At 53.7% G+C, this 115,343-nt stretch carries 100 protein-coding genes and 1 pseudogene; 55 read left to right on the top strand and 46 right to left on the bottom strand.

The genetic code is table 11. The features are described 5' to 3' along the window. Positions 1-11 precede the first annotated feature (11 nt). A complete protein-coding gene (locus PXG97_RS20015; protein ID WP_276499617.1) occupies positions 12-1,217 on the bottom strand; it encodes an NADH-quinone oxidoreductase subunit D in 1,206 nt (401 codons plus the stop codon). Positions 1,218-1,423: 206 nt separating this feature from the next. On the opposite strand from PXG97_RS20015, the gene PXG97_RS20010 reads away from it, so the two are divergent. Both PXG97_RS20010 and PXG97_RS20005 read left to right on the top strand, forming a co-directional pair. Continuing rightward, positions 1,424-2,749: a porin family protein gene (locus PXG97_RS20010; RefSeq protein WP_276499616.1), complete on the top strand. Its 1,326-nt coding sequence runs from the start codon at positions 1,424-1,426 to the stop codon at positions 2,747-2,749. A gap of 219 nt (positions 2,750-2,968) precedes the next feature. Then, positions 2,969-3,697, top strand: coding sequence for an FkbM family methyltransferase (locus PXG97_RS20005; protein ID WP_338088617.1), 729 nt, complete (start codon positions 2,969-2,971; stop codon positions 3,695-3,697). On the opposite strand, the pseudogene PXG97_RS20000 reads toward PXG97_RS20005, so the two are convergent. Next, positions 3,692-4,012, bottom strand: a pseudogene (locus PXG97_RS20000) (NADH-quinone oxidoreductase subunit D); the annotation flags it as partial. The gene PXG97_RS20005 and the pseudogene PXG97_RS20000 sit on opposite strands and share 6 nt — an antisense overlap. Before the next feature lie 238 nt (positions 4,013-4,250). On the opposite strand from PXG97_RS20000, the gene PXG97_RS19995 reads away from it, so the two are divergent. The 5 genes from PXG97_RS19995 to PXG97_RS19975 all read left to right on the top strand — a co-directional run bounded on the left by PXG97_RS19995 (position 4,251) and on the right by PXG97_RS19975 (position 8,043). Beyond that, positions 4,251-5,561, top strand: coding sequence for a hypothetical protein (locus PXG97_RS19995; RefSeq protein ID WP_276499615.1), 1,311 nt, complete (start codon positions 4,251-4,253; stop codon positions 5,559-5,561). A gap of 119 nt (positions 5,562-5,680) precedes the next feature. Next, a complete protein-coding gene (locus PXG97_RS19990) occupies positions 5,681-6,106 on the top strand; it encodes a GNAT family N-acetyltransferase (protein ID WP_276499614.1) in 426 nt (141 codons plus the stop codon). A 409-nt stretch (positions 6,107-6,515) separates the two neighbouring features. Next, a complete protein-coding gene (locus PXG97_RS19985; protein WP_276499613.1) occupies positions 6,516-6,803 on the top strand; it encodes a hypothetical protein in 288 nt (95 codons plus the stop codon). 247 nt (positions 6,804-7,050) lie between these two features. After that, on the top strand, positions 7,051-7,239 hold the full coding sequence (locus tag PXG97_RS19980) for a hypothetical protein (protein WP_276499612.1): 189 nt from the start codon (positions 7,051-7,053) through the stop codon (positions 7,237-7,239). A 3-nt stretch (positions 7,240-7,242) separates the two neighbouring features. Next, positions 7,243-8,043, top strand: coding sequence for an SPFH domain-containing protein (locus tag PXG97_RS19975; protein WP_276499611.1), 801 nt, complete (start codon positions 7,243-7,245; stop codon positions 8,041-8,043). A gap of 128 nt (positions 8,044-8,171) precedes the next feature. Here PXG97_RS19975 and PXG97_RS19970 read toward each other — a convergent pair whose 3' ends face one another. From PXG97_RS19970 to PXG97_RS19960, 3 genes are read right to left on the bottom strand one after another with little or no spacing between them, the layout of a single operon-like run. Further along, the gene (locus PXG97_RS19970; RefSeq protein WP_276499610.1) at positions 8,172-8,768 is read right to left on the bottom strand and encodes an NADH-quinone oxidoreductase subunit C; all 597 of its coding nucleotides are present in this window, start codon (positions 8,766-8,768) and stop codon (positions 8,172-8,174) included. A gap of 25 nt (positions 8,769-8,793) precedes the next feature. Next, positions 8,794-9,348, bottom strand: a complete 555-nt coding sequence (gene nuoB / locus PXG97_RS19965; RefSeq protein WP_276499609.1) for an NADH-quinone oxidoreductase subunit NuoB — start codon at positions 9,346-9,348, stop codon at positions 8,794-8,796. A 3-nt stretch (positions 9,349-9,351) separates the two neighbouring features. Further along, positions 9,352-9,861 (bottom strand): NADH-quinone oxidoreductase subunit A, encoded by a 510-nt coding sequence (locus tag PXG97_RS19960; protein WP_276499608.1) that lies wholly within the window; start codon positions 9,859-9,861, stop codon positions 9,352-9,354. 808 nt (positions 9,862-10,669) lie between these two features. Between PXG97_RS19960 and PXG97_RS19955 the strand changes: the two genes are divergently transcribed. Next, positions 10,670-12,106 carry a thioredoxin-like domain-containing protein gene (locus tag PXG97_RS19955; protein ID WP_276499607.1) on the top strand — a complete coding sequence of 479 codons (1,437 nt, stop codon included), beginning with the start codon at positions 10,670-10,672 and terminating at the stop codon, positions 12,104-12,106. 1 nt (position 12,107) lies between these two features. Here the strand turns inward: PXG97_RS19955 and PXG97_RS19950 are convergent, their stop codons facing one another. Next, positions 12,108-12,662 carry a DinB family protein gene (locus tag PXG97_RS19950; RefSeq protein ID WP_276499606.1) on the bottom strand — a complete coding sequence of 185 codons (555 nt, stop codon included), beginning with the start codon at positions 12,660-12,662 and terminating at the stop codon, positions 12,108-12,110. A gap of 174 nt (positions 12,663-12,836) precedes the next feature. On the opposite strand from PXG97_RS19950, the gene PXG97_RS19945 reads away from it, so the two are divergent. Further along, on the top strand, positions 12,837-13,520 hold the full coding sequence (locus PXG97_RS19945) for a hypothetical protein (protein WP_276499605.1): 684 nt from the start codon (positions 12,837-12,839) through the stop codon (positions 13,518-13,520). A gap of 149 nt (positions 13,521-13,669) precedes the next feature. Further along, positions 13,670-14,356, top strand: coding sequence for a hypothetical protein (locus tag PXG97_RS19940; RefSeq protein WP_276499604.1), 687 nt, complete (start codon positions 13,670-13,672; stop codon positions 14,354-14,356). Between the two features lie 7 nt (positions 14,357-14,363). On the opposite strand, the gene PXG97_RS19935 is transcribed toward PXG97_RS19940, so the two are convergent. The 4 genes from PXG97_RS19935 to PXG97_RS19920 all read right to left on the bottom strand — a co-directional run bounded on the left by PXG97_RS19935 (position 14,364) and on the right by PXG97_RS19920 (position 17,584). Next, positions 14,364-14,921 (bottom strand): Crp/Fnr family transcriptional regulator, encoded by a 558-nt coding sequence (locus PXG97_RS19935; RefSeq protein ID WP_276499603.1) that lies wholly within the window; start codon positions 14,919-14,921, stop codon positions 14,364-14,366. A 130-nt stretch (positions 14,922-15,051) separates the two neighbouring features. Further along, positions 15,052-16,050 carry a hypothetical protein gene (locus tag PXG97_RS19930; protein WP_276499602.1) on the bottom strand — a complete coding sequence of 333 codons (999 nt, stop codon included), beginning with the start codon at positions 16,048-16,050 and terminating at the stop codon, positions 15,052-15,054. 72 nt (positions 16,051-16,122) lie between these two features. Next, positions 16,123-16,407, bottom strand: coding sequence for an acylphosphatase (locus tag PXG97_RS19925; protein WP_276499601.1), 285 nt, complete (start codon positions 16,405-16,407; stop codon positions 16,123-16,125). A gap of 28 nt (positions 16,408-16,435) precedes the next feature. Beyond that, on the bottom strand, positions 16,436-17,584 hold the full coding sequence (locus PXG97_RS19920; RefSeq protein WP_276499600.1) for an App1 family protein: 1,149 nt from the start codon (positions 17,582-17,584) through the stop codon (positions 16,436-16,438). Between the two features lie 173 nt (positions 17,585-17,757). Here PXG97_RS19920 and sdaAA point away from each other — a divergent pair, with 173 nt between their 5' ends. From sdaAA to PXG97_RS19905, 3 genes are all read left to right on the top strand, one after another. Beyond that, the gene (sdaAA, locus tag PXG97_RS19915) at positions 17,758-18,663 is read left to right on the top strand and encodes an L-serine ammonia-lyase, iron-sulfur-dependent, subunit alpha (protein WP_276499599.1); all 906 of its coding nucleotides are present in this window, start codon (positions 17,758-17,760) and stop codon (positions 18,661-18,663) included. A gap of 255 nt (positions 18,664-18,918) precedes the next feature. Next, entirely contained in the window at positions 18,919-19,890 is a 972-nt protein-coding gene (gene hemB, locus PXG97_RS19910) for a porphobilinogen synthase (protein WP_276499598.1), read from the top strand. 635 nt (positions 19,891-20,525) lie between these two features. Further along, a complete protein-coding gene (locus tag PXG97_RS19905) occupies positions 20,526-24,299 on the top strand; it encodes a S8 family serine peptidase (protein WP_276499597.1) in 3,774 nt (1,257 codons plus the stop codon). 70 nt (positions 24,300-24,369) lie between these two features. Here the strand turns inward: PXG97_RS19905 and PXG97_RS19900 are convergent, their stop codons facing one another. Further along, complete coding sequence (locus tag PXG97_RS19900) at positions 24,370-26,877, bottom strand: DUF5916 domain-containing protein (RefSeq protein WP_276499596.1); 2,508 nt, start codon at positions 26,875-26,877, stop codon at positions 24,370-24,372. A gap of 313 nt (positions 26,878-27,190) precedes the next feature. Between PXG97_RS19900 and PXG97_RS19895 the strand changes: the two genes are divergently transcribed. Then, the gene (locus tag PXG97_RS19895; protein WP_276499595.1) at positions 27,191-27,730 is read left to right on the top strand and encodes a hypothetical protein; all 540 of its coding nucleotides are present in this window, start codon (positions 27,191-27,193) and stop codon (positions 27,728-27,730) included. A 115-nt stretch (positions 27,731-27,845) separates the two neighbouring features. On the opposite strand, the gene PXG97_RS19890 is transcribed toward PXG97_RS19895, so the two are convergent. The 4 genes from PXG97_RS19890 to PXG97_RS19875 all read right to left on the bottom strand — a co-directional run bounded on the left by PXG97_RS19890 (position 27,846) and on the right by PXG97_RS19875 (position 31,932). Continuing rightward, the gene (locus PXG97_RS19890; protein WP_276499594.1) at positions 27,846-28,223 is read right to left on the bottom strand and encodes a co-chaperone GroES; all 378 of its coding nucleotides are present in this window, start codon (positions 28,221-28,223) and stop codon (positions 27,846-27,848) included. A 16-nt stretch (positions 28,224-28,239) separates the two neighbouring features. Continuing rightward, the gene (locus PXG97_RS19885) at positions 28,240-28,767 is read right to left on the bottom strand and encodes a hypothetical protein (RefSeq protein ID WP_276499593.1); all 528 of its coding nucleotides are present in this window, start codon (positions 28,765-28,767) and stop codon (positions 28,240-28,242) included. A 96-nt stretch (positions 28,768-28,863) separates the two neighbouring features. Next, the gene (locus tag PXG97_RS19880; RefSeq protein WP_276499592.1) at positions 28,864-30,069 is read right to left on the bottom strand and encodes a homogentisate 1,2-dioxygenase; all 1,206 of its coding nucleotides are present in this window, start codon (positions 30,067-30,069) and stop codon (positions 28,864-28,866) included. Positions 30,070-30,267: 198 nt separating this feature from the next. Beyond that, positions 30,268-31,932, bottom strand: coding sequence for a S41 family peptidase (locus tag PXG97_RS19875; RefSeq protein ID WP_338088616.1), 1,665 nt, complete (start codon positions 31,930-31,932; stop codon positions 30,268-30,270). 270 nt (positions 31,933-32,202) lie between these two features. Between PXG97_RS19875 and PXG97_RS19870 the strand changes: the two genes are divergently transcribed. From PXG97_RS19870 to PXG97_RS19835, 8 genes are all read left to right on the top strand, one after another. Continuing rightward, positions 32,203-33,321: a DUF4856 domain-containing protein gene (locus PXG97_RS19870; RefSeq protein WP_276499590.1), complete on the top strand. Its 1,119-nt coding sequence runs from the start codon at positions 32,203-32,205 to the stop codon at positions 33,319-33,321. Between the two features lie 97 nt (positions 33,322-33,418). Next, entirely contained in the window at positions 33,419-34,534 is a 1,116-nt protein-coding gene (locus PXG97_RS19865) for an imelysin family protein (RefSeq protein WP_276499588.1), read from the top strand. Between the two features lie 72 nt (positions 34,535-34,606). Next, positions 34,607-35,980 carry an HTTM domain-containing protein gene (locus PXG97_RS19860; protein WP_276499587.1) on the top strand — a complete coding sequence of 458 codons (1,374 nt, stop codon included), beginning with the start codon at positions 34,607-34,609 and terminating at the stop codon, positions 35,978-35,980. A gap of 6 nt (positions 35,981-35,986) precedes the next feature. After that, positions 35,987-38,398, top strand: coding sequence for a TonB-dependent receptor (locus PXG97_RS19855; protein ID WP_276499586.1), 2,412 nt, complete (start codon positions 35,987-35,989; stop codon positions 38,396-38,398). 148 nt (positions 38,399-38,546) lie between these two features. Next, positions 38,547-38,963 carry a Holliday junction resolvase RuvX gene (gene ruvX / locus PXG97_RS19850; protein ID WP_276499585.1) on the top strand — a complete coding sequence of 139 codons (417 nt, stop codon included), beginning with the start codon at positions 38,547-38,549 and terminating at the stop codon, positions 38,961-38,963. Next, complete coding sequence (def, locus tag PXG97_RS19845) at positions 38,960-39,529, top strand: peptide deformylase (protein ID WP_276499584.1); 570 nt, start codon at positions 38,960-38,962, stop codon at positions 39,527-39,529. The genes ruvX and def overlap by 4 nt, the downstream gene beginning before the upstream one ends. Positions 39,530-39,743: 214 nt before the next feature. Then, a complete protein-coding gene (locus PXG97_RS19840) occupies positions 39,744-40,532 on the top strand; it encodes an alpha/beta fold hydrolase (protein ID WP_276499583.1) in 789 nt (262 codons plus the stop codon). 104 nt (positions 40,533-40,636) lie between these two features. After that, entirely contained in the window at positions 40,637-41,044 is a 408-nt protein-coding gene (locus PXG97_RS19835) for a hypothetical protein (protein WP_276499581.1), read from the top strand. 52 nt (positions 41,045-41,096) lie between these two features. Here PXG97_RS19835 and PXG97_RS19830 read toward each other — a convergent pair whose 3' ends face one another. Continuing rightward, positions 41,097-42,359: an APC family permease gene (locus PXG97_RS19830; protein WP_276499580.1), complete on the bottom strand. Its 1,263-nt coding sequence runs from the start codon at positions 42,357-42,359 to the stop codon at positions 41,097-41,099. A 229-nt stretch (positions 42,360-42,588) separates the two neighbouring features. On the opposite strand from PXG97_RS19830, the gene PXG97_RS19825 reads away from it, so the two are divergent. Continuing rightward, entirely contained in the window at positions 42,589-43,560 is a 972-nt protein-coding gene (locus PXG97_RS19825) for a zinc dependent phospholipase C family protein (protein WP_276499578.1), read from the top strand. Here the strand turns inward: PXG97_RS19825 and PXG97_RS19820 are convergent. Next, a complete protein-coding gene (locus PXG97_RS19820; protein ID WP_276499577.1) occupies positions 43,557-44,462 on the bottom strand; it encodes an ion channel in 906 nt (301 codons plus the stop codon). The genes PXG97_RS19825 and PXG97_RS19820 overlap by 4 nt on opposite strands. Positions 44,463-44,586: 124 nt before the next feature. On the opposite strand from PXG97_RS19820, the gene PXG97_RS19815 reads away from it, so the two are divergent. Next, positions 44,587-46,161, top strand: a complete 1,575-nt coding sequence (locus tag PXG97_RS19815) for a serine hydrolase (RefSeq protein WP_276499576.1) — start codon at positions 44,587-44,589, stop codon at positions 46,159-46,161. 339 nt (positions 46,162-46,500) lie between these two features. Here PXG97_RS19815 and PXG97_RS19810 read toward each other — a convergent pair whose 3' ends face one another. The 3 genes from PXG97_RS19810 to ettA form a co-directional block, all read right to left on the bottom strand. Then, positions 46,501-47,475, bottom strand: a complete 975-nt coding sequence (locus PXG97_RS19810) for a GNAT family N-acetyltransferase (RefSeq protein WP_276499575.1) — start codon at positions 47,473-47,475, stop codon at positions 46,501-46,503. A gap of 11 nt (positions 47,476-47,486) precedes the next feature. Beyond that, a complete protein-coding gene (locus PXG97_RS19805; RefSeq protein WP_276499574.1) occupies positions 47,487-48,479 on the bottom strand; it encodes a GNAT family N-acetyltransferase in 993 nt (330 codons plus the stop codon). A 649-nt stretch (positions 48,480-49,128) separates the two neighbouring features. Further along, positions 49,129-50,799: an energy-dependent translational throttle protein EttA gene (gene ettA / locus PXG97_RS19800; RefSeq protein ID WP_276499573.1), complete on the bottom strand. Its 1,671-nt coding sequence runs from the start codon at positions 50,797-50,799 to the stop codon at positions 49,129-49,131. Positions 50,800-51,138: 339 nt separating this feature from the next. Between ettA and PXG97_RS19795 the strand changes: the two genes are divergently transcribed. The 3 genes from PXG97_RS19795 (at position 51,139) to PXG97_RS19785 (ending at position 53,773) form a co-directional block, all read left to right on the top strand. Beyond that, a complete protein-coding gene (locus PXG97_RS19795) occupies positions 51,139-52,452 on the top strand; it encodes a DUF349 domain-containing protein (protein ID WP_276499572.1) in 1,314 nt (437 codons plus the stop codon). Positions 52,453-52,730: 278 nt separating this feature from the next. Then, positions 52,731-52,952: a DUF2795 domain-containing protein gene (locus PXG97_RS19790; protein WP_025608825.1), complete on the top strand. Its 222-nt coding sequence runs from the start codon at positions 52,731-52,733 to the stop codon at positions 52,950-52,952. A 95-nt stretch (positions 52,953-53,047) separates the two neighbouring features. Further along, positions 53,048-53,773, top strand: a complete 726-nt coding sequence (locus tag PXG97_RS19785; RefSeq protein WP_276499571.1) for an ABC transporter ATP-binding protein — start codon at positions 53,048-53,050, stop codon at positions 53,771-53,773. 529 nt (positions 53,774-54,302) lie between these two features. Here the strand turns inward: PXG97_RS19785 and PXG97_RS19780 are convergent. Continuing rightward, positions 54,303-54,980 (bottom strand): 2-C-methyl-D-erythritol 4-phosphate cytidylyltransferase, encoded by a 678-nt coding sequence (locus tag PXG97_RS19780; RefSeq protein WP_276499570.1) that lies wholly within the window; start codon positions 54,978-54,980, stop codon positions 54,303-54,305. Positions 54,981-55,135: 155 nt separating this feature from the next. Further along, positions 55,136-56,182, bottom strand: a complete 1,047-nt coding sequence (queA, locus tag PXG97_RS19775; RefSeq protein ID WP_276499569.1) for a tRNA preQ1(34) S-adenosylmethionine ribosyltransferase-isomerase QueA — start codon at positions 56,180-56,182, stop codon at positions 55,136-55,138. A gap of 201 nt (positions 56,183-56,383) precedes the next feature. Between queA and PXG97_RS19770 the strand changes: the two genes are divergently transcribed. The 5 genes from PXG97_RS19770 (at position 56,384) to uvrA (ending at position 62,614) form a co-directional block, all read left to right on the top strand. Then, positions 56,384-57,631: an ABC transporter permease gene (locus tag PXG97_RS19770; protein WP_276499568.1), complete on the top strand. Its 1,248-nt coding sequence runs from the start codon at positions 56,384-56,386 to the stop codon at positions 57,629-57,631. A gap of 144 nt (positions 57,632-57,775) precedes the next feature. Beyond that, a complete protein-coding gene (locus PXG97_RS19765) occupies positions 57,776-58,639 on the top strand; it encodes an LOG family protein (protein WP_276499567.1) in 864 nt (287 codons plus the stop codon). Positions 58,640-58,768: 129 nt separating this feature from the next. Next, positions 58,769-59,158 carry a YidH family protein gene (locus PXG97_RS19760; RefSeq protein ID WP_276499566.1) on the top strand — a complete coding sequence of 130 codons (390 nt, stop codon included), beginning with the start codon at positions 58,769-58,771 and terminating at the stop codon, positions 59,156-59,158. 54 nt (positions 59,159-59,212) lie between these two features. Beyond that, a complete protein-coding gene (locus PXG97_RS19755; protein ID WP_276499565.1) occupies positions 59,213-59,596 on the top strand; it encodes a YidH family protein in 384 nt (127 codons plus the stop codon). A 117-nt stretch (positions 59,597-59,713) separates the two neighbouring features. Continuing rightward, entirely contained in the window at positions 59,714-62,614 is a 2,901-nt protein-coding gene (gene uvrA / locus PXG97_RS19750) for an excinuclease ABC subunit UvrA (protein ID WP_276499564.1), read from the top strand. A 70-nt stretch (positions 62,615-62,684) separates the two neighbouring features. On the opposite strand, the gene PXG97_RS19745 is transcribed toward uvrA, so the two are convergent. Both PXG97_RS19745 and PXG97_RS19740 read right to left on the bottom strand, forming a co-directional pair. Then, positions 62,685-63,257 (bottom strand): DUF4142 domain-containing protein, encoded by a 573-nt coding sequence (locus PXG97_RS19745; RefSeq protein WP_276499563.1) that lies wholly within the window; start codon positions 63,255-63,257, stop codon positions 62,685-62,687. A gap of 82 nt (positions 63,258-63,339) precedes the next feature. Further along, positions 63,340-63,921 carry a DUF4142 domain-containing protein gene (locus tag PXG97_RS19740; protein WP_276499562.1) on the bottom strand — a complete coding sequence of 194 codons (582 nt, stop codon included), beginning with the start codon at positions 63,919-63,921 and terminating at the stop codon, positions 63,340-63,342. Positions 63,922-64,151: 230 nt separating this feature from the next. Between PXG97_RS19740 and PXG97_RS19735 the strand changes: the two genes are divergently transcribed. After that, a complete protein-coding gene (locus PXG97_RS19735) occupies positions 64,152-64,841 on the top strand; it encodes an ABC transporter ATP-binding protein (protein ID WP_276499561.1) in 690 nt (229 codons plus the stop codon). Between the two features lie 74 nt (positions 64,842-64,915). On the opposite strand, the gene PXG97_RS19730 is transcribed toward PXG97_RS19735, so the two are convergent. The 4 genes from PXG97_RS19730 to rpoN all read right to left on the bottom strand — a co-directional run bounded on the left by PXG97_RS19730 (position 64,916) and on the right by rpoN (position 69,729). Continuing rightward, entirely contained in the window at positions 64,916-65,632 is a 717-nt protein-coding gene (locus PXG97_RS19730) for a TapB family protein (protein ID WP_276499560.1), read from the bottom strand. Positions 65,633-65,807: 175 nt separating this feature from the next. Continuing rightward, a complete protein-coding gene (locus PXG97_RS19725) occupies positions 65,808-66,590 on the bottom strand; it encodes an enoyl-CoA hydratase-related protein (protein ID WP_276499559.1) in 783 nt (260 codons plus the stop codon). A gap of 956 nt (positions 66,591-67,546) precedes the next feature. Beyond that, on the bottom strand, positions 67,547-68,143 hold the full coding sequence (locus PXG97_RS19720) for a hypothetical protein (protein WP_276499558.1): 597 nt from the start codon (positions 68,141-68,143) through the stop codon (positions 67,547-67,549). Between the two features lie 146 nt (positions 68,144-68,289). Beyond that, positions 68,290-69,729 (bottom strand): RNA polymerase factor sigma-54, encoded by a 1,440-nt coding sequence (rpoN, locus tag PXG97_RS19715; RefSeq protein ID WP_276499557.1) that lies wholly within the window; start codon positions 69,727-69,729, stop codon positions 68,290-68,292. A gap of 338 nt (positions 69,730-70,067) precedes the next feature. Here rpoN and asnS point away from each other — a divergent pair, with 338 nt between their 5' ends. The 6 genes from asnS to PXG97_RS19685 all read left to right on the top strand — a co-directional run bounded on the left by asnS (position 70,068) and on the right by PXG97_RS19685 (position 76,266). Beyond that, complete coding sequence (gene asnS / locus PXG97_RS19710) at positions 70,068-71,507, top strand: asparagine--tRNA ligase (RefSeq protein ID WP_276499556.1); 1,440 nt, start codon at positions 70,068-70,070, stop codon at positions 71,505-71,507. A 109-nt stretch (positions 71,508-71,616) separates the two neighbouring features. After that, positions 71,617-72,198 carry an outer membrane beta-barrel protein gene (locus tag PXG97_RS19705; protein WP_276499555.1) on the top strand — a complete coding sequence of 194 codons (582 nt, stop codon included), beginning with the start codon at positions 71,617-71,619 and terminating at the stop codon, positions 72,196-72,198. Between the two features lie 111 nt (positions 72,199-72,309). Beyond that, positions 72,310-73,584: a kynureninase gene (gene kynU / locus PXG97_RS19700; RefSeq protein WP_276499554.1), complete on the top strand. Its 1,275-nt coding sequence runs from the start codon at positions 72,310-72,312 to the stop codon at positions 73,582-73,584. A 196-nt stretch (positions 73,585-73,780) separates the two neighbouring features. Continuing rightward, a complete protein-coding gene (locus PXG97_RS19695; protein ID WP_276499553.1) occupies positions 73,781-74,314 on the top strand; it encodes a hypothetical protein in 534 nt (177 codons plus the stop codon). 95 nt (positions 74,315-74,409) lie between these two features. Beyond that, a complete protein-coding gene (locus PXG97_RS19690; protein ID WP_276499552.1) occupies positions 74,410-75,414 on the top strand; it encodes an alpha/beta hydrolase family protein in 1,005 nt (334 codons plus the stop codon). A 75-nt stretch (positions 75,415-75,489) separates the two neighbouring features. Continuing rightward, a complete protein-coding gene (locus PXG97_RS19685) occupies positions 75,490-76,266 on the top strand; it encodes a Type 1 glutamine amidotransferase-like domain-containing protein (protein ID WP_276499551.1) in 777 nt (258 codons plus the stop codon). A gap of 158 nt (positions 76,267-76,424) precedes the next feature. On the opposite strand, the gene PXG97_RS19680 is transcribed toward PXG97_RS19685, so the two are convergent. Continuing rightward, positions 76,425-77,831, bottom strand: a complete 1,407-nt coding sequence (locus PXG97_RS19680; RefSeq protein ID WP_276499550.1) for an alanine/glycine:cation symporter family protein — start codon at positions 77,829-77,831, stop codon at positions 76,425-76,427. A 143-nt stretch (positions 77,832-77,974) separates the two neighbouring features. Between PXG97_RS19680 and PXG97_RS19675 the strand changes: the two genes are divergently transcribed. The 4 genes from PXG97_RS19675 to PXG97_RS19660 all read left to right on the top strand — a co-directional run bounded on the left by PXG97_RS19675 (position 77,975) and on the right by PXG97_RS19660 (position 82,102). After that, on the top strand, positions 77,975-79,246 hold the full coding sequence (locus PXG97_RS19675) for a cation:proton antiporter (protein ID WP_276499549.1): 1,272 nt from the start codon (positions 77,975-77,977) through the stop codon (positions 79,244-79,246). 37 nt (positions 79,247-79,283) lie between these two features. After that, positions 79,284-79,868, top strand: coding sequence for an alpha-ketoglutarate-dependent dioxygenase AlkB family protein (locus PXG97_RS19670; protein ID WP_276499548.1), 585 nt, complete (start codon positions 79,284-79,286; stop codon positions 79,866-79,868). Positions 79,869-79,935: 67 nt separating this feature from the next. Next, entirely contained in the window at positions 79,936-81,327 is a 1,392-nt protein-coding gene (locus PXG97_RS19665; RefSeq protein ID WP_276499547.1) for an FAD-dependent oxidoreductase, read from the top strand. 274 nt (positions 81,328-81,601) lie between these two features. Then, the gene (locus PXG97_RS19660; protein ID WP_276499546.1) at positions 81,602-82,102 is read left to right on the top strand and encodes a DUF4168 domain-containing protein; all 501 of its coding nucleotides are present in this window, start codon (positions 81,602-81,604) and stop codon (positions 82,100-82,102) included. Positions 82,103-82,178: 76 nt separating this feature from the next. Here the strand turns inward: PXG97_RS19660 and PXG97_RS19655 are convergent, their stop codons facing one another. From PXG97_RS19655 to PXG97_RS19635, 5 genes are all read right to left on the bottom strand, one after another. Then, a complete protein-coding gene (locus tag PXG97_RS19655) occupies positions 82,179-83,741 on the bottom strand; it encodes a hypothetical protein (protein WP_276499545.1) in 1,563 nt (520 codons plus the stop codon). Positions 83,742-83,928: 187 nt separating this feature from the next. After that, entirely contained in the window at positions 83,929-84,399 is a 471-nt protein-coding gene (locus PXG97_RS19650) for a hypothetical protein (protein ID WP_276499544.1), read from the bottom strand. Between the two features lie 208 nt (positions 84,400-84,607). Further along, the gene (locus PXG97_RS19645; protein ID WP_276499543.1) at positions 84,608-85,714 is read right to left on the bottom strand and encodes an amidohydrolase family protein; all 1,107 of its coding nucleotides are present in this window, start codon (positions 85,712-85,714) and stop codon (positions 84,608-84,610) included. 117 nt (positions 85,715-85,831) lie between these two features. Continuing rightward, complete coding sequence (locus tag PXG97_RS19640; RefSeq protein WP_276499542.1) at positions 85,832-86,374, bottom strand: GNAT family N-acetyltransferase; 543 nt, start codon at positions 86,372-86,374, stop codon at positions 85,832-85,834. A gap of 3 nt (positions 86,375-86,377) precedes the next feature. Further along, positions 86,378-86,917, bottom strand: a complete 540-nt coding sequence (locus tag PXG97_RS19635) for a 3-hydroxyanthranilate 3,4-dioxygenase (protein WP_276499541.1) — start codon at positions 86,915-86,917, stop codon at positions 86,378-86,380. Between the two features lie 111 nt (positions 86,918-87,028). On the opposite strand from PXG97_RS19635, the gene PXG97_RS19630 reads away from it, so the two are divergent. The 5 genes from PXG97_RS19630 to PXG97_RS19610 all read left to right on the top strand — a co-directional run bounded on the left by PXG97_RS19630 (position 87,029) and on the right by PXG97_RS19610 (position 92,582). Beyond that, positions 87,029-87,817 (top strand): SDR family oxidoreductase, encoded by a 789-nt coding sequence (locus PXG97_RS19630; protein WP_276499540.1) that lies wholly within the window; start codon positions 87,029-87,031, stop codon positions 87,815-87,817. 348 nt (positions 87,818-88,165) lie between these two features. Further along, entirely contained in the window at positions 88,166-89,611 is a 1,446-nt protein-coding gene (locus tag PXG97_RS19625; RefSeq protein WP_276499539.1) for an aldehyde dehydrogenase, read from the top strand. 281 nt (positions 89,612-89,892) lie between these two features. After that, complete coding sequence (locus tag PXG97_RS19620; RefSeq protein WP_276499538.1) at positions 89,893-90,156, top strand: YcxB family protein; 264 nt, start codon at positions 89,893-89,895, stop codon at positions 90,154-90,156. Between the two features lie 207 nt (positions 90,157-90,363). Beyond that, the gene (locus PXG97_RS19615; protein ID WP_276499537.1) at positions 90,364-91,635 is read left to right on the top strand and encodes a chloride channel protein; all 1,272 of its coding nucleotides are present in this window, start codon (positions 90,364-90,366) and stop codon (positions 91,633-91,635) included. An 80-nt stretch (positions 91,636-91,715) separates the two neighbouring features. Further along, a complete protein-coding gene (locus tag PXG97_RS19610; protein WP_276499536.1) occupies positions 91,716-92,582 on the top strand; it encodes a RelA/SpoT domain-containing protein in 867 nt (288 codons plus the stop codon). A 6-nt stretch (positions 92,583-92,588) separates the two neighbouring features. On the opposite strand, the gene PXG97_RS19605 is transcribed toward PXG97_RS19610, so the two are convergent. The 4 genes from PXG97_RS19605 to PXG97_RS19590 all read right to left on the bottom strand — a co-directional run bounded on the left by PXG97_RS19605 (position 92,589) and on the right by PXG97_RS19590 (position 99,555). Further along, positions 92,589-93,383 (bottom strand): YybH family protein, encoded by a 795-nt coding sequence (locus PXG97_RS19605; protein WP_276499535.1) that lies wholly within the window; start codon positions 93,381-93,383, stop codon positions 92,589-92,591. A gap of 175 nt (positions 93,384-93,558) precedes the next feature. Then, complete coding sequence (locus PXG97_RS19600) at positions 93,559-95,790, bottom strand: S9 family peptidase (RefSeq protein ID WP_276499534.1); 2,232 nt, start codon at positions 95,788-95,790, stop codon at positions 93,559-93,561. A 934-nt stretch (positions 95,791-96,724) separates the two neighbouring features. Continuing rightward, on the bottom strand, positions 96,725-98,287 hold the full coding sequence (locus tag PXG97_RS19595) for an OmpP1/FadL family transporter (protein ID WP_276499533.1): 1,563 nt from the start codon (positions 98,285-98,287) through the stop codon (positions 96,725-96,727). 26 nt (positions 98,288-98,313) lie between these two features. Then, on the bottom strand, positions 98,314-99,555 hold the full coding sequence (locus PXG97_RS19590; RefSeq protein WP_276499532.1) for a hypothetical protein: 1,242 nt from the start codon (positions 99,553-99,555) through the stop codon (positions 98,314-98,316). A gap of 195 nt (positions 99,556-99,750) precedes the next feature. On the opposite strand from PXG97_RS19590, the gene proS reads away from it, so the two are divergent. The 3 genes from proS to floA all read left to right on the top strand — a co-directional run bounded on the left by proS (position 99,751) and on the right by floA (position 102,906). Then, the gene (gene proS / locus PXG97_RS19585) at positions 99,751-101,229 is read left to right on the top strand and encodes a proline--tRNA ligase (RefSeq protein WP_276499531.1); all 1,479 of its coding nucleotides are present in this window, start codon (positions 99,751-99,753) and stop codon (positions 101,227-101,229) included. Positions 101,230-101,415: 186 nt separating this feature from the next. After that, on the top strand, positions 101,416-101,889 hold the full coding sequence (locus PXG97_RS19580; protein ID WP_276499530.1) for an NfeD family protein: 474 nt from the start codon (positions 101,416-101,418) through the stop codon (positions 101,887-101,889). Positions 101,890-101,901: 12 nt separating this feature from the next. Next, positions 101,902-102,906 carry a flotillin-like protein FloA gene (floA, locus tag PXG97_RS19575; protein ID WP_276499529.1) on the top strand — a complete coding sequence of 335 codons (1,005 nt, stop codon included), beginning with the start codon at positions 101,902-101,904 and terminating at the stop codon, positions 102,904-102,906. Between the two features lie 314 nt (positions 102,907-103,220). Here the strand turns inward: floA and PXG97_RS19570 are convergent, their stop codons facing one another. After that, complete coding sequence (locus tag PXG97_RS19570) at positions 103,221-103,622, bottom strand: hypothetical protein (RefSeq protein ID WP_276499528.1); 402 nt, start codon at positions 103,620-103,622, stop codon at positions 103,221-103,223. 140 nt (positions 103,623-103,762) lie between these two features. After that, on the bottom strand, positions 103,763-104,605 hold the full coding sequence (locus tag PXG97_RS19565; RefSeq protein ID WP_276499527.1) for a hypothetical protein: 843 nt from the start codon (positions 104,603-104,605) through the stop codon (positions 103,763-103,765). A 101-nt stretch (positions 104,606-104,706) separates the two neighbouring features. Here PXG97_RS19565 and PXG97_RS19560 point away from each other — a divergent pair, with 101 nt between their 5' ends. Together PXG97_RS19560 and chrA are read left to right on the top strand one after the other, a co-directional pair. Next, positions 104,707-105,693, top strand: a complete 987-nt coding sequence (locus tag PXG97_RS19560; protein ID WP_276499526.1) for an isopenicillin N synthase family dioxygenase — start codon at positions 104,707-104,709, stop codon at positions 105,691-105,693. A gap of 80 nt (positions 105,694-105,773) precedes the next feature. Beyond that, positions 105,774-106,943, top strand: a complete 1,170-nt coding sequence (gene chrA, locus PXG97_RS19555; protein ID WP_276499641.1) for a chromate efflux transporter — start codon at positions 105,774-105,776, stop codon at positions 106,941-106,943. Positions 106,944-107,000: 57 nt separating this feature from the next. Here chrA and rfbA read toward each other — a convergent pair whose 3' ends face one another. From rfbA to prmC, 6 genes are all read right to left on the bottom strand, one after another. Next, the gene (rfbA, locus tag PXG97_RS19550; protein ID WP_276499525.1) at positions 107,001-107,870 is read right to left on the bottom strand and encodes a glucose-1-phosphate thymidylyltransferase RfbA; all 870 of its coding nucleotides are present in this window, start codon (positions 107,868-107,870) and stop codon (positions 107,001-107,003) included. Positions 107,871-107,894: 24 nt separating this feature from the next. Continuing rightward, positions 107,895-108,917: an SDR family oxidoreductase gene (locus tag PXG97_RS19545; RefSeq protein WP_276499524.1), complete on the bottom strand. Its 1,023-nt coding sequence runs from the start codon at positions 108,915-108,917 to the stop codon at positions 107,895-107,897. A 19-nt stretch (positions 108,918-108,936) separates the two neighbouring features. Continuing rightward, positions 108,937-109,986 (bottom strand): dTDP-glucose 4,6-dehydratase, encoded by a 1,050-nt coding sequence (gene rfbB / locus PXG97_RS19540; protein WP_276499523.1) that lies wholly within the window; start codon positions 109,984-109,986, stop codon positions 108,937-108,939. A 2-nt stretch (positions 109,987-109,988) separates the two neighbouring features. Next, positions 109,989-111,023 carry a UDP-glucose 4-epimerase GalE gene (gene galE, locus PXG97_RS19535; RefSeq protein WP_276499522.1) on the bottom strand — a complete coding sequence of 345 codons (1,035 nt, stop codon included), beginning with the start codon at positions 111,021-111,023 and terminating at the stop codon, positions 109,989-109,991. A gap of 3 nt (positions 111,024-111,026) precedes the next feature. Further along, the gene (locus PXG97_RS19530; protein ID WP_276499521.1) at positions 111,027-112,316 is read right to left on the bottom strand and encodes a nucleotide sugar dehydrogenase; all 1,290 of its coding nucleotides are present in this window, start codon (positions 112,314-112,316) and stop codon (positions 111,027-111,029) included. Between the two features lie 199 nt (positions 112,317-112,515). Then, positions 112,516-113,370, bottom strand: a complete 855-nt coding sequence (gene prmC / locus PXG97_RS19525) for a peptide chain release factor N(5)-glutamine methyltransferase (protein ID WP_276499520.1) — start codon at positions 113,368-113,370, stop codon at positions 112,516-112,518. A 208-nt stretch (positions 113,371-113,578) separates the two neighbouring features. Between prmC and ribD the strand changes: the two genes are divergently transcribed. Next, on the top strand, positions 113,579-114,607 hold the full coding sequence (gene ribD / locus PXG97_RS19520) for a bifunctional diaminohydroxyphosphoribosylaminopyrimidine deaminase/5-amino-6-(5-phosphoribosylamino)uracil reductase RibD (protein ID WP_276499519.1): 1,029 nt from the start codon (positions 113,579-113,581) through the stop codon (positions 114,605-114,607). A 108-nt stretch (positions 114,608-114,715) separates the two neighbouring features. Further along, positions 114,716-115,198 (top strand): GAF domain-containing protein, encoded by a 483-nt coding sequence (locus PXG97_RS19515; protein WP_276499518.1) that lies wholly within the window; start codon positions 114,716-114,718, stop codon positions 115,196-115,198. Positions 115,199-115,343: the final 145 nt, after the last annotated feature.

Below are 115,343 nucleotides of genomic sequence, written 5' to 3'. Positions count from 1 at the left end.
TAACTTTATACTTACCTGTCCACTTCCCCCAACACGATATCCACAGAACCGACAATGGCAATGAGGTCGGCGACCATGCAGCCGCGGCTTATTTCGGGCAGTACCGAAAGGTTTACAAAGCTTGGCGCGCGGCCTTTGGCCCGGAACGGCACGTCGCTTTTGTCGGTGGTGCGGAAGTAGTAGCCCAACTCGCCACGTGGGGTTTCACCTCTAAAGTATAACTCCTGCGCTCCCGTCATACGCATCTTCTTGGGACAGGCCGCCTGCGGGTCAAAGTCAGGGGTGCGTTTGTGGTCGCCCGTAAGTTGGTCGAGGCACTGGCGGATGATCTTAACCGATTCGCGGCACTCCAGGGCGCGCACGTAGTTGCGGTCCCAGCAGTCGCCGGTGGTGCCGGCTAGGCCTTGCCCTATCGGTACATCAAACTCCAGCTCGGGGTAAACGCTGTAGCCGTCCACGCGGCGCAGGTCGTGCTTTAGGCCGGAGCCGCGTAGCATGGGGCCGGAGCAACCGTAGTTAATCGCCACATCCAGCGGCAGTATGCCCACGTTGGCTGTGCGGTCGATAAAGATTTTGTTGCTCAGAAGTATAGTGTCCAGCTCGTCGAGCTTGGGCTGCAGGTACTCTATAAACTCGCGGCAGCGCTCCTCAAAGCCAATCGGCAGGTCATAGTATAAACCGCCCACCCAAATGTAGTTGTAGAGCATACGCGCCCCGCATACCCACTCCAGCAAGCGCTGAATGTGTTCGCGGTCGCGCAGCAGCCACAGAAACGGGGTAAAAGCCCCGATATCGATGGCGTAGGTGCCGATGGCCACAAAGTGCGAGGCGATGCGGTTCAGCTCCGTTACCAGCACCCGGATGTACTCGACCCGCTTCGGAATTTGATCCGTAATGCCCAGCAGCTTCTCCACGCCCATGCACCACACGTGCTCCGAGTTCATGGCCGCCAGGTAGTCCATGCGGTCTACGTAGGGGATGGTCTGGTTGTAGGCCATACTCTCGGCGTGCTTCTCGAAACAGCGGTGCAGGTAGCCGATGTGCGGCACCACCTCCTGAATGATCTCCCCGTCGGTGACCACCTCCAGGCGCAGTACCCCGTGCGTGCTCGGGTGCTGCGGCCCCATGTTCACAATCATCTCACCGGCCTTCAGCGCCTCCTGGCTGAACTTGTTCGGCTCCGACTGCAGCAGGTAGTTTTTGTAGATCGTGGACACAGGTAAGTTAGAATGTTAGAATGTTAGAAGGTTGCCTCTTCCGCAAAGTTCGGAAAAAAACGGGATTTGTACAGTATACCCTATAAAGTACCTGAGTACGCAGTGCAGTAGATAACACTTGCCTACTCCTCACGAATATATACCTTTACAAAAATATCAGAATGATATTATATGCTTTAAACGTTTCCAGTTCCCCTATTTTCAAAATGAAAAAACTTATACTCCTAGTCTTTCTTTCTTGCTTTAGCCTAATTTCCTATTCACAAACTGTATTCAAGCCAGGCTATTTCATCCATAACAATGGCCACAGAGTTGACTGCCTTATCAAGAACACTGATAAGCTGACAAATCCAGAGAACTTCCAGTATAAGCTCACCGAGGACTCTGAAATAAGAACAGCTGTAGTAAATGATGTGCAAGAGGTAGAAATATTCAACAGCATTCACAAATACAGACGCTTTATAGTAGAAATAGACAAGTCCAGCAACAACACGAAGGACTTGGATTACTCTGTAGAACCTAAACTTGCGCAGGAGCAGCTCTTTTTACGGGTACTAGTAGAGGGCAAGGCATCTTTGTACGTCTACGTAGGCCGTAGAGGCTTGCAACGGTATTTTTTTACAAGAGAAAACACTACCCCAGAGCAACTTATTTATAAGAAGTACTTGATCACAGCCACTAAAGCTAGTGAAAACACTACGTACAAACAGCAACTGGTGAGCAATCTCGAGTGTCAGGCCCTCACATTCCAGCAGCTTTACAATGCTGCTTATCAGGAAAAGGACCTAATAGAGGTATTCACAGCGTACAACAAGTGTGCTGGCTCAGCTTACACAAACTACAGCGACAAAAAGCAGAGAGGTAAATTTCAGTTAACCCCTAAAGTAGGCATAAACTCAGCGTCTCTTGAAGTAGCGCAATTTGAGGTTGTACAACAAAGGATGCTCGGCCCCCTAAAGGAGAGTATTGTTAAAGAGGCTGCGACAAGGTTTGGCCCAGAACAGTCTGCAAGAGTTGGCTTTGAAATAGAGCGCGTTTTTCCATTCAACAATTACAAGTGGTCTTTATACTTGGGACCTACTTTCCAATACTTCAAAACCAAAGGTGATCTTACAGTCTACAAGAGTGTATATGTTCCAGAGACGGCAACTCACCATGCTTATGTCACTTTAAAATCCGAGGACGGTACGTTGACTGTCGACTATTCCCATATCAGTATACCCCTGGGTATAAAGCACCACTTCTTCTTAAGCCAGGAGACGAGACTCTTTCTAAGTGGTGCTGTTGTCTCAAGCATCCTTCTTAACCCCTCGAGCTCAATGAAAGCAGAGAACTTCGAAACACAGCCAAAGTTTCGTCAGACCAGCTTCAACATGAAGCCAAGCTTTTTATTCTCACTGGGATTAAAGATGAAGAATAATTTCAATCTAGAGGTCGATTATAGCGTTGGAAAAAGAATGCTGGAAACCAATACTTGGGAAACAAGCTTCAAAAGTTCGTTTTCATTGATATTAGGTTATAGACTTATTTAAAGAGTAGCCATACTTTCCTTACCGCGACGCGTGCTGTAGCTCGTACTTCTTATTCTATTATTCTAAGCAACGGCACGAGTTGCAAGCTCACACCTTCGAAAGAGTTCTGACAAATGTTATGTTGAGATTTCGGTTAATTCATGAATTATTTTTGACATAGATGCTAATCCATCTTAAATATTAGCTATTGAACATAACAGCTAAAAGCCCTCTCGATATATGATAAAAAGAAAGAACCTTCACAACTATGTCACCTTGCCTCTCTTCATCAAAATACTATCTTTTATAGTGTTAAGAAAGCTGATGAATATAAAGGTTAAGTTCATGTTCTCCCAAACTGGGGAGGATGTCATTCTATCAGCCCTTTTAACTAAGCCTTCTCATAGGCAGCTGTTTTATATTGATGTGGGATGCAATGATCCTGTCTTAGACTCAAACACCTTCCTAATCTATTTAGAAGGTGGCTCTGGAATTTGTATCGATGCAAACGACTCATTAATCCAAAAATTCAATAAAGTCAGACCAAGGGACATTGCTGTATGTAGCGCTGTTTCCGACGTTGAACAAGATGTTACTTTTTTCTTATCAAATGAAAGCCGGGTAAGCACAGTAGACAAAAACACGTTAGCCAAACACTCCAGTTTCTGGAGTTTCGATAATCAGCAGATTATGGCAGCAAAAACGTTAAATACAATTTTAAAAGAGCACTTGCCAGCAGAGCAGGAGATAGATTTACTTTCAATAGATGTAGAAGGACATGATTTTAATGTATTGAAATCCATTGACTTAAATTTATATAAGCCAAAAATAATTATTCTAGAGATGCATGGCCTTGCTTTGAATTGTGAATCACTTAAGTCGAATGCGACAGTTCAGTACCTAAAGGCCAATGGGTATACCTTAAGGTTCTACGCAAGTGTTAATGCCTATTTTCAAAGAATAAATTAGCTTCTCCACGCCCATGCACCAAACATGCTCCGAGTTCATGGCCGCCAGGTAGTCCATGCGGTCCACGTAGGGGATGGTCTGGTTGTAGGCCATACTTTCGGCGTGCTTCTCGAAACAGCGGTGCAGGTAACCAATGTGCGGCACCACCTCCTGTATGATCTCGCCGTCGGTGACCACCTCCAGGCGCAGTACGCCGTGCGTGCTCGGGTGCTGCGGCCCCATGTTCACAATCATCTCACCGGCCTTCAGCGCCTCCTGGCTGAACTTGTTCGGCTCCGACTGCAGCAGGTAGTTTTTGTAGGTGGTTGAGGCCAAGGCGTGTTAGAAATTAAAAATGTCAATTTGCTTCTTCTGCAAAGTTCGGAAAAAAGGGGGATTTGTGCAGGGGTTTGTTAGAGAAGGCAAATTAGACACTATGATTGCCTTATTGAAAGTATGCAATCTTTCACAGTATAAAAACATGCATATGCTATATTTGTAACATATGCATGTACAAACTTTATAATAGTATTCTAAACCTACTTAACATTTAACTACTTCCAACAATTTACTAATGAACAAACTTCTACTTTTAACTCTCTTTATTTTATTAAGTCTATCTGTGCATGCACAGGTGCTTTTCGAGCAGGGATACTTTGTTGATAACAACGGCCAAAGAATAGATTGCTTGATCAGGAATACCGACAAAGCTAGGAACCCAACCAGCTTTGAGTATAAGTTAACAGAGAATTCAGTACCTGAGGTTGCTACAATCGACGCCGTTAAAGAATTTGAGGTGCTAAATACACCGCATAAATACCAAAGATTTACAGTGAAAATAGACAGGTCAGGCAGCAAAGGAAATGATCTTAGTAATAACAGAGAACCTCAGTTTGAAGAAGAGCAGTTGTTCTTAAGAGCATCCTTGATCGGAGAAGCATCACTATACGCATACTATGATCGTAATGGCTTAGAGCGGTTTTTCTACAAGACAACCAGTACAGCCATGCAGCAACTTGTTTATAAGAAGTTTATGCTGAACGGGAACAAGATTGGAGTAAACAATACATATAGGCAGCAGCTTTGGACAAATCTGGAGTGTTCAGGCCTCACAGAAAAAGATTTCAGCAACATAGAGTACGACGAGAGTGACTTAGTTAAGCTGTTTAAGAAGTACAATGAGTGTATTGGCGCTAACTATATTGACAATACTGCTAAAAAAGAGAAGGGAAAAACAGCTTTTACATTGAAGGCAGGCTTAAACTCTTCTATACTACAGGTAGACCAAGTTGTTGTTTTTAGCCAAAGCTCCGGTCCTGCCACTCTAAGAAACGTAAAACACTATACCACAACCTCTAACCGGAATATTTCCCCACAGATTGGGTTGGAGGCAGAGTACGTTTTCCCGTTCAACAAAAGCAAGTGGTCTGTGTTTGCTGAACTAACTCTCCATTTTGTAAAATTTAGAACCGACCTCACAGTCTACAGTTCCAGGTCCGCCCCCTCAAATCCTGGAGGTAGCGGCGCTTATGATGGCAATACTACTGTAAACTATTCACATGTCGTATTACCTGTAGGTGTGCGGCATTATTTCTTTCTGAACGAATCTTCTAAGCTATTCATAAATGGTACTGCAGGTTTAAACTTCCTGTTAACCCCTAATAAGGCATTTGACTCAGAAGATAATAAACTTAATACTGCCTTTGATCATAAGGTATCTACTTTCCTGCCAAGCTTCACTGCAGGACTTGGCTATAAGCGCAACAACAAGTTCAGCATAGAAGCAAACTACAACTTGGGTAAAGTGATGCTTGAAAACGATCAGTGGGAAACAAAGTTAACAAAGTCTCTTTCGTTAGTGTTGGGGTACACGCTTGGCAAATAAGCTAAAGCGACTCCCTTTGGTGCTAGTTTGCAGTTCTTACCTCTGCTAATAAAAACAAAAGCAAAGCACGAACTGTAAGCTCGCGCCAGCGAAAAAAACTTCTCACCAAACTATGAACCATGCACATCAGAACACTTACCTCCGATGACGCCAAAGCCATAACCAACCTCTCCTCCCAACTCGGCTACACAGCATCAGTTGCAGAAACAAAAGTATGGCTGCAGGAAATCTTAGGCAGCAAAGACCATTGCGCTTTCGGAGCGGTGCTGAAAGATCAACTGATCGGCTGGATACACGGGTTTTATACCTTGCGGCTGGAGTCGGGCACTTTTGTGGAGATAGGCGGACTGGTGGTAGACGAAAACTACCGAAGAACAGGAGCCGGCCGAAAGCTGGTGGAGCAGGTGCGGGCGTGGGCGAGGCAAAAGGGAGTATGCAGCGTTAGGGTGCGCTGCAACACCCAAAGAACCGACACTCATACTTTTTACAAGGCCATTGGCTTTGAGGAAGTGAAAGAGCAAAAAGTTCTCAGCATGTTGTGCTGAAAGTATATTTCTTATAGCACTCCCGCTACTGCAAGCGTATAACCCATACTTTATTAAAATGGTTGAGACAGCTTACAACAAGCAAGCTGCCTATAGTATGGTGACCGAATAATTTTACCCACTGCAAGTCAAAACCTTCTGCATACGCGCTAGTATATAAAGCTTATATTTCTTTCCCCTACCCGTTGGCCTTCCAGCACCCCGGCTACACGAAGGCTTGTTCATTTCCCTGATACAAGTTGTTCCATAACTAAGCCTATTCCTTATGCAGGTAAAATTACTTTATGCAAGATGGTCGCAGATAGCAGGTTTGTTTTTGATAGGAGGCACACTAGCCTGGGCAATAAAATTAGCTGTGATTGTGTCCACAAATGGCCGGATTATAACTAGCGGAGCCGCAGCGCTTTTTATGACAATCGGTATCGTGTTGCTGCTAATCGGCTCTACAGGCATAGGGTATTACCTCAGCAGGAACCGCAACTTCCTGGTTCGGGCCGTTGCCATCATTCTTTCACCAGCTTTGGTTTTCGGCTCATTTGTTCTGATAGGCATGGTTACCAACCCCCTGCTTCAGAACAGTAGCATCTGGTACGCACAACAGGAGGCCCCAATCGGAGTGGCAGTTATCCTGTACATGGCGGTGGGGTACTTTCTTTTCAGGAGCGGCAGGCGTAGTAACAACTATGTAAAAGCATAAACCCAAGCAGCTTAAGCTCTTGGGCATAAAAATGCTTTGTGGCCTGCGACGGCAGCCACAAAGCGCCCTTGCTATTCAACGCAGTACATTACCTTACCGGCTTCTCGACTGCGCGTGCCAGTTGACAGCCTGCGTTTGCAAAGGGCTTGCCCCATAACCTGTATTCATACTTTTTACAAGGCAATCGGCTTTGAGTAAGTGAAAGAACAAAAGGTTTTTAGTATATTGTGTTAATAATATACTCCCGATGAAATTCCCCTACATTCTACTGCTCGGCCTGCTGCTCCTAGTCGACATACTTACATTCACAGAGATTGCCTCGCTGGTGCGTCAGCCTTCCGACCTGAAAGTGGCCATTGGCCTGGGTTTGCTGCTGGTGCTCGTCATCGCTAATTTCTTCGTCATCCGTCTTTCCATCAACAAACTTAAAGCTTAACCCATGAACAACGCCCGTCAGCTACTGACCTGGAGCATCAGCTTCATCCTTATACTTGTGTTCTCTATCACTGCCATGAAATCCTGCACCCGCATTGACGCGGGCCACGAAGGTATACTTGTAAAGCTCTACGGCACCGACAAAGGCGTACAGGACGTGAACCTGGTAACCGGCCGCGTGTGGTATAATCCTTTTACCGAAGAGGTTTTCCAGTTCCCGACCTTTGTGCAGACGGTGGATTACCCGGCCTTTACCGTAAATGCCAAAGACGGCTCCGTTTTCACCGTCGACCCGACCATTTCATTTAGAGTTAGCCCCGGTGAAAGCCCCAGGATCTTCAGCAAGTACCGCAAAGACATTGAGCTGATTACCAAGACCACGCTGTTTAACTATACCCGCGATGCTTTCCGCATCCAGTTCAATAAGTACAGCACCGACAGCATTATCTCCAACCGCCAGAGTTTTGAAGACAAAGTACAGATTGCGTTAGATAATGCTTTAAGGAAAGAGGGCTTTGAGCTGGAGCAAATGACCAGCGGCCTGCAGTACCCGGACGAAATTGTACGTGCCGTAAACCTGAAGAACCGCGCTGTGCAGCAGGCCCTGCAGGTGGAGAACGAGCTGAAAGTTGCCGAAGCCCAGGCCCGCAAGAAAATAGTAGAAGCCGAGGCCGAAGCACGCGCCAACGAACTCCGCCAGCGCACCCTCACACCACTGCTCATCCAGCAGCAGTTCATTGAGAAGTGGGATGGAAAAACACCGCTCTACGGTAACTCGCCCACGTTTTTCAAAAACGTGCAGTAGATATAGCGAAGTATAAAAAGAGGCCGCCGGAAGTATAACCGGCGGCTTTTTGTTTTTTGGCAGCTTGTATCCAACCACCCCTAGCCCCTCCTTGTCTAAGGAGGGGCTAGGGGTGGTTGGATACAGTACTACTCCGGCTTCTCCCGCTTATCCGAGAAAGGCGTAGGCTGCCCCACCAGCCACTGCGGCTCGCCTTTAAAACCGTTCAACTCGTTGTGCTGATCAAAAGGCACTTTAATGCCGTGGTAGTATTCCTGCAGCTTATAGTCCTTGCGGAGCGGGTGGCCCTCCCAGTCAGCGGCACAGAGGATGCGGCGCATGTCAGGATGATCTTTAAACAGGATGCCGAACATGTCGAACACCTCGCGCTCGTGCCAGTCGGCGGTGCGCCAGATGTGGGCAACAGTAGGCACCTGCGGCAGCACTTCTTCCGGTGTGTTGTTGCGAGGCACCCGCACCTTCAGCGTCAGGTGGTGGTCGTAAGGGATAGAGTACAACGTATAAATTACCTCCATCGTGCCGGCTTCGGGGCCGTTGTCCATACCTGTCAGGCAGGAGAGGAAGTCGAAGTAGGTTTGCTCGTTGTCGTGCAGTGCCAGGCAGACCGCTGGCAGGTGCTCGGTCTGCAGCACCAGGTAGGGCTGCAGCGCATCGGCCTTGGCCTCCAGTATAACCTCTGCGCCAAACGTATCAACTATAAATTGCTGTAGCTCCCCGAAGGTCATAACGCTGAATGAGTGAATAAGTGAATCAGGATAACTTATCAGCATCCGCCACAGGTTGCTGCTGCGCACGCTTCGCCATAATTTGTTGCACGGCTCTAGGCGCGCGTATGGTTTCCTGGCGGATGATCTCCTGTAGTTTCAGAAAGCCGCCGATCAGCGCCTCCGGCCTTGGCGGGCAGCCCGGCACGTACACATCCACCGGTATGATCCTGTCTACCCCCTTCACCACATGGTAGCCGTGCTCCCAGTACGGGCCGCCGCAGTTAGAGCAGCTTCCCATCGAGATCACGTAGCGTGGCTCCGGCATTTGCTCGTAAAGGCGTCGCACACGGTCGGCCATCTTAAAAGTAACCGTACCGGCCACAATCATCACATCCGACTGCCGTGGTGAGGCGCGCGGGATAATGCCGAAGCGGTCCAGGTCATAGCCCGAGGCATAAGCGCCCATCATCTCAATGGCGCAGCAGGCCAAGCCGAAGCCCATCGGGAACAGCGAGGTCAGTCGCGCCCAGTTGAGCAGGTCATCGAGCTTTGTGATCACTACGCCGCCTTCTCCCGTCTTATCCTGTGGTAAATTCATCTGTTATTCTCCCTCCTGCTGCTGTGGCTTTCTGGCATCATACTTCCGCTCGTTCACGCGCTGGTATACATCCAGGGGTATTTTGGAGCGGCTTTGCGGTAGCACCGGCTTCGGCTTTATCCAGTCGAGGTGCCCCTTTGCCCAGGCATAAGCCAGCCCCAGCACCAGCACACCTATAAAGATAAACATCTCTATCAGCGAAAACCATCCCCACACGCCGTCTGTCGCCTCTATCAGATCCTTGCGGCCAAACACTGTAGCCCATGGGAACAGGAATGCCAGCTCCACATCAAAGATGATGAAGATGAGCGCCACCACGTAAAACCGCGGGTTAAACTGTACCCAAGCGTTGCCAATCGGCTCCTCACCGGATTCGTAGGTTGCCAGCTTCTCCGGGTTCGGGTTTTTGGGGCGCAGCAAACTGCTAGTGAGCAGGCCGATCACCACAAAAATAGCCCCACCTACTAAAAAGAGTAGGATGGTCCCGAAGTCTGAGATATAGTTTTCTGCCATTGTGTTGCAGCTGTTTAGGCAAAATTACGATAAAATTGTGGGATTACCCCATTAACCTCCTGACGCAAGCGTCCGCTTGTGCCTCTCTTAGCCCGCTGCTTTCCGCAACTTGAACCAAGCTATTTCTAGTTAGCCACTGTTCATCTTCCGCTAGCGCGAGCTTGTAGCTCGTGCTTTCCCTGTTGCTACCGCTTCCTTCAACTTGACATAAGCTATCCTTTCTAGCTATTGCTGATCCTACAGTCTTACATACCTACGGTTGCATTTAATACTTTCTGCTCTCAAGCCCGAGAGGGCTCGTCCTCGGGCATCGCGCTGTGTTCCCTCCTTGCCTCGCTTCGCTCGGTATGCCCTTGGCGGGCACCGGATCTCACAAGGCGCTTAACCCAAGGACTGGGTTCTGGTTCGATAGCCTCGGCTTTCCATATAGTCCCCCATTGAAGGGGGGAGGGCGATGGCAATCGCATGCAGGAGATTCCCCTCCTCGGAGGAGCTAGGGGTGGGTTAGTGCTTCTGCTGACGCTATACCAGCAACTATGAAATAAATACTTGAGCAATGGCAGTTACAGAACTCCCCGCCTTAGACAAGGAGGGGCAGGGGTGGTAGGACCCGGTACTGCCGAAACGCGGACAAGGATGTCCGCAGCAGAGAAAGTTCCGGACTAGGAACTCCGGAACAGCAAGAGTTAAGGGTGGGTTTATACCTGCAGCACTCTTTCCTGTTTTTAGGAGAGGGGGAGGTAAACAAATCACCTCCCAAACCTGTAACACCTATAGCACGCTATCAAACTCGAAAACAGACTTTACTATGCTTACCGGACGCGTAAACGCACCAGAAATAAACACCGAACACGGCTGGCTCAACACCTACAGGAACTGGTCCATCAAAGATTTTGCAGGCAAGATCGTACTGCTCGACTTCTGGACCTTTGGCTGCATCAACTGCCAGCATATTGTGCCAGACCTACAGCGGCTGGAGGAGGAGTACGCCGATGTGTTGGTGGTAGTGGGGATACACTCTGCCAAGTTCGATGCTGAGAAGCAGAACGGGACCATCCTGCAGGCCATCCGCAAGTTTGGCATAGAGCACCCGGTGGTAAACGATGCGGATTACAAGATCTGGAACCAGTACGGCATACGTGCCTGGCCTACCACCGTACTCATAGATCCGAACGGCAAGGTAATTGGCCAGCATGCCGGAGAGAATGTGTATAATACGGTGCGGCCCTACATTGAGCGGCTGCTGGCGGAGCATCAAAGCCAGCTGAACCGCGAGTCCATTCGTTTCCACGTGGAGCATGCACCAATACAGGAGGATGCTTTATACTTTCCGTCCAAGCTGATTAGCGACTCGGAAGGCAACATCTACCTCTCCGACAGCGGCCACAACCGCATCCTGAAGCTTAGCCAGCAGGGACAGGTGCTGGAGACAATTGGCAGCGGGGAACAGGGCTTTAAGAATGGCAGCTACGAAGAGGCAACCTTTTATGAGCCGCACGGCCTGGCGCTGCACGAAAGTATACTTTACGTGGCTGACGCCAAGAACAACGCCATCCGCAAGGTAGACCTGGAGGCCCGGCAAGTATACACGGCAGCGGGCACCGGGGAGTTGGGCTATTACTTCCTGGATGATAAGCTGAACGAGCCGGTAAACCCTAACAGCCCCTGGGACCTCTACATCTATGGTAACAGCATGTTTGTCGCCAACGCCGGCAACCACCAGCTCCTGCGCATGGATCTAGTTACCGAAAAAGTATACCGCTTTGCCGGCAGTGGCCGCGAGGCCCTCACCGACGGGCCGCTGCACGAAGCTGCCTTCAACCAACCCAGCGGACTAGCCATAAAAGGCCCGGTACTGTACGTAGCTGACGCCGAAGCCAGCGCCATTCGTACCGTGAACACAGAAACAGGCATGGTGCTTACCCCGCTTGGCAGAGGCCTCTTCGACTTTGGCGATGTGGACGGCGACACGGACGATGCACTGCTGCAGCACTGCGTAGGCCTGGAGGTGATCGACAGCAACGTATACATTGCCGACACTTACAACGGCAAGATAAAGGTGCTGGATATGCAGCGCCGGCGCATACGCACCCTTACCGACGGCCTACATGAGCCCAACGATATTATTTTTCTGAACGGGCAGCTATGGGTAACAAGTACCAACAGCCACCAATTGTTTACGGTGGACATTCATTCTGGCAAGAAGCAGGAAGTGCAGGTGAGCTTCGCGCCTGCCAAAGTATAAACTAGGCAGCTGCCTGCTGCGCCAGCTGCTGCTTTACCCGCAGCGCCTGCAATACATGCCGCTCCTGGTGCGCCACCACAAACTCCAGCGCCTCGCCGATCCGCAGTTTCAACAGCTTAAAAAACTCCACTGGCACAGCTCTTTTGCCAATATCGGCCTTTTTGGCGTCATCCAGCAGGTGGAGCAACTCCTGTTGGTGCTGCAGAAACTCCTGCATCGTGGCACGCGTCAGTTGGCTGTTGTTGGGGTTCATGTGCTTCACGGTCTTGTGCTTCTTCAGGTTCTGCGGCCGCACCATCTCCAGCGATTTTCGGCCCAGCCAGCTGTAGGTTATACTTGGCATATTATTCCCGACAGCGTTCTGGGCAATGGCTTTGGCCAGAGCTGGGTTATAATAGCGGCTGTAGCGATTCAGGTGCTCCAGGCACTCCAGCATGCTCCAGCTGTCGGAGGCGGGCTTGTAGTTCAGGTCTACCAGGCTCAGCGAGTCGAAACCCTGCGCTACAGTTTGGGAAAGGCTTCTGGTGGTTTGGGATAGTTGCTCTAGTGTGGTCATGGCTTCATGGTTTTATCTTGTACAGCACAAAGATACAGCAGGTTATACGCGCCAATCCTTGACACGAATCAAGATTTATGCTTCCAGGAGGCGCACATCAAATAATTATACAAACTTTTTGCCCCTATGATCAAATATCATATATTTAATTAAAACTTAAAATCTGATAAGTTTATGAAGATTCCTCTGCTTCGCCTCATCTTAGCCTTAGTTATAGTTTGTGCATGCTTCAGCAGTGCTATAGCTCAAGTTGTTATAGCAGACGCTATGGGCAGGCCTTTACAAACTAAACAGTATCTAGATGTGCAAGGCTCTCAGTATTTGTTCAGCGACTGGAGGAAGGGAGACGTTACGCTTGCCGACGGAATCATATTTGAGGGATTAGACCTGATGTATGACCTGATGAATGATGAGGTAATTTTTAAAGGTGATGATGAGCAGGCACAGACATTCCTCAAGCCTGTGGTAAAGTTCTCTCTTTACCAGAACGATGGAGGTATAAAAAAGAAGAAAAACTTTAGAAAAGGATACACTCCTGTTGACGCCGCAAGTCCAGGTGCTTTTTATGAGGTGCTTACTGATGGAGAGAATGTACAGCTGCTAAAAAGGTACTACAAGAACGTCTTTGAGGAAATGCCTTACGGCTCTGCTACCAAGGTTAAGAAGTTCCAGGATAATGCCTCCTACTACATTGCCAAGGTTGATAAGCTTGAGAAAATAAAACTAGATAAGAAGTCTGTGCTTGGTGCGCTCCCGGGCAAGGTTTCCGAGCTGGAAAAATACATCAAAGCTCACCGCCTAAACCTGCGCAACGACAGCGATATAGCTCAACTGGTTAATTACTATAATAGTTTGTGAATATATAACCGCGAATATTCCTGGCAGGATCTGAAGCCATTAATATAGAGCTAGACTTTATTTACTTCGACGAAATATGATACTCATTAAATAAGCTTTGCATTTTAACTGTATATAACTAATTTTATATAAAGCAAAACAAACTACGTATGGTCAAACTACTATTCAAAATTACAGTTGTAGTTCTTATAACTGTATTTTCCGGAACAGAGGTGCTAGCCCAGTACATACAGGTGCCTAAAGATATTCAAGGCAGACGACTGAGAGTTAAAGACCACTCCGCCCTTAAGGGTTCACCTTACTTGTATGATGCCTGGAGCAATGGGTTAGTTAAATTGATGAACGGACTTGAGTTTGAGGGGCAGATCATGTATGACCAGCTTGAAGACCAAGTGGTTTTTAATGGTGGAGACGGTGAGCCGCAGGAATTTGTAGACCCTGTATACGAGTTTACAATTCGGGAAAAAGGGGACGATAAGGCTAACGGCGGTAAGAAGTTCAGAAAGGGCTATCCTGTTGTGGATGGCGGGGACAAATCAACGTTTTACGAGATATTGGCAGAAGGCAACGTTACACTATTAAAGAGAACAAAGAAAACAATTGTAGAGCAGGTGCCATATGGCTCTTCTGTTAAAGAGCAGCATGTAAAATCAGTTGAGACCTATTTTATTGCGACTCCTACTGAAATAACTAAAATCAAGAATTCTAAGAAAGGATTTCTAGAAGCATTTGGCAGTCAGAGTTCAGAGCTTGAGGCTTACGCTAAGAAGAATAGGATTGACTTCAAAACCGATTTAGACCTGGCTAAGCTAGTAACTTATTACAATAGCCTGTAAACCATACTTACACCTTTAATCGGCTCAGCGTTTCCGGGGACATGCGCAGGTAGGAGGCAATATACTTTTTGGGGATGTGCTGGAACAGGTGCGGGCTGCGCTGCAGTACGCGCTGCAGGCGTTGCTCCGGCTCGGGCAGCAGCAGGTCTACCTCGCGCTCTATCTTTCCCACCAGCGCCTTCTCCAGCTGCTCGTACCAGAAATGTTTAATGTTAGGCCGCTCCTCTACCAGCTGCATAAAATCTGTTTTGCTGATGCCGCGCAGTTCGCTCTTGCGCAGGGCCTGGATGTAGTAATCGGAAGGTTTGCCGGCCACGAAGGAGGGGAAGGAAACGAGCAGTGTGTTCGGATAGCCAAAACCCACGCAGATGTCCTCGTCGGGGAGTGGGTAGTAAATGCGCAGCGCGCCGCTCTCCACAAAGTATAAGCCCTGCTCCACCTGCCCCTGCCGGATCAGGAAATCATACCTGTTTAGCTGCACCCGCTTCTGCCACCGCGCCTCCAGGGCGGCTACGTCTTCCGGGGCGAGGTATGGGATTTGCTGGAGGAGGGTGAGGAGGGGCATGTAGCAAGTATAACATTGAAGCGAGGAACATGATTAAACCGCCGCCCTTGCTGCGTGTTTTCACCAGCAAGCAGTTTGGCTGCAGAAGTATAGATTGTTGGTGATAACACCAACAATGGCGAAGGAGGAGTTAGACTGCTATATAGTCTTTCGCCAACTCCGAATATACATTTAATACAGCGTCCGACATAAACTCAAGTCTCTTCTCACTTGCCAATTCCTCTATAGAAGTGTAGGATATAAAAGTACATGTGTTAGCTAGTACATGCCTAAAAACAGGTCTGGAAAGTTCCTGCATCACTTTCGCTTTTCTTTCTGAGGGAGCAACAATGTGAGCTTTAATGTTGAGGTTAGGCTGGAGAGCCATTAAATCGGCCATCCTAAGTATGCCTGAGTAAATTGATGTTGTGTGCTCTATCTCAAAGGCACGAACGATAGTTCGGCCTTTAATCCAAAGCACATCAATGTTCTCGATAGTTTTTATGGTGTCAAGATCATAGTTAAGTGGCAGGTCGTTCAGCACAGAACTTTTCTGAGACTGCCATACTTCCAAAACCCTGCTTCTGTCGTTCCTGGGAAGCCATATGCTATACCCCATGCGGTCTCCAATCTCAGCAAGTTTAGCCTGAATTCTTATGGAGTCTCGGGTAAGTGGTGCTTCATCCGATGTTTTATCAGGGGAGGCTGGCGTTGGCTCTACAACATCAACAGGCACAGGTGGTGCAACTTCAAAAGGAATAAATTGATCAACTTTGTTCGTCCTGAATTTGTGGTCTAACAGTTCACATGCTGTTTTATCATGGATAGGCTTTGATGCCTGCACATACATGATGCTCCAGTGTTTCCCTCCTGCTTCTGACAACAGAGCCATATCAAAGGGCTGGCAAAATTCAACATCTTTTACAGTTAAGGCGTGTACGTATCTCTCCCCATCAGGCCAAGGCCTATAATTGGTTGTTTCATTGAGTATAAAGCGTGCGCCGCAAAGCGTTTTCTTCCCGACCTTTACTGCCAAATAAACTAAATCACCCTGTTGAGGAGCCCGATTTGAAAAGCCTGCTACGCTGTGCTCAATGCACATATTATAATTTTCAACAGAGGTCGAGCAATGGAGGATTCTGGTATTCATAGGTCTTGGATAGGGAACAATTGTATAGGATGAAGTTAATACTTACTTGTGCATATTCCAACACATTTCCCCCTACCGCCGCTGCTCAAAATCTTCAAACCCTTGCAGTTCCTGCTTCTCCTCCACCTCTACTTTTGCCACCTCGGCGCGGCGGGGGCCATCATGTGCCCACTGCTCCAATTGCTTCAGGGCTCCGGCGTCTCCCTCGGCTTCCAGGTATACCGTGCCGTCGGGCTCGTTCTGCACAAAGCCCGTTAGGCCAAGCTCCTGCGCCTTCTCCTGTGTGCTGGCCCTGAAGAACACCCCCTGTACCTTGCCATGCACGCGCATGGCCACGCGCTTTTTCTCTTTCTCCATAGTATAAAGTATAATTTTTGCGGTTACATCAGCTCTCTTTCTTTTGATCCGCCTCACATGCCTGCCTTACGTCCTCCAGCTGCTCCTCGTTTATCCAACCCATTTTCACGGCATGTTTGGCTGCAGTGAGTGTCTCCTCCACCAGCTCCATTTCCACGCCCTGCGCCTTTACCTGTTCGGCTATACTTCGCACCTCCTTATCGCGCCCGTCCGGCGTCACATCCCGGATGTAGATGCCCAGAATACGCCCTGGATACTCCTGCACCACCTGCTGGTATATCTCCGGGTCGTGCTCCCCGCTATCACCAAGACAAATGAACCTCAGGTGCGGAAAAGTGTCGAGGATGTGGCGTATTTTCTCGAGCTTATACTCTTCTTCGCTGGTCTCAAAGTCGCCTCTGTCCAGGCGGGTGCCTTTGTCGCGCAGCAGCAGGGGGCCTTCGGGGATGTCGTGCGAGCGGAAGAAGCTGATCAGCAGGTCGTACAGGTTCCACTCGCTGCCCGACACGTAAAAGAGCGGGTTCCGCCCCTTGCCGTCGCTGCCCTTGCACAAGGCCCGGAAGAAACCGGCCACTCCCGGAAACGGGCTGCGCTCGGTGGCGTTCTTCATCAGCATCAGCCGGAGCCGCCCCAAAAAATCCTTGATGTTGGATACCAGCACCGTGTCGTCTATATCAGAGATGATGCCGTACTCCACCTCGGTGCCTGGCGCAAACACATAGGCCTCTGCCTCCAGCCGGTCCTTGCCGGTCTTCTGGTCCAGCAGCTGCAGCTTCACCTTGTTATCGGTGGTACTGTAGCCGATGGCAGTATCGGGCCTGAACTCCACGTCAAAATACCCTTCCTCATCCGTCTCTACCTCCACCTCCTGCCCCGCAAAGCTGGCCTTTACCCGCACCCCGGGTATCTCATCCGACTCATAACGCTTGTAAGTGTCCTTCAGGTGCGTCAGCACGCCGTCGCCTGCTTTGGGCTGATGTACTTTCTCGTCTTCCAGCACGCGCCCCTTTACGTACACGTAGTGCGCATTGCCAAAGCCGTAGTAGGGCATTATGTTGATGGGCTCCAGCAGGCTCAGGGAGTCTTTTACCTTAAACTTGGCCTTGGAGAGGCTGTGCTCCATCTGCTCCAGGGCGGTCAACAGCTTATCTTTTATATCAGGGGTTAGTGCAGCCATAAAGTAGGTTTTCTTCTTTTGAACGAGCCACACCTACCGGAGTTTGGCATCAGAATACAAGTATGCAAAAGAACGATTCCTGCAACCGGTTTTGTTATCTTTGAAACACGTATACTTGTATGATTGGCAAGCCAACTGGCCTGCCACCACACAACCAGAAGGAGTTAAGAACAATGTCATTACTATTCACTGATTTTAAGAGCTGGCAGAAGCACTGCGCTGAAACCAGCGAACCGCTATACCAGCCCGTGCTGGAGTACGAAATAGACCAAAAGGGCCGCACCGAGGAGTTTATCTGGGAGAATATCGCCAAAGCCTATGAGGTGATGAAGGACGCCGTGCAGACTGGCCTTACCGAGGACATGAAGTCACGCTCGGGCATGGTGAACAACGGCGCCAAAAAAGTAGCCAAATCGCCGGTTACGGTGCTGTCGCCGGAGTTTCAGCTGCTGGTATCGCGGGCGCTGGGCGCCAAGGAGGTAAACTCCTGCATGGGTCGTGTGGTGGCCGCGCCTACGGCCGGTGCCTCGGGTATACTTCCGGGTACGCTGACCACCCTGCAGGAGCTGCATGGCCTGGAGGACAGAAAGATTCATGAGGGACTGCTGATTGCCGCCGGCATCGCCCTGATCATTGAGCAGAACGCTTCGCTGGCCGGTGCCGTGGGAGGTTGCCAGGCCGAAACAGGCAGTGCCGCCGCCATGGCAGCCGGTGCCATCGTATACTGCCTGGGCGGTGATGTGCCGCAGGTGTTTAATGCCGTGGCTATTACCATCCAATGTATGCTGGGCCTGGTGTGCGACCCGGTGGCGGGCCTGGTGGAGGTGCCCTGCATTGTGCGTAACGCCAGTGCCGCTGCCATTGCCTTCTCCTCCGCACAGCTCGCCATTGCCGGCGTAGACCCGGTGATACCGGTAGACCAGTGCGTGGCGGCCCTGGGCGAGGTAGGCGAAAGCATGGAGCGCAAGTATAAAGAGACGGCCGAAGGTGGATTGGCCAACACGCCGCGAGCCCGCGAGATCGAGAACTTCGTGCTGGTGCAGGACGTGGAGATCCTGCCGGATGAGGACGACCAGTAATGGAAAGAATTTAGCTGTTTTTGAATCTGTAGAGGCGCAAAGTATTGCGTCTCTTTCTTTTGCCCGCAGGCTTGGCGCTGCCACACGTCTCTCTGCTGGGGCAAGTTGCCTGCACATGCAGGCAATCCGTTATACTTCTCTTTTCCTCCCGACAGACACCTGCCCTATTGCCATAAACACTCAGCTTTTCTGCCTATTAAGCCGTACCTTTGCAGAGACGTAAGACAGAATGCTTTTCTGTAAAAATTTATAGTTATGATTAGAAGACCAAGACGCAACCGCCAAACGGAGGCCATACGCAACCTGGTGCAGGAAACCACACTGGGGGTAAACGATTTCATATACCCGCTCTTCGTAATTGAGGGGCAGAACCAGCGCGTGGAGGTAGACTCGATGCCGGGCATCAACCGCTTTTCCATTGATACGCTGCAGGAGGAGGTCGCCTCGTGTGTAGAGCTGGGCGTTAAAGCCTTTGCCCCCTTCCCGAGTATACCGGAGCAGCTGAAAGACAAGTATGCCACCGAGAGCCATAACCCGGACGGCCTCTACGCCAGAGCCATCCGCGAGATTAAGCGGAACTTTCCGGAGGTGGTGATTTTCTCAGACATTGCCATGGACCCTTACAGCTCCGATGGGCACGACGGCATTGTGGAGAACGACGAGATCCTGAACGACGAGACGCTGGAGGTGCTGGGCAAAATGGCCCTGGCGCAGGCGCAGGCCGGTGCCGATGTGGTGGCCCCTTCGGATATGATGGACGGACGTGTAGCCCACCTTCGCCACGTGCTGGACGAGCATGGTTTCCAGAAAGTAGGCATCATGAGCTATACCGCCAAGTATGCCAGCGCTTTCTACGGTCCGTTCCGCGACGCCCTGAGCTCTGCCCCTAAGAAAGGCGACAAGAAAACATACCAGATGAACCCCGCCAACAGCCGCGAAGCTCTGCTGGAGGCCGAACTGGATGTTGCCGAGGGCGCGGATTACCTGATGGTAAAGCCGGCACTGGCCTACCTTGACATTATTAAGTCGCTACGCGAGAACTCGCACCTGCCCATTGCCGCCTATAACGTAAGCGGTGAGTATGCCATGGTGAAAGCCGCCGCCCAAAAAGGCTGGCTGGACGGCGAGAAAGCCATGCTGGAAAGTCTGCTAAGCATTAAACGCGCCGGCGCCGACATCATCCTGTCCTACTTCGCCAAGGAGTTCGCGCAGTATCAGAAGCGCTAGAAACGTTTAAAATTCATACTTTGAGAAGCGCTTCGGCTCATGCCGGGGCGCTTCTCTTTTTTATGCCCGCTGTAGTTTCGCTATCCCTGCCATTCCGGGCATTCGTACCCGAATCCGCATCTTCGCAGCACCGTGCCCAACTACCCCTGCCCCTTCTTGTCAAAGGAGCGGAGCTCTGTTCAAGCTCTGTCTGCGGTGGCTATTGGAATGATACCCAGTCCTTGGGTTGAGCGCCTTCTAGATTTCCGGTGCCGCCGTGGCGGCATTGCGACGTCAGGAGCAAAGGAAATGTAGACAGCGCGACGCCCTTATCGAGGGCCCCTACCCCCAGGACGAGCCCTCTCGGGCTGGAGAGCACCTAAGCCAGAGGTGGAACGAGCTGGTTGTAAAGCCGTGGATCAGCAGTGGCTAACCAGAATAGCTTAGTTCAAGTTGCGGAAAGCAGCGGCTAAGACACAAGGCACAAGCGGACGCTTGCGCCAGCTAAGGGAGCCGGCGGAGCTCCCCCTGCAACACCTTACAAAACCAAGATCGAACAAGCCTTCACATAACACATCATCTACAGGAACCACTTTGGCATTAAAATGATTTTATAGTATCTTTAGTATGGAACATACTTACCCTGCTATATCTTTATGAGAAGACTGAGCCTTTGGCTTGTGGCACTAGGCCTGATGACAGGCACGAATGCGCTCGCTCAGCGTGGCCTTACCCCCGACCGCGCCAACACGCAGGCGCTGCAGCGCATTGCCGCTACCGCCGATAAAGAGTACCAGGCCAACCGGGCAAAGGCCTTGGCGCTGGCGGAAAGGTATGGCTGGGTAGTAGAAAAACAGTATAAGGACGGTACCGTTATCTCGTTGCAGGGGCTGGATAACACAGGAATGCCTGTTTACTACATCACCTACAACAACTCCAGCGCCGCTGCCACCACCCGCACCGACCAACTCTGGACTGGCGGCTCTCTGGGCCTGAACCTAAGCGGCAGCAGTGGCAGCCTGGCAAACAAACTCGCTATCTGGGACGGCGGCCGGGTGCGCGCCTCCCACCAGGAGCTGACAGGCCGTATAACTCAGAAAGACAACCCCTCCAAAGAAAGCGAGCACGCTACACACGTAGCCGGCACCATGGTGGCCAGTGGCATCAACCCCTTGGCAAAAGGTATGGCCTTTGGCTATAAGTCGTTGCTGGCTTATGACTTTAACAGCGATAACGCCGAGATGGCTGAGGCTGCCAAAGACCTGCTCCTCTCCAACCACTCCTACGGCAGCCTGGCGGGCTGGCGCTATAACTCTGATCGCAAAGGCACGGACGACGACCCATATTGGGAGTGGTGGGGCAACCCGAATGTAAGCAAGAAGGAAGACCTATCCTTTGGGTACTACAACAGCGAGGCTGCTACCTGGGATGAGATTGCTTTTAACGCACCATATTACCTGATCGTCAAATCAGCCGGCAACAACCACGGCGAAACAGGCCCTGAGGTGGGCAAGCCATACTTCCAGCGTAATAGCAACGGCACTTTTGAGCTGGTGAAATCCCGCCCGGACGACATCAGCAGCAACGATGCCTACGATGTGATCTCCACCTCTGGCACGGCCAAAAACATACTGACCGTAGGGGCTGTGGGCGCCATAACAGACGGCTATAACCAACCACAGGACGTTAAGATGTCTTCTTTCAGCTCCTGGGGCCCCACCGACGACGGCCGTATAAAGCCCGACATTGTGGGCAACGGGGTAAGGGTGCTCTCCACCTACTCCACCAACGACAGAAGCTATCAGGTGCAGAGCGGTACTTCCATGGCTGCGCCTAACGTGTCTGGCACGCTGCTGCTGCTACAGGAATATTACGCCACCCTGAACAACGGCAAGTTTATGCGAGCCGCCACCTTGAAAGGCCTCGCCATACATACCGCCGACGAGGCCGGCGAAGCAGTTGGCCCCGATTACCGCTATGGCTGGGGACTGCTGAACGCGGAACAGGCCGCCATCGTGGTACGCAACGCCAACAATACACACCTGCTGGAGGAGCGTGCGCTGAAGCAGGGCGAAACACAGACACTGGAGGTAACTGCCTCTGGCAAGGGACCGCTCCGGATCACGATCTCCTGGACTGACCCGAAGGGCACGGTAGCAGCGGTTGGCGCCAAAGCGCTGAATGACCGTACGCCGAAGCTGGTAAACGACCTCGATATACGGGTATCTGGCAACGGCAAAGACTACCTCCCTTGGACACTGAACCCAGCCGCTCCTGAGACCGCTGCCATGCCGGGCGACAATGTGGTGGACAACGTAGAGCAGATCCTCATAGCCGACGCTGTCCCGGGTAAGAAGTATACCATCACCATCAAACACAAAGGAACCTTAAAAGAGGGCCCCCAGGCCTACGCCTTATTAGTGAGCGGCATGGGCGGCACCGCAGTCTGCGCCAGCACCCCCGCCTCTAACCAGGGCGCCCGCATCAGCAGGCTGGTGTTTGGGACACAAAGCGTGAACCAGAAGGACGACTGCACGACCTACCGCGACCTGACCTCCACAGTATTTACCCTGGAGCCAAGCCAGGCAAAGCAGCTCTTGCTGGAGCTGGGTAGCTGTGGCACGGCAGCCGCCAGGGTAGCCAAAGTATACATCGACTGGAACGGCAACGGCAGCTTTGCGGATGCCGGCGAGGTAGCCGCCACCTCCGGCGTTATCAGCGGCAACGGCACGTTTGCAGCCGACATCAAAGCCCCGGGCACACTCATAGCAGGCGATAAGGTACGCATGCGCGTGGTGGTGCAGGAGACAACGGATGCCGCCGCTGTAAACGCCTGCAACAACTACAGCCGCGGCGAAACGCAGGACTACCTCATCCAGTTTGTAAAGCCGCAGCGCGATATTGGCATAGCCGCCGTGCAGCCAGTAGGGGCCGGCTCGCTGTGTGCCTCGCCGGCGCAGGGCGCGATGATAACCCTACGCAACAACGGCACTGCAGCGCAGCAAAACATCCCAGTAAGTATAAAAGTGCTGAAGAACGGGCAGGAACTCACCACCCTGTCAGCCACATTCGATAAAAAACTAGCCCCTTTTGCGCAGGCGGAGCTGCTGCTGAACGGCTCCTTTGCCACGGAGGCTGGCGCTACCTATGAGCTGGTGGCACAGTCGGAGCTGGCCTCCGATGCCGTGGAGAGCAACAACCAGCGCGGCTATACTTTTACGGTGGCCGGTGAGGCGGCCGCCCCTGTAGGCGCCTCGGCTTTCCAATGCGGCACCAGCCCCGTTTATACGTTGTCGGCGGAAGGTGATGGTGCCCCTTACTGGTACGCCTCGGCTACCAGCACCACCCCGATAGCCGCAGGCAACCAGGCACGGGTGCAGACTGGTGCGATAGGCAGCACGCTTTACGCGGCCTTCAATGAGTTCTCGGCGACAGTTGGCCCTAAAGATAAAAGCAAGTTCTCTGGGGGCGGCTATAACCAGTTTAGTCCGGATGTGCAGGTAAAAACGGAGGCCCCGGTGGTGCTGGAGCAGGCAAGGCTCTACATAGGCCATAGCGGCAAGATTACGTTTACCGTGTACGATGCCAACGGCGCCCCGGTATCGGCACGTGAACTACGGGTTACCGCCACCCGCAGCACACCAGCCACAAAAGACCTGGTACAGCCTGACGACCCGAACGACCAAGGGCAATTGTACTACCTGGGGCTGGAGCTACCGCGCGCCGGCATGTATAACATCGCCATTTCGTATGAGGATAGCGCCACCATTTACCGCAACAACAAGGGAGTGGCAGTTTATCCGTTTGGCATAGAAAATGTGTTTACCATCAGTGGCAACACCGCTACAGCTGACTGGGAGAGTTACTATTACTACTTCTACGACCTGAAGGTGCGGGCCCTTGGCTGCCAGAGCCCACGTGTGGCCGTAGCCCTGAAAGAAGGCACGCCGCTGGACCAGCCCAAGGTTACGCGCGAAGGCAAAGACCTCATCTCGAGCCAGCCGGAGGGTAACCAGTGGTACCTGGATGGGCAGCCACTAGAGGGTGCCACCGGACAGCGTATCACGCCAACCCTGAACGGACAGTACAGTGTGATTGCCTTCAAAAATGGCTGCGTATCGGAGATGTCTTTGGCTTACAGGTATGAGGTGGAGACTGCGGAGCGCAACGTGGGGCCGGAGCTGATGGTGTTCCCGAACCCAAGCGCCGACGGCAAGTTCAGTTATACCGTAGAAACCGCCGCCCCCGAAAACCTGACACTGACGGTGGTGGACCTACTGGGCAAGCAACTGTACGCTGCCACCGTAAAACAGATAAACGGCCAGTACAAGGGCATGTTTGACCTGAGCAAGCATGCCAACGGCCTCTACATCGTGCGCCTGCAGCACGGCGATCAGGTGTATACCCGTAAGATCATGATCCGGAAGTAGCCTGAATCAACTTAAAACGAAAGAGCCGGTCCTGATTAGGGCCGGCTCTTTTCATATAAACTATACGCAGCTATGATTTTGCAAGCTTCCGCTTCAACGTCAGGTAATCTAGGTAATAGAGCACTTTAACTGAAAAAGTGCTGCTCTGCGGGGAGCGGATGGTGTGGGAGAAGTTGTTGAAGTAGTACGGCTCTACCAGGTTCACCTGCTCCTCAAAGGCGTTTTTCCAGACAATGCTTATCTCGCTGCCCGGGGCAAACCACCACGAGTACACCATGTCTAGGTTAAAGGAGTTATAGTTCACATCCGGCGACTTTTCCGGTGCATACTCATACGCCTCCAGCGCTCCGTTGTGGAGCAACTTAAAGTACCGGTCGTGGTTTACCTTGCTCCAGTTGTGCCACACCCGCAGGCCCAAGGACATCCGGTTGTTAAAGATGTAGCTACCCGACAGGCTGTTGTAGACCGAATGCACCTCGCGCAGGCCGAACACCACATCAGGGTCTTTTACTTCGCTGCCCTTGTCGTCTTTGTAGCGGATAATGTTCACAAAGCCCATGTCATCATACCTGTTGCCTGACTCAAAGCTATAGGTAAAGCTAAGCTGATTGCTTACTCTAAAACGCGGCGAGATGCCATAACTGAAGTTACGGCGCTGGTGCTCGTCAAACGTGCGGTAGGTCATTTCGAGGTCCAGGGCAAAACGCTTGCGGTAATCTGTAGACACCCAGCCGCCAACGGTATAGTTTACCGGAAAAGCGTACACCCTGCCGTTCAGGCGAGGCTCGAAGAAGTCGTAAGTCACGATAGGCTCCAGGTTGATTTGCAGCCCCGCGCTCGTGAAATCCTTGAAGGTGCCGTTCACGTTGCTGTAGATGACGAAGTTTTGAAACTTATTGGGCTGAAAGCGCCGCTCGTATACTGCCCCTACGGTAGAATACAGGTTCAGCAGCTTCCAGAAAGGATCGTAGAAGTTGTAGGAGAAGCTTAGCTCCTGCGCCGATGAGTTGTTCGTAAACAGGATGCCCAGGTCATTGGGATTATACTTATCCGAGTACAGCACATGCGATGCGTTGAACTGAAAATTGCCGCTCACTTTGCCCGCCCCCACCCGGTACATGTAGCCCCGTTCCGTGTCGTCCGGGTGAAACTGCTGGCTCAGGGCGCCCTTGCCGTCAATGGCGTACTTGTTTCCTTTGTTGGCTATCCTGAAGAGTAGGCCCGTCAGGTTGGCATCGTAGGTGGAGCCTTGGCGCATCACGTTGGTGTTCACCAGCGTAACATAGGAGTTGTTTTTAAGCGACTGGTCGAAAACAGCGATGTTATAGTTGGTGAGCGGCTGCGTCTTCAGCTTAATTCGGTTTCCTTCTTTGTCTTCTAACTCGGCGTACTGCTCGCCTACCACCGCATTAAAAATGCCTATGCCCAGGCCGGACTGTGTGCGGCCCGAAATTTTGGTGCCATTGATCATCTTGGTTTCGCTGGGGCTCTCCACTACCTCATACTCGCTGTAGGCATCGTCGTAAATAATTCCGGAGTTAACCGGCCTGCCCCCGATACGGCGGGAATAGAAAAAATCGCCTTTGTTGAACAGCTCCGTCCCTTCCAGAAAAAACGGCCTGTTCTCGCTGAACTGCTGCTCAAACGGCGAGAGGTTCAGCACGCGGTTATCAGACTGCACCTGGCTGAAATCCGGCACCAGCGTCATGTCCAGCGTAAAGGCGTCGCTTATGCCGTACTTCACATCCATGCCGCCACCAAAGTTAAAGTTATGCGCGTGCGAAGCCTTTCCGGACTCTTCCTGCGCCACAGGGTAGCGCTCCATGTAAGCCGAAATATACGGTGTGAACGACAGGCGCAGCGGTGCCTCGATGTTGCGCAGCCCCTCCAGGCGGCCCCACTGGTTGGCAAAGCCGTCTTTGGCCGGGTCTACGTAGTTCCAGAAGTACCCCTCGCGGGTGGATTGCCGGTTGCGCATAAAGTTCAGCCCCCACACCTGCACCGGCTTGCTGCTAAACCGGATGGCGGAGTATGGAATTTTCATCTCGGCCACCCAGCTCGTTTCGTTCAGTTGGGTGCTGCTTTCCCACACCGCGTTCCAGCTCCAGTCTTCGCCGTTAGACGAGTAACGGGCATCGAGCTGCACCCCGGCCGGCGTAATCAGAAAGCCAAAACCGTTTATCTCATCCAGGTAAGGGTCCAAGAAGATGCCGAAAAAGTCTGTGTTGCCCAGATCGTCGCGGCGCCCCAGTTCCCGGAAAATGGAGTCCTGCGACACGTCATGCATCACGGCTCCCACATAAATGGCGGCATCATCGTAGAGGATGCGCACCTCGGTCGGGTGTTTCTCCAGGGGCCCTGGGTTTGGTCTGTTCTTGATGAACTGCGTGGCGATATCTGCCTGCTGCCACACTGGCTCGTCCAGCACACCGTCTATTTTCAGGTCTTGATCGATGCGAAGCGCCTGCAGGGTTTTCTGGGGGTAGTTATACTTCTTTTGCTCCTGCTTCTGCTCCTGGGCGCTGCAGGTTAAGTAAAGTATGATCGACGCAAGAGACAGCAGTAACTTTAGCTTCATAGTTTGGTGATGTAGAACAGGCTTGGTTTAGCTAAGCGATCTTTCTTAAAAGATGGTGAAGCAGCAGCAGAAGTTGCTTTTAGGTAAACTTATATTTTAGCAACGTTTAATTCTAACTGCAGATCTTACTCAGGCTGCTCTTCCATAGCCTGCCTTTGTTCCGGCACCAAAGGTCAAAGCTTCCAGACCTTGGCCTTATCACCCTGCTTGTACTTGTTAAGAAACAGCAAATTTAACTATCTATAGTATATATTAAAGTATAAGTATAGCCATACTTAAATTTATTATCTATTTTGCCCTCATGAAGCGACTGATGATATGGATGTGTCTGCTCTGGATGGTGGCCTGTGCTCAGCCGCGCTACCAGGCAAGCGAGCCGCAGCAATCGTTCTACAAAAGTATGAGCGGCCTTTGCGGAAAGTCTTTTAGCGGAACAGTGATTTACCCAGCCGATGGCCAGGATCCATTTGCCGGTGCTCCCCTGGTGATGTATGTTCAAGCCTGTTCCGACTCCACCCTTCGCGTTCCGTTTACAGTAGGCGAGGATAAGTCCAGGACCTGGGTGATCAGCAAAACGGCGGAGGGGCTGCAACTGAAGCACGACCACCGCCACGAAGACGGCACCCCGGATGAAATTACCCTCTATGGCGGCACGGCTTCTACCGCCCCCACAGCGTTGGAACAGCGCTTTCCGGCGGACACCTATACGGCTGAGCTACTTCCCGCCGCCGCTACCAACGAGTGGACACTGGTTTTCAGCCCCGATGGGCGCACCTTCAGCTACATCCTGAAACGCGACAACCAGCTCCGTTTTCAGGCAGATTTTGACCTCACTAGGCCGCTGGAGAAGTAGCGCGTATGTATAAAAAGGAGAAGCCCAGGCTGTTACAGCCTGGGCTTCTCCTTGTAAGTATAAATCCGGCGGCAAGTATACTGTGCAAAGTATAAACTCACCAATTAGAAAGCTGCTATAGGTCCTCCTCGCGCACCAGCATCAGCACGGCTGACTGAGGCACGATAAAATACTTCTCACCGAGGTAGTTGATCTCAATGGCGTCGCGCTGCAGGTAAATGGCCAGGTCGCCCTCTTTGGCCTGAAGCGGGATGTAGCGCACCTCTTCCTCCTCCTGCCCCCAGGTCTCCTCATCGTAACCAAAGTCGGCGGGGATCGGGTAGCCCGGGCCTACCTTCATGATATAGCCCTCCTGCACCTTCTCCTTCTCCTGTACCCCAGGCGGCAGGTATAAACCGCTCTTGGTTTGGTCGCGGGTGCTCTTTGGCTTTATCAGCACGCGGTCACCCACGATGATGATCTTCTCTAACTTATTATCCTCTGAAACTCTCATCTGTAATGTATGCATCTTATAAAGGATCTGCGGTTACTTTAAATCGCATATCGGCTCTAATGGTGATATCTTCTGTCACTGGCTTCGAGATCTCGGCCTGTGTCCGGATAGTATAACTGTTGCCTTTGATATACTCGTCCAGCTTGGCATTGGTCGATTTTAACTTAAGCACATTGCTTCCTGCGGGCACCTCGTCCAGGTACGCAATCTTTACCTCCGGTTGCTTCTCAGCGGAGATGTAAAGCTCTATGCGCTTCAGGAAGTCAAAGTTCTGCGTTTTAGGCTCCGTTATCGTCAGCTCCATCCTGTTCAGGCTCACATTCTTTACCAGCTCGGCGCGGGTTTTATTGTTCTTGAACGTCTCCTCTGAGTTTGTGGTGATGGTAAAGGGCGTGGCCGGGACAAGGGCACCTAAGGGAAAACCTGACTCAATGGTAAAAGTTTCCTCCTCCTCAATGTAAAACGTAAGCAGGTCATCGATCTTCTCGCAGGCAGTGGCTATTACGGCAAACAGCAGCACAGCCATCAGCATCATTCGTTTCATCAATGGCACGTGTAAAGGGTAAAAAAACAATTGCGGCGGGAGAAGCCAGCTACCAAGGCCGCCTTTCCCGCCGCAAGTTACAAAACTAGAAGCAGTTTAGTCAAACATATCGCCTTTCCGCACTTTGTCATCGCCGTCTTCGTTCCAGCTCATCGGGTATTTCTCATCCAGGTAAGGCAGGGCATCCACCGTCAGGTGCAGCGGTTTAAAGGTGTCGATCATCACGGCATACTCCTCTGTTTCCTTCTTGCCTATACTTGCCTCTACGGTGCCTGGGTGCGGCCCATGCGGTATACCGCCCGGGTGTATGGTAAAGGAGCCACGGTCCACGCCCTTGCGGCTCATAAAGTTGCCCTCCACATAGTATAGCACCTCGTCGGAGTCCACGTTCGAGTGGTTGTAGGGCGCCGGAATGGACAGCGGGTGGTAGTCGAACAGGCGCGGCACAAACGAGCAGATCACGAAGTTGTGCGCCTCAAAGGTCTGGTGCACCGGCGGCGGCTGATGGATGCGGCCGGTTATCGGCTCAAAGTCCTTGATGTTGAAGGCGTAGGGGTAGAAATAGCCGTCCCAGCCTACGGCATCAAACGGGCTAGACCTGTAATAGAACTGATGCAGCTCCCCCTCCTTCTTCACCTGCACCAGGTAATCGCCTTTCTCGGTTTCGGTGATCAGCTCCACCGGCGGGCGCATGTCGCGCTCGCAGAACGGTGCATGCTCCAGCAGCTGGCCGAAGTGGTTGCGGTAGCGGCGCGGCGTCTCAATCGGGCTAAACGACTCGATTACCAGCAACCTTACCTGCCGCTCGCTCTCATCAAACCGGAACTTGTGGATGACCGTGCGCGGGATCACCAGGTAATCGCCGGGGCCAAACGGGATGCGGCCCATTTGGGTGAGCAGATCGCCGGTGCCGTCGTGCACAAACACCACCTCGTCGGCCTGGCCATTCTTATAGTAGTAGTCCATCTCGTGCTCCGATGGGTTGCAGAGGCTAATGGCTACATCGTTGTTGAACAGCATGGTTTTGCGGGCGCTGAGGTAGTCGGGGCCGGTGGCTTTAACTTCTACCGTTTTTAGGTGCTGCGGCGCCAGCTTTACCCCCTCGGCCCTTTTCGGCGCAAACGGCCTTGGCTCCCCGATGCGGCTGATCTGGGTAGGCGGGTTAATGTGGTAGAGCAACGACGAAACACCGCTAAAGCCCAGCGTGCCCACCAGCTGCTCTGCATAGAGGCTGCCGTCGGGCTGGCGGAACTGCGTGTGCCGTTTGTGCGGGATCTCTCCTAGTCTATAATAAAAGGCCATGTATGATTAGTTTTAAGGTGTCGTTAGGTGTTTGGCTATTTGACAAAAGACGAATGATTTACCGGATAATATCCCCTTACAAGGGGACCATCCTGCACGAGTGTTCTCTGCTGCTTTTAGGAAGAGCTGGTGAGGTAATCATTTCAGGAGAATCTTTTGTCCTTTGTCACAGAATCCTTTGTCGAGCTTTGCTCATACTTACATGCTTCCTGCCGCCAGGCTTTGGGCCCGGCTAAAGTGCCTCAGCCCCTGCTGAAACTCCTCATCTGACTGGTGCAGCACCGGAAAGAAGCCATCGTTGCCATACACGCTGCGGGCGATAAAGGCCTTCAGATGGTTGCGCAGCAGGTTCTTGGAGCGTTTAAACTGGGCATCGTTATACTCCACGCCGGAGGCCTTAGCCGTCTGCACCACCTCCTGCAGCATCTTATCCGTTACCTCAAAGCCCTTGCTAAATTTCTCAAACGGCATTTTCTCCAGCTCTTTCTTGTGCTTCTGGTAATAGCTCAGGCTATACTCCCGGATCACGTTCTTGTTGTAGAGCTGGCTCAGGTACTCCGACAGCTCGGTGGTGTCGCGGGGCACGAACACATCGGGCATAATGCCGCCACCGCCATACACGGCGCGTCCGCCCAGGGTTTTATACTTCAGCGAGTCCACGAACAGGCTGCTGTCCGGGTGGAAGTACTCTCCGTTCTCGAAGCGGTTCAGGATGTCCATCTCATACTCCTCGGCATTCTCCTTGTAAGGCTTCTGGATGGAGCGCCCGCTTGGCGTGTAGTAGCGCGAGATGGTCAGGCGCAGCTCGGAGCCGTCGTTCAGCGGGATCGGCATCTGCACCAGGCCCTTGCCAAACGAGCGGCGGCCCACGATCAGGGCGCGGTCGTTGTCCTGCAGGGCGCCGGCCACGATCTCGGAGGCAGAGGCGCTGCCCTCATCCAGCAACACCACCAGCGGTCCCTCCTCAAACACGCCCTTTCGCTGGGCAAATGTCTTGGAGTCGTAGCGGGTGCCCTTGCCGTCGGTATACACAATCATTTTCTCATTGCCGATAAACTCGTCGGCCATCCGGATGGCGTGGTCCATGTAGCCGCCCGGGTTGCCGCGCAAATCGAGCAGCAGCTGCTCCATGCCCTGCCCCTGCAGCCTGGTAAGGGCTTCCATAAACTCCTCATAGGTATTGGCTGAGAAACGGCTCACTTTGATATAGCCTGTCCTGTCATCCACCATATAGCTCACGTCCACTGAGTGGGTGGGAATCTTGCTGCGCTCTATGGTGAAGTTAAGCAGCTTTTTGGTGGAGTTCCGTTGGATAGTAAGGTTTACTTTGGTGCCTTTAGGGCCACGCAGGCGCTTAAACACGCCCTCGTTGTTGATGCCGATGCCAGCCACACTCTCGCCGTCCACTTTCAGGATCTTGTCGCCGGCCTGTATGCCTGCCGCCTCAGACGGCCCGCCGCTCAGCGGGGTGATGACGTAAATTGTATCCTTAAAGATGTTAAACTCCACCCCGATGCCCTCAAAGTCGCCCTCCAGGTAAGAGCGCGCCATGGCCAGTTCCTCGGCCGGGATGTAGGCCGTGTGCGGGTCCAGCTTCTCCAGCATCTTCGTAATCGCGTAATCCGTCAGCTCCTCCACGTCCACGGTGTCAACATAGTCGCGGTCTATATAGCTCAGCACATCGCGGAACTTAAGGTAACTCCTGGCGGTGCCTTGGGGGTTCGTGGTGGATGGCGAGAACATGGTAGCCCCCAACAGCAGGCCCACCACCAGCGCCAGGCTGATAAACAGCGGAAGTTTTATCTGGAACGGCGTGTTCCGGACTTTTCTGTCTTTTTCCTCACCATGCTCCATCTCGTCCATGTGATTAAAGTATAAATTCAGTGAAATGCCACAGCATCGGCACGGCAAAGCAGTACAAAAATTTACCTTAAATATACTGAAGCCCTCTATATCTATACAAGTACAAATTTGTTAAAGTTGCTTTACCCTACAGCCGTATGAGCTGTACTCTTCACCGTACCCAGCTATTTTATTTAAAATATGTCTAAACAACGTTTGTCTCTGACACAGCTGCTGCTTAGCTTTGCAGAGTTATTTTTAATCAGTCTAAATAAATTTAACCTAAACACAATGCTTCATTCTATCAAAAGGCACACAGCGCTGGCCCTTGTTGGTTTAGCCGCCTGCGTAACTTTTACCTCCTGCTCAGACGACGACGAAGACGCACCGTCTTATAATGTTCCGTCCACTTACAACTTTGAGAACGTGAATTACGCTGGCCAGACCACCAGACTGGACATGCTGACCGAGCTAAGCGACTATATCAAGACCGGCAATGAAGGCGCTCAGCTGGACGCGCAGAAGATGAAGGCCATGTATGCGAACGCTAACAGCCCGTTTTCTGATGCCAGCCTGAACGAAGCCAACACCAAGCAACTCAAAAACAAGACCATTCTTACTGCCCAGGAAGAGTTTGAGGGTTATTTTGATGCCGTGGCTGCAGCCAGCAAGGCTCCTACCCATTTGTTAGGATTGCCAGCCAGCAACGGGCAAGCAGGCTTGCTGACCTCTGCGGATGGAAAAAAGAGCTACTTGGTGGATGAGAATGGCATTGAGTACGCGCAGGTGATCCAGAAGGGCCTCATGGGTGCCGTGTTCTACTACCAGGCGGTGGATGGCTACCTGACCGAGGAGAAGATCGGCGCTGCCGTGGATAACATGAAGGTGACCGAAGGCGAAGGCACTGCGATGGAACACCACTGGGACGAGGCATTCGGCTACTTCGGCGCGCCAAAGAATTTCCCTGCCACCACCGATGGCGCAAGATTCTGGGCTAACTACAGCAACCAGGTTGATGCCGCCCTGGGTAGCAACAAAGCCATCATGGACGCCTTCCTGAAAGGCCGCGCCGCCATCTCTGCCAAAGACATGAAAGCCAAAGAAGAAGCCGCCGCCACTGTACGTACCGAGTGGGAGCGCCTGGTAGCCGCTGCAGCCATACATGAGCTGAACGAAGCGGAGGAGAATGTGGCAGACCAGGCGAAAAAGAGCCACTACCTGTCCGAGGCAATCGGTTTTGTGATGGGCCTGCAGTACAAGTCTGACCGCAAACTGACTGACGCCAAGTACCAGGAAGTGATGGCAGCCATCGGCACCAACCTGTACGAGACGACAGCCGAGGATATCAACAAGGCTATCAACATCCTGAGCTCTGCTTATGGCATGGACAGCATCAAAGGCCAGCTGTAGTAGCGCCTTCTACAATAGTTAGTGTTTTAGATAAGTGCAGCAGTTGCGGAGAGGCCATTTCCACAGCTGCTGCCTTTCGCGCTTTAAAAGTATAAGTATGAAAGACTTGAAAAAATACCAGGTCATGGCGTTGGCTTGCCTGGCCCTGCTCAGCAGCTGTGGCTCCGACAGCGAGGACAGCAGCCCCGACAATGATTATGACCGCCAGACCATGGTGGCCAACTATGCCGACAACCTGATCGTGCCCGCTTATGGCAACTTCAACAGCAAAGCAAAGGCAATGGCCACTGCCATCGATGCGTTTGTGGCTTCGCCAATGGCGGAAAACCTGGCCGCCGCCCGCACGGCTTACCAGCAGGCTTACACGGCATGGCAAAACGTGAGCGTGTATGAGTTTGGCCCGGCAGACGAGCAGATGCTGCGCAGCAACCTGAACACCTTCCCTACCAGTACCAGCCAGATCGAGAGCAACATCTCCTCCGGCACCTATAACCTGCAGCTCACCGCCAACTACGCGGCCAAGGGCTTCCCGGCCCTGGACTACCTGCTGTATGGCGCCGGCACAGAGGCTGCCGTGCTGGAGCAGTATACTTCCGGCACCAACGCGGCCAACCGCAAAAAGTACCTGCAGGACGTTGCCCACCTGGTTCAACAGCGCGTGGAGACCGTTTACAACGGCTGGACCAGCGGCGACTATGCCACTACCTTCAAGAACGCGCAAGGCACAGCCGTGGGCAGTGCTGTGGGCAACCTGGTAAATGGCCTTAACGCCGATATCGATGTGACTAAAAGGTATAAAGTGGGATTACCGGCAGGGAAATCCACCTCAGGCACCGCCTTGCCAGAAAAAGTGGAGGCCTATTACAGCCAGCTATCGCTGGAGCTGCTGAAGCAGAACATACAGGCCGAGAAAGCCACCTTCATGGGCATGACGCCGGGTGGCACCAACGGCCCGGGCCTGGATGACTACCTGGACCATGTGAACGCACAGTACAATGGCACCCTTCTTTCTGATGCCATAGAGGCGCAGTTTAATGCCGTGCTGGCTGCCGCCAATGCCGTGCAGGGTCCGCTTTCTGAGGCTGTAACGACGCAGCAGCCCGCCGTGCTCAAAGTGTACGACGAGCTGCAGAAGCTCATCGTACTGACCAAGACCGACATGCCTTCCAAGCTGGGCGTTACCATCTCTTACACCGACAACGACGGCGATTAATCCTACCTCTTCCTGCGGCTGTGCCTGCTCCGGCAAGTATGGCCGCAGGAAGTATAAACTGTAAGTATAACCATGCTCCAGAAGCTGAAGCCATACCTTACCGCCCCTGTTTCCGCAGCCCCGCTGGCGGCCTTCCGCATTATTTTTGGCGGCATGATGCTGGCCAGTATCATCCGGTTTATGGCCAAGGGTTGGGTAACGGAGCTGTACGTGCAGCCTAAAGTATACTTCCCCTACTATGGCTTTGAATGGGTGCGGCCGCTGGGCGAGGCGGGCATGTACGCGCTGTTTATACTGATGGCCGTAGCGGCGCTGGGTATGTTGCTGGGGCTGTTCTATCGCCTGTCGGCGCTGCTGTTCTTTCTCAGCTTTACCTACGTCGAGCTGATTGACAAGACGAATTACCTCAACCACTACTACTTTGTGAGCATTGTGGCATTGCTGCTGGTGCTGGTGCCAGCCAACCGGCACTTTGCGCTGGATGTGCTGCGCAAGCCGCATACCTGGGTAAGCCATGTGCCGCGCTGGGCGGTGCTGATTTTCCAGGTGCAGCTAGGGCTGGTGTACTTCTATGCCGGCGTGGCCAAGCTCAACCCCGATTGGCTGCTGGAGGCCATGCCCCTGCGCTACTGGCTGCCGGCCCACACGCACCTGCCGCTCATCGGCCCGTGGCTCGACAAAGTGTGGGTGGCCTACCTGTTCAGCTGGTTCGGCGCTTTTTACGACCTGACGGTTCCGTTTTTCCTGAGCTGGCGCACGAGCCGGCCTTTGGCCTACCTTACGGTGGTCGTGTTCCACGTGCTCACGGCGGTGCTGTTCCAGATCGGTATGTTTCCTTACATCATGATAGTGAGTACGCTGATCTTCTTTTCCGAGGGCTTCCATGAGCGGGTGCTGAACGGGCTTAGAAGTATAGCCAAGGTCCGTAAGCCTGCCTTTCCGAAGTTTGCTGAGGTATCGGCGCAGCCGTTGCTGCTGCGTTTGCTGGCTGTATACTTTGTGCTGCAGGTGCTGGTGCCGTGGCGGTTTATACTTTACCCCGGCCCACTTTTCTGGACCGAGCAAGGCTACCGCTTCTCCTGGCGCGTGATGCTGATGGAGAAGACCGGCACCGCCTTCTTCTATGTGCGCGACCCGGAGACCGGACACGAAATAGAGATCAACAACCGCGACTACCTCACCATCACCCAGGAAAAGCAAGTAGCCACCCAACCCGATATGCTCCTGCAGTTCGCCCATATGCTGCAGCAGGACTTTGCTTCCCGTGGCATACCCGGTGCGCAGGTGCGTGCTGAAGTATATGTCGCGATGAATGACCGCAGCAGCAGGCTCCTGATCGACCCAACCGTTAACTTGGCGGCCGAGAAAGACAGCTTCCTGCCCAAGCCTTGGATATTACCTTTAGAACAAGACGCTCCGCCGCAAGAGGCCCTGGGGCAGAAATAAAAGACAATGCGCGTAACGCTCACTATCGCTCTGGTGCTCTGCAGCTCGCTGGCTGCCCTGGCCCAAACTTTCTCCATCTCTGGTAAAATTACCAGTACCGCCACACAGCAGCCGGTGCCGCAGGCCGAGGTGCTGCTGACCAACACTGGCTCCCTTTTTAAGGCCGATGCCAAAGGAAACTATACCATAGCCGATCTGGCTCCCGGTGTATATACCTTAACCGCCTACAGCGTGGGCTGGGGCTCGGCTACGCAGCAGGTGACCATCAGCAACAGTAATGTTATACTTGATTTCTCGCTGAAGCAGTTGGAGGGACAACTGCGCGAGGTGAACGTGAAGGGCGAGCGCGAAAAGACCTTCGGCATCACCCGCCTGAACTCAGTGGAGGGTGCCGCTATTTACGAGGGCAAGAAGAGCGAGGTGGTGGTACTCAGCGACATCACGGCCAACAAAGCCACCAACAACAGCCGCCAGGTGTTTGCCAAGGTGGCCGGCCTCAACATCTGGGAGAGCGACGGTGCCGGCCTGCAGCTGGGCATCGGGGGCCGTGGCCTCAGCCCGAACCGTACCTCCAACTTCAACACCCGCCAGAACGGCTACGATATCTCGGCTGATGCCCTGGGCTACCCGGAGAGCTACTACACCCCTCCTACCGAAGCGCTGGACCGCATTGAGGTGGTGCGCGGCGCAGCCTCTTTGCAGTATGGCACGCAGTTCGGCGGCATGATCAACTTCGTGATGAAGGAAGGGCCCGAGGACAAATCGTTTGAGCTAACTACCCGCCAGACAGCCGGATCATGGGGCTTGTTTAACTCCTTCAACAGCATCGGCGGCAGCAAAGGCAAGTTCCACTACTACGGCTTTTACCAGTACAAGCGCGGCGACGGCTGGCGCGACAACTCCGGCTTTGATGCCCACACCGCCTTTGGCTCCGTGCACTACAAGCCCACCGAGAAACTGGAGATCGGCTTTGACTATACTTACATGGATTACCTGGCACAGCAACCTGGTGGCTTAAACGATGTTGAGTTTGAGCGGGACGCCCGGCAATCTGTCCGCGACCGCAACTGGTTTAAAGTGAACTGGAACCTGATGGCCCTGACGCTGGACTACCGCCTGAGCGAGCGCACCAAGCTCAACATCCGAAACTTCGGCCTGCTGGCGCAGCGCGACGCGCTGGGCTTTATGGGCAAGATCAACCGCCCGGACGACCTGTCGCAGCCGCGCGCACTGCTGCAGGACCAGTTCCGCAACTTCGGCAACGAAACGCGCCTGATCCACCGCTACGACCTGGGCAGCTCCTTCTCCACGCTGTTGGTGGGTGCCCGCTACTACCGTGGCTTTACCGATCAAAAACAGGGCGACGGCTCCCTGGCCGCTGACGCGGATTTCAGGTTCTACTCCGAAACAGGCGCTCCCAACGAGTCCAGCTACGATTACCTGAGCCGCAACGTAGCCCTGTTTGCCGAAAACATCTTCAACATCACGCCAAAGCTAAGTATAACCCCGGGTGTGCGCTACGAGTGGATCAACACGAACGCCGACGGCAGCTACCGGGATGTGGTACCTGACCAGGCAGGGAATGTGGTACGCGACGAAGTGGTGCCGGAGGAGCGGGAAAACTCCCGTAACGTGCTGTTGCTGGGCGTGGGCCTGAGCTATAAGCCGAGCGAGCAGATGGAAGTATATGGCAACTTCTCGCAAAACTACCGCGCCATCAACTTCAACGACATGCGTGTGATCAACCCAAACCAGTTCGTGGACCAGAACCTGAAGGATGAGAGTGGCTATAGCACAGACCTTGGCATCCGGGGCAACATCAGCGGTGTGCTGAACTATGACGCCAGCGTGTTTTACCTGGCTTACCAGGACCGCATCAACTTCCAGAACATAGAGGGCACCACCAACCGCATCCGCACCAACGTAGGCGACTCGCGCAACCTTGGCCTGGAGACCTTTGTGGAGGCCGACCTGCTGAAGCTATACTATGGCGCAGACCACCCGACCAGCCTCTCGGCGTTCTCTAACATAACGCTGGTGAACACGAAGTATAGCAGCCCATTATCCGATATCGACGGCAACGAGGTGGAGCTGGCACCGGCGGTGATTGCCAAGGCCGGTCTTTCGTTTAAGCGCAACAACTTTAAGCTGGCCTACCAGTACAGCTACACCGCCGAGCAGTACACCGATGCGCCCAACTCCATACAAGAGCCGACCGCCGTGGTGGGCGTGATACCGGCTTACTGGGTGATGGACCTCTCGGGCAGCTATACGTACAAGCGCTTCACGCTGGAGTCCGGCATCAACAACCTGACCGATAACCGCTACTTCACGCGCCGCGCCACCGGCTACCCGGGGCCAGGCATTATCCCTTCGGATGCCCGCAACTACTATGTTACGCTGGAGTTTAAGCTGTAAGGTTTCCTAAGAACGGCGGCATCCTTTGCTTGCCAGCCCGATTTCAGGGCTTGCACCTGGGTTAAACTAGCCCCCATTTTACGCCCGGAGCTGTTCGTTATCAATCGAAAATTAAAATCCTTACCTTTGCAGAACAAGTAACAGCATTATGGGTAGGATCTTAGGAATTGACTACGGCACAAAGCGGGTGGGGCTGGCCGCTACGGACACGCTCCAAATCATTGCGAGCCCCTTAGAAACCGTTCATGCCCAGGATGTGTTGTCTTACCTGAAGGCCTATGTGCAGCGCGAGCCGGTGGAGGCCTTTGTGCTGGGGATGCCCAAGCGCCTTTCGGGCGAGGCCACCGATAACACGCAGCACGTGGTGGGTTTCCAGCGCAAGCTGCAGAAGGAGTTCCCGGGCATACCGGTGCACCTGGTGGACGAGCGCTTCACCTCCAAGATCGCGCAGCAGACGATGCTGGCCGGTGGGCTGAAGAAGAAGGCCCGCCAGGACAAGGCCACCGTGGACCGCATCAGCGCCGTTATTATTTTACAGTCGTATTTAGAAAGCAGAAACATATGATTTACCCAATTACCGCCTACGGAGACCCGGTTCTGAAGGAGCCGGCGCAGGACATCCCGAAGGACTTTCCGGAACTGAAAGAGCTCGTTGAGGATATGTACGCCACCATGTATCACGCCCACGGCGTAGGTCTGGCCGCCCCGCAGATCAGCAAGGGCATCCGCCTGTTTGTGATCGACTCGGAGCCCATGATGGACGACGAGGACAAGGGCAAAGGCGTGAAAAAGGCCTTTATCAACCCGGAGATTGTGGAGGAAGACGGGGAAGAGTGGGGCTTTGAGGAAGGCTGCCTGAGCATACCTGGTGTACGCGAGGTAGTGTACCGCCCCGAGCGCATCGTGATCCGCTACTTTGATGAGGAGTGGAACGAGCACGAGGACACGTACGATGGCATGACCGCCCGCGTGATCCAGCACGAGTATGACCACATCGAGGGTGTCCTGTTCACTGACCACCTTTCCGGCCTGAAGAAGCGCCTGATCAAGAACAAGCTCACCAAAATCTCGAAAGGTGAAGTAGACGCGGATTATAAGATGCGCTTCCCGGAGATGTCTAGGAAACGCTAAGCCTATACTTTAGAGCTCATACCTGCCCGGCCTGCTACAGTGGATGTGGCAGGCCGGTTTTTGCTTTTAAACTACGGCAGGTTGCGCACCTAAAACATTTTCCCCAGGCAAATAAGACCCGCGATACTATGATTCCCACTTTTCATGGTTACCTTAGCACGGAAGGAGTTATTTGACAGCCATTTGATTTAGTTTAACCTTAACCCTAAACGATATGAATGCCATCCAACGGAATAATGTAACGGTTACTGGAAAAGGTGAGAAACCCATGCTGTTTGCCCACGGCTACGGTTGCGATCAGAACATGTGGCGCCACATAGCGCCTGCCTTTCAAGACGACTACAAAATAATACTTTTTGACATGATCGGCTTTGGCAACTCTGATGCGACGACCTACACCAAAGAGAAATACGACTCTTTAAAGGCCTACGCCATGGATGTGCTGGAAATCTGTGAGGAACTGGAACTGCAGGATGTCATTTATGTAGGGCACTCCGTAAGCGCCATGATCGGGGTGCTGGCTGCCAACATAAAGCCAGGTCAGTTCTCAAAGCTGGTCCTGGTTAGCCCCTCCCCAAGCTTTATCAACGACGGCGACTATGTAGGCGGCTTTAACAGGGAAGAAATCATGGGCTTGCTCAATTCTCTGGATAGCGACTACCTGGGGTGGTCTAACACCATTGCTCCCGTTATCATGGGCAATGCGGACAGGCCAGCGCTAGGCCAGGAGCTGGCCCAAAGCTTCTGCAAAAGCAACCACGAGGTTGCCCGAGACTTTGCCCACCTCACCTTCCTCTCCGATTGCCGCCAGGACTTGCCCCACGTAAAAGTGGATACGCTCATTTTGCAGTGCTCGGAGGATGCCATTGCGCCTTTGTCAGTAGGCGAGTTTACGCACAGGCACATAGCCGGCAGCCAGCTGGTAGTATTGGAGGCAACCGGCCACTGCCCAAACCTGAGCGCACCGGAAGAAACAATCGCAGCAATAAAGAGCTTTTTATAAGGTACTCCGTACATGCTTGAATAGGGCATGTAAAAAGAGCAGGCTTTGAGCATGTGGAGTCAAAACAGCAGACTAAAGTGGACGGATTACAGTTAGTGGAGCATATGAAGTTGAAGAAGGGGAATGGTGATGTCTTCTTTGAAGCCAGCAGGTCTCCGGGTAACGTCTATATTTTCGTAAACTGGATAGGCATACAATCGCTGGAAACAGTGATGATGGGCAACAACCAAATCCTTGCGATGCTGCGCGAGAAGCCTTGCAAAGGGTTACTGAATAGCAACCGCGAGTTAATTGGCCCCTGGGATGTAGCCGTAAACTGGCTGGCTTACAGGTGGGCGCCGCAGGCCAAGGCTTTGGGCCTGCAGCACTTGGCGCACGTGCTCTCCCCTGGCATTTATGGGCAGCGGTCCTTCAAGGCGTTGTATCCCAACATCAAAGAACAGCTTGATGTAAAATCCTTTGAGGACGAGAAAGCCGCTGAGGCGTGGCTTCAGTTGGTGGCACCACAGTAGCCCCGCTTTCCTCCAGTAGCCCTACTCCTGCCGCTCTCACAAAGCAAGCGCATCACTGCTTCATCCGCTTTAAGACATAAGGCCTGCCTAGCAGGGCCAGTAAAATGAGGGACACGATCACGAGCAAGGGCACAGGCTTAGTTTGTATCTGTTCGTACGCCGAAACCAGGATGGCCACCAGGCAACCCGCAGCCCCGGCAAGGCACAGCAGCCTATACTTTACCTTCTGCTGAAAAGCGATAAAATTCACCGTGCCAAAGGTGATCAGGAAGATCAGGCTGGCAGCATCCACCAGTGCCCCTAACGACCCCACAGCCGCCAATGCAGCCGATAGCCCCGCAATAATCAGGATAGCGTAGAACGGAATCTGTGCGCTGTTTTCTATGGCAAAAGCCTGCGGCAGCCCTTTTTTCCGGGCAACCGTCTCCATTAACCTGCCTGTGGAGAAAAGGGTGGCGTTGATAGCTGAGCTTGTGGAGAAAGCCGCCGCAACGGTAACCAACACCAGGCCCGTGGTGCCTAGCGCCTGCTTGCCAGCAACAGCCAAAGCGACCTCCTTCTGCTGGACCACCGTCTGCGCCCCGACCAGCATGGTAGCCCCTAACGCCACCAGCACGTAAATTACGATAACGGACAGAACAGCTGCTATTGTGGCCCTTGGCAATGTTTTTTGGGGATTATTGATGTCGTCGTAGTCATACGACAGGAGCTGAAACCCCTCGTAGGCCATAAAAATGGTGGCGGCCCCAACGATGGCGGCATGCCAGGGCTTTGCGTCCATGCCTGCCGTTAGCTGCCCCGGGCGCCACTGCACCAGGCCAAACAAGGCCAGGCCCAGCAATACGAACAGCTTGCCCCAAACCGTAATAATCTCCAGTTTGGACGAATCGCTGACCCCTCTTAGGTTCACCAGGGCCAGTATGGCAATAATCATGAAGGCCAACACCCGCGGAAGCCAGTCTCCCCAGTTGAACACATGCGCCACATAATGGCCAAAGGTAAAGGCGTAAACAGAAACGGTTAGGATATAGCCCAGTATCAGCACCCAGGACAAGCTACCTGCCAAGCCCCTGTGGTTGATGTCGCTGAGAAAGGTAAAGGCGCCGCCGCTTTGCTCATACTTCAGCGACAGCTGGCTATAGCTGTGGGCCGAAATCAGTGCGATCGCCCCGGCGATGACAAAGCTTAGCCAGGCCCACTGCCCTGCAGTGCTTATCACTACTCCCAGCACAGAGAAGATGCCGCCTCCCACCATGCCGCCCACCGCCATAGACCAGGTGGCGTTAAAACGCATCTCGCCGTTCTTTTTGCTCATGTACCCTCCTTTCAGTATCGTTCCTTCCTGCCCCCCACGGCCTTCCTCTACTATAGAAGCAACGCCTGTTGCCGCAAAACGGTTTAGGAAACGGGGCGCTAACAAGGGGCTGTGTCACTGCTCCTCCCTTTAGAGGATGCTTCCCCTAACCTAAGGAGGACCGCGGCCTAAGGAGCCGGATCGCCTCCTCCCCATACACCTTCGCCCCAATCTACCGTACACCGCAAGTATGGCTACCAAGTATAAAGGTATACTTCTGGCAATCACCCTACTGCTGCCGCTCAACGGCTACACCTGGGGCTTCTTCGCGCACCAGCGCATCAACCGGCTGGCCGTATTCGCGCTGCCGCCCGAGATGGTTCGGTTCTACAAAAAGCACATCCGCTACATCACCGAAAACGCCGTGAACCCCGACAAGCGCCGCTATGCTGTGGAGGGCGAGGCACCGCGCCACTACATCGACCTGGACGTGTACGGCGACAGCGCCCTGTACAAAATGCCGCGCTTCTGGCAGGAGGCCGTGGAACAGTATACCGAGGACACGCTCCTGGCCTATGGCATTGTGCCCTGGCACATCAACCGGATGAAGTACCAGCTCACCCAGGCCTTCAAAGAGCGCAACGTAGACCGCATCCTGCGCCTGAGCACCGAAATGGGCCACTACATAGCCGACGCCTGCGTGCCGCTGCACACCACCCAAAACTACAACGGCCAGCTAACAGGGCAGCGCGGCATCCACGGCTTTTGGGAATCGCGCCTGCCCGAGCTCTTCTCCGGCCACTACGACTTCTTTGTGGGCCAGGCCATGTACATTGAGCAGCCGCAGCTCAGGGCTTGGGATTTGGTGGCCTCCGCCCACACCGCCCTAGACTCTGTTTTATACTTTGAGCGCGAGCTGACGCAGGAGTTTGACGAGGAGAAGAAGTATAGCTTCGAGGTGCGCAACAACCTGACCACCCGCGTGTACTCCCGCGCCTTTTCCGAGGCTTACAGCAAGCGCCTGAACGGGCAGGTAGAACGGCAGATGCGGCTGGCTGTACGCACCATCGCCAGCTACTGGTACACGGCTTGGGTAGACGCCGGCCAGCCCGACCTGCGCCGCCTTGCCGACCTCTCTGCCGGGGAGCTACAGCAACTGGAGCTGGAGAAAAAGGAGTACGAGCGGGGAACACATGCTCCGCGCGAGGAGGAAGGCACTTAAAGAACGGGTTCTGTTTCGTGCAGCCTGTGCAGGTTCAGGATGATCTGCCCTTCGGCGTCGGTGTCGTAGGCTTTCTTGAAACGGGCATTCCAGAGAATCTCGTCCGGCGTATAGGAAAAGCGGGAATGTATGTTCTGCCCGAACGCCTCGTCATAGCCTTTGATGGAAATGAGCACTTCGGCCTGCTGCTCCCTCATCTGCTCCGGTGTGGTGTTTAGCAACGGGCTCTCCTCGTCGATGTGGTGCACTATCGTCCATTCCAGCGGGAAGAAGTGCAGCGTAGACTGCTCCAGCTTCAGGTTGTAATAGCTGCGGCTGAACTGGGCATCCTGCACCACCAGCAGCACCCTGGCCTCCATCTCCAACAGCACATTGCTGCGCTTGTTGGCCAACCGGAACTGCAGCTTTTGCCCACCCACGCCGGGCGTGATAACGGCGTTGTTGCTGTACAGGATACGCACGTTGGGCTTGGAGAAGCGGCCAAACACTACGCCGGTAATGATGGCAAAGCCCACCCAGCCCAGCAGCGACTCGATGGTGACCACCATGTTTACCGCCACCCCGTGCGGTGACAGCACCCCATACCCTACTGTGGTAAAGGTCTGCACACTAAAGAAGAACGCGTTCAGGAAGGGCGGCAGGTTGGGGTCTATGCCTTGCAGGTTCTCGACGCCACACCACAGGTACAGCAGCGCAAACACGATGTTGATCAGGAAGTATACCCCGAGGATCATGCCTGAGAGGCGCTCTATGGAAACGCGGCTCAGGTACTGGTAAGTATCGTAGAGGCGCAACTGGCCGCCCCGCTTCACGATATTAAACGAGCCGTCTTTGTTTATCAGCCGCTTTGTTCTGCCGGTATACTTTTTTCCTAAGCCAAGGTCTATGGTGCGCCCAAACATAGCAGGAGGGTTTACTTACAGAAACATACGCATACACAGCAACTTAGTGTATGCCTTCGCCTGCGCTTCGCTATCCAACCAAATATAAGTATATTGCTGCGTTACAACATACACAAACATCCGGATGATACACCAACATACCCCTAAGCGGTTCCGCCTGCTGCTGCTGTTACTACTGGTCCTGCTGCCGCTGCCGCAGGCATGGGCACAGCAAAACACAGCCGCCACTCTTCAAAAGCTGGATGCCTATTACCAAAAGGCATTAAAAGACTGGGACGTGCCCGGCATGGCCATTGCCATCGTCAAAAACGACTCTGTGATCTTTGCCAAGGGTTACGGTGTGCTCGACAATAAGAAGGGAGGCCAGGTAGACGCCAACACGCTGTTCGGTATTGCCTCCAATTCCAAAGCCTACACTGCCGCCGCCCTCGCCACCCTGGTAGACGCAGGCAAGCTGCAGTGGACGGACAAGGTAAAGAAATACGTGCCTTACCTGCAGCTCTATGATCCTTTCGTGACTGAGAACCTCACCATTGAAGACCTGCTGTGCCACCGCGTGGGCTTTGAGACCTTTAGCGGCGACTTGCTCTGGTACAACACCACCTACAGCCGCCCCGAGATCGTGGAGCGCATGCGCTACCTGGAGCCAGTGTACGGCTTCCGCAACGGCTACGGTTACTCTAACCTGATGTTCATCACAGCCGGGGAGGTGATTGAGAAAGTGAGCGGCAAGACCTGGGAGAACTACATCAAAGAGACATTCTTCCAGCCGCTGGGCATGAGCCGCTCCTATACTTCGGTGAACGAGCTGAAGGGCGTGCAGAACGTCGCCTCGCCGCATGGGAATGATGAAAACCAAAAGCCCGTGGCCACCACCCTCACCGCCTGGGACAACTGGAACCCGGCGGCCGGCATTTTTACCAGCGTAAACCAACAGGCCCAGTGGATGCGCCTGCAGCTGAACCGTGGCCAGTATAAAGGCAAGGAGATCTTCAGCGAGGAGTCCAGCCGCAACATGTGGACCATGCACAACCCCTTCCCGGTAAGCAAACAATCCGAGGAAATAACCCCCTCCACGCACTTTGTGGGTGCCGGGCTAGGCTGGTTCGTGGGCGACTACGAGGGGCGCAAGCAAGTATACCATGGCGGCGGCCACGAGGGCATGAACAGCCGCACGGTGCTGGTGCCGGAGGAGAACCTGGGCGTGGTGATCCTGACTAATAGCATGAGCAGCATCATGGCACCACTCGGCAACTACACCCTGGACCAGTTCTTGAATGTAGCGAATGGCCGCGACTGGAGCCAGTTCTACCTGAACAGAGCCGCCGAGGCCCGCAAGGCAGCGGCAACCGCTGCCGCCAAAGCCCCTAAAGAGAAGAAAGCCAAAAAGAGCAAGCCCACCCGCGACCTCAAAGAGTACACCGGCACCTATCACAGCAAGCTTTACGGCAATGCCACCGTTAGCCTCAAAGACGGCAAACTGCACCTGCAGCTGGAGCCGGCGCCGGCCCTCAGCGGCACGCTCGATTTCTGGCAGCACGATATTTTTAACTTGGACTGGAAAACCGATTTTGCCCTGCTCACGCCAACCAACGTGCGCTTCATCACCGGTGAGGACGGAAGCATCAGCCAGATGCGCCTGGACGCAGACAACCCCGACTTCCACTTCAGCGAGCTGGATTTTGAGAAAGTGAAGTAGCAGGAACAGCTATAAAGTATAAGAGGCCATACTTGCGTATGGCCTCTTTCTTTTTACGAAGTGCTGTTTAGTAGCTCACCAGCACGGCAATAGTGCCAGCCACCGCGAAATAGGCGGCGATGATCAGGTAAGCCAGAGATTCCTGGTTTTTGTAAGCGTCTTTCATGGCAATAGGAGTAAAATTTTCACATATAAAGCTCTGTTATGATTTTGTCTTTATTATGTATACGCCCCTCTGCTTGCAAATGTTAGGAGGTAAACTATTGATATTCTAAGGGTTAACCCTTATATCCGGGTACTTTTCAAGGATAATTCCTGCGGCAGAAGTTGTGGCTCTTTTTAGACTGCCTTTAGCCGCAACAGCACCTGTTGCCGCGCCTTCTTCAGCAGCCGGAGCGGCAGCGGCAGCCGGTTGTACTTCCATTCATAAAACGGCACGGGCTCCGGCCCGAAGCTCTGGTAAAAACCGGCGATACTCGGTATCATTGGGCTCTCGAAATCTAGTATTTGCGGTGTGCTGGCATTGCGCCGGATGATATCATCGAGGATAAGGGTGCGGCCGTTGCGTTTGCGCCCACTGGCATCGGCAGCGTTAAAGATGTAGATGATGTAACCGCCGTAGTAGAGGAACAGCCCGCCCGCCGTGATGCTTCCGTCCGCATCCAACGTATAAACCAACTCGGTTATCCCCTTTTCCACACAGGCTGTGTATAACCGGCGCAGCATCTCGTAGGCCGACTCATCCACCCCACCGTACACTTTGTGCTCAATGTTTTGCCGGAACAGTTGAATGATCGGCTCGATATCCTGGCTATGCACCAGGCGCAGGTCCTCGCGGCGGGCTTTGTTCAGGTTATACTTGCGGTCGCGGGTGTAGCCTTTCCAGAGCTGCTCGTAGGGCCGGTTCAGGTCCAGGTATAGGGTATACAGCGGCTGCAGCTCCGGTTGCTCTATACGTTGCAGGGAGGCATAGTTGCCGGTGCAGAAAGCGTAGCCCGAGGTATACCTGAAGTGCTGCCGCACCACGGCCAGCAATTTCTTCGCCTGCTCCGGCCGCAGCTCCTGCCGTGCGTAAATACCTAGCTGCTGGCAAAAGAGCGGCTGTTGCAAGTATAAAATGCCATACTTGCGGCGTACAGGCAGCGGCATTACACAGGTATAAATCCCGTGCTCCTGCTCCACCACCGCCTGCCACCCCGGCGTCACCACATCCAGGTACCACGACAGGGCATATACCTGCCGCTGCCCGGATGCCTCCACACAGGCATCCCAGGCGGCTTTGTCTATCTCGTTATGCTGGAGTAGCTGCGCCACGCGTGCCGGGTTTATACTTCCTCGGCCACACCCGAGGCAAAGAACGTGCGGTATACTTTCATCCGGATGTTGCGGATAATCTTGACGTAGAAGGGCAGCGCGTTGTGGCGCAGGGCAAAATACTTTACCCGGTGCGCCCCGAAACTGGCGTAGAAATGCTCTATCTGCTCGATCATCGGGCTCTCGAAATCCAGCGTATAGTCCGTACCTGCGTGCTGCCGGATGATCTCGTCGAGCACCAGCGTGCGGCCGTTAGCCACGCGTCCCTCACTGTCGGCGGAGTTGAAGGCATAGCTGATGACGTTGTTGTACTTAAAGAACAGGCAGCCGGCGTTCACCTCGCCGCCTGCGGTGGTGTAGATTAGTTGCGCCACGCCCCGCTCTTTCATCACCCGGTATAAATCGCGCAGCATCTGGTAGGTGTACTCCGACACGCCCCCCACCACCTTGTGCTCAATGTGCTTTTTAAAATGCTGGATCAATGGCTCGATGTCGTCGCTCTCGAACATGCTTAGGTTAGCCCGCTGCGCCCGCTTCAGGTTCATCTTACGGTCGCGGGTGTAGCCTTGGTAGAGCTCCGGGTACGGCTTGTCCAGCTTCAGGTAACGCGTGTAGCGGCCCACCAACTCATACTTGTCCTGCAGCTTCTCCAGGCTGGCCGTGTCGCTCATATTAAAGCGGTAGCTGTGGATGAACTTGTAGCGCTTCACGGTCAGCTCCAGCATTCGCTCCCGCACCCCCGCGCTGCTGCGGGCAGTGGTAAAAACGCCGAGCTGGTGCGTGTGGTACGGTTGGCTCAGGTACGGGAAGCCCATCTTCAGGATCCCTGGCAGCGGCATCACCGTAACGTATGCCCCCTCCTGCTCCTCCACAAAAGCCTGCCACCCCGGCGCCACCACATCCAGAAACCATGACAGGGCATACACCATGTTATCAGCAGAGGCCGTAACGCAGGCGTCCCACTGGGTCTTGTCTATCTGCTCGTGGCGGAGGTACTGTATCATGCTTTATAAGACTAATGGCGCCTGCCGCAGCTTACCGGCAGGGCTTTGGCAAACTTAATCATTTTTAGGGTGATCGTCGTTCTTCCGTGTGCGGATAAAAAGAGCAGGGGCTGCACCCGGTTTGAGTGCAGCCCCTGCTTATGTAGTACTGTTGGTAAACCTAGGCCATAACCAGCATGTGGCTAATAACACCGCCCACAATAAAGTAAGTGGCTATGATAACGTTTACCAGAGAATCATTCAGTACAGACTTTTTCATGATGTTAGAATAGTTTTGAGGTTTAGTTTATATAGTGAGATGTAAATACTTTATTCAAATTATCAACCAAATACTTCTATTTTCTTTAGCAGACGATGCAAATAAAAATAGATTAAATATAATATACAAATTATTGAATGTTATTTCTTTTGCTTTACACTTTACCTGCATGGCGGCAGCTACAAATATTACAACTCGCTAAGTAGCAACAGTATACATAGCATACTTTTGTCAGGCAGAGAGTGCAATAATATTTTTCTGAAAAAAAAATTACAACCACTCAACAAGCAGCAGCCTATCAGCTGATTACACGCATAACATCAGATAAAAAAAGCCCCCGCTGCTGTGAGGCAACGGGGGCTTTGTGGTAAGGCTGTTTATACTTGCTGGCTACACCAGCTTCTTATAGCGGATGCGCTTCGGCTCCACATCGCCCATGCGCTTCTTCTTGTTCTCCTCGTACTCGGTGTAGTTGCCCTCAAACCAGTACACCTGCGACTCCCCTTCGAAAGCCAGGATATGGGTACAAATACGGTCCAGGAACCAGCGGTCGTGGGAGATGATTACGGCGCAACCGGCAAAGTTTTCCAGTGCGTCCTCCAGCGCCCGGATCGCGTTCACGTCCAGGTCGTTGGTCGGCTCATCGAGCAGCAGCAGGTTGCCGCCCTCTTTCAGCGTCATGGCCAGGTGCACGCGGTTACGCTCCCCACCCGACAGCTTCTCCACCTTCTTCTCCTGGTCGCCGCCCGAGAAGTTGAACTTGCTCACATACGCACGCGACACCACCTGGCGGCCCGCCATGATCATGTGCTCCGTGCCGCCGGAGATCACCTCAAACACCGATTTGTTCGGGTCCAGGTTGGCATGCTCCTGGTCTACATAAGAGATTTGCACGGTAGAGCCGACCGTAAAGTCGCCGGCATCCGGCTTCTCCTGGCCAGTGATCAGCTTGAAGAGCGTGGTTTTACCAGCGCCGTTCGGTCCGATAACCCCCACAATGCCACCCTGCGGCAGCGCGAAGCTTAAGTTCTCGAACAGCAGCTTATCGCCGTAGGCCTTGCTGATGTTGTGCGCCTCAATTACCTGGGCACCCAAGCGCGGACCGTCCGGGATGAACAGCTCCAGCTTCTCTTCTTTCTGCTTCACATCCTCGTCGGCCAGTTTATCATACTGGCTGATACGGGCCTTGGATTTAGCATGGCGTGCCTTCGGGGCCATCTTCACCCACTCCAGCTCGCGCTGCAGGGTCTTCTGGCGCTTACTCTCGGTTTTTTCCTCTGCCGCCAGCCTAGTAGACTTCTGCTCCAGCCAGCTGCTGTAGTTGCCTTTCCACGGAATGCCCTCGCCGCGGTCCAACTCCAGGATCCAGCCAGCCACGTTGTCGAGGAAGTAGCGGTCGTGGGTCACGGCGATCACGGTGCCTTTGTAGTGCTGCAGGTGCTGCTCCAACCAGTCCACCGACTCGGCGTCGAGGTGGTTGGTCGGCTCGTCCAGCAGCAGCACGTCCGGCTCCTGCAGCAGCAGGCGGCACAGGGCCACGCGGCGCTTCTCGCCACCCGACAGGTTGCCGATGATGGCATCCTCCGGCGGTGTGCGCAAGGCATCCATGGCGCGCTCCAGGCGGTTATCCAGTTCCCAGGCGTTGAGCTGGTCCAGGCGCTCCTGCACCTCACCCTGCCGCTCGATGAGCTTGTTCATCTCATCGTCCGTCATCTCCTCGCCGAACTTCATGTTGATCTCGTCGAACTCCTTCAGCAGCCCAACTACCTCAGCCACGCCTTCTTCCACCACCTCGCGCACGGTTTTGGTCGGGTCCAGCTGCGGCTCCTGCTCCAGGTAACCCACGGTATAGCCCGGAGACCACACCACCTCGCCCTGAAACTCCTTGTCCACGCCGGCAATGATCTTCAGCAAGCTAGACTTGCCCGAGCCGTTGAGGCCCAGCACGCCAATTTTGGCGCCGTAGAAGAAAGAGAGGTAAATATTCTTAAGTACTTGTTTCTTTGGGGGGTAAACCTTGCTTACCCCGGCCATTGAAAAAATAATGGTTTCGTTGCTCATGCTCTATCTGATCGTGTTTTCCTACTATATCTACAGGCAAAGGTACGGACTTTTGCGTGCCGATGCAGGTTTGCCCCTTACCTAGGCTATCCGCCTGATTCTTATTAACGTAAAGAATGACAAATATCGCAAAAATTCATGTCTTTGCACTTCACAAAAGTGCTTTGAAATCCTTAAACTTGTAAAAACTGTATGGGTAAGGTGTGCGCCTACTGATCCTGCACCGGGTTATCGCCAGCCGCGGCAAACGCTAAAGGCAGGCCTGCGTATGCAAAGGTTAGTTTATTCCTGTTGCCTTACCCGGTAATTACTATACGACCCATAACCTAATCCAGTAAAATGGAACACAACAACCTATTGGAAGAAGCCAAGAAGTTTGGTTTTACCCAGGACCAGCAAGTGTGGCTAAAGCCCTTTATGACCTACCCTGCCCGCCAGGTAGGCGAAGTGAAAGAGTCTGAGGATGATTCGCTGGTGTATTTCGCCAAGCGCTTTGAGATGTTTAGCGAGAAGGTGAACAACCTGCTGCAGCGCATCGAAACCTCCGAGAACAAAGGCTCTTTCCTGATGAAAGTACTGCACATGAAGGAACAGGTGGGCAGCTACGATGCCCTTGGCGACTTTGAGCAGATTTACCACACCTTGAGCAAGGCTGAAGAGGAAATAAACGAAACGATCCGCCAGAACCGCGAGAAGAACCTCAGCATTAAGGTTGGGCTGATACAGGAGGCCGAGGCCCTGCAAGACAGCATCGACTGGAAAGAGACAGGCGAGAAGCTGAAGGAGCTGCGTACGGCCTGGATCAAGACCGGCCCGGTGGAGAAAGAGCTCACAGACGAGATTGAGGAACGATTCAGAGTGGCTGTAGAGACTTTCTTCGAGCGTAAGAAGAACTTCTTTGAAGATAAAAAGCGCATGCAGAACCGCGCCTACGAGCGCTACAGAGACCTGATCAACCAGTCTTATCACCTGGCCAACTCGGAGGAGTGGGAGGAAACGACCGCCAAGCTGAAGCAGCTGCAGAACGAGTGGAAGGAAGTGGGCGGTAACCTGCCGCGCAAGACCATGACGAACCTCTGGAACAACTTCCGCAAGGCGCACAACCACTTCTTTGAGCGCCTGAAGCGCAAGATTCAGAAAGAGAAGAACGCCTCCAGGGAGCAGTTTTACGAGCAGAACTACGAGCGTAAGCAGCAGTTGGCCACAGAGGCCGAGCAGCTATTGCAGGAGATGAACCTGAACGACGCTGTGAAGCGCGCCAAGGAGCTGCAGGCCGAGTGGAAAAAGGTCGGCCCTGTGCGCCCGGAGGTGTCGGATGCTGTGTGGGAGCGCTTTATCAAAGCCTGCGACCGCGTGTTTGAGATGAGTAGCCTGGAGCACTACATCCGTAAACGCCAGCAGGCCAGCGAGGAGACTTTCTCCGAAACAGACGGGCTGCAGGCACGCATCAATGCCCTGAGAGACTTCATCAAATCAGACCGCAGCGAGCTGGAGGTGCTGGAGACAAACCTGGGCAAGCTGAACGACTCGCCGAGCAACGATGCCTTCCGGAATATGCTGAAGGGCAAGATCCGTAACTTCAACCGCAAGATAGGCACCAAGACCGCCCTCATCGAGATGTTTCAGAGCCAGCTGAGCGCCATTTCGCGCTAAGGCTTATACTTTCACAAAAAGTGCCTGCTGCCACTGCAGCAGGCACTTTTTGCTTTTACGGCTGTTACTCCCGCAGGTGCTTTACAGCCTATGTTATTGAGCTTCAGCAGCAGCCTAAATTTATTTCTCACTTTTTGAACATTTGTGTTTTATTTGCGTTGTGTTGGTAAAAACAAACAAAAAAGCAATAATTTTTTAGCGGAAATTTTTGTTCTTGTTTTTATTTATACTTTTGCGAACTATTTTACACAAGCCAATAAGTTAAAGGAGAAAATACTATGTACTGGACACTTGAATTAGCTTCATACCTGGAGGACGCACCCTGGCCAGCCACGAAAGATGAGCTGATCGACTTTTCAATCCGCTCTGGTGCTCCAATGGAGGTTGTAGAGAACCTGCAAGCCCTGGAGGATGACGGACAGCCTTACGAGAACATCGAGGAGATTTGGCCAGACTATCCTACCAAGGAGGACTTCATGTTTAACGAAGACGAGTACTAAGGCTAATTAGAAATTATGAATTAGAAATTAGAAATTGCTCCAGGAGAGCCCACCCATTTCTAATTTTGAATTTCTAATTTTTAATTAATTTGACTTTGATCGTCGAAGCAAAAAACTTGGTTGCGGGTTATGGCCACCGTGTGCTGATCCGCAACCTTTCTTTTTCTATTCCTTCTCCTGCCTTTGTCGCTATCATCGGCCACAATGGCGCCGGCAAAACCACGCTTTTCCGCGCCTTCCAGGGCAAATTGGCATACGAGGGGCAGTTGCTGGTGCAAAACCACGACCTGCGCCGCCTTTCCAACCCTTCGGGCAAGGGCCTGGTAGCCTACCTTCCCCAGAAAGCTGTTGTCAGCTTCCCCATTAAGGTGCACGACCTGACAGTTATGGGCCTGTTCCGCAAAAAGCGCTTTTTCGAGAACTATACTTCGGAGGATTATGCTTTAGCCGCCCAGGTTCTGGAGCAGCTGCAGCTCTCGTACCTCATCGACCATGATTTTACCACCCTCTCCGGCGGGGAGCAGCAACTGGTGTGGCTGGCACAGCTGATGCTGCAGGATGCAAGTATAAACCTGCTGGATGAGCCCACGCAGCAGCTGGATGTGTACTACAAGAACAAGGTGTTCGGGCTGTTACAGGACTGGGTAAACGAACAGGGCAAAACCGTTCTCTGTATTACCCACGACTTGCAGAACCTGGCGCACATGCAGGGCTACCTCCTCAACCTCTCAAAACCCACCCCTCTTTTAGAGCCGCTGTCGCCGGAAACAGTGCAGCAGAACCAGGCGTTTCTGGAGGCGGGCCGGCAACCGGTAGTATAAAGGGGTGTTGTGCTGTAGCGAGGCGTTGTAATTCATAGCTCCTGCTGGCGTGCGCCTGGTAGCGCTTTCTATAGCCCCTGCTTCCTGCAACTGGAAGCAAGCTATCCTCTCTAGCTCCTGTTCATCCTCAGTCTTACAAGTCTACAGTTTCATTTCTGGCTTTGGCTCCCTCAAGGCCGGGAGGCCTCGACTTCGGGCATCGCGCTATGTTCCCTTCCTTTGCTACCCTTCGGTCGCAATGCCCTTATAGGGCACCGGAATCTCACAAGGCACTCAACCCAAAGGCTGGGAACATGTTCGATAGCTACAGCTGACGGAGCTTCAGCCAAAGTCCTCCTTCGAGGGGGGCAGGGGGACGACGATCGCCTGTTGACTCCCCTCCTTGGACAAGGAGGGGCAGGGGTGGTTGGACCCGGTGCAACAGAATTCCCCTACTTAGCTAAGTTCTGGACCCCGGGCTTGCTTTGGGGCAGGGGCTAGATATAGCGAGCCCCGACGTTACAAGCGATTCTATTGAAACCCCAGGTGCCTATGCTTCCTTTGCAAAGGCCTCGGCAAGCAGGAGATCCTCAGGCGTGGTGATTTTGATGTTTCGGTAGCTGCCTTCCACCAGCTCAATTCTCTCGCCTATACTTTCCACCACAGAGGCATCGTCGGTAAAGTGCTCCTGCTCTGGCTGCTCATAGGCCTTACGCAGTATCCCAGCCTCAAACACCTGCGGCGTTTGCACCAGCTTATACTTCGTGCGTGGCACAGCGCGGCTTCCCGTCCCTGTCAGCTCCCGGATAGAGTCTTTCGGCGAAACGGCAACCACGGCGCTGCCATACCTGGCTGCAGTCTCGTAAGCGGCGCGGATCGTGCCTATCTCCACAAAAGGGCGCACCCCATCGTGCACCGCTACCAGGCCCTCCCCCATCACGGCGCCCAAGCCGTTCTTCACCGAGCCAAAGCGGGTGGCCCCGCCCGGCACCGTCATGTGGAACAGTTTAAATGTGTGCTTCCGGCACAGCTCGCGCCATGTGCTCAATTGCTCCTGGGGCAACACCACGATCAGTCTAACAGCAGGGCTATACCGGTAAAACTGCTCTATGGTGTGCATCAGGATCGGCTTGCCTGCCACTTCCAAGAACTGCTTCGGGGTGTCGTGCTGCATGCGGCTGCCGCTGCCACCGGCTACGATGATCGCGTATTCAGGAGTCTGTGCCATGTAGCAAAGTTAGAAAGTTAGAGAATTAGAAAGTCAAAAAGTTGGGGAGTTGCGGGGCACCGGCTATAGCGACGCAACAACTCATACTTGAAAGGGCCTCAATAAAAAAGCCCCGGCTTGTGGGCCAGGGCTTTACTTTAAAAAGCAGTTTATACTTACAGGATCAGCATCACGTCGCCGTAGCTGAAGAAGCGGTACTTTTCTTTCACGGCTTCTTCGTAGGCTTTCATCACGAGCTCATAGCCCCCGAACGCAGCGGCCATCATCAGCAGCGTGCTCTCCGGCATGTGGAAGTTCGTTACCAACGCGTTTGCGATCTTAAAATCGTATGGAGGGAAGATGAAACGGTCTGTCCAGCCCTCGTTCGCCTTGAGGCGGCTGTTGGCAGATACCGACGACTCCAGGGCACGCATGGTAGTGGTGCCAATGGCGCACACGCGCTTCTTGCCGTCCAGCGCCTTGTTTACGCGCTCAGCCGTAGTGCCCGGCACCATAAAGTTCTCAGAGTCCATCTTGTGCTTGGTCAGGTCTTCCACATCCACCGGGCGGAAAGTACCTAAGCCTACGTGCAGCGTGATTGGCTCCACATCCACGCCCTTGATCTCCAGGCGCTTCAGCACCTCTTTTGTAAAGTGCAGGCCAGCGGTTGGGGCGGCCACGGCACCTACGTTCTTGGCGTACACGGTTTGGTAGCGCTCCCGGTCTTCCGGCTCCGCCTCACGCTTGATATACCTTGGCAACGGGGTCTCGCCCAGGTCGTTGATGGTCTTGTAGAACTCCTCGTCCGGGCCGTCGAACAGAAACTTGATGGTACGGCCGCGGGAAGTGGTGTTGTCGATCACCTCGGCTACCAGGTCGCTGTCGCCAAAGTAAAGCTTATTGCCTACGCGGATCTTACGGGCCGGGTCAACCAGCACATCCCACAGGTGGATGTCCTTGTTGAGCTCACGCAGCAGGAACACCTCAATCTTAGCCCCTGTTTTCTCTTTGTTGCCATACAGGCGCGCCGGAAACACTTTGGTGTCGTTTACCACCATCACGTCGCCTTCGTCAAAGTACTCCAGGATGTCCTTGAAAACACGGTGCTCGATCTTGCCTGTGTCGCGGTGCACCACCATCATGCGCGACTCATCGCGGTTTTCAGTCGGGTGGGTGGCTAAAAGCCCTTCAGGTAGGTCGAATTTAAATTCTGATAATTTCATATAGCAAATATTACGGTATTTGAGTCCTGTACTTGTAGGGAATCTCTGATTGAAGAACAGCCGAACCTCCTGCAGGGGTTCATAAGCAACCCTATACTAAAAAACAAAAAATCGAGCCGCGAATTTACGCAGTTTGCCCGAAATATTCTTACTTTTAAGAAAATTACTTGCCACTGTTCTACCTGATATAAGAAGAAGCCCATGATTTATCTCCGCCTGATAGCAGAAAGCTTTCGGTTTGCCTGGCAGGCCCTGCGCGCCAACCTCCTGCGTACGATCCTGTCGTTGCTTGGGGTAACGATCGGTATCTTCGCCATCATCTCTGTGTTTACGCTGGTGGACTCGCTGGAGCGGAACGTGCGCGACAGCATGAGCTTTATCGGCGAAAAGGTGATTTATGTGCAGAAGTGGCCCTGGTCCTTTGGGGGAAGCTACCCCTGGTGGAAGTATTTCCAACGGCCGGAGCCTACAGAGCGGGAGTTCAGACAGCTGGAGCGCCGCATCACCAACAGCAATGGGGTGGCCATTTTCTCCAGCAAAGGAGGCAATACCTTTAAACAGGGCAATAACAGTTACTCTAACGGAGAGCTTATGGGCGTTTCTTACGATTACCCAAGGGTAAGCGAGGTGCCGATCGTGGACGGGCGCTACTTTACCCCGCAGGAGGCAGACGCGGCCCGCAACGTGATGGTGGTAGGCGATGAGATAGCCACGACGCTTTTCCCCTTCGGCAGCCCGATCGGCCAAACGCTGAAAGTGGCGGGGCAGAAATTTACCGTGGTTGGGATAATCGAAAAGCAGGGCGAGAACATCTTCGGGATGCCGAACATGGATCAGATGGGCATTATCCCGTACAGCACCTTCTCCAAGATGTATGATGTCGGCCCTGATGGGCTGGGCTCCACGATTGCCCTGAAAGGCCGCGAGGATGACCCGGGCCTGTTGGAGTTGGAGTACGAAACACGGGGCCTGATGCGCAACATACGCGGCCTGCGCCCCCGCGACGAGGACAGCTTTGCCATGAACCGGCCTGAGATGGCCACCGAGGCGATTGGCAGCTTTTTCAGCGTGGTAGGCCTGGCCGGATGGGTGATTGGAGGCTTTGCCATACTGGTGGGCGGCTTCGGCATTGCCAACATCATGTTCGTGTCGGTTAAGGAGCGAACCAACATTATCGGCATACAAAAATCGCTGGGTGCCAAGAATTACTTTATACTTTTCCAGTTCCTGTTCGAGTCGGTGTTCCTGAGCCTGTTAGGCGGCGGCATTGGTATCTTGCTGGTGTTCCTGCTCACGCTCATCCCGCAGGAGATGATGAAGGTCACGCTCTCGGTGGGCAACATTATTCTTGGGCTCGGCGTATCGGCCGTTATCGGTATGCTGTCGGGCATCATTCCGGCGGTGCTGGCCTCTAACTTAGACCCCGTTATTGCAATCCGATCGAAATAGCGCTACATTTACCTGTTTGGCCTCCGGGTTTTCGCCCTCACAAAAACCGCCGGCCATACATATTTTTAATTTGTGATGATGCGTGCCTTCCACAGAAAGGGCACAGGAGGCAGACGCCTCCGCAGAAGATGACGAGAAAGAATTATGACAAAGCTTAGAAAGACAAGCAAGACCAAGCTGAACGACGAGTCGCTGCACACGGGCAGCGGCCAAACCATTCTGAAACCGGATGTAAACGATAACAAAGCCAGGTCGGTAACCGACCTGCGCGAAAGCGGCCAATCTACGGCAGCGCCAGCCTCTGATGAGGACAGAAGAATACGCCAGGCCTTTGTGGACAAAGACTGGAACGAGATCAAGATCGCCGACTCCTGGCAAATCTTCAAGGTGATGGCGGAGTTTGTGGATGGCTTCGAAAAGCTCGGCAAGATCGGCCCATGCGTGTCTATTTTCGGCTCGGCCCGCACCAAGTCCGACAACAAGTACTACATTATGGCCGAGGAGATTGCCGCCAAGTTGGTGCGCCACGGTTACGGCGTGATCACGGGCGGCGGCCCGGGCATCATGGAGGCAGGCAACAAGGGCGCCCACTCTGAAGGCGGCAAGTCGGTAGGCCTGAACATCCAGCTGCCGTTCGAGCAGTTCAACAACATTTACATCGACTCCGACAAGCTCATCAACTTCGACTACTTCTTTGTGCGCAAAGTGATGTTTGTGAAGTATGCGCAGGGCTTTGTGGTGCTGCCGGGCGGCTTCGGCACACTGGACGAGATGTTCGAGGCGATCACGCTGATCCAAACGAAGAAGATCGGTGCTTTCCCGATTGTGTTGGTTGGCCGAGAGTACTGGAGCGGTTTGATGCAGTGGGTAGAAGATGTAATGCTGAAGATGGAAAGCAACATCAGCCCGGAGGACCTGGACCTGGTGCACATCGTGGACGACCCCTCAGAGGCCGTGAAGATCATCGACGACTTCTACAGCAAGTACCTGCTGTCTCCGAACTTTTAACGGGGCGGTTTATACTTTATACTTCGGAGCAGGCCTTGGTAACAGGGCCTGCTTTTTTATACTTCATCCTTTCCTCAATTTATTAACCGCCACCCCCACACCCCTTCAGCGCCCCTCGTATACATAAGTATGCTGAGCCCTGAGAAAGAGAAGATAAAGAAGCTGAAGAAAAAGCTCAAGGTGCAGGAGAAGAAGAACGCTGAGATACGCGACCACATGGCAACGCAGCGCACCATCTTCGCCAACGAGCGCACCCTAATGGCTTACCTGCGCACCGCCATGACGGTGTCTGTCGGGGGCTTTGCGGCGGTAAAATTCTCCAATGACCTGTACCTGGAAATTATCGGCATTGTGCTCATCCCCATCGGCATCATTCTGGCACTCTATAGTTTTGTGCGGTACAGGCAAAAGCAGAAGCTTATAGAAGACCATCACCAAAGCTACAGCCCCACCAGCCACGAACACGAGCGGGCCCACAACAGCAAGTACAAAGAAGACGGGGCAGACTGCTTGCCGTAGCCGCCGCTTATACCCTCCGCCGCGTTCTCCGTATGTACTCCAAAAAACCTGAATATGCCCACCTCGGAACGGGAGGAGATAAAGAAGCTGAAGAAAAAGCTAAAGCACCAGGAGAAGAAGAACGCTGAGATACGCGACCAGATGGCCATGCAGCGGACGATCTTCGCCAACGAGCGCACCCTGATGGCTTACCTGCGCACGGCTATTGCCATTATCGGCGGCGGCTTTGCAGCCATCAAGCTCTCCCATCATGTATACATGGAGGCCATCGGACTTATCATGATGCCTACGGGGGTGGCGCTGACCATCTACAGCTTCTACAGGTACCTGCAAAAGCAAAAGCTCATCAACCGCCAGCGCGAGGGCTATACCCACACCAGCCAGGCCCATGCCGAGCTGCAGGAGAAGGAAGCTTCCGGCTACGGCAACATCGACTAAAGTACAGTTAACCTCTAAACCTATTCCTGCTTATTTCTGTTAAGATAGGTTAGCGTGCTGCAACAGCAAAGCGCTGAGAATTTTGTACCTTTGCTATTTAAAATCAAGCATTCCTGAATGGCTTTTAACCAAGCGCAAGAAACCACTACCGGCACCACTGCTGCCTTCTCCGAAAATGGCGAAACGCAGCAAATAGAAGTATACGGTGCCCGTGAGCATAACCTAAAGAACATTTCCATAAAGCTGCCGCGCTACAAGCTGGTGGTGTTTACCGGCATCAGTGGCTCGGGCAAGTCGTCGCTGGCCTTCGATACCATTTACGCCGAAGGACAGCGCCGCTACATGGAGACTTTCTCGGCCTACGCCCGCTCGTTTATGGGTGGCCTCGAAAGGCCGGACGTGGACAAGATCGAGGGCTTGTCGCCGGTGATCTCTATTGAGCAAAAGACCACCAGCCGCAACCCACGCTCCACCGTGGGCACCATCACCGAGATCTACGATTTCATGCGCCTACTGTGGGCGCGTACCGCCGAGGCTTACAGTTATGTGACCGGCGAGAAAATGGTGCGCCAGAGCGATGATCAGATCGTGAGCCACATCCTGGAGAATTTCAACGGCAAGCGCCTTGTGGTACTGGCGCCGGTGGTAAAGGGCCGCAAGGGCCATTACCGCGAGCTGTTCCAGCAGATCCGCAAGATGGGCTTTATCCGCGCCCGCGTAGATGGGGAGCTGGTAGAAATAGAGCCGAAGATGCAGGTGGACAGGTATAAAATCCACGACATCGAGATCGTGATCGACAAGATCGTGGTGAAGGAGGAAGACCGCTTCCGTTTGTCCAGCTCTATCCAGAATGCGCTGACGCATGGCAAAGGCACCGCCCTTATACTGGATGTGGATGCCGATAAGACGCACTTCTTCTCGCGCCACCTCATGGACCCGGCCACCGGCATCGCCTACGACGACCCGGCCCCAAACTCCTTCTCGTTTAACTCGCCTTATGGTGCCTGCCCGGTATGTAACGGCCTGGGAGAGATACAGGAGATCACGGAAGAATCGGTTATACCTGACAGAGACCTGAGCATTCGCCGTGGTGGCATTGCCCCGCTGGGCGAGTACCGCGACATCTGGATCTTTAAGCAGATCGAGGCGCTGTTCAAGCACTTTAAAGCATCAGTAGCCACACCGATAAAAGACCTTCCGGAGGAGGTAGTGAAGGTGCTGCTGTATGGCCTGGAGGAAGACCTGGAGGTAAAGACCAAAAAGGGCAATTACATTGTGGAGTTTGAGGGAATCCTGAACTTCCTCAAGAGCCAGATGGAGTCCGACTCGGACAATATCCGCTCCTGGGTAGAGGATTTTGCCCAAACCACCACCTGCCCTGAGTGTAACGGTTACCGACTTAAAAAGGAGTCGCTGCACTTTAAGATCGACAACAAGAACATTGGGGAGCTATCGGTACTGGATATAACCAAACTGGCTGCCTGGTTTGAGGGGCTGGAGGAGCGCCTGAGCGAGCGGCAGAACGTCATCGCCCGGGAGCTGCTGAAGGAGATCCGCAAGCGCATTGGCTTTTTGCTGGACGTGGGCCTGGATTACCTGAGCCTGCACCGCCCGGTGAAAACGCTTTCGGGCGGCGAGAGCCAGCGTATCCGCCTAGCTACGCAGATCGGCACGCAGTTGGTGGGCGTGCTCTACATCATGGACGAGCCAAGCATCGGCCTGCACCAGCGCGACAACGAGCGCCTGATCAAGGCCCTGCAGGACCTCCGCGACCTGGGTAACTCCATTATTGTGGTGGAGCACGACAAGGACATGATCCTGCAGTCGGATTACGTGGTGGACATTGGGCCCGGCGCCGGTATACACGGCGGCCAGGTGGTAACAGCCGGAACGCCGGAAGAGATGATGCAGGCCGGAACCACCACCGCGAACTTCCTGAGCAACCGCCGTGGCATAGAGGTGCCGCGCGAAAAACGCCCGGGCAACGGGAAAGAGCTTGTACTTCGTGGCGCCACTGGCCATAACCTGAAAAACGTGACGCTGGAGCTGCCGCTGGGTAAGATGATCTGCGTGACGGGTGTATCGGGCAGCGGTAAGTCATCGCTGATCCACGACACGCTGTACCCGATCCTGAACACGCACTTCTTCCGGGCGAAGCGCGAGCCACTGACTTACAAAAGCATAGAGGGCCTGGAGCACCTGGACAAGGTAATCGAGGTAGACCAGTCGCCGATTGGCCGGACACCGCGCTCTAACCCTGCTACCTATACAGGCGTGTTTACCGACATCCGCACCCTGTTTGCGCAGCTGCCGGAGGCCAAGATCAGGGGCTATACCCCGGGCCGCTTCTCGTTTAACGTGAAGGGCGGCCGCTGCGAGGCTTGTGAAGGCGCGGGTATGCGCACGATTGAGATGAACTTTTTGCCGGACGTGTACGTGCCCTGCGAGGTCTGCAAGGGCAAGCGCTACAACCGCGAAACGCTGGAGGTGCGCTTTAAAGGCAAGAGCATCACTGATGTGCTGGACATGACTGTGGAGCAGGCCGTGGAGTTTTTCGAGAGCCAGCCGCGCATCCTGCGTAAGATCCAGACGCTGAATGAGGTGGGTTTAGGCTACATCACCCTGGGCCAGCAGGCTACCACCTTATCCGGTGGCGAGGCACAACGCGTGAAACTGGCGACAGAGCTATCGAAGAAAGATACCGGTCAAACGCTTTACATCCTGGACGAGCCTACCACTGGCCTGCACTTCCAGGACATCGAGCACCTGACGGAGGTACTGCACAAATTGGCCAACAAGGGCAATACAGTGCTCATTATCGAGCACAACCTGGACCTGATAAAGGTAGCCGACTGGATCATCGACATTGGGCCGGAAGGCGGCGAAGGCGGCGGCACGATAGTGGCAGCCGGCACGCCTGAGGAAGTGGCCATCGTGGAGAAAGGCTATACCTCGCGCTTCCTGAGGGAAGAGCTGAAAACCAGCCACTACCGCGACAGCGAAGAAGTTAAGAGCTGATGTACATATTTTTGCACTGGTGCGAAAGCAAAACCCCGCTGCCAACCTGTGGCAGCGGGGTTTTATACTTTTACAGGTCTTCCAACGACTCCTCCAGCCTTTCCAGTATTTGCTGATGCTGCCTTAGCAGAGGCACCTGCTTGCTGGCATACTGCTTCAGCTCCATGGCCTTCCCGTTCTTGGCCATGTCTTCGTACCGCTTCACCAGCATTTCGTTCTGGTCTACGATGCGGCGCAGGTAAGTCAGGTCAAAAGAGATGCCGGACTTGTCCGTCACCTCCTGGTATACTTCGTGGTGCGCCTCCCCCAGCGTGGATGGCAACACAAAATTGCTCTGGCCGGCCAAATCGCGGAGGTCGTTCAGGATGCTTTGGTGGGCCGTAACCATTTCCTCTGCCAGCCCCTTCACCTCGGGGCTAACGGCTTTGCCTGCGGCAGCCTCCCCTAGCTGCACCTGCAACATGCTGGCACTGGCCGCCTCGGCAACAAACAGGGCATCGTTTTCCATATCCTCCTGCACGCCGGCTGCTTTAAACTGCTGCACACTCTCCTCCGCCGCCTGCCTAATGCTGTCGTCGGAGCCACAGGCAGTGGCGAAAACTAGGGCCAGCAGTGCCAGCGCACTCTGTATACTTTTCCTCATAGTCAATTTCCGTTTAATGTATAAAGCATCTGCAAGATAAGACTTACAGATGCTTTACAAAACTAGTTATATCAAGTCAGGTTTATTGCCTCTGCTGCAGCGTGCTATCTATTTGTTGTGCCCGCTGCAGGTGCTGGCGCAGCGTAGGAACTGTTTTGCTGGCAAATGCTTTCACGTCCGGGTCTTGCAGGTTCTTGGCTGCATCCTCAAACATGTTCACGTCTTCTTCATGGTCTTCCACCATCAGGTCCATGTAAGCTCTGTCAAACTCAGCACCGGTTTTATCCCGCAGCTCCTGTACATGGTCCATGTGCTTTTCGCCCATGCTGTCTGGTAACACGATATTCTTTTTCTGTGCCAGCGATTTAAGCTCCTCATTTGCTTTGGAGTGGTCGGTTACCATCATCTGCCCAAAGCTTTTCACATCCGCATGCTGGCCCTTCTCCTGCGCCATTTTACCCAGTTCTACCTCCATCATACCGCCACTGGCCGCTTTTGTCATGAAGTCAGACATATCGGTCATTTGGTCCTCCATCTGCGTGTCCTCGGCTACTTGCTCGTTCACCTCCTGGGCTTCCTCCACGGCCCCACCCTCTTGGTTGCAGGAGGCCATGGCAAACATGAAAGCGCCGGCTATCAATCCTGTCGAAAAAATCTTTTTCATAGTTCTGTATGTTAAGTTTAGTATAGGTTTTTTACCAGAAATTGTATACGCCGCGAAAGCTATGGAGTTATCGGAAGCGGCATCTATATCATCTTCAAGGCCCATTTTGATAAATTTCCTAACGGGACCCACCTAGATTTTATCAAGATGAAACATTACTATGCAAAGTAGTGTAAGCACTGATGACACACCGCTTACACACCCTTAAGCTTACTAAAACCAAGTATGACATGAGAAACAGCAAGTATGTTTTCGGAGCCACCTGGTTGGTGCTGCTCCTGATGCTGCCACTGCGCCACACCCTTGCCCAGCGTGCAGACGCGGAGGCTCTGCCGGACACAGCCTACAGCCGGATCCTAAAGATCCACCCTTTACAGATCGGGGAAGTATACTTTTCTTACGAGAAAATGCGCACTGACCGCATCTCAAATGAGTTTGGCCTAAGCTATGTGTACCGGGGCTACCTAAAGAGTGATGATTTCCTGCCGGACGATGTGAAGGTGAGCGGTATGCATATCCGCATGAGCCAGCGCTACTATACTTCCAAGAAGCACGATGGCGTGCCGTTTGGCTTCTTCCATGGACCTATGTTTGGCTACCGCTTCATGGCCTTCGAAGAAGGCGTGTTCGACAGCCCTTTCGAAGAGCCCGGCAATACATTTGGCCGCCAGGTGGGGCGTCTCTACCAGAACTCCCTGGAACTCAACTACCAGCTAGGCGGCCAGTTTTTACTAGGCAAGCACTTTACTATGGAAGTGTCTGCGGCGCTGGGGGCACGCCTGAAGTATGCGCTGGCTAAAGGCGCAGACGAGCTGCTGCCAGAGAACATCATCGGGCATGCGCTGGTGGCTGAGCAGAATTCGGCTATCTTCATAGTGCCCTCGCCGCAGCTGAACATCTCAGCAGGCTATACTTTCTGACCAGCTTAGAAACAAGAGCGCCGGCTCCGTAACAGGGGCCGGCGCTAAGCTATGAACAGACGGACTAGGCGAGGTTATTCTACTTTGCTGAGCACGGTGTAAGACAGCAGTTTGCCGTTGCGGTAGGTCTCAGTGCGCACCGTGCCAATCTCCGGCACGTAGTACTCTACTGTCTCCATGCGCATGCCGGGCATCTTCATCTCCATGGCGCGGTTTTCCATATCGGTGTTATACCTGATCTTATAGCTATCATAGGTACCAGCGGGCACCGTGACACTTTCTTTCCCTTCCACGGTGCGGTTAGTCACTTTCATGACCATAGTCATCGCTTTCTGGCCACTTTCTTTGTCTTTCATTTCCATGGTCATGGTGCCGTCCTCCAATTTCTGCCCTGCCTGCAGGTTGCTGGGGTACAGCAGTTTATTTCCTTCTACAGCCATTTCCATTTCCTTGTAGGTGCCCATCATGTTAGGCCCCATCAGAGAGTTCAGATCCATGGAGATACTGCCGTTCTCACAGCCAATCTTAAAGTCGTTTTCAGTAGCAAGCTTTCCTTCTTCATCATACACCTGGCTATGGATCGTGGCCTCCACCTTATCGCCAGAATTCTCTACGTTGGTCACATTGTAAACAATCCGCCCGGTTTGCCGGTCCTTCCGGTCATAGTTTAGCAGCTCATACTTTGTATTTTCGCGCAGCAACTGATAATCAGCACAATCTGTTTGTGCCTGAGAAGGCACTGCCGCTGCCAATTGGCAGCACAGTAGCAGGAGGAGCACCTTGCGCAGCATAACAACAAAGATTAAATTACACAATAAAAAGAAATAATTATACCTGTTGTATACGTGTCGGGCACTGATAGGTCTACACAAAGAGAGACAAAGTATACTGCGGCAGCAGAAACAACAAGAGCCAGACAGTACTGCCCGGCTCTTGTTGAACATAAAAAAGTGTATCCCGCTATAGCTAAGCGCCCTTAAACTGCGGTTTCCGCTTCTCATTAAAGGCCGTTACGCCTTCTTTGTAGTCTTCGGAGTTGCCGGCGATCTTCTGGCAGTGTGCCTCGTAGTCCAGCATCTCATCTAAGGTAGCGCTAAAGGACTTGTTTAGCATTTTTTTCATCAGGCCGATGGCTTTGGTCGGGCCGGCGGCATAGCGGGCGGCCAGCTCGGCCACGGCGGCATCCAGCTCCTCTGGTGCCACCACCTTATTTACCATACCCAGTTGCAGCGCCTCCTCTGCCGATACCTTTGAGCCTAGCGTACTCAGCTCAAAAGCCTTCAGGGAACCCACTACGCGCGGCAGGAAGAACGATGAGCCGGAGTCCAGCACCAAACCCACGTTCACGAACACCTCGATCATACTTGCGGCCGTGCTTGCTATCACCATGTCGCAGGCAAGGGCCAGGGAGCAACCAGCACCGGCTGCAACGCCGTTTAGCTTGCAGATGATGGGCTTGGGCAGGTTGCGCATGGCGCGGATGATCGGGTTGTAGCGCTTCTCCAGCGACTCCGACAGGTCGCGCTTGCTGGCGCTGGCAATGGCCTTCAGGTCCTGGCCAGAGCAGAAGGCTTTACCAGCTCCCGTTAGCACCACCACACGCACAGTGTTGTCGCGGCTCACCTGCTTCAGGGCATCCTGCAGGTCATAGCTCTGCTGGTCGTTAAAGGCATTGAAAACATCGGGGCGGTTCAGCGTAATGGTAGCCACCCCATCCTGCACTTCATATAAGAGACACTCGTAGTTCATGTGTATTAAGGTTAGTTTTGATCAGTATAAAGTTAAGAAATCCCGCCCGTCCTGCAAGCAGCCAGATCTGCATGGGTTTGATTCTGTACTTGGCTCCGCTGTGTTTCAATGCCCTTCTGGCGCAAGGCCTCGTTTGTGCCTTTGCTGCTGCTGGTATTCGCAACTTGTCCTTTTAAAGTATGAACCCACCCCTGCCCCTCCGAGCTACGCTCGCTACCTTCGAACCCGCGTTCTCGATAGTCCAAGGAGGGGAACTATCCTTGTTCCACAGCAAAGGCAGTGGCTATCGAAGTGTTTCCCAGTCTTTGGGTTGAGCGCCTATGTGAGTTTTTCCGGAGGCGAGGCATTGCGACGCAGGAGCAAAGGAAAAGCTCCCAGCGCGATGCCCTTATCGAGGGCCCCTACCCCCAGGACGAGGCCTCCCGGCCTGGAGGGCGCCAAAGCCAGAAATGAAACGAGTCGCTTGTGGGACTAGAGGGTCAGCAGTGGCTAGAAAGGACAGCTAGTGCCCAGTTGCAGAAGCAGTGGCAATAGAGAAAGCACGAGAGTTAAAGCTAGAAGTAAAAGTGAAGCGAGCTGGTTGTGAGGCTGTGGATGAGCTGTAGCTAGAAAGGATAACTTAGCTTAGTTTAAGTTGTAGAAAGCAGCGGCTAAGTAAGGCACAAGCGGACGCTTGCGCCAGGGAAAGCTTAAAAGTATGGCAAACGCAAGCATGGCTCTTCAAGCCACTCGGATTATAAATCCGAGCGTATAGGAAGGCACGGGTTGCAAACCCGCGCCAGCAAAAATCAGAGCAGAGGCAAGTATGAAGTATGGTTTATGTGGATCAGGAAATCCGCAGCAGAAAGAGATTACAGGCCCACGCCAGCGAGGTAATTAAGTTGCAAACCCGCACCAGCAACAGCAGAAAGCTATTCCTAAAGTATAAAAGGCACAAGCGGACGAAACGGCCCTACTTAATACAGCGCCACCGAGGCTCCCAGCGCCAGCAGCAGGCCACTCCCGAAGCCGGCATATACTTCGGCCGGGGTATGGGCGTGCAGCGCCAGCCTTGCCGACATCACTACTCCTGCCACAAAAACAGCCACGATAACCGGGTAAATTAGCATAGCCTCGGGGGCCAGCTTGTGCAACACCAGCAACAACCCCAAGCCTCCGCCCAACCCTATGCTGTGCGCGCTAATCTTCCAGAACTGCGAAATGGCAAAAGCCAGGAATACTGCCGCCGCGATGATACCCATCACGAAGTAAAAAATGGCGTCGTAGGTGGGTTCGCTGTAGAAAAGATAGGAGGTGGCAGCATAGCAAATGGCCGTGAACAGCAGCGGGAAACCGCGTTCCTCCCGCCTGTCCATCTCCAAGGAGCTGAGGTAACCGAGGCGCATCATGGCAAAGGCCGCCGCAGCCGGGACAATAAAGGTGGTAAAAAAAATCATGGCCAGCACGATCCAGCGCACGCGCATGGGCAGCGTTAGCGTAGACGATGGCATGTAGTAAAGTATGATGGCGAAAAGATAGGTGGGCAGCAGCAGCGGGTGAAAAACTACCGACAAGGCTTTCGCGAGCGAACGATTCACGGAGAAGTTAGAGGTTAGAAAGTTAAAAAGATAGAAGGTTAGAGAGTTGAAAAGTGATACGCTGCAAGAATCTTGCGGCCAAAAACCAGCAATTCAACCATCCAACAATTTAGCAATTAAAGCTACAGCTCCTTACGTAAACGGGCTACCGGTATGTTCAGCTGCTCCCTATACTTGGCCACGGTACGGCGGGCAATGTTATAGCCTTTCTCGTTCAGGAGCTTCTCTATCTTTTCGTCGGAAAGCGGCTTGCGCTTATTCTCACCCTCAATAATCTCCTTAAGGATATGCTTCACCTCGCGGCTGCTGGCGTCCTCGCCGGAGTCGGTGGCAATGCCCTCCGAGAAAAAGTACTTGAGCGGGTAAATGCCAAACTCCGTCTGCACGGCTTTGCTATTGGCCACGCGGCTCACGGTACTGATGTCCATGCCGATCTCCTCGGCAATGTCCTTCAGGATCATCGGGCGCAGTTCACTTTCATCCCCTTCTAAAAAGAAGTCGTGCTGGTATTTGATGATGGCCTCCATGGTGCGCAGCAGCGTGTTCTGGCGCTGGCGGATGGCATCGATAAACCACTTGGCCGCGTCCAGCTTCTGCTTCACAAAGGCCACCGTCTCCTTCAGTTTCTTGTCCTTCTTGTCCGACTTGTCATAGGCATCGAACATATCGGCATAGGAGCGGCTGATGCGCAGGTCTGGGGCGTTGCGGGAGTTAAGCGAGAGCTCCAGCTGCCCGTTGTTGTTGGTCAATATAAAATCCGGGATGATGTACTGCACCCGGGCAAGGCCGGCACCGGCGCCACCCGGCTTCGGGTTGAGGCGGGTTATGGCATCAATAGCCTTCTTCAGCTCCTCCTCCGACACATTGAACTTGCTCTGTATCTTCTGGTAGTGCTTTTTGGTGAACTCGTCGAAAGCCTGGCGGATGATGCGCTCGGCCAGCACGGTGGTGGCATCCTGCTCGCGGCGCTCCAGCTGCAGCAAAAGGCACTCGGGCAGGTCGCGGGCGGCAATACCGGCCGGGTCGAAGGTCTGGATCAGGTGCAGCACCTGCTCTATCTCCTCCTCTGTGGTCTCGATGTTTTGCGAAAAAGCCAGGTCGTTGGCGATGGAGCCCAGGTCGCGGCGGATGTAGCCGTCGCTGTCGATGCTGCCGATGAGCTGCATACCGATGGAGTACTGCTTGTCGTCCAGGCTTAGGAAGCCCAGCTGGTCCAGCAGCGAGTCGGTGAGCGTGGTAGCCATAGCAATCGGCATCTCCTTGTCTTCCTCGTCGCCGCCACGGTCGCCCTGCATTTTGTAGCCGCTTATCTCATCGTCGTTCAGGTAGTCGTTCAGGTCTATGTCATCGTCCTTGCCATAGTCCTCCTCGTACTCGTCCGATGAATCGCTGTATTCTTCGGCAGGCTCCTCACGGCCTTCTTCCAGGGCGGGATTTATCTCCAGCTCTTCTTTTATGCGCATCTCCAACTCAGCAGTAGGTATCTGCAGCAGCTTGATAAATTGTATCTGCTGCGGCGATAGCTTCTGGGATAAAAGTTGTCTTAAATCGAGTCGCTGCATAGTTTTTAGAGAAAAATCCGCGCCCTTCTGCGCACTTTCAAATTTAGGTTAATTTTACTCGCATTTACAAAAAAGGTTAAAATATCGTTACTTTGGGGGATTTTAGGGAAAACGCAAGTAACAGGGCCTAAGTGTAATGCTTCACGCGCATCGCCGTGCCGCCTATCTGGCGCAAAGTTTGTGGCCGTGGCGGCCACTCCCGGATAACGCCGGTGCCCAGCGTAAAAGTATAGGCGCTCCTCCGGAGGCGGTAGAATCCGAAAAGGCGGAAGCCGTATCATTTTAAGTTTACATTGTAAAGCATTAACTGTACCTTCAGGGTATTAACAACCATACACATGCAACGCACAAAAGTTAAAGATCTGCTAAAGGGTGCCGAGGTAGGCAAAGAGGTATTGCTGAAAGGCTGGGTGCGCACGAAGCGCGGAAACAAGTATGTGAGCTTTATCGCCGTGAACGACGGCTCCACGATAAATAATTTACAGGTAGTAGCCGATGCTGAGAAATTTAGCGAAGAAGCGCTGAAGGACGTGACCACAGGCGCTGCTATTTCTGTGGTGGGCGAACTGGTGGCCTCACAAGGCAAAGGCCAGGCCTTTGAGGTACAGGCTACCAACATAGAGGTGCTGGGCAAAGCTGACCCGGAAACTTACCCGCTGCAGAAGAAGGCGCACTCGCTGGAGTTTTTGCGGGAGATCGCCCACCTACGCTTCCGCACCAACACGTTCGGCGCTGTGTTCCGCGTGCGCAACTCCCTGGCTTTTGCCGTGCACAGGTTCTTTAACGAGAAGGGCTTCGTGTACATGCACACGCCGATCATCACAGCATCAGACGCAGAGGGCGCCGGCGAGATGTTCCGCGTGACCACGCTGGACCCGACCAACCCGCCGCTTACCGAAAACGGACAGGTAAACTACGAGGAAGATTTCTTCGGAAAGGCTACGAACCTGACAGTATCCGGGCAGCTGGAAGGCGAGCTGGCGGCCATGGCTTTCAGCGATATTTATACCTTCGGGCCAACTTTCCGTGCCGAGAACTCCAACACCACGCGCCACCTGGCCGAGTTCTGGATGATTGAGCCGGAAATGGCTTTCTACGACCTGAAAATGAACGCCGACCTGGCTGAGGAGTTTATCAAGTACATCATCCGCTACGCGCTGGAAAACAACCGCGAGGACATCGAGTTCCTGGGCCAGCGCCTGGCAGAGGAAGACAAGGCCAAGCCGCAGAACGAGCGCCAGGAAATGAGCCTGCTCGAGAAACTGGAGTTTGTGGTGAACAACGACTTTGAGCGCGTAACCTATACCGAGGCCATCGACATCCTGGTGAACTCGAACCACTATAAGAAGAAAAAATTCCAGTACGACGTGGCTTGGGGCGTGGACCTGCAGAGCGAGCACGAGCGCTACCTGGTGGAGAAACACTTCAAAAAGCCGGTGATCGTGACGGATTACCCGAAAGATATCAAGGCCTTCTACATGCGCCTCAACGACGACGGCAAGACCGTGGCGGCCATGGACATTTTGGCTCCGGGTATTGGCGAGATCGTGGGTGGTTCGCAGCGTGAGGAGCGCATCGACATCCTGGTGGAGCGCATGAAAGGCGTGGGCATACACGAAGAAGACCTGTGGTGGTACCTGGATACCCGCCGCTTCGGGGGCTGTCCGCACGCCGGCTTTGGTCTGGGCTTTGAGCGCATGGTACAGTTCGTCACCGGCATGGGCAACATCCGCGATGTGATCCCCTTCCCGCGCACGCCGCAGAACGCAGAGTTTTAAGCGAATTTATACTTTACAAAAAAGCCCGGCCATTCGTTGGCCGGGCTTTTTTGTAAAGTATAAATTCGTTGCGGTTACGTACCTACCCTTTTCAGCTAAAACAAAGTCTATGAACAAATTCTACACGTTTCTTCTCTCCTTTCTGCTCCTGGCAGGCAGTGGCTTTGCTCAAAGTGCAGGCGGCGAAGCACCAAAAAATAAATACTACGGCGTGAAAGCAGGCGCCAACTTTAGCAACTTCACAGGCGACACAGAGGGCCTTTCTATGCAAACGGGTTTCCATGCCGGGCTTTATGCCTTGTACATGGAATCGCAGCATGTTGGCATTCAGCCGGAGATACAGTACTCAGCTCAAGGCGCAGCTTTCAGGAATGGGCACCTGCGCATGCACTATGCCGTCGTAACGGTCATGCTGAAAGTCTTTCCTGTACCAACGTTCAGCCTTCACGTAGGCCCTTATGCGGCTTTTCTCCTTTCGGACAAAGTGGAAACAGACAGCTACCCGGCCCAGTACAAAGGCAACGGACAGGATTTCGGGTTTGCCTATGGCCTGTCCTTCGGTAAAGAAGGCAAACTCACTGTCAGTGCACGTCACCAGGTGGGGCTATTTAACCTCAGTGAGGAAGGAGGAAAAATTAAGAACCAGGTGTTCCAGGTTTCGCTGGGCATTTGCATGAGTAAAAGGAATTAATACCCGTATCATTCCACTCCCCCGAGCCGCAAATTATTCTCCCAAATGCGTAACTTACGCTGAAAACAAAGTATAAATCAGGCCGCTTAGCCTTAAGTATAAACGCACACCATGACCTATCAAAACACGCTTGCCTTTGCGCAGGAACAAGACCGCCAAGACCCACTATACCACTTCCGGGACCGCTTTTATTTCCCGCAGGTAAACAAGCAGGACGCCATCTACTTTTGTGGCAACTCGCTGGGGCTGCAACCAAAATCGGCGCAGATGTATATCGACAATGAGATGTATAAATGGGCCAATCTGGCCGTGGAAGGGCATTTTAAAGGCGAAGAACCCTGGTTTAACTACCACGAGCTCCTGGCGCCAGGAACAGCCCGTGTGGTGGGGGCCAAAGAAAGCGAGGTGGTGGTGATGAACCAACTCACCGTGAACCTGCACCTGATGCTGGTGTCTTTTTACCGCCCGGAAGGCAAGCGCTTTAAAATTATCACCGAGGCAGGCGCTTTCCCCTCAGACCAGTATGCGCTGGAGACACAGGTGAAATTTCATGGCTATAACCCGGATGAGGCTATTGTGGAGCTTTCGCCAAGAGAAGGCGAGCACACGCTGCGCACCGAAGACATCCTGGCAAGTATAAAACAGCACGGCGAGGAACTGGCCCTGGTGATGATGGGCGGCATTAACTACTACACCGGGCAGGTGTTCGACATGGCGGCCATTACCCAGGCCGGCCATGAGGCGGGCGCCTTGGTAGGCTTCGACCTGGCGCATGCTGCCGGCAACGTGCCGCTGCACCTGCACGACTGGAACGTGGACTTCGCTGTATGGTGTACTTACAAGTACCTGAATTCGGGCCCGGGCGGCACTTCGGGTGTGTTTGTGCACGAGCGCCATGCCCACGACCCAAGTATACCGCGCTTTGCCGGCTGGTGGGGACATGACGCCGATGTTCGTTTCCAGATGAAGAAAGGCTTTATACCGATGCAAGGTGCCGCGGGCTGGCAACTGAGCAACGCCCAGATACTGCCGATGGCGGTGCACCGGGCCGCACTGGCGCTCGTTGACGAGGCAGGGGGCATGGAAGCCCTCCGCGCCAAGAGTGAAAAGCTGACCGGCTACCTGGAGTACCTCATCAACGATGTGCACGTGGGTAAGGACGTGCTGGAGATGATCACCCCGGCAGATCCGCAAGCCCGTGGCTGCCAGATTTCGCTCCTGGTAAAGAAAGACTCACGCCTGCTGTTTAACAAACTGATGGAAGCCGGCATCATAGTGGATTACCGCGAGCCGAACGTCATCCGCGTGGCCCCTACCCCGCTCTACAACAGCTTTGAGGAAGTATACCGCTTCTCCGAGATCCTGCACGAGTGCCTGGAGCGGTAGAGGAGTTGGAGAGTTAGAGAGTTGTAAAGTATAAGCGGATGGTATTGAAAGAAATACCAGCCGCTTTTCTTTGCCTCAATTTATTTATACTTTGCTATATAGTTTATTTGCTAATCCAGTTTCATATAGCCGCCGGGTTTGAGTGTCTACAAGGAGTAGCATTGTGTTTATACTCAAGTTAGCAGTAGGTGTAATTATGAATTTGGAAGATTTATCAAATACAGAATTTGCTCTTCTTGAACAGGTACGTCAAGTGCACGCCTTAATGGGAGACAAACCAAAAATGGTTGACGCTATTGGTGTGTTTGATAAGTATATAAACATCCATAAAAGGTATGCAGAATTAGCTAATGATGATAATGAAGCACTAAAAAGGGCATTGTTTCTACAATGGTACGCAGTATCAGAACCTTCTGGACTTACAGGTATACCTGGCGGACAAGGACCATTTGACGGGGAGAAAGAACTTGATAAAGAAGCTGAAGAAAGAGTCCTTCAACTTATAAACCAGAAAATAGAAGAGCATCAATTGGACGAAGAGCTGAAATGGATGTTGAGTTACTATGGTTACTGGGACTATTACTTTGAGCAATTCAATAATATCGACTACATAATCAAATACATAAAAACACAGGAATATCATGCTCCTGAAAATGTTGACCTAAAGAAGTTTGAGAATCGGGGGCAGTTGGGAGTGTATTGGAAAAGTATACTTGATAACAAGTTGTAAAAAACACCAGCTGCTAGCCCTGCACTGGCTCCATACTCGGCTACGCCTCGTTCACAGCCTTTCCTAACCCGTTGGGCAAAAGATCAACAAGATCAATGAAACAAACATTACTGTTCTTTTTCCTTCCATTACTGATTTGCTTTCATGTCGCAGCCCAAGCTAAGAAACCGGAAGACTTCGGCTTCAGACACCTGCAAACTCTTTACAAGCAGGATACGGTGGAAATTCTGGTGCTGTCGAAAAAGGGTGAAGAAGCGATGGAGAAGCCGCTGTTCCTCTTCATCCAAGGGTCGCTCCCAAAGCCGCTCATCAAGCTTCAGGAGAATGGAAAACCATACATGGTGTTCCCTTTTGAAGCGGGAATTCTACTAAATGATTACCACCTTGCCATCATCAGCAAACCATACGTGCCGCTTATCCGTGAGGCGAGCGGGTTGCGGAGAGACATGGCTTACGTGGACCCTAAAACTAACAGCTTCCCTGAGAAATACATCAAGCGGGATAATTTGGACTACTACGCCAATAGAAATAAGGAAGTGATAAAGTTCTTACAGAAGCAAAGGTGGATTAGCGAAGAGGGAGTAGTTGTTGCGGGTCACTCAGAGGGTGCTGCCGTAGCGGCTAGGCTAGCGGAGCTGTCAAAGGACGTTACCCGCCTCATTTTCGCAAGCACCAACCCTTTCGGGAGAATGATGACCATCATTTCGCAGGTGAGGCAACAGGATGACTCATTAGGAACGGCAACAGAGAAGCAGTTTGAATTGTGGCAAGAACTGATCAACGACCCAGAGAATAATCAGGTTCAGGGAGAGACTACCTTCAAATCCATTTACAGCTTTTCCAAGCCACCTATTCATTCATTGCGCAAGCTGAAAATTCCTGTACTGATAGCTTATGGCACAGAAGACATCGCTGCGCCTTTTTTTGATTACATGCGCCTAGAGGCTATTCGTAATAAAAAGAAGAACTTTACTTTTATGTCTTATATAGGCAGGGAGCATAACTTCTTTGGCTCTGATGAAAGTGGAAAGGTAAACTATGACGACTTCGGTTGGGATGAGGTGGCACAGGACTGGAAGGAATGGCTTGAAAAGAAATAATCCATTGCCCTACAAGATGTAGCAGTAAGCCTGGCTGACGCTACACGAACACGTTTCCCTAAAGTTAAACTATTTATGAGAAGAAGGGTCTTTATAAAAAATACAGCTATTGCTACCGTTGGTGTTTCCCTCGCCGGAAATGTAGCGTCATTTGCAAATAACCAGATAACAAGAAAGATATTTTTGACTGGAGGGGGATATGACCTGAAAACCATCAGCTATCTCATTTCACTTACAGGAAAAGAAAACCCTAAAATATGTTTCCTGCCTACCCCTGTGGGAGACAGTGAAGCTTACATCGAGAAATGGTTTGCGATAGCAAAAGAACTGCCGATACAACCCTTTGTGCAAAAGGTGTTTATTTCCAGTTACGAACAGAAACGGCCGTTTGAAGAAACATTATTGCAAATGGATGCCATTCTGGTTACAGGCGGCAATACACTGAACGCGATAAGTTTATGGAAGTCGCACGGCATTGACACCATACTTAGGAAAGCCTGGGAGAAAGGAATCGTTTTATCAGGCCCAAGCGCAGGAGCGATTTGCTGGTTTGAGGAAGGACTCTCTGACTCCCGGCCGGAGCAACTTACTGTCGTGAAAGGGTTAGGATTCCTAAAAGGAAGCAACTGCCCTCATTACCATACGGAAGCAGAAAGGCGCCCTCTCTACTTAAAAATGATTGAAGAAGGGAAGCTGCTCCCCGGCTATGCCTGTGATGAGACAGCCGGTCTTTACTTCGAAGGCACCCAATTAAGAAAAGCGATCACGCAAGATAAAGCAGACAAAGCCTATAAGGTATCTGTTAAAAAAGGGAAAGCAGTGGAGACTGCCTTAGAATGTGAACTCATTTAGGCATTAACTGCCGCCTAACAGCTGCTAATTGCAATGGCTTCAACTTATAATTTCCTATTGATCGGGACCTCTCGCCCATCAACAGGAAACCAGTCATTGCAATTAGCCAACATGTATATTCATTCCTCTTTTTCATTAACCAGGCATAAGGCAACTCTCTACCGCTCCACCTCTTTTACTTCGCGCAGGCGCATCTCCTCCTTAAATTCCTTCATCCTCCTGAAATAGTCCCGGGCAGCGGACATCACCTTAGGCGAAAGTATAAGCGCCGAGACCATCGTTGGAATTGCCATCATGGCATACATGCCGTCTATCAGCGCGATAACGGCCGTAATAGTGGCCGTAGCCCCGAAGATGATGGTGGCCACATAGAAGTAATTATACAGGTGCTTATACTTGGCCCCAAACAGGAAACTGAAGCACTTGGTGCCGTAGTAGGAGTAGGAGAACAATGACGTAAAAGCAAAGATCAACACACACATGACCAGCACATAGCTGCCAAAACCAGGCATGGCATTGTTAAAGGCGGTGGCCGTCATGGTTACGCCGTTGGCATCGGAGGTATGCCAGGTTCCGGTGACAATGATGGCCAGACCAGTAAGCGTGCAGACCACGATGGTATCGATGAAGGGACCCAACATGGCTACCAGGCCCTCGCGAACAGGCTCGTCGGTTTTGGCGGCACCATGCATCATAGAGGCTGTGCCGATGCCCGCTTCGTTGGAGAAGGCGGCCCTACGCGCACCTGCGATAATAATCGCCCCAACAGCTCCCCCCATTACCGATTCTGCCGTAAAGGCATCGGTAAAGATAAGCGCGAAGGCATCAGGTATGGCGGTATAGTTAACGATCATGATGTAGAACACGGCCAGCATGTAAAGCACCACCATGCCCGGCACCATTTTGCCTGCCACATGGCCGATGCGTTTGATACCACCGAATATCACCATGGAGGTGATTAGCACCAACGTCAGGCCTATAATCAGGTTGGTGTAGAACAGGTCTTCTGTCGTGAAGCCGCTTGGCTCCAGCACCACCTCCCGTACCACCTGCGTCAGCTGGTTGGCCTGGAAGATCGGCAGCGTGCCGAACAAGCCCGCTATGGCAAAGAAGGCAGCCAGGGGCTTCCATTTCTTCCCGAGGCCTTCCGTGATCACGTACATGGGCCCGCCCTCCAGATGGCCTTTGCTGTCGTAGCCGCGGTACATCACAGACAGGGTACAGGTAAAGAACTTCGTGGCCATCCCCACAAAGGCACTCACCCACATCCAGAACAGCACCCCAGGCCCGCCAATGGCGATGGCCACGGCCACGCCGCTGATGTTACCCATGCCTACCGTGGCCGCCAGGGCCGCGGAGAGGGCCTCAAAGTGGTTTATGTCGCCTGGGTCATCCGGGTCGTCGTACCTGCCGCGCAACACGTTAATGGCATGGCGCAGGAAGCGGAACGGCAGAAAGCCGGAGTAAAACATAAAATAAAAACCGCCCCCCATCAGCAGTATCAGCAGGGGCATGCCCCAGGCTGCATCGCTAAATGCAACCAGAAATTCCTCTAGTGCTTCCAAATTCTACAAATTATGTCTTAAGAACTATAAATATAGGCACAAATGCCGAAATACCGTATGTATGCTACAAGCTTATGGCTGCAGCAAGTACAACCTGTGTTGTATACAGCATTCGCACCTACCGCTCTCTAAACACAAAATACATGTCTAATTATATACTTGCCATTACCATTGTGGGCCTGGCGGCTCTCTCTATGGCTTGGGTACCATCGCTGCTCAAGCAAACCACCTTTTCTTACCCTATCCTGTTCCTGCTGCTGGGCGTCCTTATTTACCTGCTGCCAGCAGAGCTTCCCATACCCGACCCGCTGTGGAAGGAGGACTACGTGGTGCACCTGACGGAGCTAAGCGTGATCATCTCGCTGATGAGCACCGGGCTAAAGCTCCGGCGCAAGGTCAGCTGGCGCAATTGGCAGGTGCCCCTTCGGTTAATAAGCATAACCATGTTGCTGTGCATTGGCAGCCTGGCCGTGCTGGGCGCTACGGTGCTGGGCATGTCGGTGGCAGCGGCCATACTGCTTGGGGCCGTACTGGCTCCTACAGATCCTGTGTTGGCCGAGCAGGTGCAGGTGGGCCCTCCCAACGACAAGGAGGAGGATGACGTGCGTTTCTCCCTTACCGCAGAGGCTGGACTGAATGATGGCATGGCCTTCCCTTTTACCTGGCTGGCGGTGGTGATCGCCATTGCCGCCCAGGCAACCGACGGCGAGTGGCTAACAACCTGGCTGCTGCGCGACCTGCTGTACCGCATAGTGGCCGGTGTAGCGATCGGCTACCTGATAGGCCGCGGCCTGGCCTTCCTGATCTTTAGACTGCCACAGATCAGTAAATTCCCCAGGGCTCAGGAGGGTTTCCTGGCCCTGTCAGCCACCTTGGTTATTTACGGCGTCACTGAGATGGCGCATGGCTATGGTTTCATTGCGGTGTTTGTAGGCGCGATAACCATGAGCAGCTGCGAGCCCGAGCACGACTACCATACCGAAATGCACGACTTCGTGAACCAGGTGGAGCACATCCTGATGGTTATCCTGCTGCTGCTGTTCGGCGGCAGCCTGGTGTTTGGCCTGCTCGATAACCTTACCTGGCAGGGGGCAGCGGTGGGGCTGGTGTTCTTATTCGTCATCCGCCCGCTGTCGGGGTTGCTGGGCATGTGGGGCGTAGAGATGCCGCTGCGCGAGAAACTGGCTATCAGCTTCTTCGGCATCCGGGGCATCGGCTCTTTTTTTTACCTGTCGTTCGCCCTGGATAAGGTAGCCTTTGTGAATGCGGAGCAACTATGGAGCGTGGTGGGTTTTATCGTGCTGGTGTCTATCGTGCTGCACGGCATCACCGCCACTAAATCCATGAGCTACCTGGACTACCTGCGTGCCCGCAGCGGCAAGAGGCGGATGCCGGGCGTTACAAAGAAAGCATAGGCAGAATTTACACGTTACAGTTCATATCCGAGATCATATGCCATTACAGCCCCTCCCCCTCCCCGATGCCGAAGTATACTTTGCCCCGGCTTTTATCCCTGCCCCGCAAAGCGAGCTATACTTTGAGCAGCTGCTGGAGGAGGTAAGCTGGCAGCAGGAAAGCATCAGGATGTTCGGGCGCCAGCTGCCCATGCCCCGCCTTACGGCCTGGTGTGGCGACAAAGGCTATACTTACTCGGGCCTGCACAACAAGCCGCAGCCGTGGCTGCCCGTACTCCTGGAGCTAAAGCACAAAGTGGAGCAGGCCAGCGGCCGGCAGTATAACAGTGTGCTCTTAAACCTCTACCGCAGCGGCCAGGACAGCATGGGCTGGCATGCGGACAACGAGCCGGAGCTGGGGCAGCAGCCAAGCATTGCCAGCCTGAGCTTCGGGGGTGAACGCCGTTTTGCTTTCAAGCACCGCACCCGCCAGGACCTGAAGCCCGTGCCGCTTGTACTTACCGCTGGCAGCCTGCTGCTCATGCAGGGGCCTACGCAGCACCACTGGCTCCACCATGTGCCTAAAACCACCAAAGCCGTGCAGCCGCGTATTAACCTTACGTTCCGGTGTGTAGTTGCCTGATCAACTTGCGCAAGCGGACCAGAAATCTTTACTTTACACCATACTTGAGGCTCTGCCCGGATAAACTATGACCGAGAGAAAGAACATCGCCATTATGGGAGCAGGTTTGGTCGGCTCGCTGCTGTCGTTATACCTGGCTAAGCGCGGCCATAAAGTAGATCTGTACGAGCGCCGGCCCGACCTGCGCAAGAGCACCCTGGATGGCGGCCGTTCGATAAACCTGGCCCTGAGCGACCGCGGCTGGCGAGCACTGCGTGGCATTGGCATAGAGGAGGCGGTGCGCAAAGTGGCGATACCGATGCATGGCCGCATGATGCATGACGAACAAGGCAGCCTTACTTTCCAGCCCTATGGCAAGGAGGGGCAGTCTATTTACTCGGTATCCCGGAGCGGGCTGAACGTGGCCCTGATGGACGTTTCGGAACCCAACCCTGACATCACTTATCACTTTAGCCGCCAGGCCACCGAGGTAGACCTGCGCACTAACCAGGTGCAACTGCGCAACCTGGAGACAGCTCAGGCAGAAATTATACAGCCCGACCTGCTTTTCGGGGCAGATGGCGCGTTCTCGGTGGTGCGGGGGGCCATGCAGAAAACCGAGCGCTTTAACTACGAGCAGAGCTACCTGGAGTATGGCTACAAAGAACTCACCATACCTGCCACTGCCGATGGGGGCTGGGCTATTGAGAAGAACGCCCTGCACATCTGGCCGCGCGGCAACTACATGATGATCGCCCTGCCCAACATAGACGGCAGCTTTACCTGCACCTTGTTCTTCCCCTATGAAGGGGAGCGCTCTTTTGCCGCTATCAGCAACGAGGATGACCTGACCGCTTTCTTCAGGGAGGTATTCCCGGATGCGGTGCCGCTGATGCCAACCTTAGCGCAGGATTACTTTTCCAACCCGGTTGGCTCACTGGTGACGGTTAAGTGCTTTCCGTGGAGTTACGAAGGCAAATCGCTGCTGATCGGGGATGCCTGCCATGCGGTGGTGCCGTTCTACGGGCAAGGCATGAACGCTGGCTTTGAAGACATTACCGTGCTGGACCAGATGCTGGATAGCTTTGAGGGCGATGACTGGGAGGCGCTGTTCAAGGCCTTCGAGCGCCGCCGCAAGCCCAACGCCGATGCCATTGCCGACCTGGCCGTGCTGAACTTTATTGAGATGCGCGATAAAGTTGCGGACCCACGCTTTTTGCTGCGCAAGAAGATCGAGGGCAAGATATCACAGCAGTACCCGGACAAGTGGATTCCGCTTTACTCCATGGTTACCTTCACCGACCTCCCCTACTCCTACGCCCTTGAAACCGGGCAGCAGCAGGACAAGATCATGAAAAAGGTAATGAAGCACATCCGATCAGCAGAGGATTACGACAAGCCCGAGGTGCAGAAGCTGCTGGAGAAGCAACTCATCCACAAAGAGAAGCTGAAGAAGTATAGAGCCGAGGAGGAAGTGTAGCCAGAGCCCTTGTTTATAGAATACCTTGCAGAAGAGACGCAACACCTGCGTCTCTTTTGCATGAATGCAGAAGCGGGCTTCGCACATAGGGCTGCAGCCCTACACCTTCCAAAGTGCCTCACTAGCTCAGAAAGATGCTTCGTAGGCCCTACCAAGACACAGTCAGGGCTACGGCCGTAAAACAAAATCTGCTTTCTGCTGGTATAAAACAGAAAACTAACCTTGGGTTGGTGCAAAATCATTTATCTACACCTAAAAACAAATCCCTGACTTTATGAATTTTATCCAAACCTTGAAAGGCGCAGCCCTGGCTGCGCTTATACTTAGTGCTACCCTGGCAGCCCCTGCCGCCATGGCACAGCAACCAACCCCTCCAACACAGCAGGCTAAGCCACAGAACTTCTCTGATGCGGACCTGCAGCAGTTTGCCGACGCCAGCACCCGCTTGATGGTGGTGCAGCAGGAGGGCGAAAAAGCCATGATGGGCATTTTAGAAGAGGAGAAGCTGAGCGTAGAGAAGTTTAACCAAATGGCGCAGGCGCACCAGCAGCAGAAACTAGCGGAGGTAGAGGCTACCCCAGAGGAGATGGCCGCTTTTAACAAGGCAGCGCAACGCATGATGGAGATGCAGCCTACTCTGCAGAAGGACCTGGAGGACGCCATACAGAAGGATGGCATGACGCTGGAGAAGTTCGAGCAGATTATGATGGCTTACCGCCAGGACCAGGCGGTGCAACAGCGCATAGACCAACTGATGCAGGAAAAGCAGAATTAGAGTTACTCCTCACACACATAAAAATGGCCGCCAGCAAACACTGGCGGCCATTTCTGTATACAAAACTATGGATTGATTATTCCTGCTCCGGCTCTGCGGGCTGCTGGCCGTGCGCAAACTCCACAATGCGGAACGTGCGCGCCTTGCGGTCGTAGTAGCCGTAGTGTAGCTTGTTGCCGTAGCGGTATACGGTTTGGAACTCCGGTTCCGGCTTCAGGCTGCGCTCATACTCCTCCACGCGCTCCTGTAATACCTCTACCTCGCCCTCCTGCTCTACTTTAGCCAGGCTGTTGGCATCAAGCACCGTGTGGAAATAGGTGCTGATACCAGGGCCTGTTGGCATGCTGCCTCCCTGCCCGAACGGATCGTAGAAGTAGCGGCTATAGTATGGCGAGTTCAAGTAATAGCTCGGGATGTTGTAGGCTGGCGTCCAGCGGCCCGGTATCAGCATGAGCCCGCGCGACGTGCGCACATAACGGTCTGGCGTGCGCACCATGCGGCTGCGGTCGTTACGATTGTCACGCTCTGTTGGGGCCTTGTAAGAGCCAATGGTCAGCTGCAGCGTGCTATCGCTGTATGTATCCACCGTAACGGCAGGTATACCGCTCGCCAGGTTCTTCATGGCCTTATCCTCTTTCTCAATCACCTCATACCCAGACGAGAACAGGCCGCTTGCCCCACGCTGGTAAACAGGCGTGGAAGCCAGCGCCAGTTTCTCTTTGTCGGTAAAGGCATATTCTTTGATTGGCTGCAACGTGTTAAAATCGTAGGCCGTCAGCTTCAGCTTGTCCTTCTCCAGGTTCAGCCGGAAAAGCTTGTCCTGGTGCAGGAAAGAGTTGAAGCTCGGGGTGTTGCGCTGCTCGACAACAGGCAGGGTGCGGTATTCCGCCTTTCCGGTGTTCCAATCTAAGGTCAGGATTTCGGTGGTGGCTTCCTTAGCAGACTTCCCGCGCAGCTGGTAACCGTCAAAGATCATGTGCAGCTTATCGCCGCGTGAGTATATCTTACTGCGGTGATGGCCCGTGAACACATTACGCTCCAGGTCCGGGTGCACATAAATCATCCCCGACTCACGGGCATAGCGGTCGCGGGTACGGGGCATCTGTTCTGTTGAGAAAAACTTGTAATCCATGGTAGCCACGCTATACTCAGAGTCGCGGTACAGGTGCAGGTTGCTGTCTTTGTCAGTGTAAAGCATATAGAAATGCTCCTCGTCGCCAAAGCCACCTACAAAGGTCACGTTGCGGGGTAGCTTCAGCTGCACATCCTGCAGGCTACGGAAGGCGCCGGTGTGGCGGTTAATGGCAAAGGGGCGCACATACTCACGGCGGCCATTGGTATAGCGGCTGTAGAAGATAAACTCGTCGTCGGTTACCCGGGTACCCATGATCTGGGGGTCTTTGGAGCTCCGGTACGGGATCTCGTGCTGCGCCAGCTTCTCTCCTGATGGGGAGATCATGGCGAAGTTCAGATTTCCGCTTTGGTAGAAATATACTACCACGTTGCCCTCATCGTCTGCCACAGACACAAGGTCTTCCGCACGGTTCATGGGTAGTTCTATATGGGCAAACTCTTTCTGGGCATGTGCCGCCGTGGCAAAGGCTCCCATCAAGAGCAGGCTGAAAAGTAATTTACGCATAGTAAAAGGTTGAATAAGATACAATTATAACGAGCAAATATTTGGCCAAAGTATAAAATTATGCAGCCAAAACAATAGATTTTAGTGTTTCTTCTGATGGGCTGGATCAGGAATAGGTGTGGTTTAGCTGTTCATGGAGGTATATGCCGTTTGCTGTTTCGGCCAGCTTTATCTGGAACCTTTGCTGCTATAAGCTGCCTGATCCGTAGAAGTCGTAATTTGGCCGTACTTCATACTTCGCTGGCGCAAGCGTCCGCTTGTGCCTGTGCTTAGCCGCTGTTTCCTGTAACTTGAACCAAGCTATACTTACTAGCTGCCGTTCATCCTCCAGCCCCACAAGCCTATCGTTGCATTTCTGGCTTTGGTGCTCTCTAGCCCGAGAGGGCTCGTCTTGGGGGTAGGGGCCCTCGATAAGGGCATCGCGCTGGGAGCTTTTCCTGCCCTCGTGCCTCGGGCTGCCTCGCTCACGCTCGTCACCAGAAAAACTCGCATAGGCGCTCAACCCAAAGACTGGGAACTGGTTCGATAGCCACAGCTGACGGAGCTTCAACCAAGCTCCCTCTCCTGTTTTTAGGAGAGGGCTGGGGAGAGGTGTATTCCCCTCCTCGGAGGGGTTAGGGGTGAGTTTATACTTCTGCTCATCTACCCCAGCAGCCACAAAACTAATGCTTCAGCCAAAGCAGCTACTGAGCTCCCCTCCTGGGGGTAGGGGCCCTCGAAAAAGCCAAGGAGGGGCAGGGGTGGTTGGACCCGGTGCAGCAGCCAGACGCGCGTAGGAACTCCGGACACCGCGAGGGCTTTTAGTGAATAGGCCGCTGATGGAAGTAACGTAAACCGGGTATTGCCAAGTTATTCAGCCTTTCCAATCATCCTGTAAATCCTGATTCTGACAGCTTATCCTTCGGCATGCGTACAGCTGCATTATGCTTCACAAACTGCTTGCGCTCCAGGTTCAGCCACTCCAGTGCAGTGCCGCTGAGCATGCGCTCTTTGGTTGCCAGATCATAGGGCATGGACTCGATGAGCTTGCCGGGCTCCAGTTCGCCGAGCGGGAACGGGTAATCGGTACCTAAGGCAATCTTATCGGCTCCCACCAAATTTACCAGGTACTCCAGGGCCAGCGGGTCGTGCACCAGCGAGTCGAAGTAGAATTTACCCAGGTATTCGCGTGGGTTTACGGGGTTATCAATGGCGCACAGGTCGGGGCGCACCTCAAAGCCATGGGCAATACGGCCGATGGTCGCCGGAAAAGAACCGCCGCCATGGGCAAAGGCCACACGAAGCTTTGGCAGGCGCTCAAACACGCCCCCAAAGATCATGGAGCAGATTGCCACCGTTGTTTCGGCAGGCATGCCCACCAACCAGGGCATCCAGTATTTGCCGGTGCGGTCCTTGCCCAGCATGTCCCAGGGATGCACAAAAATAGCGGCACCCAATTCCTCCGCCGCCTCAAAAACAGGGAACAGTTCCGGGGCATCCAGGTTCTGCCCGTTTATGTTCGTGCCGATCTGTATACCTGCCATGCCCAGTTCCTTCACGCAGCGCTCCAGCTCTTTTATCGCCAGTTTGGTGTCCTGCATGGGAACAGTACCCAGCCCCACGAAACGGTCGGGGTAATCGGCCACGATGCCGGCGATGTGGTCGTTCAGGATCTGCGAGAGGTCATACGTATGCTCTGGCTTGGCCCAGTAGCTGAACATGACCGGCACCGTGCTCAGTACCTGCACCCCTACTTTGTGCTGGCTGCACTCGTGCATGCGCACCTTCGGGTCCCAGCAGTTATCCTGTATCTCCCGGAAGAACTTGCCGTCCATCATCATGCGGGCGCAGCAGGGCTTGTGGTGCTCCAGCCGGATAAAGCCGCCATAGCCATAACGCTCGCGCAGGTTTGGCCAGGTGGCGGGCAAAATATGCGTGTGGATGTCGATCTTCAGCAGGTTATCAGCAGTAAGTATGGGCGTCTTGTCTTGCATGGCTATAAACAGTCAGAAATGCAGCTATACAGTGTACGGCTCAAGAGGGCAATCCAACAAGATAAGCATTTTATACTTGTGTTGCACAGGCTTGGGGCAGGTACCCATACTTCTATTTTACCGTAGATGTTCCCTCCGCAGCAGACTAAAGTATAGCAGGTCGATGAAGCGGCCGCTCTTGATCTCGCGCTCGCGCAGCCTGCCCTCATAGGAAAAGCCAAGCTTTTGCAACACTCTCCCTGACTGCTCATTGCCGCCTTCCACGATGGCTTCGATGCGGTTCAGGCTGAGCAGCTCAAAGCCATACCTTACCACAGCCGCAGCGGCCTCGGGTATGTAGCCCTTGCCCCAATGCTCTGGCAGCAGCCAAAAGCCGACTTCGGCCTTTTGGTGCTCCTTTTCCAGGTTATTCAGGCCACAGGCCCCTAGCAGCGTATCATCCTCCTTTAACGAGAAGGCCCACCAGGCGCCTGTGTCGCTCTCCAGCAGGCTCTGGTAAAACGGCATTTGCTCCTGCTCTACCTCCTCCAGCGTATCATAGTGCACCGCGTAGTACTGCGTCACCCGCCTGTCCGACAGCCCCTGAAGTATAAATTCTGCGTCAGCAGGCTGTATGAGGCGAAGCCGGAGGCGGTTGGTGGACAGGTCAGGATGGATCATACTTTACTTAGCGGCCTCGGCTGGCTTGGCAGGCGGCTCCATGACGGTGCCGCAGTTGTTGCAGGTGCGGTGCTCCATGCTGTCCCAGAAGCGGCTCATGATAACCGGCAGCTGCCCCACGATGTCGGTAACGTCGGCATACTCCTCGTATAGTTTGTTGCCGCAGTTCTCGCAGAACCACAGGAAGCCGTCTTTCTCGCCAGGCTTACGGTAACGCTCCATCACCAGGCCCACCGTGTTGGCCGGGCGCTGCGGCGAGTGCGGCACGCGCGGCGGCAACAGGAAAATCTCCCCTTCCTTTATAGGTATATCAACCGGCTTGCCATCCTCGATGATCTTCAGCACGATGTCGCCCTCCAGTTGGTAGAAAAATTCCTCGCCTTCATCATAGTGGTAATCTTTACGGGCGTTTGGCCCGCCTACCACCATTACAATGAAGTCGTCGTTATCTTTAAACACCTGCTGGTTGCCTACCGGCGGCTTCAGCAGGTGGCGGTGCTCCTCGATCCACTTTTTAAAGTTGAAAGGTCTCGTTATGGCCATAGTTTTGATATTGTGGTTTCTTGTTTGAAAGTACGCAATTTACGGCAAACATGGTAGCAACGGCATAAGTATAGCTATGCCACTTCGTATAGATTTACGTACATTTATCCTATGAATCTAAACCTGAAGAACAAACGCGCCCTGGTGTGTGGCAGCACGCAGGGCATTGGCAAAGCTATAGCCGTAGAACTGGCACAACTGGGGGCTAGCGTAACGCTCATAGCCCGTAACGAGGAGAAGCTGCAGCAGGTGGCCCAGGAGCTGGACACGCAGCAGGAGCAGCAGCACGACTACATCACCGCCGACTTCTCCGACCCTTATGACCTGAACATACGCGTGCAGGCCTACCTCAACGACCAGCCCGAAGTGCACATCCTGGTAAACAACACCGGCGGGCCGGCGGGCGGGCCGATTACCGAGGCCATCACCGACGAGTTTACCGCTGCCTTTAACCAGCACCTGATCGCAAACCACCTGCTGGCCAAAGCCGTGATTCCGCATATGAAGGAGGCAAAGTATGGCCGCATCATCAACGTGATCAGTACCTCGGTGAAGCAGCCGCTGCAGGGCCTGGGGGTCTCGAACACTATACGTGGCGCGGTGGCTAGTTGGGCTAAAACCATGGCCAACGAGCTGGGCCCATTCGGCATCACGGTAAACAACGTGCTGCCCGGCGCCACCCGCACCGGCCGCCTCGAGTCCATTATCGAAAATAAGGCAAAGAAAACCGATGCGGCTGTGGATGCTGTGGAGGAAGAGATGATGCAGGAAATACCTGCCCGCCGTTTTGCTGAGCCTGAGGAGGTAGCCGCTGCCGCTGCGTTTCTGGCTACGCCGGCTGCTGCCTACATCAATGGCATTAACGTGCCGGTGGATGGGGGCAGAACGGGGTGTTTGTAAGTAGCGCGCAATGGGCGTACTTCTGATTATCCTGCTCTTAAACCTTGGTTTTGCTGCGGCTATATCTCGCTTGACAAACTGGTACAGGCTTAAGGCTGAGGACTACCTGTTTCACATGCTGTGCCTGAACCTTGTGGTAGCACTGCTGTATGTGAGCAAGTATGCTGGGATAGCGGCCGAATACCCAACACCCGTTAAGTTCTTTGTCGCGCTTATACTTGTGCATATGCTCGTGGAACCTTTCAGAAAAAGGTTGTTAAAGCGATTCACTCTGATCTTAAACAGGTTCAGAAGCAAAAACTCTTAACCTATATGCACTTTAGTTTCTAATTTATACTTACCGTAAACGTGAAGCAGCTCCAGAACTACATAAACGGCCAGCTTATAGCACCTGTGGCAGGTCAGTACATCGACAACTACAACCCGGCAACCGGCCAGGTATATTCGCTTATACCAGACTCTGATGAGCGGGATGTGGAGCAGGCGGTGCAGGCGGCACTGGCGGCTTTTCCGGCATGGGCTAACACGCCGGCCGAAAAACGTGGCCGTTTGCTGATGAAGATCGCTGACCTGATAGACCAAAACCTGGAGCAGCTGGCCGAGGCAGAATCTGTGGACAACGGCAAACCTTTGAAGCTGGCAAAGACAGTAGACATTCCGCGGGCCAGCAGCAACATGCGGTTTTACGGCACGGCCATTCAGCACTTTGCCACAGAGGCGCACTACATGGAAGGCACTGAGGCCATTAACTATACCGTGCGCCACCCGCATGGCGTGGCCGGCTGCATCTCGCCCTGGAACCTGCCTTTATACTTATTTACCTGGAAAATAGCCCCTGCCCTGGCCGCCGGTAATTGTGTGGTAGCCAAACCCTCCGAAGTAACACCTATGACAGCGTACCTGCTCTCGGAGATTTGCATAGAGGCGGGCTTGCCGGCCGGTGTGCTCAACATTGTGCATGGCTATGGACAGAAGGTGGGCGCTGCCATCACGGCACATCCTAAAGTTCCGGTAATATCCTTTACTGGCGGCACTGCCACCGGCCGAACCATCGCAGCCACAGCGGCGCCGATGTTCAAGAAGCTGTCGCTGGAGCTGGGCGGCAAGAACCCGAACATCATCTTCGCCGACTGCGACTTTAACAAAGCGCTCCATACTTCCATCCACTCCTCCTTTGCCAACCAGGGGCAGATCTGCCTCTGCGGTTCCCGCATTTTTATCGAGCGCCCGCTATACGAGCAGTTCCGGGATGCCTTTGTAGAGAAAGTAAAGGCCATGACTGTGGGCGACCCCATGGAAGAAGGTACCAAACTGGGTGCGGTGGTATCGGAGCAGCACATGCAAAAAGTACTCTCTTACATTGAGCTGGCCCAGCAGGAAGGCGGTACCATCCTAACCGGGGAGCACCAGGTACAGGTAGCAGGGCGCTGCGAAAATGGTTGGTTTATCGCCCCTACGGTTATTGAAGGCCTGCCTTACAACTGCCGCACCAACACCGAGGAGATCTTTGGGCCCGTGGTGACGCTCATGCCTTTTGATACCGAGGAAGAGGTGATCCAATACGCCAATTGCACCGACTACGGCCTCTCCGCCACCATCTGGACCAGCAATTTACAAAGGGCACACCGTGTGGCGCACCAGGTGCACTCCGGCATTATCTGGATCAACACCTGGCTCCTGCGCGACCTGCGCACCCCCTTCGGCGGCATGAAGAACTCCGGCGTGGGCCGCGAGGGCGGTTTTGAGGCGCTGCGCTTCTTTACCGAGCCGCAGAATGTTTGTGTGAAGCTGTAGGCATGGAGTCTGTGCCTATACATACTACTTTTGAAGAGACCTACAGGCAGCTTCTTTTTATCGACAGTGTCGTTGTTTCGGCTAGAAGAAAGAGAAATATAAAAAGAGCTGCTTTTTTCCTGGCCCTTACCCTACTCTCGCTCCTGCTCTTCTTTTTTTCAGAAAGCGACTTTGGTGCAGTAGGAGTTTTTGCGCTCCCGTTTTGGTGGGCCGGTTTCGGGCTTTACCTGCTTTACTTAAAATGGAAAACTTATAAAAGGCGAACGGGCGCCTTAAAGCAGTTGGCAAAAAACAGCTTGCCGGAAAATCCTTCGGAGATGCTCCTCAGCTTCTCAACCGAAAGTATAAGCGTAACCCGCGAACAGAAAACCACTACCGTTAAGTGGAGCGATTTCAGGGCTTGTTTAGAAGAAGCGCATACGATTTACCTGCTCCAGGAGCACCCGTACTTGGCCTGGTCGTTTTCGGCGGAGGAAATAGGCGCACCGGCTCTTGCGGAGTTGAAGGAGATCGCTAAACTGAAGTTGCCTGCTTTCAAGATGTAGCAACCAACGTCATTTTATGTCGTCCTGTACAGGCCCCTGGTTTTAAGTATAACGCCTCCACCAAGCTTCTTTTAGTATGGCAAAAGTATAAATACCTCTCCATAGCCGCGCGTCAACTGCTAACTGCCGCGCCGCCAGCAGAGGCTAGTCGTCCACTTCTACCCCACCTCCTTTACCTGCTCCTGCATTTATGCGTACCTTTGCGGGATGGACTTTAAGAGACGACGACTGGCCGTTACGCTTCGGAACCAGCTAAACTACCCTTTGCAGTTCAACCCGTTTGTATTCAGCAAGATTTTTTTGCTGTGGGTGGCTATTGGCATCGTAGGCGGCGTAATTGCCGGCCTGTACTGGACCGTGCTGGAAGGTTTGCTTCATTTCCTGGCCCCAATCCAGGGGCTGTGGGTGATACCTTTGATGGCTGCGGCCGGCTTGCTGGCAGGAATCATCATCCATAAGTTGGGAGACCCTGGCGAGATGGACCTCATCGTAAATAACATCCGCTTCAAAGGCGGGCATCTGGAGCCGAAGAATAACCCGTCCATGATCCTGTCGTCGTGGCTGTGCATTGCCAGCGGCGGGAGTGCCGGGCCAGAGGCGCCGCTGGTGCAGGTGGTAGGCTCCACGGGCACCTGGATCGCCAAAAAACTGAAGATCCGCGGCGAGGACCTGCGCTCCTTAACCATTGCCGGCATGGCCGCTGCCTTCACGGCCCTGTTCGGCGCACCCTTGGGCGGCACCTTGTTTGCCCTCGAGATCCTGCACCACAAGCACGTGGTAGAGTATTACCAGGCGCTTATCCCAGCCTTTGTGGCCAGCTGCTCCAGCTACGTCATTTTTATCCTGATCACGCACATTGGCATTGGCCCCACCTGGAATTTCCCGGTGTATGCCACGCCCGAGCTCTCCGACTTTTTCTATGCCATGCTCTATGCGCTGGCAGGCACGGCGGCGGGTTGGCTCTTTATTTTCGTCGTGCGCCAATGCCGGGGTATGTTCAAGAAGTTTGGTGTGCCTATCTACCTAAAAATGGCAGTGGGCGGTTTGCTGATTGGTACCATTGCCTACTTCGTGCCCCTCTCCCGCTACTTCAGCCACGATGAGCTGAACATCCTTTTAGAGGAGCAGGCCACGCTGGAGTTCCTGCTGCTACTTCTGGTGGCCAAGATTTTCGCGATTGCCTTTACCGTTACCTCTGGCTGGCGCGGTGGCTTTATTATCCCGCTCTTTTTTGTGGGCGCGACTGTTGGCCTGATCGTCAACAGCCTTTTTCCGGGTCAGAACCTGCCGCTTATACTTGTCAGCTGCATGGCTGCTATAAACGCCTGCGTTACGCGCACGCCTATCAGCACCATTGTGCTCTTGGCCACGCTTACGGGCTTTCACCACTTTATACCTATTATGTTCGCCAGCCTCACAGGCTTTTTCCTGGCACCCAAAACGCCGCTGATAAACGCACAGCTGGGGCTGAAGGAGTAAGTATACTTTGGCCTTACCGCAACATTTCGCAGAAAACGGGCTATACTTTGTGTGGGGGAGAGTGTTAATGCCCTCATGTTATGCACCCAGCTAACTACACACAGAAAGCCACTGTGCCTTTTATACTTGCCTCGCTTAAGGTGAGTGAGGGGGAGCTGCGTGCGCAGGGGCTGGAGGCGCAGGAGCTGACCGATATCTACAACGACTATACGTTGCGGCTAAGCGAGCTGGAGGACATCGGACTGTTTGTTTCGAGGACCCTAAAGCAGTTAAAAAGCGCACATGCGGTGTGCTACCGGGTAAAAGAGCCGTTGCACCTGCTCAAAAAGATCATCCGGAAGAAGCAGGAGTATCCGGGCCGCCACTTAACCACCCAAAATTACCTCTCGTTTATAAACGACCTGGTAGGCGTGCGTCTCCTGCACCTGAACAAGAAAGACTGCCACGCCATAGGCTACCACATACAACAGCACTGGGAACTGAAGCGGGAACCTTATGCCTATGTAAGCAGCAGCCACGCCATAGATGCCAGGCAGTTTGCCGCCGATAACTACAAGGTGCTGGTAAGAGACAAAGGCTACAGGGCGCAGCATTACATTCTCAAGATCAAGCCCAGCCGGCAACTGTACCTGGTGGAGGTGCAGGTAAAAACCTTGTTTGAGGAAGGCTGGAGCGAGATAGACCACTACATCCGCTACCCTGACCATGAGCCGAACGAGCTGCTGAACAGGCTGCTCGCTATCCTGAACCAGCTTACAGCCGACGCCGATGCGGTGGCTACCCGGATACAAGCACTTGCCGAGGAGCTGCAAACGTATAAACAGAGCCCTTCTGCTGCAGCCAAGGTGTCTGCCTCCCGGTTGCGCGGCCACATCGAGGCGCTGCCTGTGGAGGAGCAGGAAAAGCAGTACCTCTACGCCTGCCTGGCCAGACTGACCGACAGCTGAGGCTCTTTACCTCCGGTCCGGAACCAGGTTATGGGCCACCAGCTTCCACTCTCCACCCATCATTTTCCATACTTTTAGGTAGTGGCCGCTTTCCCCGGCCTGGCTGTAGCTGCCGTAGGTGTAGGCCATGTCCGCCGCCGGCGACAGCTCGTGCCCCAGGTTAGTGTACACCACATTGGCAGCCGGCTCAATGGCGGCCTCTTTATACTTGTAAGGATATTGCCCGTGGCGGTAGATCAGCGTTTCGGCAATGTATGGCTGCACGTTCTGCACATCCCTGCTTAGTAGCCCCTCTGCAGTGCCTTTGGCTTTCTTGCCCTTGGCAGTGGCTTTTGCCGGCCGGTATACCTCGTCTTTCAGCAGCTCTGCCGGAAAAGAGTTGCCCATGTCCACGGTCACTTTCCATTGCCCGTCCGGCTGCCTGCGCCACACCGACAGGTAAAAACCCGCTCCCGCTATTTCCTCAGCTTCGGGATTAGCTTTGAGCTGATAAGGCCCTGTGGTATAGCCCCAGTCCAGGGAGCTTGAAATGTCAGCGTAGGCAGGATACCAGGTAAGCAAAGCCTTAGAGGCAGGGGCCGCCGCATGGAGTTTCCTGCCATTGGTCGGTTTGGGGGCAAACACAATTCCATCTTCGGCCATGTTCTCCACAAAAGCCTGGTGCAGCCCCTTGGCCTCGGACGTTGCCGAGAAATTCCGTTCCGCGTTAGCCAGGCTTTCCAGCGCCCGGGTATGCGTGGTGTCAGCAAACTGAAAGGCGCACAGCAACAGTGCCGGCAGAAAGAATACAGTGATCTTCATAGTTATATGTAGTGGTATAGTGGTACAAACAGAGCGAAATATAAGCGATTTCCGCCTTCACAACACCACCAATCCCTTAGTTTTAAAGCACTTATACTTGCAATGCTCAGCAAATGCCTCAAAACAAAAAGGCCCGCCGTTTCCGGCAGGCCTTTATACTGGGTTTTATACTTGCTTACTGGTTTACCTCTGTCGGGTTGATCAGCTTGCGCTCCAGGAAGTTGGTCATCATCTTAAAGCGGTGAATGGATGTAACGCCACCGCCCACGCCGTGGTTGCGGTTCGGGTAGTAGAAGCTCTCGAACTGCTTGTTGGCGCTGATCAGGGCATCCTGCATGGCCACCGCGTTCTGGAAGTGCACGTTGTCGTCGCCGGTGCCGTGAATCAGCAGCAGGTCGCCCTGCAGCTGGTCGGCAAAGTTCAGCGGTGAGTTATCATCGTAGCCGGCGGCGTTCTCCTGCGGTGTTTTCAGGAAGCGCTCGGTGTAGATGCTGTCATAGTATCTCCAGTTTGTTACCGGGGCAACAGAGATACCGGCACGGAATACGCCTTCGCCTTTCGTCAGGCCCAACAGCGTCATGTAGCCGCCAAAGCTGTGGCCCCAGATGCCAATGCGATTCTTGTCTACATAAGACTGCTTGCCCAGCCACTTGGCTGCCTCCACCTGGTCCTCTATCTCATACTTGCCCAGGTTGGCGTAGGTCACTTTCTTAAACTCCGCGCCACGGGCACCGGTGCCGCGGTTGTCCACGCTCACGATGATCATGCCTTTGTCGGCCAGCACCTGGTACCACAGGTAGTTGGTGCCGCCCCAGCTGTTGGTCACCGTCTGCGAGCCTGGGCCGCCGTACACGAACATCAGCACCGGGTACTTCTTGTTCGGGTCAAAATCCGTTGGCTTGATCATCCAGCCGTTGAGCTTGGTGCCGTCTGCCGTGTTCATGGTGAAGAACTCCTGCTTGGCGATGTCGTACTGCGCCAGGGTATTCTTCAGCTGCGCGTTATCCTCCAGCACCTTAATCAGTTTGCCGTCTTTGGCCGTGTGTAGGCTTACGGTTGGCACCTGGTTGGCGGCGGAGAAGTAGTCCAGATAATACTTAAAGTCGTTGCTCATGTTCACGCGGTGCGTACCGGCTTTGTCAGTCAGGCGCTTTTTGCTTTTGCCTTTGCTGCTGATGCTGTACAGGTGGCGCTCCAGCGGCGACACCTCCGTAGACATGTAGTACAGGCGGTCGTTTTTCTCATCGTAGCCCACAAACTGGCTTACCTCCCAGTTGCCGTTCGTTATCTGGCGCACCAGCTTGCCCTTCATGTTGTACAGGTACAGGTGGTTAAAGCCCTCTACTTCTGAGCTATGGATAAAGTGCTTGCCGTCCTTCAGGTAGGTTAGGTCGTCGGTTACATCAATGTAGGCCTTGTCGGTTTCTTTCAGCACCACGTCAGCCTTACCAGTGGTAGCATTGGCATGCAGGATCTCCAGCGTGTTCTGCAGGCGGTTCATTTTCTGGATAGACAGCAGGTTAGCGTCGTTTGTCCATTTGATGCGCGGGATGTAGATGTCATCCTCTTTGCCGGTGTCCATTTTCACGGTTTTGCCGTTGTTCACATCGTACACCGATACGGTTACCTTTGAGTTGGCCTCACCGGCTTTCGGATACTTGAACTTGTAGTCCTGCGGGTAGAGCTCGCCCCACATCTGCATGTTAAACTCCGGCACGTTTGTCTCGTCAAACGTGTAGAAGGCGATCTTCTTGCCGTCCGGCGACCAGTGGAAGCCTTGCGCGAAAGAGAATTCCTCCTCGTATACCCAATCTGCATAGCCATGGATAATAGAGTTGAACTTGCCGTCTGTGGTGATCTGCGTCTCCTGCATGTTGCTCAGGTCCGTCACGAACATGTTGTTCTCGCGGGCGAAGGCCACGCGCTTGGCGTCCGGCGAGAAGGTGGCATATAGTTGCTTGCCGCCGTCACTCAGCTTGGTCAGTTTCTTGGAGGCGATGTCATAGATATAAAAATCGGCCTTGGAAGAGCGGCGGTAGATCTGCTCGGTATCGGTAGAGAACAGTACCTTCTGCTCATCAGAGGAAAAGGTATAGCCGTCGTACTGTATCGGCTGGTTGCTGCCCGCTGGCACCAGGTTCTCGCCTTCGATGATGGTGCTCACTGGCTGGCCGGTGGTCACGTCATACTTTACGATGTCGTATACTTTGTTTTTCTCGTCGGCCACCTGCGAGCTGTAGTAGCGCCCGTCGTTCATCCAGTTTACCCCATACACCGATTTGGCGCGGAAGGTCCCTTTCTGGTAGATATCCTCCAGGGTGATGTCTTTTTTCTGCTGCGCCTGCGCCACAAAGGCAAAGCACAGAAGCACGGCAGCCAAAAGGTTTGTTTTTAGTCTGATATGCATGTTTAAGGTTTAGTTATAGTTTAGCTCCTCTAAGTTAGGAGAATAATGTGGTTTAGCCATAGGTTAGCAGCCAAAACCGTACCTGTTGCTGGTTTGGAAGGGATTTATACTTATGGTTTACACTTGCCAGCTGCTTTCCGTGCGCCAGCGCCTGCTGGGGCCTTTGTCTTTTTCCTGGCGTAAGCACTTTGCTGGCGCGGGTTTGCAACCCGTGCCTTGCTATGCTCTCGGATCTGCAATCCAGCTTTGAAAAGCCATACTTCATACTTTGGCTATACTTCATACTTCTCTGGCGCAAGCGTCCGCTTGTGCCTTTGCTGCTGCTTTCTGCCACTGGATACAAGCTATCCTTCCTAGCTTCTGTTCATCCCCGGCTTTATAACCTGTATTGTTTCACCTCTGGCTTTGATGCTCTCTAGCCCGAGGGGGCTCGTCTTGGGGGTAGGGGCCCTCGATAAGGGCATCGCGCTGTGTTCCCTCCTTGCCTCGTTCTCGCTCGGCATGCCCTTAACGGGCACCGGATCTCACAAGGCGCTCAACCCAAAGGCTGGAATCAGATTCGATAGCTTCTTGCGATGCAATGTGAACCGAAGTCCCCCTTGAAGGGGTAGAGGGATGTAATCGGCTGCTGAAATTCCCCTCTCGGGAGGGGCTAGGGGTGGGTTTATACTTGTGCTGATACTACCCCAGCAGCCATGAAACTTACACATCAGGCAGGGCAGTTACAGACTCCCCTCCTTAGCTAAGGAGAGGTAGGAGTGGCTGGGCCAGGTACTGCAGAACTCCTCCCTTGTTCTTTAGGGGAGGGGCTTATACTTCAACTAAAGCAGCTAGTCCTGGTACTGCAAATCGTTAGTTCCTATTTGATGGCAACTGAAAACAAAAACGGCAGCCCCTTCTGGAGCCGCCGCGTTTGCTGTGCTTGTCTTTATACTTAGAAATTCACGCCTAAGGTCAGCGCAACAGTATTCTGCTTTCTGTCGATGTCAACCAAAGGCTCTCCCCCGCCTGAGCTAAACGTATATGGGGAATACCTCTCTTGTGCCTCACTGTTCACATAGGCTAAGTCCAGGTAAAAGTTCTTGAGCCTGATGCCCGCTCCCAAAGTATAGGCCTTGATGGCGCCGTCAAGTTCCGAGCTCTTATATGGGTCTCCGGAATGAGCATAGCCTGCTCTAAACCTAAAGATCTCATACCTGCCCTCTGCTCCGATTTTATAGTTCACAGCAGACTGAAATGTATTGGATATCCGGTTGTTCAGGTTAGTGAAGTAATCGCTGGATGAGCTGAAATCATCGTCTTCAGAAAAGCTCATGTTATCGTACCCCACGTATTCAACTTCTGCTGTCAGAAAGCCATACTTGCTGATAAAGTACGCCACACCTCCCGAGGCCCTGAACGGAGTAGTTAGGCGGTAGTTGAACTCCCCTGGAACAGTTGCCTCATTTAATGTTTCCGACCTCGATGTGGTCAGGTTCAATGTTGTCGCAGAAATAGAGCTTTGGTACTCATCATTAAACGTATACGCTGTAGGAGTTTGAATGCTTAGCCCTAGTCGTAAGGCATCTATGGGCCTGGCGATGATCCCCACTTTCAGGTTCACTCCTGCCCCACGAGTCGTGAACTCATCCCGCAGCGCCAGGTTGTAATCACTCTCTATATCTTCATCAGCAGTTTCACCAAAGGAGGCGATATACCTGCCCGACTCCCGGAAGTAGCTTTCCTGCCTGAAGTCAGTGGTCATGATCCCCAAAGAGGCTCCTAAGTATATCCTGTCTTTGTAGCTAGTACCAACACCAATATCAATCTGGCTTTGAGAGCCGCTACGCTTCACCTCCTCTTGTTGGTTACTGCTGCCGATTGTATACAGCGGCTCCGCATACTGCCCATTATCATCCTCAAACACATCTATCAGATAAGTGCCGTAGGCCAGCCCCTCTAAAGTCTGTATTCCTCCGGAATACTCCGCGTCTAAACTCCCCAGAAGCGTCTCGTTTGCGCTCAGGGCCCGGTTGTTAGCCCGGTCCGCGAAGTAATCGACAATAGTGTTTGGAGGGCTGGCGACATTGGTGTAGTTAAACTCACTGTTGAAGTTGTTGAGCCTGGTAAACCCAATGCCGAAGGTTGTGCCGCGCCAGTCGCTGTCGTCGCTGTCTCCTCTCCTGTTCGAGACAACCACCCCCATCTGCGGAAGCACGAAGTTGCTGTTGCTGCCCGTATTCCGCTCGCTGGAAATAGAGGAGCGATTCTCTACGGACTGCACACCTGGGGTGATCGTGAACTCAGAACGGCGGAACATGCCCAAACCGGCCGGGTTACCCGAAAGGCTGGAGATATCGGCACCCAACGCAGTCTGTGCACCGCCCATGCCCTGTATACGCGCAGTACCGAAAACGCCCAACTGGGAGTAGCGCAGCGCGTCTGTCTCCGTCTGGGCAAAGGCAGTACCACCCCAGCCCAGCAATAACGCCAGGCTGGCCAATAGTGTCTTCTTCATGTTAAAGAGGTTTTATACTATGCGTCTTAATTATTTCCTCGTGAAGGACGGCCGCCACCCGAAGAAGAACTGCTATTGCTGCTTCTGTTTATACTTGGGCTCGGGCTTGGGGAGCTACTCGGGCGGCTCTCATACGTACGGCTAGGTCTGCTCTCTTCCGTGCGGCTTGGCTGGCTACGCTCGATACGTGCCGGCTGGCTGCGCTGCTCATACGTACGGCTAGGCTGACGCTCTATCGTACGCGTGCGCACCTCACGGCGCTGCTGCGGCTGCTCCTGGGTTTGGCTCGGCACATACTGGCGGGTACTGCGTGTGCTACGGCTTGGCGCAGGCTGTGCATTCTGCTGCTGCTGCTGCTGCTGTGGTCGCACTGTAGTGCTGCGGCTGCTGCGGCTTGGCCTTGCCGGCAATTCCTGCCTTCCTCCGGTAGCTGGTGCCACGGTGCTGCGGCTGCTGCGCGACTGTCGGCCTACGCTTTGCTGCTGCCCGGTGCTCTCGCTTCGGATAGTGCCGTCCCTGGACGGTCTGCCTGCTGCCGTGTTGCCCACCACCTGTGTGTTGCGGCTGTCGCGCGGGCCATACTGCACTCGGCTGGCTTTGCCGATCACCACCGGCCTGTCGTTATACCAGCCGTACGGGTTATGGGCATAGTAGCCGTTGTTGTAGCCTCTGTAGTAACCGTTATAGTAGCCATGGCCATAGCTGTGCGGCCACCAGTTGCTGTAGCCATAGTATGGGTGCCTGTAAAAGCCACCGCCCCAGCCATAGTTAAAGCTGATGCTCACACCGGTTCGGAAACGGGCATTGCTCCAGAAGGGGTCGTAGTAAAACGGATCGTAGTAGAAGGGATCGTAGAAGGGATCATAGAACGCGTAGCTCGCGCGGCGCGGCACATAGGCCGATCCCCAGTAAGGGTCCACGAATGAGTAGTCGGGGCGGTACCAGTTGTCGCGCGCATCGTAGGCGCGTCCGTCGTAGTACTCGTCGCCGGCGTAGTTCTGCGTAATGTTGCTTTCAGAGTACTCCGGATTCAGCACCTCCCCCTCAGCGAGGGCCGGCTCTGCCTGCTGGTGGCTGTTCTCATACTGCTGATAAGCCTGCGCCGGTTGCTGCGGTTGCGCCGCTGCCGGCTCCACATATACGGTCTGGTCTGAAGAACTGTAGTACATGTCGTCGTATTCCGACGACTGCATCGCAACAGGGCTGCTACAGCCTACAGCCAGCAGGGCTAATGCCGGGGCTACGGTAAGTAAAATATATTTTTTCATGGCCTTCTGCTGATGTTCTGTGGGTAACAACTTCTTCTATATCAAAGATAAGCACAATTGGGGCAAAACCTTATCTATAGTTTATAATATTAACGTAATTTTGAGTCGGAACGATGTCCGGCTGCGGTATATATGCAGTAACAAATTTTGTTCCAGAGTTAATATAAATAAGACTATTAAGATAATTTAATTAAAATGAGCAAAGGGTTACCTAAAAGAAGCGAAGATTACTCGCTGTGGTATAACGAGCTGGTGAAGAAGGCGGGCCTGGCGGAGAACTCGGCCGTGCGGGGATGTATGGTGATCAAGCCATACGGTTACGCCATTTGGGAGAAGATGCAGCGTGTGCTGGACGATATGTTTAAGGCCACGGGCCATGAGAACGCTTACTTCCCGCTGTTTGTACCCAAGAGCTTGTTTGAGGCGGAGGAGCAGAACGCGGAGGGCTTCGCCAAAGAGTGCGCCGTGGTAACCCACTACCGCCTGCAGAACGACCCTGACAAAGCCGGCAAGCTGCGCGTGGACCCGAATGCCCGGCTGGAGGAAGAGCTGATCGTACGCCCTACCTCAGAGGCTGTGATCTGGAACACCTACAAAAACTGGATACAGAGCTACCGCGACCTGCCTTTGCTGATAAACCAGTGGGCCAACGTGGTGCGCTGGGAGATGCGCACGCGCCTGTTCCTGCGCACGGCGGAGTTCCTGTGGCAGGAAGGCCACACCGCGCACGCCACCGCTGAGGAGGCTGTTGCCGAAACAGAGCAGATGCTGGAGGTATACGCCACCTTTGCGGAGCAGTACCTGGCCCTGCCGGTAATCCGTGGCCTCAAAACGCCAAGCGAGCGCTTCGCCGGCGCCCTGGAAACCTACTGCATCGAAGGTTTGATGCAGGACGGCAAGGCCCTGCAGGCGGGTACCTCACACTTCCTGGGCCAGAACTTTGCCAAGGCTTTTGATGTGAAGTATGCAACCAAAGACGGCGGGCTAGAGCACGTTTGGGGCACCTCCTGGGGCGTGAGCACGCGCCTGATGGGTGCGCTGGTAATGGCCCACTCCGATGACGAAGGCCTGGTGCTGCCTCCAAAGCTGGCTCCGATCCAGGTGGTGATCGTGCCGATCTACAAAGGCGAAGAGCAGCTGGCGCAGATCACCGAGAAGGTGAACCAGCTGAAGCGCGAGCTGCTGGCCAAAGGCATCAGCGTGAAGTATGACGACCGCGACACCGAGCGGCCTGGCTTCAAGTTTGCCGAGTGGGAGCTGAAGGGGGTGCCGGTGCGCATCGCCATCGGTGCCCGCGACCTGGAGAACGGCACCGCCGAGGTGGCCCGCCGCGACACCAAGGAGAAAAGCTCGCAGCAGTTCAGCACACTGGCCGACTACATTCCGGCCCTGCTGAACGAGATACAGGAGAACATTTACAACAAGGCCCTGACCTTCCGCGAGGAGAACACCACCAAGGTAGACTCTTACGAGGAGTTTAAGCAGGTACTGGAGACCAAAGGCGGTTTTGTGCTGGCCCACTGGGACGGTACGCCGGAAACGGAGGAGCGCATCAAGGAGGAGACAAAGGCTACTATCCGCTGCATTGCGCTGAACACCCCTGAGGAGGACGGCGTGGACATGCTGACCGGACAGCCAAGCAAGCGCCGCGTGTACTTTGCCAAAGCATACTAGCATTTCGTTGTTCGTTGCTCGTTATTAGTTGTTCGTAACCTGCGGCAACGGCTATACTTTCTGGAGCGCCACTTCCATAGCGGGAGGTGGCGCTTTTGCTTTCTGGCTGGTTTATACTTTGTTCCGGCAAGTATTCTTACTTATCATGAAGAAATTGCTATATTGTACACTATAACGCCCTGCCCTATGCTATTGGATTGGATAACAGTTATTTCGCTGATAGGCATTGGTCTTCTCCTGATCATAGTGGAGCTGATCTTTGTGCCGGGCACCACCATTGTGGGCATCCTGGGCTTTGTTCTGACCGCTATCGGTATCTGGATAGGTTATGCGGCCCTGGGCACTGAAACCGGCCACATCATACTTGGCGCCACCGTCCTCATCAGCGGCATTGCCTTTCTCTACAGCTTCCGTTCCGACAGCTGGACCCGTTTTGCCCTGCGGGAGCAGAACCGGGGGCATGTGAACGAGGAGTACCAGCATACCCTGCAGGTAGGGGAAGAAGGCACAACGGTATCGGCGTTGCGGCCACAGGGTACAGCCCTTTTTGCAGAAAGGCACCATGAGGTACAGACACGCGGCGAGTTTGTGGCGCCCAACACCCCCATACGCATTATAAGATTGGACCAGAATAAGATTATCGTAGAAGCAATCTCCTAACCTTAAACACAGATGGAAAACTTAACCCCTATATTCCTGATAGCAGGCGGTATTATCCTGCTCATCATCTTTTTATACTTTGTGCCAATCAGCCTTTGGATCACGGCCCTGTTCTCCGGCGTACGGGTAGGCCTGCTGGAGCTGGTGTTCATGCGCATCCGTAAGGTGCCGCCAAGTCTCATCGTTAACTCCATGATCAACGCGACCAAGGCCGGCATAGACGTCACCACCACCGAGCTGGAAACCCACTACCTGGCTGGCGGGAACGTGCCCAACGTAATCAAGGCGCTTATCTCTGCCGACAAGGCCAACATCCCACTGTCCTTCAAGCAAGCCACCGCCATCGACCTGGCCGGCCGTAACGTGTTTGAGGCCGTGACCACCTCGGTTAACCCAAAAGTGATCAACACCCCGAACGTGGCCGCCGTGGCACAGGATGGTATCCAGCTGATTGCCAAGGCACGGGTAACGGTGCGCGCCAACATCATGCAGCTGGTGGGCGGCGCCGGCGAGGAAACCATACTTGCCCGCGTGGGCGAGGGTATCGTAACCTCTATCGGCTCCTCCGGCTCGCACAAGGTGGTGCTCGAGAACCCGGACATCATCTCCAAGCTGGTATTGCAGAAAGGCCTGGACGCCGGCACGGCTTATGAAATTCTCTCTATTGACATTGCCGACGTGGACGTGGGCGAGAACATCGGTGCCAAGCTGCAGATAGACCAGGCTAACGCTGACCTGAAGGTAGCCGAGGCCAAGGCCGAGGAGCGCCGCGCCATGGCCGTGGCCGTGGAGCAGGAGATGAAGGCCAAGGCGCAGGAGGCACGCGCCAACGTGATTCAGGCGGAAGTGGAGGTGCCACAGGCCATCGCAGCGGCCTTCCGCAGCGGCAACCTCGGCATCATGGATTATTATCGCATGCAGAACATCCAGTCCGACACCGACATGCGCAACAACATCGCCAACCCCGGCCAGGGTGGTGGAGGTGGCGGCAGTACGCCGAACCGCGCTAAGGAATAAACACTGTTTATGCTTTACAAAAAGGCCTCTCCATACTTGGAGAGGCCTTTTTATATTCCTGAGATCAGAGTTTTATCCAGCAGAAGAGACTCACGTCTTTTTAGACTGCTTCGTTACAACTGTTCTGCTTCCCGAGTGAGAGGGGGCACCGTTGTTGTACTCCAACACGATCACCAGCTTGGTTTCTGAGATAGCGGCAATCTGGCTTTGGCCTGTCTCCGATTCAGAGAAAGAGATATAAAACTGCTTCCCGCTTTCCTTAGATAACCTGTAAACACCTGTCTCCTCATGCTGGGTAGTGGTGCGGCAATATTTTACTCTTCCCCCTGCAGCTTCCTTATTTGTCTGGCTAGCCTATCGCGCCGCGCCGAGACAAAAGTATAGCCCGAGCCATCTTGGGTAATTACCTCAAGTTTAAAAGGAAACACCAGCAGCCATTTTTTATCCTCCAAGCGTGCCACCTTGCTTAAAGGTATAAAGGTGCTATCCCGCCCGTGGAGGTACAGCAAGCCGAAGTGAGGCGTAGGGATGAACACCAGATCATCCGCTATGGCAACTAAGCGGCCTTTAGCCGGCCATACAGGTGGCTTTTTGCGGTACAACTCCACCTGCTTTTGCACCACCAGCACCTCTTTCCCCGAGGAAGTATAGGCCGGTTGCTTGGTGGCACACCCTACCATCCCCACTACCAACATGGTCAGCTTTCCTGCTCTCATAACACCACATCTAGAATACTCCCGTTATTAATACTCTCACTGGCAATTAACAGCCCAGCTCTTCATAGAAATCTTGCAAACAAAACGGCCCGCCTCTGCAAGTGAGAAACGGGCCGTTGTACACGTTATACTTTCGGTGTTTATTCTGCCTTCAGCGTAATTGTTCTCTCCACAGAGTTGAAAGGGCCCGGAAGCACGTTGCCGTTGTTGTCAACCAACTCCAGTTTTATCGTGTTCTCGCCCATCGGCAGGCCTTCTATGATGTATGGCATCCAGCGGTCGAGCATAAACTCGGTCCCGTTGATAGTAGCACGCACTTTGTTGCCAGTGGTAGAGAGGTCGGTGTTCACCAGGTAGAAGTCCAGCATTACCTTCTCGGTCTCCTTCGGGCCAACATACTCGCCTTTCGGGCGGCTATAGAACATGTGCGGCGCACTTTCATCAAACTCCAGCGTCTGGGTTGGACGGCCTACGGTAATCTTGCGCAGGTCGTATGCCCCCTTGTGCTTCAGGCTCTCGTGGTAGGAGCGGGAGATAAACGACAGGATCACGTGCTCCCCTTCAGGGATGTCTTTTGTAAACTCTGTCTCATAGTGAGCGGTGTATGGCTCATTATCCACAATGTTATGGATGTGCTGCCCCTGCATGGAGTTTGCCATGTGCTCGGCATTGGAGTGCGGCGTCATGCGGGTTAGCTCAAAGTTGGAGAGCGAGTACACAAACTGAACCGGGCCCGGCTCCACCACCCCTCCGGCAGGGGGCGTGTTCAGGCGCAGCTGCGACTCTGGGTACTTCTGCGAGTTGTCAAAGGCGTAAACGCGCAGCCCGCCTTTACTCATAACAGCGCCTGAAGGTGTTGGCCCTCCGGTTACGCTTGATGCTTCGGGTGTCTGGTTTTCGGTCTCCTGCGTCTGGCGTGCGGTATCACAGGCCGAGAAACAGAGCATCAGGGCCGAAGCCAGCAGTAGGTACGTTTTTTTCATGTAACAATCGTTAGGTTAGCAATGTAGCTAATTTAGCAATTTTTCTTCGTATATTGCGAACTACGTGAACAACACGTAAAAGTATACGCTAAAGATTATATATGAGCGAGATTTTGTTTGACGAGATTCCTTCTCTCGACCTGGCTGACTTTACTTCTGGAGACGCTGAGAGAAAGGCTCAATTTGTTAAGCAGCTGGGCGAAGCCTATCAAAACATCGGCTTCATTGCCCTGCGTAACCACGGCCTCAGCGACGAGCTAACCCAAAAGCTCTACGCGGCCACCAAAGAATTCTTCGCCCTGCCAGATGAGGTGAAGCAAAAGTATGAGCACCCGGAACTTGCCAGCCAGCGCGGCTATGTGGGCAAGGGCAAAGAAAAAGCAAAAGGATTCAACACAGGCGACCTAAAGGAATTCTACCACGTTGGGCAAGAACTGAGTGATATTCCGGACAGTGACCCGATCAAAGCAGAGTACCCGGAGAACATTTTCCCTGCGGAGGTGCCTGCCTTCAAAGAAACCACCCTGGAGGCTTACCGCAAACTGGAAGCCGCCGGCAAGCAGGTGCTGCGCGCCATTGCCGTTCACTTGGGTTTAGAGGAGGATTACTTCGATGCGAAGGTAACGTACGGCAACAGCATCCTGCGCCCTATCCACTACTTCCCTATCGAAAACCCGGACAGCGTACCGGCCGATGCGGTACGTGCTGCCGAGCACGGCGACATCAACCTGATCACGCTGCTCATGGGCGCCAGCGCCGACGGCCTGCAGGTACTGCGCCGCGACGGCCAGTGGATTCCGATCACGGCCCTGCCAGAGCAGGTGGTGGTAAACGTGGGCGACATGCTGGCGCGTTTAACCAATAACAAACTGAAGTCTACGATCCACCGGGTGGTTAACCCGCCGCGCGAGCTGATGCACACCTCACGCTACTCTATTCCGTTCTTCATGCACCCGCGCTCCGAAATGGACCTGACTTGCCTGGAGAGCTGCATTGACGAGCAGAACCCAAAGGCTTACCCAGATGCCACCGCAGGCGAATACCTGAACGAGCGCCTGGTGGAGCTTGGCCTGCTGAAAAAAGCTTAGTCCAGAGGCGTATGCCCCTGCAAACATAAAAAAGGGAGATGGCTATAAAGCTGTCTCTCTTTTTTTATTTTTATGCCGCCATGAGCCTGCGCTACTACATCTTCTTGAAAGACGTCCTACTTTTGGCCCTCACAGCGTTTGGGGGGCCACAGGCGCATATTGCCATGATGTTTAAGCTGCTGGTAGAGAAGCGCCGTTATCTGACGGAACAGGAACTGATAGAGCTGAACGCCCTTTGCTCCATACTGCCAGGCCCCACCTCCACCCAGACGCTGACGGCAATCGGCTTTAAGATTGGCGGGCCCAACCTGGCCTACCTTACGCTGCTCGTCTGGATACTGCCTGCCGCCACTATCATGGGAGTTGCCGCAGTTGTCATCTCTTATTTGCAGGGACAGGGCATCTCACTTAAGTTTCTGCGGATCATACAGCCGATGGCAGTAGGATTTGTGGCCTATGCAGCCTACATGATCAGCTCCAAAGTAGTGCACACCAAGACAGCGGTTACGCTGATGGTGATCTCGGCCATACTTGCCTACTTTTTCCATTCGCCGTGGGTATTCCCGGTGCTGCTGTTGGCGGGCGGGGCGGTTACGGCATTGCGCTTCAGGCAGCATCCGCAGGAGCAGAACAAGCGCCTGCACATAGAATGGGCCAATTTTATACTTTATGTGGCTGTACTGGTGGTGGCAGCCTTGCTGGGTGCCTATACGTCATCGCTGCCGGTGCGCTTGTTCGAGAACTTTTACCGTAACGGCAGCCTTGTCTTCGGCGGCGGGCAGGTGCTCATCCCGCTGCTCTACACCGAGTTTGTCGATTTCAAGGGATATCTCACTGGGGAGGAGTTCCTGTCCGGCTACGCGATTGCGCAGGCCTTGCCGGGGCCAACCTTTTCGTTTACTTCTTTTGTAGGAAACCTGGCCATGCGCGAGTATGGCATTGGCGGGCAGTTTTTGGGCTCCTTTGTGGCTACGGTGGGCATTTTCCTGCCAGGCACTTTCCTTATCTTCTTTGTCATCCGCTTTTGGGACGAGCTGAAAAAGTACCGCGTCGTGCGCGCCTCGCTGGAAGGAATAAGCGCCGTCAGCTCCGGTATGGTGGTGGCCGCCGCCATTTTGCTCTACCACCCCATTGAGAACACTCTCCTGAACTTTGGGATTGTGGCTGCCACTTTCTGCCTGCTCATGTTTACCAAGATACCCGCCCCGGTGCTTATCCTTACTGGATTGTTGCTGGGGTTTGTGTTGTAGAAGGAGGTCGATCTTAGCACATAAAAAAAGGCCGCCACCCGGCAGCCTTTCTGTACTTTATCTTTTCTCCTTGAGCATGCGGAGCAGGTACTCCCCGTAGCCGCTCTTTCTGAGCGGCTCCGCCACTTCTTTGAGCTGCTCGTCTGAGATGAAGCCCATGCGCCAGGCCACTTCTTCTATACAGCCGATCTTCAGCCCCTGCCGCTCCTCGATCACCTCCACGAAGGTGGCCGCCTGCATCAGCGAGGAGATCGTGCCCGTGTCGAGCCAGGCCGTGCCCCGGTTGAGAATGCCCACCTTCAGCTTGCCCCTCCTGAGGTACTCCTTGTTGACATCGGTGATCTCGTACTCGCCCCTGGGGCTAGGCGCCAGGTTCTTGGCTATCTCGACCACGTCATTGTCATAGAAGTAGAGCCCCGGCACGGCATAGCTGCTCTTAGGCTCCCTGGGCTTCTCCTCAATCGAGACGGCCCGCATGTCACGGTCGAACTCGACCACCCCGTAGCGCTCCGGGTCGTGCACGTGGTAGGCGTAGATCACCCCTCCATCCGGGTCTGCGTTGGCCTGTAGAAGCCTGCTCATCCCGGAGCCGTAGAAGATGTTGTCGCCCAGCACGAGCGCCACCTTGTCCTCTCCGATGAACTCCTCCCCGATCACAAAGGCCTGCGCCAGCCCGTTCGGTGTCTCCTGCACCTTGTAGCTGAACCGGCAGCCGATCCTAGAGCCGTCGCCCAAGAGGCGCTCGAACATCGGCAGGTCGTGCGGCGTGGAGATGATCAAAATCTCCCGGATGCCCGCCAGCATCAAGGTGGAGAGCGGGTAGTAGATCATGGGCTTGTCGTAGACGGGCATGAGCTGCTTGCTCACCGCCAGCGTCAGCGGGTGCAGCCGGGTGCCCGAGCCCCCGGCCAAGATGATTCCTTTCATGCGTGTTTGTTTTCGGCTCTACTTTTATACTGTCTCAGCCTTGGTGTCTCTGTAAATAAACTCCTGGTTGTTCTTGAACCACTCAAAGGTGCGCTGCAAACCTTCCTGGATGCGCACCTGCGGGTCATACTTCAGCAGGCGCTGCGCCTTGGAGATGTCGGCCAGGCTGTCGCGGATGTCGCCGGCGCGGTTAAGGCCGTGCACCGGCTCCACCTCAGCGCCGGCCGTTTCCCTCAGGATGTGGAACATCTGCAGCAATGAGGTTCTGTCGCCCACGGCAATGTTGTACACTTGGTTCACCGCCTCCGGGTTCTCCACCAGCGCCGCTTTGATGTTGGCCTGCACACAGTTTTCTACAAAGGTGAAGTCACGCGTCTGGCCTCCGTCTCCGTTTATCTTCGGCGCACGGTTGTGGATCAGCGCATCTATGAACAAAGGAATCACGGCCGCGTAGGCACCGTTCGGGTCCTGCTTGGGTCCGAAGATGTTGAAGTAGCGCAGCCCGATGATCTCCATGCCGTAGGTCTTGCCGAACACATCAGCATACAACTCGTTGGCGTACTTGGTCACAGCGTAGGGCGAGAGCGGCTTGCCGATGCGGTCCTCCACCTTCGGCAGTTCCTTGCTGTCGCCGTAGGTGGACGAGGAGGCCGCGTACACAAAGCGCTTCACCTGCTGCTCCTTGGCCGCGGTGAGCATGTTCACAAAACCGCCCACGTTCACGTCGTTGCTCGTGATCGGGTCGTTGATGCTTCGGGGCACCGAGCCCAGCGCCGCCTGGTGCAGCACCACGTCCATGCCCTGGCAGGCGCCGAGGCAGGTCTGCACGTCGCGGATGTCGCCCTCCACCAGCTCGAAGGCCGGGTTGCCGAGGAACTGCTCGATGTTCTTGCGGTAGCCGTTGGAGAAATTGTCCAGCACGCGCACCTTGCCCGCCTTATACTTTAAAAGGTACTCCACCAGGTTGGAGCCGATAAAGCCGGCACCGCCTGTTACTAAAAACGACAGCCCATCGAGGGACTGGTCGTGGAATGGGGAATCGTACATATCGTTTCTAAAATCTATATTACCTATGGGTGTACTGCTGCTCATAGTAGCTCTGGTAGTTGCCCGAGGTCACGTTCTCGAGCCACTCCGGGTTCTCCAGGTACCAGTCCACCGTCTTGCTCAGCCCCTGCTCAAAAGTCACCGACGGCTTCCAGCCCAGCTCGTCCATCAGCTTAGAGGAGTCGATGGCGTAGCGCAAGTCGTGGCCGGCGCGGTCCTTCACGAACGTGATCAGCTTTCTGGAGTGCCCCTTCTCGCGGCCCAGCTTCTCGTCCATCTGGTCGCAGAGCAGCTCGATCAGGTCCAGGTTCTTCCACTCGTTCACCCCGCCGATGTTGTAGGTGTCCCCGACCTTGCCCTCATGGAAGATCACGTCGATGGCGCGGGCGTGGTCCAGCACGTAGAGCCAGTCGCGCACGTTCTCGCCCTTGCCGTACACCGGCACCGGCTTCTCGTTTTTGATGTTGTGGATGGCGAGCGGGATAAGCTTCTCGGGGAAGTGGTTCGGGCCGTAGTTGTTCGAGCAGTTGGAGATCTTCACCGGCAGGCCATAAGTGTGGTACCAGGCACGCACAAAGTGATCGGAACTGGCCTTAGAAGCAGAGTACGGGGAGCGCGGATCGTAGGCCGTCTCCTCCGTGAAGAGCCCATCCTCGCCCAGCGAGCCGTACACCTCGTCGGTGGAGATGTGGTAGAACAGGTGCTTGCTCAGGTCATGCGCCCAATGCTTACGGGCCGCGTTGAGCAGGTTTACCGTGCCGATCACGTTCGTCTGCACGAAAGCCAGCGGGTCGGAGATGGAGCGGTCCACGTGCGACTCAGCCGCCAGGTGAATCACGGCGTCGAACTTATAGGCAGAGAAGATCTCCTCCAGGTAATCCGCGTCCACAATGTCGCCCTTCAGGAAGGTGTAATTCTCACGCTCCTCGATGTCTGAGAGGTTCTGCAGGTTACCAGCATAGGTCAGCTTGTCGAGGTTGTAGACCTGGTACTCCGGGTACTTGGTGACGAACAGGCGCACCACATGCGAGCCGATAAAGCCGGCCCCGCCCGTGATCAATATTTTCATGCTTATACTTTTGTCTTCTGAAGTGATACTTGCCAGTCCCAGGCGCTTTTCATGGCTTCTTCCAGGGTGCTGGTGGTTCTAAACCCAAGCTCTTGGCTTGACTTTGTTACATCGGCGTAGATCTTAGGCACATCACCGGCGCGGCGCGGACCAACCTTGTAGTTCAGCTCCTGGCCGGATGCTTTCTCAAAAGCTTTGATGGCTTCCAATACGGTATTCCCTGTACCCGTGCCTACATTGAAGAATTCTATACTTTGCGCCTTGCCTTGCAGCAGGCGCTCCACCGCTACCACGTGCGCCTTGGCCAGGTCTACCACATGGATATAATCGCGGATGCAGGTGCCGTCCGGCGTATCGTAATCATCCCCAAAGACTGTAAGCTCCTTTCTGATTCCGGCGGCAGTCTGCGTAATGAACGGCACAAGGTTATTGGGCACGCCCAATGGCAACTCGCCAATTTTTGCAGATGCATGCGCCCCGATGGGGTTGAAGTAGCGCAGCGCTGTGGCTTTGATGCTGCTGCTGCCGCTGTTGGCCAGGTCCGTCAGGATCTCCTCGCATACTTTCTTGGTGTTGCCGTACGGAGAGTTCGCCTTCTGCACCGGCGTCTGCTCGGTTACGGGCAGCTGCTCCGGAATGCCATACACCGTACACGACGAGGAGAACACCAGGTTCTGTACGTTAAACTCTCCCATTACCTGCAGCAGCGCCACCAGCGAGCCCACGTTGTTGTGGTAGTACTTCAGCGGCTCTGCCACCGACTCGCCCACTGCCTTGTAGGCTGCGAAATGAATCACACCCTGGATGTTCTGCTCCTGCTCAAACACCTGGCGCAGCGCCTCCGTGTCCGTACAGTCGATGCGGTGGCAAGGGATGTCGCGGCCGAGTATGGCGGCAATGCCTTCCAAAGCGCTCTCCTCCGAGTTGGAGAAGTTATCGATGATCACCGGCTCGTAGCCAGCCTCCACCAGCTCCACCACGGTGTGGGAGCCGATATAACCGGCGCCTCCTGTTACCAGTATCTTTGCGTTTGCCAAAACTTATAAGCTTGTATATTCGATGTCCTTGATTCTGTTGCGGAAGATGCCTTTCAGATCCACCAGGATCGGGCTACTGTTCATGATCGACTTGAAGTAGCTCTCGTCCAGCTCCATGTACGCATTGTGCGGCACGGCTACCACCACGGCATCGTAATCTTTGCCAGCCTCTTCTACCAGGCCGAAACCATACTCGTGCTGCAGCTCCTCCGAGTTGGCATACGGGTCCACTACCTCCACGTTCACGTTGAAGCTCTGCAGCTCCCGGATCACGTCCACTACCTTCGAGTTACGGATATCCTCCACGTTCTCCTTGAACGTAGCGCCCATTACTAGCACCTTCGTCTGCGAGATATTCTTGCCCCGCATGATCATCATCTTCACCAGTTTGTTGGCGATGTGCGCGCCCATGGTGTCGTTGGTGGTACGGCCACTCAGGATAACCTTGGCATCGTAGCCCAGCGCTTTCGCCTTGTAGGTCAGGTAGTATGGGTCCACGCCGATGCAGTGGCCTCCTACCAGGCCCGGAGAGAAGCGCAGGAAGTTCCATTTGGTACCGGCGGCCTCCAGCACCTCATAGGTATTGATGTTCATCTTGTCAAAGATGATGGACAGCTCGTTCATCAGGGCGATGTTGAGGTCGCGCTGCGTGTTTTCGATTACCTTGGCCGCCTCAGCTACTTTGATAGAAGAAGCGCGGTGCACACCGGCATCGATCACCAGCTCGTATACCTGAGCGATCTCCTCTGCTGCCTCCGGGTCACTGCCGGAAACAACCTTCACGATCTTGGCCAACGTATGCTCCTTGTCGCCCGGGTTGATCCGCTCCGGTGAGTAACCTACCTTAAAATCTTCCCCAAACTTCAGGCCCGACTCGCGCTCCAGCACCGGCACACAATCCTCCTCCGTGCAGCCAGGGTATACGGTAGACTCAAACACCACGTAGTCGCCTTTTTTCAGCACCTTGCCGACTGTGGTAGAGGCCGAAAGCAATGGCTTCAGGTCCGGCTGGGCATGCTGATCGATTGGTGTTGGCACAGCTACAATAAAGAAACGGGCCTCGCGCAGCACGTCCAGGCTGTCGGTAAACGCAATGTCAGCGCCTTCAAACTCACTGCTCTCCAGTTCCCCGCTCGGGTCAATGCTGTTGCGCATCATCTCCACGCGCTTCGAATTGATATCGAACCCAATCACTTTTACCTTCTTAGCGAAGGCCAAGGCAATCGGTAACCCTACATAGCCTAAGCCGATCACGGCAAGTTTGGCTTCTTTGTTGAGTATTTCCTGGTACACGTTATTATAGTTTAAATCTGTTACAGTTTTTACAAGTATAGCTAAACCAGCTACTTTTTGAAGAAAACGGCTTGTTTGTGCTTTCCATTGCACTTCATCCGTATTTCAGAGAGCAGCGGAGTTGCATTTCCCAAATTTATCACAAAAGTACAATTTTAACATTAACTTCGGATAATTTAGGCTTATTTTAACGTCTACCCTACTTCTTGCCCCATACGATGCGGTCCTTTCCGAAGAGATCCTGCACGACTTGCGCCTCTGCAAAACTGGCCTCCAGCAGCAGTTCCTTTACCTCCTGCCCGTAGCGTTCGTTTATCTCGAAGTATAGCCTGCCGCCTTTTTTCAGCAGCTGTTGCGCCACCTCGGTTATCCTTCTGTAGTATTTCAACGGATCTTGATCCGGCACGAACAGGGCCAGGTGCGGCTCAAACTCCAGCACGTTTTCCCGCATCTGCTCTTTTTCCTCCTCCAGCACATACGGCGGATTGCTCGTGATGATATCCAGCGAAGCGGGTTTTATACTTGGCACCGGCTCAAAAATATCTGCCTGCAGCCACTCCACCGGCAGTTTATACTTGGCCGCGTTGGCCCGCGCCACCTCCAGCGCCCCCTCCGACACCTCCAGGCCGTATGCTTGGGCGTTTGGCAAATTAGCCGCCAAGGCCAGCGGGATGCAACCGCTCCCGGCGCAGATATCCAGCACTTGTAGCCCCTTCTGGTTTTTATACTCCCGAAGCACCAAGTCTACCAGTTCCTCTGTCTCCGGCCTCGGTATCAGCACCCGCTCGTCCACCAGCAGCTCCAGGTCGTAAAAGTGCGCCACGCCCAGCACGTACTGCACCGGTTCCTGCCGCTGCAACCGCAGAATCATCTCCTTCACCTGTGCCTCCTGCCCCGCGTGCACCTGCTCCTGCTTCCCCAGCGACAGCTGCATGCGGTTTTTCTGCAGCACATGCTCCAGCACCAGCTGGGCTACACTTGCTGCCTCCGGCTCGGGGTACGCCGCCTTTATACTTTCACGGATGTGCTGCTGTAACTGCTGAATAGTTGCCACGCCTGTACTTTCTGTTGATTTCGGTATCTTTGCAAAAGTAGAACTTTATGAGTTAGAAAGTTAGAAAGTAGTGCTTTGACCTTTCTTTAGCTAAGTGCTACAGCTTCTAAGACGTGAAATTAAGCAGCTCTGATGCTTAATTTTCCTTTTGAGTGGCTCCTTTTATAACTTTCTAACTCTCTAACTTACTAACTCCTAAACTCTCCACATGTCTGAAGAACGATACATGAGACGCGCCCTGGAGCTGGCCCGGCTGGGCAGCGGCTACACCAGCCCTAACCCGATGGTTGGCTGCGTGGTGGTGCACGATGGGCAGATCATTGGCGAGGGCTGGCATCAGAAGTATGGGGGGCCGCATGCCGAGGTGAACGCCATCGCCGCTGTGGAGGATAAGAGCCTGCTGCCCAAAAGCCGGGTGTATGTTACCTTGGAACCCTGCTCACACTACGGCAAAACGCCTCCTTGCGCCGACCTGCTCATCAGCCATGGGGTAAAAGACGTGGTGATCTGCAACACCGACCCTAACCCACTGGTGGCCGGGCGCGGCATCAGGAAGCTCCTCGATACCGGCGCCCAGGTAAAGGTGGGCGTGCTGGAGGAGGAAGGGCTGGAGCTGAACAAGCGCTTCTTCACGTTTCATACGCAGCAGCGGCCGTTTATACTTTTGAAGTGGGCCGAGACGGCAGACGGATTTATAGCGGCGGCTAACTACCAACAGGAGCAGATCAGTGGGAAGCTGGCGCAGCGGCTGGTGCACAAGTGGCGCGCCGGGGAACAAGCTATACTTGTCGGCAGCCGCACGGCTCTGTACGATAACCCGCGCCTGAACACGCGTCTGTGGCATGGCCTTAACCCGCTGCGCCTGGTCATAGACAAGCAACTGCTGCTACCCCCGCACTTGCACCTGTTTGACGGAAGCCAGCCAACGGTAGTTTATACGTACGGGCACCAGGAGGACCGGGAGAATCTGCACTACGCGCAGCTGCGGGAGGGGGAGCTTATACTTCCGCAGATTATGCAGGACCTGCACCGCCGCAATGTGCTGTCGGTGATGGTGGAGGGCGGTACTTTTCTGCTGGAGAGCCTGCTGCAGGCCAACCTCTGGGACGAGGCGCTGGTATTCAAGAGTCTCCAAAAGACCCTTCCGGCAGGCATAAAAGCCCCAGGTATGGCTTACGGTCAGCTGCAAAGTATCCAAACCTTAGGCGCGGACCAGCTGTTGCACTACCGGCTTTAGTTATACGTTGTTAGTTGTTCGTTATTAGCACTGATATACTCATCATCATGAACAATTAGCACATTATCCCATTAAAAATTCACTCAATCACTAATTCAAAATTAAACCATGGCCGAATCATTGATTATAGATGCTGATCTCAGCAAAGAAGAAAAGTATAAAGCGCTGCTTCCGCAGATAGAGGCACTGACCACAGGCGAAACCGACTTGATTGCCAACATTTCGAATATGGTGGCCGCACTGCGCCAGGGCATGGGCTTCTTCTGGGTAGGCGTGTACTTTAACAAAGAGGGGCAGCTGGTGCTGGGGCCATTCCAGGGACCGATTGCCTGCACACGCATCCCGTACCATAAGGGCGTTTGCGGCGCCTGCTACACGCAACAGAAAACGATACTGGTACCGGACGTGGAGGCTTTTCCGGGGCATATTGCCTGCAGCAGCGACTCTAAATCTGAGATTGTGTTGCCAGCCATAAAAGACGGCGAGGTAAAACTGGTTTTGGACGTGGACAGCGACAGGCTCAACGACTTCGACGAGGTGGACCAGCAGTACCTGGAGCGGTTGATGAAGCTGGTGGAGAGCTGGTATTGATTTCGTTATTGGTTGTTTGTTATTAGTGAACCTGTTTAGAGTTTCTCACATCTTTTAATTTTCCGAACAAAAAGCACTGTAAAAGCCAGCACGTGGAGGGCCATCCAGTTGCTGGCTTTTGTCTCAAACCTGATCAGCAGCGCCT

The organism is Pontibacter litorisediminis (assembly GCF_029360645.1).
GTDB classification, from domain to species: domain Bacteria; phylum Bacteroidota; class Bacteroidia; order Cytophagales; family Hymenobacteraceae; genus Pontibacter; species Pontibacter litorisediminis.
Note: the sequence above shows the minus strand (reverse complement) of the source record. Positions and strands in the feature narration are given on the sequence as shown.

Bases quoted from the DNA above. Each gene is read 5' to 3' on its own strand.
- PXG97_RS19675 (WP_276499549.1), top strand. From the start codon at position 77,975: ATGTCTAATTATATACTTGCCATTACCATTGTGGGCCTGGCGGCTCTC.
- PXG97_RS19545 (WP_276499524.1), bottom strand. From the start codon at position 108,917: ATGTACGATTCCCCATTCCACGACCAGTCCCTCGATGGGCTGTCGTTT.
- PXG97_RS19595 (WP_276499533.1), bottom strand. From the start codon at position 98,287: ATGAAGAAGACACTATTGGCCAGCCTGGCGTTATTGCTGGGCTGGGGT.
- PXG97_RS19760 (WP_276499566.1), top strand. From the start codon at position 58,769: ATGCTGAGCCCTGAGAAAGAGAAGATAAAGAAGCTGAAGAAAAAGCTC.
- ribD (WP_276499519.1), top strand. From the start codon at position 113,579: ATGTCTGAAGAACGATACATGAGACGCGCCCTGGAGCTGGCCCGGCTG.
- PXG97_RS19645 (WP_276499543.1), bottom strand. From the start codon at position 85,714: ATGCAAGACAAGACGCCCATACTTACTGCTGATAACCTGCTGAAGATC.
- PXG97_RS19945 (WP_276499605.1), top strand. From the start codon at position 12,837: ATGAAGATTCCTCTGCTTCGCCTCATCTTAGCCTTAGTTATAGTTTGT.
- PXG97_RS19590 (WP_276499532.1), bottom strand. From the start codon at position 99,555: ATGAAAAAATATATTTTACTTACCGTAGCCCCGGCATTAGCCCTGCTG.
- PXG97_RS19865 (WP_276499588.1), top strand. From the start codon at position 33,419: ATGAAAGACTTGAAAAAATACCAGGTCATGGCGTTGGCTTGCCTGGCC.
- PXG97_RS19980 (WP_276499612.1), top strand. From the start codon at position 7,051: ATGAAATTCCCCTACATTCTACTGCTCGGCCTGCTGCTCCTAGTCGAC.
- nuoB (WP_276499609.1), bottom strand. From the start codon at position 9,348: ATGAATTTACCACAGGATAAGACGGGAGAAGGCGGCGTAGTGATCACA.
- PXG97_RS19610 (WP_276499536.1), top strand. From the start codon at position 91,716: ATGCACCCAGCTAACTACACACAGAAAGCCACTGTGCCTTTTATACTT.
- rfbB (WP_276499523.1), bottom strand. From the start codon at position 109,986: ATGAAAATATTGATCACGGGCGGGGCCGGCTTTATCGGCTCGCATGTG.
- PXG97_RS19835 (WP_276499581.1), top strand. From the start codon at position 40,637: ATGAAGTTGAAGAAGGGGAATGGTGATGTCTTCTTTGAAGCCAGCAGG.
- PXG97_RS19565 (WP_276499527.1), bottom strand. From the start codon at position 104,605: ATGAAAAAAACGTACCTACTGCTGGCTTCGGCCCTGATGCTCTGTTTC.
- PXG97_RS19665 (WP_276499547.1), top strand. From the start codon at position 79,936: ATGACCGAGAGAAAGAACATCGCCATTATGGGAGCAGGTTTGGTCGGC.
- sdaAA (WP_276499599.1), top strand. From the start codon at position 17,758: ATGTCATTACTATTCACTGATTTTAAGAGCTGGCAGAAGCACTGCGCT.
- queA (WP_276499569.1), bottom strand. From the start codon at position 56,182: ATGAAATTATCAGAATTTAAATTCGACCTACCTGAAGGGCTTTTAGCC.
- PXG97_RS19795 (WP_276499572.1), top strand. From the start codon at position 51,139: ATGGAACACAACAACCTATTGGAAGAAGCCAAGAAGTTTGGTTTTACC.
- PXG97_RS19875 (WP_338088616.1), bottom strand. From the start codon at position 31,932: ATGGACGAGATGGAGCATGGTGAGGAAAAAGACAGAAAAGTCCGGAAC.
- PXG97_RS19780 (WP_276499570.1), bottom strand. From the start codon at position 54,980: ATGGCACAGACTCCTGAATACGCGATCATCGTAGCCGGTGGCAGCGGC.
- PXG97_RS19960 (WP_276499608.1), bottom strand. From the start codon at position 9,861: ATGGCAGAAAACTATATCTCAGACTTCGGGACCATCCTACTCTTTTTA.
- PXG97_RS19580 (WP_276499530.1), top strand. From the start codon at position 101,416: ATGCTATTGGATTGGATAACAGTTATTTCGCTGATAGGCATTGGTCTT.
- rpoN (WP_276499557.1), bottom strand. From the start codon at position 69,729: ATGCAGCGACTCGATTTAAGACAACTTTTATCCCAGAAGCTATCGCCG.
- PXG97_RS19920 (WP_276499600.1), bottom strand. From the start codon at position 17,584: ATGGCTGCACTAACCCCTGATATAAAAGATAAGCTGTTGACCGCCCTG.
- PXG97_RS19605 (WP_276499535.1), bottom strand. From the start codon at position 93,383: ATGAAGATCACTGTATTCTTTCTGCCGGCACTGTTGCTGTGCGCCTTT.
- PXG97_RS19985 (WP_276499613.1), top strand. From the start codon at position 6,516: ATGACAATCGGTATCGTGTTGCTGCTAATCGGCTCTACAGGCATAGGG.
- PXG97_RS19995 (WP_276499615.1), top strand. From the start codon at position 4,251: ATGAACAAACTTCTACTTTTAACTCTCTTTATTTTATTAAGTCTATCT.
- PXG97_RS19695 (WP_276499553.1), top strand. From the start codon at position 73,781: ATGAATTTGGAAGATTTATCAAATACAGAATTTGCTCTTCTTGAACAG.
- PXG97_RS19840 (WP_276499583.1), top strand. From the start codon at position 39,744: ATGAATGCCATCCAACGGAATAATGTAACGGTTACTGGAAAAGGTGAG.
- uvrA (WP_276499564.1), top strand. From the start codon at position 59,714: ATGGCTTTTAACCAAGCGCAAGAAACCACTACCGGCACCACTGCTGCC.
- PXG97_RS19885 (WP_276499593.1), bottom strand. From the start codon at position 28,767: ATGAAACGAATGATGCTGATGGCTGTGCTGCTGTTTGCCGTAATAGCC.
- PXG97_RS19600 (WP_276499534.1), bottom strand. From the start codon at position 95,790: ATGCATATCAGACTAAAAACAAACCTTTTGGCTGCCGTGCTTCTGTGC.
- PXG97_RS19935 (WP_276499603.1), bottom strand. From the start codon at position 14,921: ATGCCCCTCCTCACCCTCCTCCAGCAAATCCCATACCTCGCCCCGGAA.
- PXG97_RS19635 (WP_276499541.1), bottom strand. From the start codon at position 86,917: ATGGCCATAACGAGACCTTTCAACTTTAAAAAGTGGATCGAGGAGCAC.
- PXG97_RS19725 (WP_276499559.1), bottom strand. From the start codon at position 66,590: ATGAACTACGAGTGTCTCTTATATGAAGTGCAGGATGGGGTGGCTACC.
- PXG97_RS19515 (WP_276499518.1), top strand. From the start codon at position 114,716: ATGGCCGAATCATTGATTATAGATGCTGATCTCAGCAAAGAAGAAAAG.
- PXG97_RS19860 (WP_276499587.1), top strand. From the start codon at position 34,607: ATGCTCCAGAAGCTGAAGCCATACCTTACCGCCCCTGTTTCCGCAGCC.
- PXG97_RS19770 (WP_276499568.1), top strand. From the start codon at position 56,384: ATGATTTATCTCCGCCTGATAGCAGAAAGCTTTCGGTTTGCCTGGCAG.
- PXG97_RS19970 (WP_276499610.1), bottom strand. From the start codon at position 8,768: ATGACCTTCGGGGAGCTACAGCAATTTATAGTTGATACGTTTGGCGCA.
- proS (WP_276499531.1), top strand. From the start codon at position 99,751: ATGAGCAAAGGGTTACCTAAAAGAAGCGAAGATTACTCGCTGTGGTAT.
- PXG97_RS19855 (WP_276499586.1), top strand. From the start codon at position 35,987: ATGCGCGTAACGCTCACTATCGCTCTGGTGCTCTGCAGCTCGCTGGCT.
- PXG97_RS19955 (WP_276499607.1), top strand. From the start codon at position 10,670: ATGCTTACCGGACGCGTAAACGCACCAGAAATAAACACCGAACACGGC.
- PXG97_RS19705 (WP_276499555.1), top strand. From the start codon at position 71,617: ATGAACAAATTCTACACGTTTCTTCTCTCCTTTCTGCTCCTGGCAGGC.
- PXG97_RS19805 (WP_276499574.1), bottom strand. From the start codon at position 48,479: ATGATACAGTACCTCCGCCACGAGCAGATAGACAAGACCCAGTGGGAC.
- def (WP_276499584.1), top strand. From the start codon at position 38,960: ATGATTTACCCAATTACCGCCTACGGAGACCCGGTTCTGAAGGAGCCG.
- PXG97_RS19930 (WP_276499602.1), bottom strand. From the start codon at position 16,050: ATGAATACCAGAATCCTCCATTGCTCGACCTCTGTTGAAAATTATAAT.
- ruvX (WP_276499585.1), top strand. From the start codon at position 38,547: ATGGGTAGGATCTTAGGAATTGACTACGGCACAAAGCGGGTGGGGCTG.
- PXG97_RS20010 (WP_276499616.1), top strand. From the start codon at position 1,424: ATGAAAAAACTTATACTCCTAGTCTTTCTTTCTTGCTTTAGCCTAATT.
- PXG97_RS19730 (WP_276499560.1), bottom strand. From the start codon at position 65,632: ATGCTGCGCAAGGTGCTCCTCCTGCTACTGTGCTGCCAATTGGCAGCG.
- ettA (WP_276499573.1), bottom strand. From the start codon at position 50,799: ATGAGCAACGAAACCATTATTTTTTCAATGGCCGGGGTAAGCAAGGTT.
- PXG97_RS19925 (WP_276499601.1), bottom strand. From the start codon at position 16,407: ATGGAGAAAGAGAAAAAGCGCGTGGCCATGCGCGTGCATGGCAAGGTA.
- rfbA (WP_276499525.1), bottom strand. From the start codon at position 107,870: ATGAAAGGAATCATCTTGGCCGGGGGCTCGGGCACCCGGCTGCACCCG.
- asnS (WP_276499556.1), top strand. From the start codon at position 70,068: ATGCAACGCACAAAAGTTAAAGATCTGCTAAAGGGTGCCGAGGTAGGC.
- PXG97_RS19570 (WP_276499528.1), bottom strand. From the start codon at position 103,622: ATGAGAGCAGGAAAGCTGACCATGTTGGTAGTGGGGATGGTAGGGTGT.
- PXG97_RS19940 (WP_276499604.1), top strand. From the start codon at position 13,670: ATGGTCAAACTACTATTCAAAATTACAGTTGTAGTTCTTATAACTGTA.
- PXG97_RS19900 (WP_276499596.1), bottom strand. From the start codon at position 26,877: ATGAAGCTAAAGTTACTGCTGTCTCTTGCGTCGATCATACTTTACTTA.
- PXG97_RS19670 (WP_276499548.1), top strand. From the start codon at position 79,284: ATGCCATTACAGCCCCTCCCCCTCCCCGATGCCGAAGTATACTTTGCC.
- PXG97_RS19660 (WP_276499546.1), top strand. From the start codon at position 81,602: ATGAATTTTATCCAAACCTTGAAAGGCGCAGCCCTGGCTGCGCTTATA.
- PXG97_RS19950 (WP_276499606.1), bottom strand. From the start codon at position 12,662: ATGACCACACTAGAGCAACTATCCCAAACCACCAGAAGCCTTTCCCAA.
- PXG97_RS19990 (WP_276499614.1), top strand. From the start codon at position 5,681: ATGCACATCAGAACACTTACCTCCGATGACGCCAAAGCCATAACCAAC.
- floA (WP_276499529.1), top strand. From the start codon at position 101,902: ATGGAAAACTTAACCCCTATATTCCTGATAGCAGGCGGTATTATCCTG.
- PXG97_RS19745 (WP_276499563.1), bottom strand. From the start codon at position 63,257: ATGAGGAAAAGTATACAGAGTGCGCTGGCACTGCTGGCCCTAGTTTTC.
- PXG97_RS19765 (WP_276499567.1), top strand. From the start codon at position 57,776: ATGACAAAGCTTAGAAAGACAAGCAAGACCAAGCTGAACGACGAGTCG.
- PXG97_RS19825 (WP_276499578.1), top strand. From the start codon at position 42,589: ATGGCTACCAAGTATAAAGGTATACTTCTGGCAATCACCCTACTGCTG.
- PXG97_RS19740 (WP_276499562.1), bottom strand. From the start codon at position 63,921: ATGAAAAAGATTTTTTCGACAGGATTGATAGCCGGCGCTTTCATGTTT.
- PXG97_RS19905 (WP_276499597.1), top strand. From the start codon at position 20,526: ATGAGAAGACTGAGCCTTTGGCTTGTGGCACTAGGCCTGATGACAGGC.
- PXG97_RS19655 (WP_276499545.1), bottom strand. From the start codon at position 83,741: ATGCGTAAATTACTTTTCAGCCTGCTCTTGATGGGAGCCTTTGCCACG.
- PXG97_RS19870 (WP_276499590.1), top strand. From the start codon at position 32,203: ATGCTTCATTCTATCAAAAGGCACACAGCGCTGGCCCTTGTTGGTTTA.
- PXG97_RS19890 (WP_276499594.1), bottom strand. From the start codon at position 28,223: ATGAGAGTTTCAGAGGATAATAAGTTAGAGAAGATCATCATCGTGGGT.
- PXG97_RS19755 (WP_276499565.1), top strand. From the start codon at position 59,213: ATGCCCACCTCGGAACGGGAGGAGATAAAGAAGCTGAAGAAAAAGCTA.
- PXG97_RS19615 (WP_276499537.1), top strand. From the start codon at position 90,364: ATGGACTTTAAGAGACGACGACTGGCCGTTACGCTTCGGAACCAGCTA.
- PXG97_RS19790 (WP_025608825.1), top strand. From the start codon at position 52,731: ATGTACTGGACACTTGAATTAGCTTCATACCTGGAGGACGCACCCTGG.
- PXG97_RS19685 (WP_276499551.1), top strand. From the start codon at position 75,490: ATGAGAAGAAGGGTCTTTATAAAAAATACAGCTATTGCTACCGTTGGT.
- PXG97_RS19640 (WP_276499542.1), bottom strand. From the start codon at position 86,374: ATGATCCATCCTGACCTGTCCACCAACCGCCTCCGGCTTCGCCTCATA.
- chrA (WP_276499641.1), top strand. From the start codon at position 105,774: ATGAGCCTGCGCTACTACATCTTCTTGAAAGACGTCCTACTTTTGGCC.
- PXG97_RS19975 (WP_276499611.1), top strand. From the start codon at position 7,243: ATGAACAACGCCCGTCAGCTACTGACCTGGAGCATCAGCTTCATCCTT.
- PXG97_RS19815 (WP_276499576.1), top strand. From the start codon at position 44,587: ATGATACACCAACATACCCCTAAGCGGTTCCGCCTGCTGCTGCTGTTA.
- PXG97_RS19880 (WP_276499592.1), bottom strand. From the start codon at position 30,069: ATGGCCTTTTATTATAGACTAGGAGAGATCCCGCACAAACGGCACACG.
- PXG97_RS20005 (WP_338088617.1), top strand. From the start codon at position 2,969: ATGATAAAAAGAAAGAACCTTCACAACTATGTCACCTTGCCTCTCTTC.
- PXG97_RS19735 (WP_276499561.1), top strand. From the start codon at position 64,152: ATGAGAAACAGCAAGTATGTTTTCGGAGCCACCTGGTTGGTGCTGCTC.
- hemB (WP_276499598.1), top strand. From the start codon at position 18,919: ATGATTAGAAGACCAAGACGCAACCGCCAAACGGAGGCCATACGCAAC.
- PXG97_RS19630 (WP_276499540.1), top strand. From the start codon at position 87,029: ATGAATCTAAACCTGAAGAACAAACGCGCCCTGGTGTGTGGCAGCACG.
- PXG97_RS19690 (WP_276499552.1), top strand. From the start codon at position 74,410: ATGAAACAAACATTACTGTTCTTTTTCCTTCCATTACTGATTTGCTTT.
- PXG97_RS19820 (WP_276499577.1), bottom strand. From the start codon at position 44,462: ATGTTTGGGCGCACCATAGACCTTGGCTTAGGAAAAAAGTATACCGGC.
- kynU (WP_276499554.1), top strand. From the start codon at position 72,310: ATGACCTATCAAAACACGCTTGCCTTTGCGCAGGAACAAGACCGCCAA.
- PXG97_RS19830 (WP_276499580.1), bottom strand. From the start codon at position 42,359: ATGAGCAAAAAGAACGGCGAGATGCGTTTTAACGCCACCTGGTCTATG.
- PXG97_RS19560 (WP_276499526.1), top strand. From the start codon at position 104,707: ATGAGCGAGATTTTGTTTGACGAGATTCCTTCTCTCGACCTGGCTGAC.
- PXG97_RS19895 (WP_276499595.1), top strand. From the start codon at position 27,191: ATGATATGGATGTGTCTGCTCTGGATGGTGGCCTGTGCTCAGCCGCGC.